Below are 115,343 nucleotides of genomic sequence, written 5' to 3'. Positions count from 1 at the left end.
TGACGATCCGTACGCCCGGGAAGGCGGCGCGTGTCCTGTCGACGAGTGCGGCGGGCAGGGCCTCGCCGGCGAAGACGACCGTCTCCACGCTGGTGCGCTCGCGGATGTCGTCGACGAGTTCGGCGAAGGCGGACGGCACGGTGGAGATGACGCCGCCGCGCCAGCCCTTCGCGTCGCTCAGGGCCAGGACGTCCTGGACGATGTCGACGACGCCGCCGGTGACCAGGGTCGTGAAGATCTCGAACGCCGAGACGTCGAAGTTGACCGAGGTGCCCGCCAAGAGCCGCTTGCCGGGCTCGAGGCCCACCAGCGGGGCCAGCCGCAGCACGCCGTTGACCACGGTCTCGTGGGTGATGGCGACGCCCTTGGGCTTGCCGGTGGAGCCGGAGGTGTACATCACGTACGCCAACTGCTGTGTGTGGAGCGGCAGTTCGACGGGCTTGGCGTCGCCGGACAGGTCGAGCGTGTCGAGGAGGAGGGCCGGGGCGTCGTGCTGCGGAAGCGCCGCGGCCGTCCTGGAGTCGGTCAGGACCAGGCGCGGGCGCGCCTCGTCGAGGATGGCGGCCAGACGGTGGCTGGGGTACTTGGGGTCGACCGGAAGGTAGGCGCCGCCCGCCTTGAGGACCGCGAGCAGGGCGACCACCAGGTCCGCCGAGCGCGGCAGCGACACCGCGACCACCGACTCCGGGCCCACGCCCCGGTCGGCCAGCTCGCGCGCCAGGGTGTCGGCCCGGGCGTTCAGCTCGCGGTAGGTGAGCGACCGGGACCCGTCAACCACGGCGACCTCGTCCGGCCGCTGTGCCGCCCGCGCCTCGATGAGGCCGGTGACGGTGGTGTCCGGGGTCGGGGCGGCCGTGTCGTTGAACTCGACCAGCAGGCGGTCGCGTTCGGCCGGCTCCAGGACGTCGAGCCGCGCGATCCGCAGCTCGGGGTCGGCCGCCAGCTGCTCCAGGATGCGCACGAAGCGGGCCGCGTAGCCCGCCACCGCGTCCCGGTCGAAGGCGCTCGGCGTGAACTGGAGGAGGAATTGGAGGTTCTTCTCGACCGCCGCCATCAGGGCCAGCGGGTAGTGGGTGCCGTTGGAGGGGCGCAGGCCGGTGATGGCTATGCCTTCCGCGGCCTCCGTGGCGGCCCCGATGCCCTCCTCGTCGACCGGGTACGACTCGAAGACGACCAGCGAGTCGAAGAGGGTCTGCACCCCGACGGCCTGCTGGATCTCGGTGAGGCTGTAGTGGTGGTGCTCAAGCAGGGCGGCCTGGCGGCCCTGGAGCCGGGTGAGCAGCTCGGCGAGGGTGTCACCGGGGGCGTACTCGACGCGTACCGGCAGGGTGTTGATGAACATGCCGACCATCGACTCGACGCCGGTCACCGCGGCCGGACGCCCGGAGACGGTCGCGCCGAACACCAGGTCCTGGCGGCCGGTGAGCTGGCCGAGCAGCAGCGCCCAGGCGCCCTGGACCACGGTGTTGATGGTGACGCCGAGTTCGGAGGCGCGCCGGTTGAGTGCGGCGGACACGTCCTGCGCAAGAGCGATCTCGATCTGGTCGAGGCCGTCCTCGATGGTGGCTCCCGGCACGAGCAGGGTCGGCTCGTCGACCCCTTCCAGCTCGGCCGCCCAGGCCCGGGCCGCCTCGTCGCGGTCCTGCCGGGTGTACCAGGCGAGGAACTCGCCGTAGCTGCGCGTGGCGGGCAGTCCGCTCGCGTCGCCGTGGGAGCCGTAGAGCAGCAGCAGGTCCTGCAGGAGCAGCGGCGCGGACCAGCCGTCGGCCAGCGCGTGGTGGACGGTCATCACGAGCTCGGCGCGGCCGGGCTCCAGGGTGACCAGGGCGAGGCGGATGAGCGGCGGGGTGTCCACGTCGAAGTGGGCGTCGCGGTCCTCGGCGAGGAAACGCTCGAACGGCTCGGAGCGCTCCGCCTCGGTGTACCCGCTCAGGTCGAGGTACTGCCACGGCAGGGTCGCCCCCGCCGCCGGCACCACCTGGACGAGGTCGCCGTCGGCCTGGTTGACGAACGCGGCCCGGAGGCTGGCGTGGCGCTCGAGCAGCGCCTGTCCGGCCCGGCGCATGCGCTCGGGGTCGACGTCGCCGGAGAGGTGGAACACCAGCTGGACGTGGTAGGCGTCGAACGAGGATCCCGCGAGCATCGAGTGGAAGATGATCCCGGACTGCGCCGGGGTCACCGGCCACACCTCGGCGAGGTGGCCGAACCGGGCCTCCCAGGTGTCGATCTCCTGCTGACTCACGTCGACCAGCCGCGCGTCCGACGGGGTCAGTCCGCCGGCCTCGGGGGTCGCGGCGAACCGGGCGAGCGCGGTGAGCGCCCGGACCCACAGTCCGGCCAGTTCGTCGACCTCCGCGCGGGAGAGCAGACCGGTGGGGAAGCCGAAGTAGGCGGTCAGCTCCTCGCCGTCGGCGGTGCTGTTGGCGACCGCGTTGATTTCGAGGGCCGACATCACCGGCATGTCCGCGTCGGGCGCGGCGATCAGGTCCGGCAGGCTGCCGTCCGGCACCCAGCCCTGGCCCCGCGGGTCCTCGGGGGCGCCGCCGCCAGAGGTCCGGCCGAGGTAGTTGAACCCGATCTGCGGTTCCCGGGCGGTGCTCAGCGCGGCGGCGGTCTCGGGGTTGAGGTGGCGCAGCAGGCCGTAGCCGATGCCGTCGCCGGGGACCGCCCGCAGCTGTTCCTTGACCGCCTTGATCGCCCGGCCGGCGGCGGGGCCGCCCGCGAAGGCGTCCGCCAGGTCGAGGCCGGCCACGTCGAGGCGGACCGGGTACATCGCGGTGAACCAGCCGACCGTGCGGGACAGGTCCGCGCCGGGCACGGCCTCTTCCTCGCGGCCGTGGCCTTCCAGGCGGACCAGGGCCGAGGAGGCGGGCACGCCGCGCGTCTGGCGCCAGTGGGCCAGGGCCAGGGCGAGCGCGGCCAGCAGACCGTCGTCGACGCCGCCCCGGAAGACGGCGGGCACCCGGGTCAGGACGGCTTCGGTGACGTCCGCCGGCACCTGGACGCGCACGGTGTCCACAGTGGCGGTGACGTCGAGGGTCGGGTCCAGTTCCCGGGCACCGAGCGCCGGCTCGTCCTCGTGCAGGATGGCCTGCCACACGGGCAGCTCCGCCACCCGCTCGGGGCGGACCGCCTCGTCGGCCAGGGCGTGCGCCCACCGGCGCAATGAGGTGCCGGGCGCGGCGGGTTGTGCCGCGCTGCCGCCCTGGACCTGCTCCCAGGCCGAGGCGAACTCCGGGACGAGGAGCCGCCAGGACACCCCGTCGACGACCAGGTGGTGCAGCACGACCAGCAGGCGGTCCGCCTCGGTGTCGGAGGTGAACCACACGAACTGGGCCATGACGCCCGCGTCGGGGTCGAGGCGGTCGGCGGCCGCGTTCAGTTCGGCGTGCGCGTCGGCGTCGCCGTGGCGGACCTCTCGCAGCAGGGCCTCGGCGTTCACGCCGCCGACCGGTTCGATCTCCAGGCCCTGGCGCGTCCGGTCCAGCCGGGAGCGCAGCACGTCGTGGCGGTCGAGGACGGTCTGTACGGTGGCCACCAGGCCGGCGCGGTCGATGTCCTCGGGCAGCGTCAGCATCATGGACATGCAGAGTCGGCCGAGGCCGCCGCCGAGTCCGAGCACGTGCTGCGCCGTCGGCATCAGCGGGGCCCATCCGGTGCCGCCGCCCGGCAGTTCGGGCAGAACGAGGCGCTCGTCCTCGCGTCCCTCGACGAGCTCCGCGAGCCGGGCGACGGTGCGGAGTTCGAAGATCTCCCGCGTGCTGACCTCGATGCCGCGGGCTCGGGCCCGGGCGACGATCTGGATGGAGCGGATGCTGTCTCCGCCGCTGGCGAAGAAGTCGCTGTCGATGCCGACGCTGGTCACACCGAGCACTTCGGCGAAGAGTCCGCTGAGGATCTCCTCGACCTCGTTGCGCGGTGCCCGGCCGGTCGATGCCTGACCGTAGTCCGGGGCGGGCAGCGCACGCTGGTTCAGCTTCCCGTTCGGCGTCAGCGGCAGCTCCGAAAGCGGCACGAACGCCGGCGGGACCATGTAGTCGGGCAGCCGCTCGCGCAGGTAGTCGGGCAGCTCCAGCAGGAGGGGGCCGATCGAGCGGGCCAGGGCGGGGTCGTTCGCCAGGGCCCGGCCGGTCGCGGCGCCGGGCACGAACGCGCCCGAGACGTCGCGGTGCTCGGGCAGCAGCACTGCGTCGAAGCACCGCGTGTCCTCCCCGGACCAGGTGAGAACGGCGTCGCGGCCCGTCGAGCGGGCCCACTGGAGCAGTTCCTGGGGGTCAAGGGGCGCACCGGGCCGGGACACCAGGTGCAGCAGACCGGTCGCCGCGGTGAGAGCGGCCTCCTCGACCAGGCGCGCGTTGGGGATGCCGGTGATCCGCACCGGGCCGTCGGCGCGGTCGGCGAGGCGGCCGAGGTCGGCCAGGTCGTGGACGTGTCCGCCCCACGGCACCGACGGCACGTCGCTCACGTCGAGGACGTCGGCCGGTGCACTGTGCAGGATCACCTCGTAGCGGTGCCGGGTCAGCTCGTTGTGCGCGTGGCCGGGCTTGAGGCGGATGTCGACGGCGACGGGCTGGTCGGTCGCCCACTGGGTGAACCACTCGGGGGCGATGGTCAGTTCGCGCTCGGCGAGCAGCTCGCGCTGCACCAGGGTCCGCAGCTCCTCGTAGGAGGCGTGCGGGTGGGCGGCGCGCTGCATGGCGGTCTGCATGAAGCTGCGGGTGGCGGCGCTGCGGACGTCGCCGACGATGATGCGGCCGCCGGGGGCGAGGAGTTCCAGCGCCTGGCGCAGCACCTGGTCGAGGTAGTCGACGTTCGGGAAGTACTGCACCACGGAGTTGAGGACGATGGTGTCGAACCGGCCGCGGGGCAGTCCGGTGGTGTCGTCGGCGGACTGGGCGCTCACTCGCACGCGGTCGCCGTAGCCGGCCTGTTCGGCCTGCACGCGGACCCGCTCCACGACGGTGCCGGAGATGTCGGTGCCCCAGTACTCCTCCACCTCGTCGACGATCTTGGCGAGGAGCAGGCCGGAGCCCACGCCGAGCTCCAGCAGGCGCTTCGGCGCGAACCGCAGCACCTGGGCCACCGCCCCGTCCTGCCACTCCCGCATCTGCTCGAGGGGGAGCGGTTCGCCGGTGTAGCTGGAGTTCCAGCCCTGGAAGTCGTCGCCGAGCTGTCCGTCGCTGGACTCGGTGTAGCTGTCGTCGTAGAGGTCGCGCCACTCGTCGACCTGTGCGTCCGCGACGGCGGGCGCTGCGTACGGCCGTGGGACGAGGTAGCCGACGAGCTGCTTGTCGCCCTGCGGCGTCTCGCGCACGACGGCCGCCGCCTGCGCGACACCGGGGTGCGTCGTCAGGGCGTGCTCGATCTCGCCGAGTTCGATCCGGAAGCCGCGGATCTTGACCTGGAAGTCGGTGCGGCCGAGGTATTCGAGTTCGCCGTCCTTGTTCCAGCGCACGAGGTCGCCGGAGCGGTACATCCGGGTGCCCGGCGCGCCGAAGGGGTTGGCGACGAACCGGCTCGCGGTCAGTGCGCTCTGGCCGAGGTAGCCGCGGGCGAGGCCGGGGCCGGCGATGTACAGCTCTCCGGCGACGCCGGGGGCGACCGGACGCAGCGCCGTGTCCAGGACGTAGACCTGGGTATTGGCGATGGGGCGGCCGATCGGCGGGGTGCGGCCGTCACCGGCCATCGGCGCACTCATGGCGGCACAGACGGTGATCTCCGTCGGGCCGTAGCCGTTGATCATGCGTCGTCCGTCGGACCACTGCGCCACCAGCTCCGGCGAGGAGGCCGAGCCGCCGACCACGAGGGTGCGCACGCTCGGCAGCGAGCCGGTGGGCAGCGCCGCCAGCACGGCCGGCGGCAGCGTCGCGTGGGTGATGCCGTGGGCGGCGATCGTCGCGATCAGGGGTTCGCCCGCGGCCAGTTCGTCCTGGCTCGCCAGCACGAGCCTGGCGCCGGAGAGCAGCGACATGCCCCACTCCCACAGCGAGGCGTCGAAGCTCGGCGAGGCGAACTGCAGCACCCGGCTGTCGGGGGTCACGGCGAGCCGCTCGGCTTCGGTGGCGGCGAGGCTGGCCATGCCCGCGTGGCTGACGGCGACACCCTTGGGCGTGCCGGTCGAGCCGGAGGTGTAGATGACGTACGCCGTGTTGGCCACCCGCACCGGGCCGTGCCGGTCGGCGTCGGTCAGGGGCCCGGGGTCGGCGGCGGCCAGCGCGGCGGCCACGTCGGCGTCGTCCAGGCGGAGCACGGGCGCGGCCAGCTGCGGCAGTTGCTCCGCCGAGGCCGCGTCCCCGAGCACCAGGAGCGCCCCGGAGTCGGCGACCATGAACGCCACGCGCTCCGCCGGGTAGGCGGGGTCCACCGGCAGATAGGCTCCGCCCGCCTTCAGGACGGCGAGGATCGCGATGACCCACTCCGGCGTACGGGACAGGGCGACGGCCACCACCGACTCGGGCGTGACGCCCCGGGCGGTCAGCACCCGGGCCAGCCGGTTGGCCCGCTCGTCGACCTCGCGGTAGGTCAGTGCCACCTCGCCGCGCACCACGGCCACGGCGTCGGGGGTCGCGGCGGCCCGCTCGGTGAAGAGCGCGTCGATGGTCCGCTCGGGCACCTGCGCGGCGGTGTCGTTGGCGCCGCGCAGCAGCCAGTCCCGCTCGTCCGCGGAGAGCACGTCGATGGCGCCGACCGCCACGGTCGGGTCCTCCAGGACCTGCTCCAGGATGCGTACGAAGCGGTCGATGATGCGCTCGGCGGTGGAGTGGTCGAACAGGTCCGTGGCGTACTCGAGGAGGCCGTGCGTGCCGCCGGTCGCGTTGGGGACGACATTGATGAGCAGGTCGAACTTGGCGGTGCCGGTGGCGACCGGGATGGGAGTGACCCGCAGGCCCGGCATCTCGATCTCGCCCCATACGAACTGCCAGCCCAGCGCGGTCTGGAACAGCGGCATGTACGCGGTGGTGCGGTCCGGGTTGAGGAGCTCCACGAGCCGCTCGAAGGGCACGTCCTGGTTGTCGTACGCAGTGAGGGCCTTGTCCCGGACCTGGTCCAGGAGGTCGCCGAAGGACGGGTTCCCGGACAGGTCGGCGCGCAGCACCCAGGTGTTGACGAAGAAGCCGATGAGGTCGTCGAGCTGCTCGTCGCCGCGGCCCTCGATGGGGCTGCCGATCGGCACGTCCTCGCCGGCGCCCAGCTTGTTCAGGAGGACCGCGAGTGCGGCCTGGGCGACCATGGGCGCGGTGGCGCCGCGCTCGGTGGCCAGCTTGTTCAGGCGGGCCATCAGCTCGGGCGACAGCTGGAAGGGGACCTCGCCGCCGCGGTGGCTGGCCGAGGCCGGGCGCGGCCGGTCGAGCGGCAGCTGGAGCGGCTGCGGTATCTCGGCCAACTCCTTCTTCCAGTACGCCAGTTGTTCGGCGGCGGTGCTCTCCGGGTCGTCCTCGTCGCCCAGCACCTGGCGCTGCCACAGCGTGTAGTCCTTGTACTGGACGGGCAGTGGCTGCCAGTCGGGCGCGCTGCCGCCGAGGCGTGCGGTGTAGGCCGACACCAGGTCCCTGACGAACGGCGCCACCGAGGAGCCGTCCGCGGCGATGTGATGGAAGACGAACACCAGGACGTGCTCCTGCGGGGTGATGCGCAGAACCGTCGTCCGCAGGGGAAGCTCGCTGTCCAGGTCGAACGGCTCGCAGGCGGCCTCGTGCTGGGCCGCCGCCACCTCGTCCGCGGCGACGTCGAGGACGCGGAAGGCGAAGTGCGCCTCGCTCGGGGGCAGGACCTGCTGCTCGGCCGTGCCGTCCGCGTTCTCGACGACGAGGGTGCGCAGGCTCTCGTGCCGGTCGGTCACGTCCGTCACGGCCGCGGCCAGGGCCGCGGTGTCCAGGGCGCCTTCCAGGCGCAGCACGAACGGGACGTTGTAGGTCGCTGACGGGCCTTCGAGCTTGTGAAGGATCCACATCCGGCTCTGGGCGAAGGACAACGGGATCATCGACGGTTCTCCTGTACGTTCATCGGGCGGAGCCGGGGACGTTTCGATGTGGCGGCCAGCTTCTCGATCTGCTCTGCCAGTTGGGCGACGGTCGGGTTGCGGAACACCGCCGTGACCTTCACATCGGCGTTGAGTTCGCTGCGGATGCGGCCGATCAGCCGGGTGGCGAGCAGCGAGTGCCCACCGTGGTCGAAGAAGTCGACGTCGATGCCGACCTCGTCCACGCCGAGCAGTTCGGCGAACAGGCGGCAGAGGACTTCCTCGTTGGGGTTGCGCGGCCCTCGACCGGCCGCGACTTCGGTGTGCTCGGGTGCGGGGAGGGCGTTGCGGTCGAGCTTCCCGCTGGGGGTGGTGGGGAACGCCTGGAGCGGCACGATCGCCGAGGGGACCATGTACTCCGGCAGCCGCTCCCGGACCAGGTCGGTCAGGGCCGCGACGTCGAGGCCCGTGGGGTCCGCCAGCACGTAGGCGACCAGGCGCTGGTCGCCGGGGCGGTCCTCGCGCACCACGGCCACCGCGGTGTCGACGTCGGGGTGGGCGGTCAGCGCCGCCTCCACCTCGCCGAGTTCGATCCGGAAGCCGCGGACCTTGACCTGGAAGTCGGTGCGGCCGATGTACTCGACCTGGCCGTCCTGGTTCCAGCGCACCAGGTCTCCGGTGCGGTACATCCGCGCGCCGTCCGGACCGAAGGGGCACGCGACGAAGCGGCTCGCGGTCAGCGCGCCCTGCCCGAGGTAGCCCCGGGCGAGGCCGGCGCCGGCCAGGTACAGCTCGCCCGCCACTCCCGGCGCGACCGGACGCAGCGTCGCGTCCAGCACGTACACCTGGGTGTTCCAGACCGGCGCGCCGATCGGCACCCGGTCCGCCCCCGGCACATGCTGCCAGGCCGTGACCTCGACGGCCGCCTCGGTGGGGCCGTACAGGTTGTGCACCCCGCAGTGCGGCAGCAGGTCGACGACCTTGTTCGCAAGCGCCGCGGGGAACGCCTCACCGGCGACCTCGATCCAGCGCAGGCTGTGGCATTCCTTCGCGGCGGGCTCGGTGACGAACGCCTCCAGGAGGGAGGGCACGAAGTCCGCGCCGGTGACCCGTTCGCGCTGGATCAGCTCGGCCAGGTAGGCCGGGTCGCGCCGCCCGTCCGGACGGGCGATCACCACGGCGGCGCCGACCTGGAGCGGTGCGAACAGCTCGGGGACCGACACGTCGAAGCTCGCCGAGGTGCTCAGCAGGACCCGGTCCTCGGGGGTGACATCGAAGTGCGCCAGGCCCCACTTCAGCCGGTTCATGATCGAGCGGTGGGACACCTGCACGCCCTTGGGGCCGCCGGTGGAGCCGGAGGTGAAGATGACGTACGCGGCGTTGTCCGGCGACAGCTCCCGCCGCGGGTTCTCGGTGGGGTACGCGGACACGTCCGGCAGGGTCCCGTCGAGCACCAGCAGGGGCCCGGCGGTGTCCAGCACGTGCCGTACCCGGTCCTCGGGCAGTTCGGTGTCCACCGGCACATAGGCCGCGCCGGCCTTGACGACCGCGTAGATCGCCACCATCAGGTCGACGGAGCGCGGGATGCGCACGGCGACCAACTGCTCGGGGCCCGCGCCCTGTTCGACGAGCCAGTGCGCCAGCTGGTTGGCGCGCCGGTTGAACTCGCCGTAGGTGAGCGTCTCGTGCTCGCCGATCAGTGCCACAAGTCCGGGGTCACGCTCCACCTGAGCCTCGAACGAACCCGGCAGAGTGTCCGCCGCCACGGGATGCGCCGTGTCATTGATCCCCCTCACCAACCAGTCCCGCTCCTCCTGCGACAGCACCTCGACGGCGCCGACCGGCACGGTCGGGTCCTCCAGTACCTGATCGAGGACCCGGACCAGCCGGGCGGCGATCAGCTCGGCCTCCTCACGGCCGTAAAGGTTGTTCTGGTAGTCGAGGGAGGTCCGCAGATAGGGGTCGGACGCGTTGAGGGTGAACGGGTAGTGCGAGCCCGCGAACGGCCGGATGGCGTCGATGCTGAAACCGGCCGCGGTGTTCGCGTCGAAGATGCCCGCCCGGTCGATCGGGTAGTTCTCGAAGACCACGATGGTGTCGAACAGGGCGGGCAGGCCGACGTCGCGCTGGATGTCGGCGAGCCCGTAGTAGTGGTGGTCGAGCAGGGAGGTCTGCCGGTTCTGCAGGTCGGTGATGACCTGCGCGACGCTCTGGTCGAAGGAGCAGAACGCCCTGGTGGGCAGGGTGTTGATGAAGAGGCCGACCATCTCCTCCGCGCCGGGCAGTTCGGCGGGCCGGCCGTTGACGGCGGCGCCGAACACCACGTCGCTCTGCCCGGTCAGCTTCGAGAGCAGGATCGCCCACGCGCCCTGGAGGAGCGTGTTGAGCGTGACGCCGAGTTCCGCGGCGCGCTTGGCGAGTTCGCGTCCCTTGTCGATGGACAGCGGCACCTCGACCCGCCCGAGGGCGGACGCCGCCTCCTGGACGGCGGGGGCGTTGGGCGCCACCAGGGTGGGCTGGTCGAACCCGTCCAGCTCGGCGGCCCAGCGGGCGGCCGAGGCCTTGCGGTCACGGGTGGACAGCCAGGACAGGTAGTCGCCGTAGCTGCGGACCGGGCCGAGGTCCTCGGTCGCGGCGTACAGCCGGATCAGGTCCCGGATCACCAGTGGCGACGACCAGCCGTCGAACAGCGTGTGGTGGGCGGTGATGACGAGCTTGGCCTGCTGCGGCCCGCAGGTGAGCAGAGCCAGGCGCAGCAGCGGCGGCCGCAGCGGGTCGAGCCGGTCGGCGCGGTCGTCCGCGAGGGCCTGGTCGAGCTCCGCGTCCTGGTCGGCCGGGGTGCGGCCGCTCAGGTCGAGGTGGCGCCAGGGCAGGGTGACGTGCTCGGCCAGGATCTGCACCGGGTCGCCGTCGGCGCCGGTGAGGAACGCGGAGCGCAGGTTCGGGTACCGGTCGAGCAGCGCCTGCCCGGCGGAGCGCATGCGCACCGGGTCCACGTGTCCGGTCAGGTGCAGGACGAACTGCATGTGGTAGACGTCGAAGGAGCCGTCGGCGAGCGCGGCCTCGAACTGGATCCCGGACTGGCCCGGGGCCTGCGGCCACACCTCGGTGAGCCTGCCGTAGCGCTGCTCCCAGGCTTCGATCTCGTCGAGGCGCACCGAGACCAGCGGGGCGTCGGAGGGTGTGAGGCCGCCGATGTGCGGCTCGGCGGCGTACGCGGCCAGGCCGTGCAGCACCTCCACCCACAGCTCGGCGAGTTCGGCGGTCCGCTCCCGGGACAGCACCCCGGAGGCGAACATGAAGGCCGTCTGCAGACGGGGGCCCTCGGGGGTGTCGGTGGCGAAGGAGTTGACTTCGAGGGCGGACAGGGCGGGCAGATCCGGGTCGGGCAGCGCGATCAGTTCGGCGGACCAGGACGCCGGTCCCCACCCGTTCGCGCGCAGGTGCTCGGGCACGTCGGCGTCGGAGATCCGGCCGAGGTAGTTGAAGCCGATCTGTGGCGGAGCGTACTCGGCGAGCTGTTCGGCGGTCTCCGGGTTCAGGTGGCGCAGCAGGCCGTATCCCATGCCCTTGTCCGGGATGCCGCGCAGCTGCTCCTTGACCAGCTTGACGGCCTTTCCGGCGGCGGCGCCTCCCGCCAGCACGTCGGCGAGGTCCACACCTGCGACGTCGACCCGGGCCGGGTACATGCTGGTGAACCAGCCGACGGTACGGGAGAGGTCGGCGCCGGGGACGAGGTCCTCCTCGCGGCCGTGGCCCTCCAGGCGGACCAGGGTGGGGCCGTCCGCGCCGCGCCACCGGTTCACGGCGAGGCCGAGCGCGGCGAGCAGCACGTCGTTGGCGGTGCCCCGGAAGGCGGCGGGCAGCTTGGTCAGGACCGCTTCGGTGACCTCGGCGGGCAGTTCCACCCGTACGGTCTCGACGGTGGACCACAGGTCGATCGCCGGGTCGAAGGCCCGCGTGCCCAGCGGGGGGTTGGGTGCTTCGAGCAGGTCCCGCCAGTACGCCAGTTCCGCTTCGCGTTCGGGTGTGAAGGCCTCGTCCTCCAGCGCGGCGGCCCAGCGGCGGGCCGAGGTGCCGACCGCGGGCAGTTCGGGCGCCTTGCCCGCGCTGATCTGCTGCCAGGCCTCGGCGAGGTCCGACATGAGGATGCGCCAGGACACGCCGTCCACCGCGAGGTGGTGGATCACGACGAGCAGGCGGCCCTCGCCCGAGGGAGCGGCGAACCAGACGAAGTCCGCCAGGGTCCCGGCCTGCGGGTCGAGGCGGTTCACCGCTTGGTCGAGCTCCGCCCGGGCGGTCCGCAGCGTGGACGGCTCGTCCCACCGGCCGTCGCAGTCGACCCGGTGGATGAGGTCGGCTGCCCGTACGGCACCCTGCGGGCGGACGTCGAGGGAGGGTTCGCCGCCGCGCACCAGTCGGGCGCGCAGCAGGTCGTGCCGGTCGAGCACGGCGTCCAGCGTGGCGGCCAGGCCGTCCGCGTCGATGCCCCGGGGCAGTTCGAGGACCATCGACATGGCGAACCGGTCCGTTCCGCCGCCGTGTTCGAAGACGTGCCGCGCGACCGGTTGGAGTGGCATCGGGCCGACGCCGCCGCCCGCGTCCTCGGCGAGCACGGGCGTGCGGTCCTGGCGGGCGGAGGCCACCTCGGCGAGGCGGGCCGCCGTGCGGCACTCGAAGATCTCGCGGGTGGTGAGTTCCAGGCCCCGGGCGCGGGTCCGCGCGACGACCTGGATGGAGCGCAGGCTGTCCCCGCCCACCGCGAAGAAGTCGTCGTCGATGCCGACGCGCTCGACACCGAGGACGTCCGCGTAGGCCGCGGTGATGATCGTCTCGGTCTCGTTGCGGGGCTCGCGGTAGGTCTCCCCGGTGAACTCCGGCTCGGGCAGGGCCTTACGGTCCAGCTTGCCGGTCGGCCCCAGCGGGAGTCGGCCGAGGGCCACAAAGGCGGCGGGCACCATGTAGTCGGGCAGCCGGGCCGCGATGAGCTTGCGCAGATCGGCGGCCGAGGCACCGGCCATCACGTCCACGTCGCCGATGCCGCCGGCGCCGTCGTCGCCGACGGCTCCTTCGCCGGTGTGCACCACGTACGCGACGAGCCGCCGTCCGCCCGAGGGCACCTCGCGGCTGATCACCACGGCCTCGCTGATGCCGGGCAGGGCGGTGAGCGCGGCTTCGACCTCGGCGGTCTCGATGCGGAAGCCCCGCACCTTGACCTGGCCGTCGCCGCGGCCGACGCACTCCAGCTGACCGTCCGCGTTCCAGCGGGCCAGGTCGCCGGTGCGGTACATCCGCTCGCCGGCCGGGCCGAAGGGGTTGGCCACGTAGCGCTCGGCGGTCAGGGCCGGGCGTCCGTGGTAGCCACGGCCGAGGCAGGCGCCGACCACGTAGAGCTCGCCGATCACGCCCTGGGGCACGGGGGCGAGGCCGGGGCCGAGCACGTAGGCGCGCATGTTGCCCAGCGGGGTGCCGATGGGGGCGACGTCGCCGTCCGCCCACTCCTGGGAGCCGGCGAGGGAGAACGTGGTGGCGTAGAAACTCTCGCTCTGGCCATAGGAGTTGACGATGCGTACGCCGGGGATGGCCTCGCGCACCTGGCGCACCAGCCGGGCCGGGAGCACGTCGCCCGCGAACACGACCGTGTGGACGTTGGGTGCCTTCGCCAGGTGGCCCACCAGTTCGCCGAGCACCGAGGGGACCCCGCTGATGACGTGGCCGTCCCAGCTGTCGCGCTCGCCGAGTGCCAGCGCGTTGGGGACCAGTTCCGCGGTGCCGCCGGTAGACAGGGCGGTGAGCAGCTCGAAGACGGAGACGTCGAAGTTGACCGAGGTCCCGGCCAGCATCTTCCAGCCGGGCTGCGGGTCGAGGACACGGGCCAGTTCCCGCACCCCGTTGACGAGGTTGCGGTGAGTGATGGAGGCGCCCTTGGGCCGGCCGGTGGAGCCGGAGGTGTACATCACGTACGCGAGGTTGTCCGGGTGCGGCGGCGCGCTGTGGTCTACGTCGCCCAGGGCCCCCGCGGGGGTGTCGTCCCGCGTGAGGTCGTCGAGGTGGATGCTCACCATGTCGTGCGGCGGCAGCTGTTGCGCCGTCGTGGCGTCGGTGACCACGAAGCACGGGCGTGCCTCGGACAGCACGTTCTCGGCACGGCCGGCGAGGTACTGCGGGTCCATCGGCAGGTATCCGGCACCGGACTTGAGGATGCCGAGCAGCGCGGCCACCAGGTTCTCCGTGCGCGGCAGCGCGAGGGCGACCAGGTCCTCGGGTCCGGCGCCGCGGCGCACGAGCTCGCGGGCGATGCCGCTCGCGCGCTCGTCCAGCTCGCGGTAGGTCAGCGTCCGCCCGTCGCACACGAGGGCCGGGGCGTCGGGCGTGCGGGCGACCTGGTGCGCGAAGAGCTGCGGGACCGTGAGGTCGGGGAGCTCGACGGCGGTGTCGTTGAAGTCGGTGAGCAGGTGGTCCCGCTCGGCCCTCTCCAGGGTGTCGATGCCGCCGATGGCGCGCTCGGAGTCGGCCACGAGCCGGCTCAGCACGCGGACGAAGCGGTGGGCGATGGCCTCGACGGTCTCCCGGTCGAACAGGTCGGTGCGGTACTCCAGGCGGCACTGCGCCGAGCCCGAACCGTTCGGGATCAGATCGAAGAACAGGTCGAACTTGGCCGTCTCGGTCTCCAGCCGCTCGGACCGGGAGGTGAGTCCGGGGATGTCCAGCTCGGGTATGGACGGCTGCCAGGCGAGCATCACCTGGAAGAGGGGGTTGTAGGCGGTGGAGCGGTCCGGGTTGAGGAGTTCCACCAGCCGCTCGAAGGGCAGGTCCTGGTTGTCGTACGCGGCAAGGGCCCGCTCCCGCACCCGCTGAAGCAGTTCGCGGAAGGTCGGGTTGCCGGAGAGGTCGACGCGCAGCACCCAGGTGTTGACGAAGAACCCGACGAGTTCGCGCAGTTCCTCGTCGGTGCGGCCCGCTATGGGGGCGCCGATGGGGACGTCGTCGCCGCAGCCGAGGTGGTGCAGGAGGACCGCGAGGGCGGAGTGCATGACCATCGAGACGGTGGTGTCCGCCTGCGCGGCGAGCCTCTCCACGGACCGCAGCAGGTCGGCGTCGATGGTGAAGGGCACCATGTCGCCGCGCTGGCTCATCGACTTCGGGCGGGGGCGGTCGGTGGGCAGTGCGAGCGGCTGCGCCAGGTCGGCCAGGGTCCTTCGCCAGTAAGCCAGTTGGGTGGCCGACACGCTGGTGGGGTCGGACTCGTCGCCGAGCATGTCCCGCTGCCACAGCGAGTAGTCCGCGTACTGCACCGGCAGCGGCTCCCAGGCGGGGGCTCTGCCCTCCTGGCGGGCCGCGTAGGCGGTGATGAGGTCGCGGCAGAGCGGCCTGAACGACTCGCCGTCCACCGCGATGTGGTGCATGACGAGGACGAGGGTGTGCTCGCTCGGTCCGCTGCGCACCAGCGTGGCGCGGATCGGGACGTCGGCGGCCAGGTCGAAGGTGGCGGTGGCCGCCTCGTCGACGGCGGCTACCCGCTCGGTCTCCGTCGCGGCCTCGACGACCCGCAGGGCGAACGGCGCCTGTGCCATGGGCAGCACCCGCTGGTGCGGGACGCCGTCGTCGTCCTCGGCGATGACCGTGCGCAGGGCCTCGTGCCGGTCGATGACGTCGCGGAGCGCCGCCTCCAGGGCGTCGACCGTCAACTCGCCGGTCAGCCGTAGGCCGAGGGCGCCGTTGTAGGTCGGCGAGGGGCCTTCGAACCGGTCCACGAACCACAGTCGACGCTGCGCGAACGACAACGGGATCATTGTGTCTCCAAAATCGGCAGAACCACCAGGTGGGCGAGCCGTCACTCAGCTCTGATCAAGCAGCGTCAAGAGTTCGGTGTTGTAGAAGTCGTCGATGGAGCAGGCGCCCGACAGGGTCGAGAAGTAGCGGTCGATCAGCTCCTGGTGACCGACCAGCTTCCGCAGCAGGTCGATGCGTGCCTCGGGCTTGAGTTCGGCCACGTTGAGCGCGCCCTGGTAGTGGCTGAGCGTGTCGCCGTCCAGGTCGTCCGCGTAGTTCCGCAGGGCTTCGTCGAGCGCCGCGTCGTCGTGCAGCTGCTGTCCGACGTGGCCGGTGAGCGACTCGGCCTGGACGAAGGCCTCGGTGATGCCGCGGGCGGTGATGGAGTCCTTGTGCGTCACCGCGTCGCCGACCAGGGCCCACCCGGGCCCGAAGGCCTGGCGGAAGAAGTTCTCCTGGTGGCCCGTGCCGTACAGCTGCTCCTCGCGCTTGCCCGCCCGCATCCGCTCGTACAGTTCGGGCGCCGTGGTGCGGAAGGCGTCGAGGTAGAAGGGCTCCACGTCCTTGCGGACCCCGGAGAACTCGTCCTGCGGGAAGTACGTCATGAGCAGCGTGAGGTCGTCGTTGGTGGGGATGACACCGATCCAGCGCCCCGGCCGCTCGTACAGCTCGAAGTGCGAGGGGACCCCGGACCAGTAGCTGTAGTAGGTGCAGGTCATGCGGGGGTGCTCGATGACGTAGGGTGCGCCGGCCTTGCGGGCCACCAGCGACCGCATGCCGTCCGCCCCGACGACCAGGCGGGCCCGGTCGGTGGCCGTGGCGCCGCTGGGTGTCGTGTAGCGCACCCCGACGACCCGGTCGCCCTCCCACAGCAGGTCGTTGACCGCGCAGCCCTCGCGGAACTCCACGCCCGCCGCCACCGCGCCGTCCGCGAGGATCGGGTCGAGGACGTAACGCCTCGGGGCGTACGTGGTGCGCTGGCCGTCGATCGGCAGCGAGAAGCCGTCGATGCGGACGCCGGGCGCCTCGTAGCTCTGGTGGTCGATCGGCCGGCAGCCCGCCTCGCGGATCCGGTCGAGCAGGCCCCATTTCTTGAGCAGCGCCACGCCCTGCGTGTGGATGTAGTGCGAGGAGAGCGTGTCCTGCGGAAAGCGCGCTTTCTCCAGGAGCAGTACGCGATATCCCTGCTGCGCGAAAAGCATGGCCGTCGGCGAACCCGCACAACGGGCACCTATGACAATGATGTCGTACATGGCGCCTCTCTTGCCAGATGGCTAATTGGATTCCAACGGCCGCAGCCGGAAAGGATGGTTGATGGATCTCACTCAATGCGGCGGACGTGAATGTCCGCCGGCATACGCCTGTGATGCTAGCCGTCCGAACCGGCGGAATGAACACACCTGGAATCGTCCCGCCGGCGGGACATCGCAGGGCTTTGAACAGCCTGAATTAGGAGGCCACGGCGCGCTGGGATTCGATGTACGCGGAAATGGAGGCGACCGTCGGGTTGAGGAACATCTGGTCCATGGGGACCTCGACGCCCAGCTCCTCCATGAAAGCGCCCTGAATGCCGACCATAATCACGGACTGGCCGCCCAGGGCGAAGAAGTCGTCGTCCACCGATATGTTGTCGCGCTTGAGTTCCCGGCACCAGATGGCGCGAACCTCGTCGGTAATCATCACGGCCCTTTCGGTTGTCATCACGGCCGCCTAGGCCGCTGTGGTGCTGCCGGCGAACTGATGGCGGAACGCGTCGGCCAGCGCCGCGCGGTCGACCTTTCCGTGCGGGCTCAGGGGAATGCGCAGGATGTTCACGAAGCGGGCCGGCACCATGTTCCGCGGCAGCGTCCACAGCAGGCGGGTGCGCAGGTCGTCCTCGGAGAGGTCGCCGCCGGTGGGGACGACGAACGCGGTCAGCTCGGCGTCGCCGGCCTCGGTGTAGGTGACCACCACGGCCGCCTCGCGGACCCCGACCAGGCGGCCGAGCGCGCGCTCGATGTCGGTGGGGTCGATGCGCATGCCGCGCACCTTCACCTGTGCGTCCATCCGGCCGAGGACGACGAGTTCGCCCTCCTCGTTGACCTGGCCGCGGTCGCCCGTGCGGTACAGCCTGCGCTCGGCGCCGTCGACCACGAGCGTGGTGAACTTCGCGTTCTCGGGGCCGGAGCCGTTGAGGTAGCCCGCGCCCACGCTGGCACCGGAGATGCAGATCTCGCCCTGCTCCCCCGGGCCGACCTCGTTGAGCTCCTCGTCGAGGAGGTGGATGTCGGTGTTGTAGGCGGGCCTGCCCACCGGCGCGATGTCGTGCTCGCCCGGCCGGTAGTCGGCGAGGTCGTAGGAGGTGGCCACGTCCGTGCACTCGGCGACCCCGTACTGGTGCAGCAGGGTGCAGGTGTTGCCCTCGCGGCGCGCCCAGTTGGTGAGCCGCTCGACCTTCAGCGCCTCGCCGCCGAACAGCACGTAGTCGAGCCGGGCGAGCGCGTCGCCGCCCCGTGCGGTCTCCCAGTCGACCAGCAGGTACAGCGTGCTGGAGGCGCAGTGCACGACGCGGATGTCGTGCTCGCTGAGCATCCGGTAGGCCATCATGGCGTCGAAGTTGCGGGTGGCCATCAGGTGCTGGGTGGCACCGCAGAACAGCGGGGTCATCAGGGCGCGCTGGGACAGGTCGAAGCCGAACGCGCTGACGACCAGGTTGTTGGACCCGCTGTGCAGGCCGTATTCGAGCTTCAGCCAGTTCATCAGGTTGAACCAGCCCTCGTGCCGCACCGCGGTGAGCTTCGGGGTGCCGGTCGAGCCGGAGGTGAACACCGCGTAGCACACGTCGTCGCCGATGACCGGGGTGCCGGGGTCGGTGTCCGGCAGGCTCGCGAGCTGCTCGGCCAGCGGCGCGAGGTCGATGACGTCGACGGATGCCGACTCCACGAGAGCGGCCGTGGCCGGGGAGGCGACGATGAGAGCGAGGTCGGGCACCTGGTTCAGCAGCAGCTGGAGCCGCACCGAGGGGTAGGCCGGGTCGAAGGGCACATAGGCCGCGCCCGCCTTCAGCGTGCCGAGGATGGCGACGAGCAGGTCGACCGAGTAGTCGAGACACACCCCGACCTTGGCGCCCCGGCCGTGCCCGCGCGAGAGGAGGTAGTGCGCGAACCGGTTGGCGCGGGCGTTCAGTTCCGCGTACGTCACCCGCTCCCCGGCGTAGAACACGGCGACGGCGTCGGGCGTGTTGCGCGCGTGCGCCTCGACCTGGTGGTGGACGACGGGTGCCGGGGGCAGGTCAACCCGCTTTCCCTGAAGGATCATCAACTGCTCCGATGTGAGAGGTGTCCGGTCGGACGGGCCGTCGGCACACCGCCTCGAAAAGGGAGTCCGGCCGGCACGGCGTTCGGGCGGTGCGCTGCTAGGCGGTCCGCTGATCGGGGGTTCGCTGGTCGGCGGCTTCGAGCATCTGGGCCACCCACTTGTCGACGGGCATTCCGTGTGCCGCGGCGGCCTTCGAGTAGTACTCCAGCTGACTGGCGGACAGTTCGATGGTGAGCCGGGTGACCTTCTGCTTGCGCCGCTCGGCGGCCGCCGACTTGGCGAGCTGGGGCACGTCCTGCTGTTCGGCGCCGTCCTGGGCGATCTCCGCCGTGTCGTTCTGCGCGGCCAGGCTGGCGCGCACCGCCCTGCGGAGTTCGTTGCGCGACCACTTCTGCTGTTCGGCCTTGCGCAGCCAGTAGTCCTGTTCCGGCGGGGAGAGCCGGGTGACCTCGGCGTGGTGGGCGAAGCTGAGGTTGTCCCGGCGGCGGTGGTGCTCGAACCGCCGGGCCACCCACGCGTAGTTGCGCAGGGTCTGGTAGTCGAGGCCGGTGCGCTCGATGGCTTCCTTGTAGCGCCGCCATCCGTAGGCGGCCTCGCCGTAGATGAGCCAGTCGGCCAGCCACCACGCGGAGGAGTTCACCAGCTCGCGCAGGTTGGTGCCGATCTGCTCCCAGGAGCGCTCCGGCAGGTTCTGCGGAAGGAGCATGCCCGACTTCTGCACCTTGGCCTGGGGCCCCACGAAGGACAGGACCACATCGCGTTCCGCGGACTCACCGCCGCCCACCGGCCCCGCCTTGTATCTGCTCGCGGTCCTCACAGCGCCGCTCACCATCTTCATCTCCCCACTCAAAGTGCTTGCCTGGGCGTAGACCGATCACTCGACGGAGCGTCCGGGCGGCGGTCACTGTCGTTCCGTTGCGCCGGCCCGCTCAGGTACGCGGCGAGCGTCGGCGAGAAGTAGATGTGTGGGCCCGCGCAGCCGAGCGCCGGCGGGCCGCTGCGCGTTCCCCCGAGGGGCCCGGCCGAACGGGGGCGTCCCGGCCGGGCCTGTCGTGCCCCTGGGTCATGCCGCGTCAAGTGGCTTGATTCCAGGGGACGTTCAGTCCGCCGCCATGGCCTCGCGCAGCGTCTTGGGACGCAGGTCGGTCCAGTTCTGCTCGACGTACTCCAGGCACTCGGCCTTGGCGGCCTCGCCGAAGACAACCCGCCAGCCGGCCGGCACCTCGGTGAACACCGGCCACAGGGAGTGCTGCTCCTCGGCGTTGACCACGACGAAGAAGCGGCCGTCCTCGTCATCGAAGGGGTTCGTGCTCAACTGGCACCGTCCTTAACCGTCATGGGGTGACTCGGGATGGGAAATCGTCAGGCCGGACAGGTGGACCGCGGCGGGCGCGGTGTGCGCCTGTCGGTGGTGTCCTCTCGCCAACCGCCCGGGCATCCCGTGAAAGAGGGACCCCCGGCGCCGGCTGCGAGCCCGGCGTTGCCACGTCACCGTAAGGATTCGACCGCCGGGCCAACAAGGGCGGTAGTGCGGAGTTCGAGTCGTTCTGGATCGGGTGCTCGACGAACCTGTTTTCGGAATCCGAGGGGCTCCACAAGCCACCCCGCCGAAGAGAGCCGTACCCCCGGAGCCCGCAAACACCAAGGCCCCGCAGGCCGGCGGGGCACGGTACGGGGAGAGGCACCAAGGACGATCGAGGGCCATCACCGCACGCCCCCACCAGTCAGGTTCAAGCCACTGCCCCGGCACGCGACCATCCACCAGGCAGGACCTCCACTGCCCGGGAGCACCTACCGGTACGGATCCACCTACAGGGGTGCGGGGAACCGCGCGACCAGCCCCGACGAGCCGCAGAGGGACACCAAGCCAACAGGGCTGCCCCGCGACACAAAAACCCCGCCCCCTACCGGCACGGAGTACCTGTAGGGGCGCGGGGAACGGCGCAAGGCCCCGAGGGCCCGGTCGAACGCCCTTCAGTCGATGCCCCGGACAATGTGCGGCTCAGCCGCAACGGACACGTCCTCGTCGGCCGCCCCGGCCAACCGCAGCGGCGGGGCGTCGAAACGCCCGGTGAGCCCGGTACGGCTGGCGCCGCGCAGCGGCTGGTTGAGCTCTTGCGAGTGGTCGTTCACCGGTTCGTCCCTTCGCCGGACTGCGCGCCCTGAGCGCAGATCTACCGATCGACCACGGCGTCGCAAGGCGCTTGAGGTTCGTTCGAGAACGACCTGCCTCCGGCCCGGGGTCACCGGTCCTTGTCGTACACATGGATGTGCGCAACGACGTACACCATGGCGATCGGCTGCCCGGCGTTCCTCGGATGGGGAACGTACGGCAGCCGATCGGCCCGTCGCTGTCCGCTCCGGTTCGAGCGGTGGTGCGGGACCTGGTCTTCTGGGCCGGGCCCCGGTCCTCGTACGGGCTCGGCCGCCCGGGTTGCCGGTGGCCGACGTGCCGTCCACGCTAACCGCGGTCCGGTTGAGGCCCGCTCAAGAACGCGGGCAGCCGGCGGGGGCGGGCGTAGCCGATGGCGCCCGCACCGGCCCTGCGGCACCGGGCCCGGCGAACCGGGCCCCTGCCGATGGCGCCGGAGGACTGCTCAAGAACGGCCACACCGGTGGTGGAGCCCCTCTGGTGCCCGCGCCCGGGAGGCCACTCGCCGTTCTATGGTCCGAGGAAGCCCGGACCGACCCCGAGGAAGAGCGATGGACAGCACACGACCTGCCTTGCGCCTGTTCGTCCTGCACCACGCCGGGGGCTCACACCTGCTGTACCGCCACTGGCCTGCGATGCTGCCGGACAGCTGGGACGTGCGGCTGCTCGACGCCCCGGGCCACGGCCTGCTGCTCGACCGGCCGCAGATCGCGGACGCCGGGCGTCTGGCCGACTTCCTGCTGCACCGCATCGAACCCCGACAAGAGGGCCCGTACGCCCTGTTCGGGCACAGCATGGGCGCCCTGGTGGCGTACGAGATCACCCGGCGGCTCGTCGACCGGGGGCTGCCTCTGCCGGTGTGGCTCGGTGTCTCCGCGCGGCCCGCGCCGCAGCTCGCGGGGCAGGGCCACGGGTACCACGAGTTGCCCGAAGCCGAACTGCGCAGCCGCCTGAGGCTGCTCGGCGGCACACCCGACGAGGTCTTCGACGACCCCGACCTGTGGGCCGTGTTCGATCCGATGATCCGGGCCGACATGCGTCTGGTGGACACCTGGCGCCCCGCTCCCGACCGCGCTCCCCTGCCCGTGGCGCTGTCCGCCTTCGCGGGCGTCGAGGACCACGCGGCGTCGCCTCGCCGGATGGCCGGCTGGGAGGAGCACTCCGACCACTTCGTCGGCTTGCGCGTCTTCGACGGCGGCCACTTCTACTTTCAGCGCGATCCCGCTCCGCTGCTGCGGCAGATCGAGCGGGACGCGACCACGGCGCTCGACGCGGCGGGCGTCACGCGCCCGTCCTGAACCATCGGTGACCCGCCGGCCCATGGTCGTCCGACGCCCGCGACCGAACGGCGCGCGGGCATGTGAGGGGAAGAGATGCGGTTTTGCATTCTCGGTCTCGTGGAAGTCCAGGACGAGCGGAGCGGCCTGCGGATTCTTCCCACGGGTGCCAAGCAGCGCGCACTGCTGGCGGCCCTGGTGGTGAGGGCCGGGCACGAGGTCTCCGCGCGGCGGCTCATCCAGGAGCTGTGGGGCGGGCATCCACCCGCCAACGCGGCGAACGCCCTGCAGATCCACGTGGCCCGGCTGCGCCGGCTGCTGGTCGGCCCGGTGGGCCAGGGCACCGACGAGGACACGCGCCAGCCGTGGATCGTGACCACGCCGCACGGCTACACCCTGCGGCTGGACCCCGCCGAGACGGACGCGGCGCGCTTTCGGCAGCTGGCCGAGAAGGGCCGCCTGGCGCTGTCCCACGATCCCGGGGAGGCCGGTGAACTGCTCGATCAGGCGCTGGCGTTGTGGCGCGGGCCGGCGCTCCAGGGGAGTGTGCTCGGCGACATCTGCGCGGACGAGGCGGCCCGGCTCGACGAGCTCCGCCTGACCGCCCTGGAGATGCGGTGCGACGCGTATCTGCGCGCCGGGCGGCACGGCGAGGTCGCCGGTGAGCTGGCGGAACTCACCTCACAGCACCCCACCCGAGAGCGGTTCCACCACCTGTTGATGGTCGCGCTGTACCGCTGCGGCCGACAGGCGGAGGCGCTCGCCGTCTACGAACGGGCCCGCCACCACATCAGGCAGGAGCTCGGTGTGGAGCCCGGCCCCGCACTGCGCGACCTGATGGTACGGATCCTCCACCATGACCCGGCTCTCTCCGGGGCCGCGGGGTCCCGCCCGACCGCCGGAGCGCAGCCCCGCGAGGCACCCGCACGGGTCGCCGGGCCGGTGCGCCCCCTGGGTGAGGAGTTGGCCCAGCTGCACCGCCGGATCGAGCATCTGCAACACGAGCAGGAGCAACTCCTTCGCCGCTTCTACGAGTTGACGGGAGCGCCGGGCGGCGGGTGAGAGGCCGGGTGGTTCAGGACAGGACCGGGATCGCGTGAGAACGACATGTCTGTCAATTGGGAGGGTTCATGACAGTGCGAGCAGCCGTGGCGGGAGCGAGTGGATACGCGGGGGGCGAGCTCCTCCGCCTGCTTCTGACCCACCCCGAAGTGGAGATCGGCGCGCTGACCGGTCAGTCCAGCGCGGGCCGGCGTCTGGGCACACTGCAACCCCACCTGACACCGCTGGCCGAGCGGGAGGTCCAGCCCACCACCGCCGAGGTCCTCAAGGGACACGACGTCGTCTTCCTCGCCCTGCCGCACGGCCAGTCGGCCGCCGTCGCCGAGCAGCTGGGCGAGCAGACCCTCGTCATCGACTGCGGGGCCGACTTCCGCCTCGCCGACGCGAGCGACTGGGAGACGTTCTACGGCTCGCCGCACGCGGGCACCTGGCCTTACGGTCTCCCCGAACTCCCGGGCGCCCGCGCCGGGTTGGCGGGATCGCGCCGGATCGCGGTGCCGGGCTGCTACCCGACCGCGGTCCTGCTGGCCCTCTTCCCCGCGTACGCGGCGCGGCTGGCCGAGCCCGAGGCGGTGGTCGTCGCGGCGTCCGGCACGTCCGGCGCCGGCAAGACGCCCAGGGCCGACCTGCTCGGCAGCGAGGTCATGGGGTCCATGCGGCCCTATGGGGTCGGCGGCGGACACCGCCACACGCCCGAGATGGCGCAGCACCTCAGCGTCGTGGCGGGCCGCCGGATCGCCGTCTCCTTCACCCCGACGCTGGCCCCCATGCCCCGCGGCATCCTCGCCACCTGCTCGGCCGCGGCGCGGCCCGGGGTCGGTGCGCAGGACGTACGGGCCGCGTACGAGAAGGCGCTGGGCGACGAGCCGTTCGCGCGACTGCTGCCCGAGGGCCAGTGGCCCAGCACCGCGGCCGTGTACGGCTCGAACGCCGCGCAGGTCCAGGTCGCCCTCGACCCGGCGGTCGGCCGGATCATCGCGATCAGCGCCATCGACAACCTCACCAAGGGCACCGCGGGCGGGGCCGTCCAGAGCATGAACACCGCCCTCGGTCTGCCCGAAGGACTGGGGCTATCCACGATCGGAGTCGCACCGTGAGCGTCACCTCAGCACGAGGCTTCAAGGCGGCGGGCATCGCCGCCGGCATCAAGCAGAACGGCAAGCGGGACCTGGCGCTCCTCGTCAACGAGGGGCCGCTGCGCGCCGCCGCGGGGGTGTTCACCTCCAACCGGGTGCAGGCCGCGCCGGTCCAGTGGTCCCGCCAGGTCCTCGCGGACGGCGAGATCGGCGCGGTCGTGCTCAACTCCGGTGGCGCAAACGCCTGCACCGGGCCGCAGGGCGTGCAGGACACGTACGCCACCGCCGAGCGCGCCGCCGAACGGCTCGGCCTGGCCGCGGCGGACGTGGCGGTGTGTTCCACCGGTCTCATCGGTGTGCCGCTGCCCATGGACCGGGTCCTCGCGGGCGTCGAAAGTGCGGCCGCCCAGTTGTCCGAGACGGGTGGTGAGGACGCGGCGATCGCCGTCATGACCACCGACACCGTGCCCAAGACGGCCGCCGTCAGCCGCGGCGGGTGGACCGTCGGCGGCATGGCCAAGGGCGCCGGGATGCTCGCCCCCGGGCTCGCCACCATGCTCGTCGTGCTCACCACGGACGCCGTCGTCGACAGCGCGGATTTGGACCGGGCGCTGCGGGACGCCACCCGCCTCACCTTCGACCGGGTCGACTCCGACGGCTGCATGTCCACCAACGACACCGTGCTGCTGCTTGCCTCCGGAGCCAGTCAACTCGCGCCGGAGCAGGCCGAGTTCGCCGAAGCCGTGCATGCTGTCTGCGCCGACCTGGCCCGCCGGCTCATCGGGGACGCCGAGGGCGCCTCCAAGGAGATCCGCATCGAGGTGGTGGGTGCGGCGAGCGAGGACGACGCCGTCGAGGTGGGCCGCTCCGTCGCCCGCAACAACCTTCTCAAGTGCGCCATCCACGGCGAGGACCCCAACTGGGGCCGCGTCCTGTCCGCCATCGGCACCACCTCCGCCGTCTTCGAACCCGACCGGCTGAACGTCGCCATCAACGACGTGTGGGTCTGCAAGAACGGGTCGGTGGGCGAGGACCGCGCGCTGGTGGACATGACCGGCCGCTCCGTGGGGATCACGGTGGACCTCGGCGCGGGCTCTCACGGCGCCGTCATCTGGTCCAACGACCTCACCGCCGACTACGTCCACGAGAACAGCGAGTACGCCTCATGAGCGCTTCCCCCTATCCTCAACCGGCTCTCCTACGATCCCGTCGCGACCGCTCCGGCGAGTGCGCGACTCTCTCCAAGGCCCACGCCCTCGTCGAGGCGCTGCCCTGGATCGCGCGTCACCACGGCAAGACCGTCGTCATCAAGTTCGGCGGCAACGCCATGGTCGACGACGAGCTGAAGGCGGCCTTCGCGAAGGACATTCTCTTTCTGCGGCACGCCGGCCTGAAGCCCGTCGTGGTGCACGGCGGCGGTCCGCAGATCAGTTCCCAGCTCCAACGCCTCGGACTGGCATCGCAGTTCAAGGACGGCCTGCGGATCACCACCGACGAGACCATGGACGTGGTCCGCATGGTGCTGGCCGGGCAGGTGCAGCGCGAGCTCGTCGGGCTGCTCAACGAGCACGGCCCGCACGCGGTGGGCATGACGGGTGAGGACGCCCGTCTGATGACCGCCGTCAAGCGCTACGCGCGGACCGACGGCGAGCCGGTGGACATCGGCCGGGTCGGCGAGGTCTCCGGCGTCGACGCCGGTGTCGTGCGGGACCTCGTCGACAGCGGGCGCATCCCCGTCATCTCCTCGATAGCCCGCCCCGAGGACGCCAAGGACGCCGCCAGGGGCGGTGTGTTCAACGTCAACGCCGACACCGCCGCGGCGGCGCTCGCCGCCGCGCTGGGCGCCGAGGCACTGCTCATCCTCACCGACGTCGAGGGCCTGTACGCGAACTGGCCCTACAGCGACGAGGTGATTCCTCGTCTCACCGCCGGTGAACTGGCCGGTCTGCTGCCCGGACTGGCGGCCGGGATGATCCCCAAGATGGAGGGCTGCCTGTACGCCGTGAACCACGGGGTGCGCACCGCGCGGGTCATCGACGGCCGGATCAAGCACTGCGTGCTGCGGCAGATCTTCGACGACGAGGGGGCGGGCACGGTGGTCGTGCCGGACGACGCGGCCGGCTTCGAGGGGGCGACGGCATGAGTGGAGCGGGCAACGCGGCACTGACCCGCCGCTGGCAGGACGTCATGATGGACAACTTCGGCACTCCCCCGCTGCCGCTGGTGCGGGGTCTGGGCACCCGGGTCTGGGACGCGGAGGGCACCGAGTACCTCGACTTCGTCGGCGGCATCGCGGTCAACGCGCTCGGCCACGCACACCCCGCCGTCGTACGGGCCGTGTCCGAGCAGATCGCCTCGCTCGGGCACGTCTCCAACCTGTACATCGCCGAGCCGACCGTGCGGCTCGCCGAGCGCCTGCTGAAGGTCGCCGGACGCGAGGGCCGGGTCTACTTCTCCAACTCCGGGGCCGAGGCCAACGAGGCGGCCTTCAAGATGGGCAGGCTCACCGGCCGCCCGCACATGGTGGCGGCGACCGGCGGCTTCCACGGCCGCACCATGGGAGCCCTGTCGCTCACCGGCCAGCCCGCCAAGCAGCGTCCCTTCGAGCCGCTGCCGGGCGACGTCACCCACCTACCGTACGGAGACGTCGAGGCCCTGCGCGCAGCCGTGACCGAGCGCACCGCGCTGGTGATGCTGGAACCGCTGCAGGGGGAGAACGGCGTGGTCGTGCCGCCGCCCGGCTACCTGCGGGCCGCCCGCGAGATCACCGCCGCGACGGGCACCCTCCTGGTCCTGGACGAGATCCAGACCGGCATCGGGCGCACGGGCCACTGGTTCGCGGCCCAGGCCGAAGGCGTCGAGGCGGACGTCGTCACCCTCGCCAAGGGCCTGGGCGGCGGTCTTCCCATCGGCGCGACGCTCGCCTTCGGCGCGGCCGCGGAACTGCTCACGCCGGGCACGCACGGCTCCACCTTCAGCGGGAATCCCGTGGTGTGCGCGAGCGCCCTCGCGGTCCTGGACACCATCGAGGGGGCGGGCCTGCTTGATCACGTGGCCCGGGCGGGTGCCCGGCTGCGGCGCGGCCTGGAGCGGCTGGAGCACCCGCTGGTGCGCGAAGTCCGGGGCGCTGGGCTGCTGTTGGGCGTGGTGCTCGACGGGAGCTTCGCGGCGCGGGTGCAGCGGGCGGCGCAGGACCGGGGGCTGCTGGTGAACGCGGTGGCCCCGGACGTGATCCGGCTCGCCCCGCCGCTGATCGTGTCGGACCGCGAGGTGGACACCTTGCTCGACCGCTTCCCGGCGGCGCTTTCCGAAACCCTGGACGAGGCGCTGGCAGCGGTCTGACCTACGGGTTCCTGACGGCCCGCAGCCGCACCCGGGGGCTTTGGGTGCGGCTGCGGGAGCCTGTCGGCCCGGCGCCGAAGGTGCGCGCGCCGGACATGCGGGGGCCCTGCCGCCTGGGCGGCGGGGCCCGGGAGCGTCAGGACAGCCGGTTCATCAGTCCGGCGGTCTCGCGCTGGTACGTGCAGGCGCTCTGCCCGAACGCCTCGCGGACGCGGGCGCGCACCTCGCCGGGCTGCTCCTGGCTGAGCTTGAACATGCCCTCGGCGCCGGTCACCTTGAGGCGGAAGGCCCCCACGCCGGGCAGGATCTTGCGGAAGTAGTCGAGCGAGGCGGTCATGTCCCAGCCGTTGCCGAACTCCCCCTCGAACGCGCGCACCGTGGACTGCACCACAGCCAGCGTCTCCTCCGACGAGTCGATCTTCTCCACCACACCCCGGACGTGCACCGCGGTGAAGTTCCACGTCGGGGCGGCCGGCGTCACCTCGTACACCGTGGGCGACACATAGGAGTGCGGGCCGGTGAACGTCAGCAGCAGGACGCTGCCCGTCTCCAGCGCCGCCCAGTGCGGATTGGCCCGGTTCATGTGGCCGAGCAGCGTGACGCCGGGCAGTTCGCCGGACCAGTCGTCGGCCGTATCCGGGTCGAAGATGACCGGCAGATGCGTGGCGAAGGGGCCGTCCTCGGCACTGCCGTTGGCCACCGCGAGCGCCAGGGGATTACCACGGATCAGGTCGATCATCCATGAGTTTTCCGGCTCACGGTAAAAGCTGGGAACGAACATCCGGATTCACCTTTTCAGCAATTGGCTCAGGGCATGGCTATGGCCAGGGTCACACCTGATCTCGTTACTCCGGATACCTCAGCAACGGCCGCACCACACGGATATGGGAAATCATCGCCGACCCTACAGCTGTCCCGCCGACGGGACAACGCTTTCGGATATCGGCCACCTTGAGAAACCCTTGAAAGGTCTTCATGCTGTCTTCAAGTTGATTTTGAGACACTCTGGAGAGCGACACTGCAGAACGGTCTCTCGGGCCATCGGCCGAGTTTTCCAGACGCAAGCGGGAGAGTTATTCATGGGCATAACGGGCAGGCGCCATCAGGAGATCTACGACGTGGTCGGCATCGGGTTCGGCCCGTCCAACCTGTCGCTCGCCATCGCCTTGGAGGAGCATGGGGCGAGCGCTCCGGAGCATCCAGTCAAGTCTCATTTCTTCGAGCGGCAGCCCACATTCGGCTGGCACCGGAACATGCTGCTGCCGTCGACGACCATGCAGATTTCCTTCCTCAAGGACCTGGTGACCTTCAGGAATCCGCTGTCCCGGTTCAGCTTCATCTCGTATCTGCACGCCGCGAACCGGCTCGTGCAGTTCGTGAACAACCAGGACTTCTTCCCGACCCGGCACGAATTCCACCAGTACCTGGAGTGGGCGGCCGCCGGCCTCGACGATCAGGTCACCTACGGCGCGGAGGTCACCTCGATCCGGCCCGTTGCCGAGACCGGCTCCGGGGAACTCGACCTCCTTGAGGTCGAGGTACGCGAAAGCAACGGCAGGACCCAGGTGGTCACCGCACGCAACGTGGCCATATCGACCGGACTCGTACCGCGGCTGCCGGAAGGCATGACGGCCGACGAACGGGTGTGGCACAGCTCGGAGTTCCTGGGCAGATTCAACACACACGCACCCGAGGACCTCAAGAGCGTCGCGGTGGTCGGCGCGGGCCAGAGCGCGGCCGAGATCACCCGGTTCCTCTACGACTCGCTGCCGCACGCCCAGGTCTCCGCGATCATTCCGTCGTACGGCTATTCCGTCGCCGACGACACCCCCTTCGCCAACCAGGTCTTCGATCCCAGTGCGGTCGACGAGTACTTCTTCGGCACCGACCGGGGCCGGGACGCGTTCTGGCGCTATCACCGCAACACCAACTACTCGGTGGTGGACGCGGACGTCATCCGCTCCCTGTACCAGCGGGCGTACGACGAGGAGGTGCGCGACAGCCACCGCCTGCACTTCCGCAACCTGACCCGGGTCACCGAGGTCAAGTCCGCGGGCGGCCGCAAGCACGTGGTGCTGCGCTCGCTGCTCGACGACCGGACGGAGGAGCTTGCCGTCGACGCGCTGGTCTTCGCCACCGGCTACGACTGCGTGGACCCGGCTCGTCTGCTCGGCGAGTTCGACCGGCACTTCCAGCGGGACGCCGCGGGCAGGCACCGGGTCGAGCGCGACTACCGTCTCGTTCCCGCCTCGGATCTGACCTGCGGTGTCTACCTCCAGGGCGGGACCGAGCACAGCCACGGCCTGTCGTCGGCGCTGCTGTCGAACATCGCGGTACGCAGCGGCGAGATCGCCGACTCGATCATGCTGGGGCGCGCCGAGCGGGAGCTGGACCGCCCCGTGGAGGAAGCGACCGCGGCCGCCTGAGCGACGGCCGCACCGTGGGGTGGGCCCCGATGCTGTGGTGACAGCACCGGGGCCCTCCGCATGCCGGGCACTCGGTCACGACAGCGCGAGCGTGCAGCACTTGACGCTGCCGCCCGCCTTGAGCAGCTCGCCCAGGCCCACTCCGATCGGGTTGAAGCCCCGCTCCCTGAGCTGTTCGGCGAGCCCTGTGGCCGCCTGGGGCAGCAGCACGTTGAGGCCGTCGGAGAAGGCGTTGAGGCCGAACACCGCGGCGTCCTGGTCCGAGGCGATGACCGCGTCGGGGAACAGCTCGCGCAGCACGGCCCGGCTGCCGGGACTGAAGGCCGCCGGGTAGTACATGACCTCGTCGGGCGAGAGCACCGCGAGCGCGGTGTCCAGGTGATAGTAGTTCGGGTCGACCAGGGTCAGGCCGGTGACGGGCAGGCCGAAGAACTCCTGGGCCTCGGCGTGCGAGCGAGCGTCGGTGCGAAAGCCGGTACCGGCCAGCAGGCGGCGGCCCACCCGCAGGTAGTCGCCCTCGCCCTCGTTGATGTGCTCCGGCCACAGCAGGTCGTGGAAGCCGTTGCGGGCGAACCAGTCGAGGTAGGCGGGCCCCTCGGCGGTCCGCTCGCGGTGGCGGAAGCGGGCGCCGAGCACCTTGCCGTCGACCACGGTGGCGCCGTTGGCGGCGAACACCATGTCGGGCAGGCCCTCGATCGGCTCGACCACTTCGACGGTGTGCCCCAGCGAGAGGTACAGCTCGCGCAGTTGCTCCCACTGGAGCAGGGCCGCCTCGGCGTCCGTCGGCTTCTCCGGGTTCATCCACGGGTTGATGCTGTACGTGACGTCGAAGTACTGCGGGCGGCACATGAGCAGACGGTGCGCGACCGCCGTGCGCTCCGCCCGGGGGGTGGCTGCGTCGAGTGCGGTTCCGTTCGCCATGGCGGGTTCCTCCTTGGGTTCTTCGTGGGAGAGGGATGCGGGCGCGGCGCCACGGGGTGGGCGGCGCCGGCCGCCCGGCCCGCGAACGGGCCGTCGTCAGGCCCCGGTCGGGCCGCTCGCCGGGTCGGCGGGCGTGCGGGACCGGTCGTACGGTTCGGGCAGCGCGCGGGCGGTCCTCACACGAGGATCCGCGCCGGTTCGGGCAGGGCGATGAGCTGGGGCACGCCCCGGCTCCAGGGGAAGCCGTGGTGCAGCTGGAGCACCGCGGGCGCGCCCGCGTCGACGATCACCGCGACGGCGGCCAGCACGTCGGGGGCGGGTTCCAGTTCCAGGAACCGCCACCGCTGGGCGCCCTCGGTGTCGTTGTCGGGGGGCTGGAAGCCGAGGACTCCGCTGTCCTCGGCGAGTTCGAAGGCGAACGAGTCGAAGGGCAGGCCGAGTCCGAGGCCGCGGGCCTTGGAGTACGCCTCCTTGAGCGTCCACAGGCGCAGCACCCGCCGGTCGCGGGGGCGGCCGGGCGGTGCCTGGGCCACCCAGTGCTGTTCCTGCGGCGCGAAGGTGTCGACGATGGTGTTGAGCCCGCGCGCGCCGCGGTCGAGCCGTTCCACGTCCACGCCGATGCGGTGGTCACGCACCATGCCGAGCAGGTTGTGCCCGTGGGTGTGGGACAGGTTGAAGTCCAGTTTGTGGCCGCCGCGCAGCATCCCTTCGGGGGGCCGGCGGAAGAACGGCCTGCCGCGGGTCGAGCGCCAGATCACGGCCTCCGACTCGGGCACACCCGTTTCCAGGGCCAGTACGCGCCGCACCAGGACGTGCGCGATGACGTACTGGTGGCGGTCCTGCTCGAACAGGAACCGCTCGGCCAGTTCACGCTCGGGCGCGTCAAGCCAGGCGCCGGCCAGGATCTTGGCGAACTCGGCGGCCAGTTCCTCGTTGGTGCAGAACCACAGCTTGACCGGCGCGGGGCGGCCCGGCTCACCGGGTCCGGCCGACCCGGACCCGCCCAGTAGCACGTTTGCGCTCATCCGCTCATCCGGTGGGCTCCATCGCCGCACCGACCTCCCCGGTGTTCCCGTTCGGGGCACCGGTGACGTGCGCGCCGCCCAGCCACAGCGGGCGGCGCAGGAATACCGACGGGGGCAGCGGAACCACCATGGCGCCGGCGCCGGTGCGCTGTTCGAGGGCGGCCCAGTCGATGGGCAGCCCGGACAGCCACAGCCGGGTCAGCTGCTCCAGGCGGTTCCCGCGCCACAGCGCGGCCAGGTAGTCCCGGGTCTCGGGCACCCCGGCGAGAGCGTAGGGGTCCGCAGCGCCGGACCTCAGGTCGGCGCTGCGGACACGGCCGCCTCGCACCGCGTCCGGGTCTGCGGCGAACTCGCCCAGCGCTGAACGGAGTTGGGGCAGATCCCGGACGATCAGTGCCAGCCGGCAGGGCAGTGCGGCGCGGCCCACGCGCAGGGCACGGGCCAGCTCGCCGAGCGCGGGCAGCGCGGTGACTCCCTCGCCGCGTCCGCCGGAGGCGGCGGGGGTCAGCCAGTCGCCGAGCCGTGCGGCGAGGGCGGCAAGATGGGCCGGGGTGGGCGCGGACAGCAGGACCAGCTCGTCCCGCGCGGCGGCCCTGTGGTCCCGCTCGGGGCGTGCGGCGCTCTGCGCCGGAGGCAGGAATTCTTCCAGTACGCCGGTGATGCCGGGCCCTTGGGCCGCGGCCAGCTCCACGACGGCGGTACGGGGCAGTTCGCGGCCCTGCTCGTCGCGCGGCCGCGGCCAGGCCACGGGCGCGGGCCGGGGTCCGGTGGGTGCGAGCACTCCGGCACGCAGCTGGAGCACCGCGGAGGTCAGTGCCGCGATCCCGGTGGCGCCCCCGGCGTCGCCGATGCGCCGCGCGGTCGTCTCGTAGGTCTCGCGTACGGCCGCGGCTCGGCCTGCCACGTCGGCGGGCGCGCGGAGGGTGGGGCCACCGATGGTGGTCGCGCGCAGCACGGCGTGCACCTGGTCGCCGTCGGCCAGGGCGCGTGCGAGGGGCTTGAGCACGATGGCGCCGACTCCTTCCCCGGCCTCGTCGCGGCCGCGTGAGGGGTGCAGCAGCAGTTCGACACCTCCGGCCACGGCGGCCGCACACTCCCCGCGCCGCAGGGCGCCGACGGCGAGGTGCACAGCATCGAGGGCGGAGGTACCGGCGCTGTCGACGGCCTGGGCGGGGCCGCTCAGGCGCAGTCGTGCGGCGAGGCCGACCGCGAGGTCGCGGTGGCCGCTGTTCGGCATCTCGCGGTGTCCGCGGGCCCAGCCCTCGGCGGCGAGGAGGGAGTAGTCGGCGGCGCCGACGCCGGCGAACACGCCGACCGCACGCGGGGAGCCGTCGGGTCCCGTGAGGGAGTCGAGGCGGGGGCCGGTGCAACCCGCGTCCTCCAGGGCCTCCCAGACGATCTCTTGGAACAGCCTGGCCTGGGGGTCCATCAGGGCCGCTTCGGCGGGGGCGAGTCCGAAGAACTCCGCGTCGAATTCGGCCACTTCGCCAAGGAAGTGTCCGCGCAGTCCGGGTTCGAGCGGCGATCCGCTCGGCCGGTCCAGGGGGCCGGCGCAGGAGGTGTCGCGGCCGTCGCGCAGGTTCTTCCAGTGGGCGAGGAGATCGGGTGCCAGAGGGTAGCGTCCGGCGATCCCCACGATCGCGTACCGGTCCGTGGCGGGCACGGCGTCGGCGCCGTCCGCCTCGTGCGGCTCCGTGACGGCGGGCGTCATGGGCTCGGGAGCGGGCCGCAGCGTCGGGCGGGGCTGTTCGGTCCGTGCCGGTTCGGGCGCCGTGACCACCGTCGGGGTCGCGGTCCGTTCGGGGGCGGTCGGTACGGAGTCGGCGACACCGACGGACATCAGGGTCGTGAGGATCCGAACGGCTTGGCCCCGTTCGAGACTTCCCGCCTTGAAACGGGTGAGTACTTCTCGCTCGTCCATGAGATCCGATCGCATGTCCATGGGTTTCGCCGTTCAGTCCCTGCGCGACAGGAGGGTGAGCGCGTCGTCGATGGACAGCCATCCGGCGCGCACCGCGTCGAGCAACGCGCCGATGCCGAGCGGCGCGGCGCCGGGCACGCGCACGCCCATCGCGGCGGGCATGACCTCGGGAACGTGGTGCGGCGGGTCGGAGGCGATGATGTGCGCCGCGAGCGCTGTGAGGTCGGGGTGGTCGTACAGCGTTCCGGCGGGCTCGCGCAGCCCGTAGATCCGGTTGACGGCGGCCACGAACTCCGAGGCGATGACGGAGTCGACGCCGAGCAGGGTGAAGGGGGTGTCGGTGTGGATGTCCCAGGGGTCGCAGCCCAGGATGCGGGCGAGCTCCTCGCGCAGCAGCTCCGCCACCGGCGCGATGTCGGCGCCGTTCACCGGGGACGCCTGAGTGTTCTGCGGCAGGGTGCGGGCGGGACGTCCGGCCGCGGGCGCGCCGTGCGGGATCACCGTGCGCGACAGGTGGCGCGCCAGCGCCGTCGGGGTGGGGTGGTCGAGCATGACGTCGGCCCGGACGTCGGTGCCGTAGTGGCTGTTCAGCGCCGCGACGAACTGGACGCACAGCATGGAGTCGAGACCGAGCAGCCGGAAGGTCTCCTCCGGGTCGATCCGGTCCGGCGTGGTGCGCAGCACGTCGGCGAGAACCACCACGAGGCCGGTCAGCAGCCGGTCGTGCGCGGGGTCGGCGGGGGCCGGTGTGCGGGAGAACAGCATTTCTTCTTGCATGAGTCGACTCCAAGGGTTCCGTTCCGCAGGCCGATGGTGAGGTGGCGGTACGTCGCGTCTCGCGGGTGTCCGCCCGGCCACGCCGGTCCGTGTGAACTGGATGAACTGTCCGTGTGGTCCGCCCTGTTGAGGGGTGGGTGTGGTGCTGGTGCTCGTCACGGGTCCGGCCGCCTGGTCATGCCGGTCAGCCGACGGCGAGCAGTCGCGGGTCCCGGCTGCTGGGGACGGTGTGGGGGGTGGGTTCGCCGGCCTGGAGCATGGTCTGTTGCAACCGGCGCAGTTGGGCCGAGGGTTCGAGTCCCAGGTCGCGTACGAGGGCCTGGCGCAGGCGCTGATACACCGCGAGGGCCTCGGTGCGCCGCCCCGACCGGTACAGCGCCAGCATGAACTGACCGTGCAGGGCCTCATGCGTGCGATACCGGCTCACCAGCACCGTCAGCTCACCCAGCAACTCCCGGTGACGCCCCAGCCGGAGATCAGCCTCGATCCGCTGATACAGCGCACACAACCGCGACTCCTCCAGCCGGCACACCTCCACCTCCAACTGCGCACCCACCCGCACATCCGCCAACGCCGAACCACTCCACAACCCGAGCGCCTCACGCAACCACCGCGCAGCCCCCGCGAAATCCTCCGCATCCATGGCCCGATACCCCATGCCCGCAAGCCGATCAAACTCACGCACATCACTCGAACCACCACCGCCCCGCAACACATAACCCCCCGGAGCAGTCACCAGCACATCCTTCGCCGACACACCCGCCACCGGCTCCACACCGGATTTCGCCCCTGACTCCAGGGCCGCACCGATCAGCTCACGCAACTGCAGCACATACGTCTGCAACGTCGTCCGCGCCGACCGCGGCGGACGCTCACCCCACAACTCCTCAACCAACAACCCAACCGGCACCACCCGATCCACATGCAACGCCAACAACGCCAAAACCTTCCGAGGCTTCGGCGCCGAAGGCATCACCGCAACACCATTCACCCTCACACCCAACGGACCCAGAACATCAATATCCACGCCGTCATCCCCTCACTGTGTGTGCGCCTCGAAGCGACGGTGTCGATCCGAGGGCTGCGGGCAGACCGGGTCTCCGACGAACACGTCACACAAACAGGGTGGTCGGTTCGTCAATACCAAACCATACTCGCTGTTTTTACAGAATGCCATGCGGATCTCAAGCGCCCCTAGAAAGACTCAAGTGACACATGCCGGGGTTGAAAACCACACACTACCTACCAAATAGGGCGTTCAGCGCCGTCGGCATCCCAGACCGGCTGCCCCGTTTATGGGCCGACGCGTCCAGGGACGTCGATCCGTAACGTCTGCATGTGTGGACAGGCCCTTACGCAAAGGCCGAAGAACCGGCAGCGCGGTCTGTCTTGGCCCGTTCGCGTCGGCTGGCCCCCGGGGGCGGGGCCGTTGCCGCTCATGCCGGGCGGGTGGTCACCGGCGGGCGGGCGTCCCCGGAAACGTCAACGCGCCCGCCTGCGTCGGGGACGACGCGGGCGGGCGCGGACAGAGGGATGTGCACGGGTCACACGGATCGGGAGGCCGATCCGGGGCCTTTGCACCGTGCGGAACGTCGAGTTCAGCTGTGATGGGCGTCCACCACCTCAGGCCGCCTCGCCGTGCCGGGGGTCGTCCCACTGCTTCTGCTGGGCGGCGTACTCCGCGACGAAGGCGGCGAGCCAGCGCACACCGCCGTCCGAGCCGACGGCGGCGACCGGCCCGCTCGGTCCGAGCCCGCGCGACAGCGTGTGGTGCGCCTTCAGCGCCGCGGCCACCAGCTCGCCCGGCGGGCGGTGGGCGTGGTCCGCGTCTCCGCAGGCCATCGCCAGCGCCTCGGCCCAGGCCCGCGAGACGATCTCGTCCTTGCGCAGGCGCGGCGCCGGGTTCGGTTCGGGGTTCTGCATGGCTGCCTCCTCGGCATCTCGCTACTCGGTGCAGGTGCTTCCCTGGTGTCGTGCGGTGCGTGGGGCGCGTTGCGGAGGGTCAGTGGCGCCGCCGCACGGACGCCGCGAGCAGGCGGGCCAGGTCGTCGGGTCCGGTGGCGCTGGCGTCGAGGACGACGGCGAGCGGCCGATGGCCGTCCGCCGCGGCGAGGCGGGCGATGGCGCAGGCGGCGACGCCGTCTCCCGAGAACCCGGCGAAGGCCAGGGTGCCGCCGGGACGGACGTGGGGGCCCAGCGCGTCGTACACGGCCTGTGCGCCGACTGCGGCCTGGGGGCCACCCGCCGGGACGGAGCCGAGCAGGAGAAGTTCCTCGGGCCCCGGGTAGGCCTGGGCGAGCTGGTCGTAGAAGGCCCGCGAGATGCCGGGCGCCTGAAGCAGGCCGACGGTGCCGGCATCCGGGCCGGCCGGGCGGCACAGCACGGCGGGCCGGGCGCCGCTCCCCTGGGGTTCGGCCCGCACCGGAAGGACGGCGGCGCCCTCGCCCATGCCGGACAGCAGGGTGAGGGCCTCGCCGACGGTGGTGAACTGCCCTGCTTCGCGCGGGAGTTCACGCAGCAGCAGCGCGGCATGGGCGAGGAGGTCGGTGATCTCCGAGAGCCGCGCCTGGTTGTAGGAGGCGGTGAGGACCAGGCGGCCGACCCCGTCGTGGTGGACGATCAGTGTGACCGGGAAGGCGGTGCGGGCCCCCAGGGTCTGGGGCGGCTCCACCTCGATGCCGTAAGTGGCCAGTTCGGCCTCCAGCTCGGCCAGACCGCGCGGTTGGGCCTCGAAGGTGAGCAGGGTGTCGGCGGGCGGGCCGGGCGGGCGCGTCCAGGAGGCGACCTGCCCGGCCGACACCCATTCGTAGGCGGCCTGCTCCAGGGAGCGGTCGCGCAGGGCGGCCAACAGCTGGGGCACCGTGGCGTCCGGGTCGACGAGCACGGACTGCGGCAGCGGACCGGCCAGGGCGCCGCAGGTTCGCTCCACTCCCTCGAAGAGGACGCCGCGGCCCCGGGCGGTGGTGGCGAAGCGCACCAGTGAGGGGCCCGAGGCCCGCCCGGCGCGGTACAGCAGCAGGGCCCACACCGCCTGGAGAGCGGTGGACTCGCTACTGCCCCAGAGCGCGGCCCAGTTGGTGAGCCGCGCGGTCTCCGCCTCGGTGAGCCGGAGCCGGGACCGGCCCTCTGGATGACTGCCCGTCTCGGTGAAGAGCGGCGGTACGGGCCCGGCGTCCGGGGTGTCGGCGCCGGTGAAGAAGTCCTGGGCGGCGGTGGTGTCCTGAGTGGCGAGCCAGGACACGTAGTCGGTCATGTCGGGCCGTCGCTCGCCGCCGGGAAGTTCCCCGTCGGCCAGGTAGGCGCGGTAGAACTCGCGGACCAGGAGCCGCACGGACCAGCTGTCGAGCAGCGCGTGGTGGTAGGTGAGCAGCACCCGGGCGGGGGGGACCGACGGGCTCGCCGGGCCGCCGCCGAGCAGGGTGATGCGCAGCGGGGCCGGGCGGCGCGGGTCGAGGCCGCGGCGCCGGTCGGCGGCGACGAGGGAGTGCCACTCGACGCTGCCGCGCGACAGCCACACGACCTCGGGTTCGGCCTGGTCGTGCACCACGAGTCCGGGTGCGTCCTGGTCGTCGAAGGCGGTACGCAGCACGGATTCGCGGGCGGACACCGAGCGCCAGGCAGCGGTGAACCGGGCCACGTCGAGGGGCCCGTGCCAGTCCCATGCGGCCTGTTCGACCTGGCGGCCCGGATCGAGATGGGCGTCGACGTCCGCCAGCAGCTCGCGCTGGCGAGGCGTCGCGGCCAGGTGGCGGGTGATGAAGGAGCGGCGCCCGCCGTGGGTGAGCAGGTCGGCGAGGGCGCCGAGGGGGAACTCGGCGGGCTCGCCGTGGGGTCCGTCCTTGAACCGCACCGTGTGCCGCCCGCGCCCCTTGCTCTGGAGGTCGGCCGTCCAGGCGGGTGCGCCGGGGTGGCGCGCGGCGATGCTGTCGAGCGCGGCCTCGACGCGGGTGGTCTCGATCGGGCCGCGCAACTCCAGTACGGGTGGTGCGCTGCGACCGAGTTCGACGACGACGGTGATCGGCTCGCCCTGCGGCAGACGTGCGAAGCGGCTAGTGGTCATCGGCAGTCCGGGGCACGCGCCGGCGAAGCCCCCTCCCCTTCTTCAAGAAGCGCTGTTCAAGCATGCCGACAGCACGCCACAAAGCTCTGACACAGACCTGACATTCCGCTCGATCCGGGTCACGCCAGGTCGTCCCGGGTCACCCGGCGGTGCGCGGTGCGCCACTTGCCACGGGTGCGGACGAGGGTGTCCTCCATGACACATACGTACAGGACCTTGGAACTGCCGCCGGCCGGCGTGACATACACCAGGGCCGAGCAGCGGGTGCGCAGCGAGCCGTCCGGCTGGGGCTGGACGTCGAGCATGCCGACCCAGTGGTTGAGGCGGTTGCCGGCCCGGCGCTGGCGTGCGGCGCCCTCCCGTACGTAGCGGGCGAGGCCGACGCGGGCGCGCACCGGCTCGGGCAGCGAGGGCAGTTCGAAGACGGCGTCCTCGGTGAAGGTGCCGGCCCAGCGCTCGGAGTCGTGCGCGTCCAGGATCTGCATCTGGTGCGCGTAGAACTGCTGCACCTCGGCGTACAGAGCGGCGAACTTCTGGCTCTCACGGGTGCGTTCGGCGGTGTCCACCAACTCGACGGTCATGATCTCGGTCTCCGCTTCCGTCCGGGCCTATGGGTGGTGAGGGACGCCGAGCGGGCCCCGGCGCACTCCGGGAGATCCGAACTCGGTACAGGCAGTCTCTCGGGCGCGGATCGAGCCTCCTTCAAATACTCCTCAAGCGCGTGCGTCGAAGGTGGACACCGTGGGGTCACGACAGCCCCGACCCGACGACCGGAGGTGCGATCAGCGGTGGTGGATTTCTCCGCTCCGGACCTTCCCCGTGGACGGCCTGCCACGGCGGGCCGACTCATGCCGACGGCAAGCCGCTCGGTCCCGACCGCCCAGGGAGTCTGTGATGTTTGGTGAGCGTGTGCACCGTACGCGGCACTCGGTCGAGGTGGCCGCGCCGGCCGGAGTGGTCTACGCCCTGCTCGCGGACGCCGAACGCAGGCCGCTGTACTGCCCGTCCGTTCTGCACGTCGAGCGCCTCGACTTCGAGGGGCCCCGGGAGCGGCTGCGCTCGTGGGAGAGCGCGGGGGGTGGCATCAGGTCGTCGTTCACGGCGCGCGTGCGGCACGCGCACGAGCGGCGCATCGAGTTCTTCCAGCTCAGGCAGGAGGCGCCGGTCGAGACAATGGGCGGGGAGTGGACCGTCGAGGAAAGTGCGGGCGGGCGCAGTGTGGTGACGGTACGGCACGAGTTCACGGTCGTGGGCGACCATCCGGACGACGTGACCTGGGTCGGTCTGGTCACCGACGACAACGCCCGGGCCGACCTGGAGAGCCTGCGCCGCATCGCCGAAAGCGACCTGCCGCTCGACGACCTGGTGCTGTCCTTCGAGGAGTCGGTGCGGTTGAACGGGCCGGGCGAGCTGGTCTACGACTTCCTGTACCGGGCGGCCGACTGGCCTGGCCTGGTGGCGCACGTGCCGCGCCTCGAACTGACCGAGTCCGCCCCCGGTGTGCAGGTCCTGGACTACGACGTACGGCTGCCCGAGGGGGCGGTGCGCACGGCGAGTTCGGTGCGGCTGTGCTTCCCGCACGCGGGGAGGATCGTCCACAAGCAGACCATGCCGGCGGTGCCGGCGGCCGCCGCGCACATGGGGGAGTGGTCGGTGGTGCCCGACGAGGACGGGGTGCGTGTGATCGCCCAGCACTCGGTGCTGCTCGACGAGAACGCGTTACGGGGCCTGCCGACCGGTGCCGCACAGGCCCGGCTCGCTCTGCGGCAGGACATCGGACGGATGTCGCTGACGGTCCTCGAACTGGCCCGGCACCACGCGGAGTCGGCGGTGCACGCGCTGCCGAGGCGGCCCGTGCCGGCCGGGGGCCCACTCCTGTAGGTGGCGGCGTGCGGTCAGGCGGCGTACAGGTCGAAGGTCGAGGCGCGCCGCTCCCCCGCCACCACGTCGAGCGCGGGGTCGACGGTGAGCATCATCTGGTGCAGCCGCTGGAGCTGCGGCGAGGGCTCCACGCCGAGCTCGTCGATGAGCCGCTTGCGCAGCCTGCGGTACACGTCGAGCGCGGTCGCCTGCCGTCCGGAGCGGTAGAGGGCGAGCATCGCCTGGGAGTGCAGGCCCTCGTGCTGCGGGTGGCGGGCGATCAGATCCGTGAGCTCCGCTATGAGTTCGGCGTGCCGGCCGAGCCGCAGATCGGCGTCGATGCGCCGCTCGACGGTGCCCAGGCGGGACTCCTTCAGCCGCATGATCTCGATGGAGAGGATCGACCCGGCCCGTACGTCGACCAGGGGCGGCCCGTTCCACATGTCGAGGGCGCCTCTGAGGAGCGCGGCGGCCTGGCCGTCCTCGCCCTCCTCGAAAGCCCGCTGCCCGCCCGCGACGAGCTGCTCGTAGCGGTGCAGGTCGACGGATTCGGCCGGGATCTGCAGGACGTACGCCCCGTGCCGGGTGGCCAGGATCTCCTTGGCGTTGCCGGGGCCGTCGGGGCCCATGGCGGTGCCGAGGTGGCGGCGCAGCTGCAGGACGTACGTCTGCAGCGTGGTCAGGGCGCTCTGCGGCATGTCGGCGCCCCACAGCTCTTCCATGAGCGTGGCCACCGGGACGATGCGCCCCGGATAGAACGCGAACAGGGCAAGGAGCTGACGCGGCTTGCTCGCGGTGGGCACGATCGAGACCCCGTTGACGGAGGCGCTCAACGGCCCCAGAACCTGAATCTCCACGGTTTCCTCTCGTACCCCATCGAGTGGCGGCCGTGCCTGGTGACCCATCGAGTGGCGGCCTTGTTCCTCGGCACGCTAGACCTGTTCCCGGCCACCGCACCCGTTGCTGGACCGGTCCTCAAGTAGCCCTGTACAAAGGGTGGTTGAGGCCGTGAGGCACCGACTTGAGGATGCGTGCAGGGCGGTTCGAGGCTCACTCGCGGAAACGCTCGCGGCGGCCGGGACGCGGTTAGGGTGCCAACTCCCTGCGCCCGTTCCGGTACCTCTGGTCACCGGGTCGGCCGCCAGAGCGTCTCGTCGATGGAGTCTCCATGCAGAAAGCCGAAGAGCTGGAGCTGCGCCTGTTCGTGTTCCACCACTCCGGTGGTTCGCATCTCATGTACCGCGACTGGCCGTCCTTCTTCCCGGCCGGCTGGGACGTGCGGGTGCCCGACGCGCCGGGCCGCGGCCCGCGTGACGGCCGCCTCCCGGTGAAGAACATGGGCGCGCTGATCGAGTACTTCCTGAACGAGCTGGACGACGGGCTGACCGGCCGCTTCGCCTTCTTCGGGCACAGCCTGGGCGGGGCCGTCGCGTACGAACTGACCCGCAGGCTTCTCGAAGCGGGCCGTACGCCACCGGTGTGGCTCGGTGTCTCGGCCCGCGGCACGCTGCTCCCCGACGGGGACGGCACGCGCCGTCACCTTCTGAGCGACGCGGAGCTGCGCCGGGAGCTCACGGCGATGGGCGGCACCGCGCCGTCGGTCCTGGACCACCAGGAGCTGTGGGACCTGTTCGCTCCGACCATCCGCTCGGATCTGCGCATCAGCGAGACCTGGCGCACGGCGCCGCTCGCCGCGCCGCTGCAGGTGCCGCTTTCGGTGTTCGGCGGCACAGAGGACCACATCGCGCCGCCACACCGCCTGGAGGGCTGGGCGGCCGCCTCCCAACGCTTCATGGGCCTGCACCTGTTCGAGGGCGGCCACTTCTACTTCCAGGACCGCCTCGTCGAGGTCGCCGAACGGATCCAGGACGACGTGCGCTGCGCCCTGCTGCTGGCCCGGGCGCCGTCCGCGGTGGCGCGGTGACCGTCCTCGACCTCACCGCGCCCGCCCCGGTACGCGGCGAGAAGACCGAGTTCCGGCTGCTCGGCCCGGTGGCCGTGCACGACGGGACGACCGGGGAAGGCATCGTGCCCTGCGGCCCCAAGCAGCGGGCCCTGCTCGCCACCCTGGTCATCCACGCGGGCGAACTCCTGTCCGTGGACCGCCTGGTGGAGGAGTTGTGGGGCGACCGTCCTCCTTCCAACGCGCCGAACGCCTTGCAGACCCACGTCGCCCGGCTGCGCCGGCTGCTGCCCTCGCCTGGCCACACCTGGATCAGCACCCTGCCCACCGGATACCTGCTGACGCTGGGCCACGCCTCGACGGACGTGGCGCGCTTCGACCAACTGTCCGGGCGGGGCAGGGCGGCGGTCCCCGAGGATCCCCGGTACGCGATGCGACTCCTGGGCGACGCCCTGGCGCTGTGGCAGGGGCCGGCTCTCCAGGACAGCCGCCAGGGTCCGATCTGCACGGCGGAGGCGGACCGGCTGGAGGAGCAGCGCCTGGCCACCTTGGAGGCCCTGTACGAGGCGAGCCTCAACTGTGGCAAGGACGCCGAGATCACCTCGGCCCTGGAGCGCCTCACCGCGGACCATCCGCTGCGCGAGCGGTTCTACGACCTGCTGATGGTGGCCCTGTACCGGGGCGGCCGGCAGGCGGAGGCGCTCGGCGTCTACGAGCGTGCGCGCCGCCATCTGGTCACCACGCTCGGCATCGAACCGGGCCCGGCCCTGCGTTCACGTATGGAGGCGATCCTCAACCACTCCCCCACGCTGCTCGCGGCGCGCCCGCGCGCTCTGGACCTGCCTTCGGAGATTGCTCAGCTCCAGGCGCGGATCGAACAGCTGGTGTGGGACCAGGAGGATCTGCTCCGCAGGATCCAGCAAGAGCACGAGGCCCGGTAGCGCCACGACCGGTGTGCGGTCCCCGAACCCCATCCGCACAGCAAAACGCCCCTCCCCCTTCCGAAGCCGCCGTCAGGCTTCGGAAGGGGGAGGGGCGCAGCCGGTGGGACCGCCTCGGTCGCAGGGCGGCTCTCAACCAGCCCGTACGAGTCGCTCCCGTGAGGCACCGCCGACGGCTTCGGGCCGGGCGGTGTGGGGGGTGGGTTCGCCGGCCTGGAGCATGGTCTGTTGCAGTCGGCGCAGTTGGGCCGAGGGTTCGAGTCCCAGGTCGCGTACGAGGGCCTGGCGCAGGCGCTGATACACCGCGAGGGCCTCGGTGCGCCGCCCCGACCGGTACAGCGCCAGCATGAACTGACCGTGCAGGGCCTCATGCGTGCGATACCGGCTCACCAGCACCGTCAGCTCACCCAGCAACTCCCGGTGACGCCCCAGCCGGAGATCAGCCTCGATCCGCTGATACAGCGCACACAACCGCGACTCCTCCAGCCGGCACACCTCCACCTCCAACTGCGCACCCACCCGCACATCCGCCAACGCCGAACCACTCCACAACCCGAGCGCCTCACGCAACCACCGCGCAGCCCCCGCGAAATCCTCCGCATCCATGGCCCGATACCCCATGCCCGCAAGCCGATCAAACTCACGCACATCACTCGAACCACCACCGCCCCGCAACACATAACCCCCCGGAGCAGTCACCAGCACATCCTTCGCCGACACACCCGCCACCGGCTCCACACCGGATTTCGCCCCTGACTCCAGGGCCGCACCGATCAGCTCACGCAACTGCAGCACATACGTCTGCAACGTCGTCCGCGCCGACCGCGGCGGACGCTCACCCCACAACTCCTCAACCAACAACCCAACCGGCACCACCCGATCCACATGCAACGCCAACAACGCCAAAACCTTCCGAGGCTTCGGCGCCGAAGGCATCACCGCAACACCATTCACCCTCACACCCAACGGACCCAGAACATCAATATCCACGCCGTCATCCCCCTGATCGTGTGTGGCCTGTATCGAGCGTTCACCCAGTAAAAAACCAGCAGTACGGTTTGTCAATACCAGACCGTACACGCTGTTTCCACAGACCCCCCACCACCCCTTGAGTGCGCCTGAAGCCCATCCCGGGCCGGAACCACGACCAAATGACCGTTCTGGCAGGCCAGATGGGGCCCGGGGAGCAAACCGTCGTCGATCCTTGGCGGATCAACGCCCTCTTGAGATCCGAATGAAACGGCCTATGCAGTCTGTTTATGGATCATCTTTCGGACCTTGGGAATCCGGATCCGCCGACGCGCGTTGGCGCGCCACCCAGGGACGTGAACGTCGAAGGCCCCACCGGCACGGTCCGGCGGGGCCTTCGACGTCTCGACACACACGGTGTCCTATCCCCAGGGCACCGCGCCCTTGGTTCCCGACGCCATCAGTGCGTCCAGGCGGGAGGGTGCGGCGAGCCTCGGGAGGATCAGCTGCCAGAAGCGGGTGAGCGGGGCGTGCGAGAGCCACCACTCGTCCTGCCGGCCGAGGGTCTCGAGGCCCGCGGTGACCGCGACCACGGCCGTGGCGGCGTCCTGCGCGGTGTTCTCCGGCGCCAGGGCGCCCTCCCGGTCGGCCCGCGCCAGGGAATCCTCCACCCATCCCTGCCATTTGCCGCGCAGGCCGGCGCCCACGCGCACGTGCTCGATGCTGTCGCTCAGGCCGAATCCGGCACGCAGGACCACGTCGTGGTCGAGGGCCTGGACGAGGGCGTGGGTGACGTCGATCAGGGTCTGCAGGGCATCGTCGGCCCGCTGCTGGGTGATGCCCTGCAGCCGCTGCGCGGCCGCCTGGCCGACCGCGTCCGCCAGAGCCGCCTTGCTGGTGAAGTGGAAGTGCAGCGCGCCGCTGCTCACCCCCGCCCGTGCGCTGATCGTGGACAGCGAGGCCAGTTCGTAGCCTTCGCGGTCGAACAGCGCGGCAGCGGATTCGATCAGGGCGGTGCGCGTACGTACCGCGCGATCCTGTTTGGCCATCAGAGGGCTCCGGTGGTGCAGAGGGACGGGCATCGGGGGTGAATTTCGCCGGTGAAACCGCCTGAGCGCGCTCTCTCGTCGGGGATGTCTTTGTCATCATTTGAGCACACGCAGTATGGCTTCCCGACCGTCTCACCGGGCGCCCCCTGCTGGAGAACCATAACAAACCGCGATGGCGGTTTTCAACATTGAGTAAAGGTCTCGACCTCCGTTCGAGCCGGATGTGCCGCACAACGAAGAGCTCCGCCGCCCAGAGGGCTGCGGAGCTCTGTGCGGCCGGGTACCGGACCGCGCGGTGGCGGGGAGGTCAGCCGGCGGGCCGGAGTACCACGGGCAGGGATCCGTAGCCGTTGACTATGAAGGACGGCATCGGGGCGATGCTCTCCAGCGGCACGGCCAGGGCGAGGTCCGGGTACCGCTCGAAGAGCCCCTGCAGCGCGACGGTGGTCTCCAGACGGGCCATCGGGGCGCCGAGGCAGCGGTGCACGCCGTGCCCGAAGGCGAGGTCCTCCCCGCGGTGGCGCAGCACGTCGAACTCCTTGAGGTCCTCGCCGTGTTGCTCGGGGTCCTCGACCGCGGCGGCGAAGGAGATGACGATCGCGTCCCCCTTCTTGATGGTGACGCCGTCCAGGTCGATGTCGTCCACCGCGAACCGCAGCGGCGAGAACGCCGTGGGGCTGTGGGTGCGCAGGGTCTCGTTCATGACGTCCGACCAGTCCGCGAGGCCCGCCCGTACGTGCTCCAGCTGCTCGGGGCGGACGCACAGCGCGCCGACGGCGTTGGTGATGACGGCGGAGGTGGTCTCCTGGCCGGCGGCGATCATCAGGTAGAGGGTGCCCAGGAGTTCGTCCTCGGTCAGCGCGTCGCCGTTGTCCCGTGCCTCGATCAGTGCGGAGGTGAGGTCGTCGCCCGGATTGACCCGCTTCTCCGCCACCAGTTCGGCCAGCATCGAGAAGGCCCGCACCTGCGCGGCGGCCATCTCCTCGGCCGACACCACGGTGTCGAAGACGACCTCGAGGGTGGAGCACAGGGGTTGTCTGAGCTCCTCGGCCACGCCGAAGAGCTCGCAGATGACCTGCATCGGCAGCAGCTTGGCGAACGCTTCGCGCAGGTCGATGGTCTCCCCCGCCGGCACGTCCTCCAGGGCGTCCAGAAGCCGGGCCGTGGCCTCCTCGACCCGGCCGCGGAGCGCCTCGGTGCGGCGCATGGTGAAGGCCCCGGACACCAGACGGCGCAGCCGCGCGTGGCTCTCCCCGTAGGCGAACAGCATGTTCTCGTTCGCGACCCAGGGGTAGAGCGGCCACTCCTGCGTGATGTGCCCCTCGATGAAGGCGGGCCAGTGCTGACGGGCGTCCTTGGACACCCGCGGGTCGAGCAGGAGTTGCTTGGCATAGCGGTGCCGGGTGACGGCCCAGGCCGTCACCCCGCCGGGGAGCAGCACCTCGACGGCCGGCCCCTGTCCGCGCAGTGTCGCGGCCTCACCGGCGAGGTCGCTTCCCGTGACATCCAGCGCGTAAGGGCAGACAGCTTGCTTCATTCGTGTCTCCGCTCGGTGAGTGCTGTGTTTTCACGTGTTCACGTTCCAAGACCCTGCGCGCAGAGGGCACGGCCGACTCCCGGCGTGCTGGTGAGCGATCCGGTCGGCTCAGCCGGCCAACTCGAGCTCCGTGTCCTGCCGTTCCCTCAGCGCCGTCTCGTAGATCTCTTGTCCCCGGCTCGCCGAGAAGTCCAGCCGGACGAGGACGGCGGGCACCGCGATGGACGGCATCACGAGGCGGTACAGGTCGACGACCCGCTGCGCCATGTCCGTGCGGTCGGTCATGATCCTCGACAGCACCTGGATGCCGGTGAAGGAACCGACCATGAACTTCGCGACCCGGGGCACGTCCGTGTCCGGGATGATCTCGCCGTTCTCCTTGGCCGCCTGGAAGAGCTGGGTGTTGTGGTCGATCCACGCCGCCATCGGCACCCGCCGGTCCAGGCCGTCCTTGGGCGATCCCTGGTCCACGGTGAGGCGGATGCTGCCCTGGATGATCGGATCGCCGGAGTCCCGCCCGAGCAGGTGCGTGAGGAGCAGCGCCTCGTCGAGGGACTGCTGGAGCTTCAACTCCCGTTCCGGGACCACCGGCAGGGCGACGACCTGCTCCGACAGGACCGCCTGGGCCAGCTCGTCCTTCGACGTGAAGTGGAAGTAGAGCGCTCCCTTGGTCATCCCGGACTTCTTCAGGATGTCGGCGATGGTCGCCGCCTCAAAGCCGACCTCGTCGAACACCTCTGCCGCCGCTACGAGAATCTTCTTCCGCGTACGGATGGCTCGTTCCTGCTGCGCCACAACCCACCTCCATGCCAGCCCCCGACGGACAAGAAATAAACCAAAGGGTTCGTATTCTAGCATCGACAGCTGTGCACGACGAGGGGGTGTCGAAGGATCCCATACCAACGCTAGGGTCCCGTTTCGCCTGCACCCTTGGGCGCGTCTCACAGAATAAAACCAGGATGCTGGTTTCTCAAGCTGCCGCACCCGGAGGTCCGCCGCGCGTTCCGCTGCCCGCGATTGCCCAGAATCGGCGCATCATGTCCGGAATGCTTCATTCCGGTATGGTTCAGAGACGCTCTCAAACCACTTGAGCATCACCGGCCTGTTGCCCGAAAGGGGTTGTAAACAAAACCGGTTGGTACGTATCTTCGTGGCTGAGATCCCATCTATCCGGGTCCCTCATCAACGGGGAGAGGTCCATGACCTTGCTGACGTTCCAGAAGGACACCTTCATCGCGGCAGAGATGGAGGAGACCGTTGATAGCAACGGTCCGCACGGCCGCTCTGCGTTCGGACCCTCCGCCATGGCGGCCGGCGAACTCGGGCACCTGCTCTTCGACAGGCAGGACCGGGACCGCATCCACGAGAACTGGCGCACCCTCATAAGTGGCCGAAACTTCACCTACCAGCCCGGGCTGACGCCCAACGAGCGCGTGGCCCTGTCCTACGAGCGGCTGCGGCTGGTGAACGAGGCCGTGGGCGACGCCGCGGAACTGGCCAACGACCCCTACCGGCTGGCCAGTCTGCACGAGTGGACCGGGCCCGTGGACGGCGGTCTGTGCACGGTCGCCAGCATCCACTACAACCTCTTCCTCGGCAGCCTCCTCGACCACGACGTCCACGGCCGCGACCTCTCCGCCTTCACCTCGATGCAGCGCACCGGCACCTTCCTGTGCACGGAGCTCGAACACGGCAACGACGTGGCCTCGATGGAGACGACGGCGGTGCTCGACCGCACGACCAACGGATTCGTCCTGGACACCCCCACGCCCGGCGCCCGCAAGTTCATGCCGAACACGAGCATCATCGGCGGTCCCAAGAGCGCCGTGGTGGCGGCCCGGCTGATGATCGACGGCCGCGACCACGGGGTCTTCCTCTTCCTGACCCCGCTGAGCGACGAGAACGGGCACCTGCCAGGAGTGAAGGTGCAGCCGCTGCCGCAGCGGACCGGCACCCCCGTCGACCACAGCCTCACCGCGTTCGACCACGTCTGGCTGCCGCGCGAGGCCCTCCTGGAGGCCGCGCACGGACGGCTCGACCCCCAGGGGGAGTTCAGCAGCAACCTCGGCAATCGCCGCAGACGCCTGCTCCGCTCCATCAGCCGCATCACCATGGGCAAGCTCTGCATGAGCGCCGGCACACTGGGGATGTCCCGCACCGCGCTCGCCATCGCGGTGCGCTACGCCCACAACCGGTTCATCGCCGGGACCAAGCCCGGCGAGAAGGTGGCGCTGGCCGCGCACCGCAGCCATCACGGCCGCCTGCTGAACAAGCTGGCGATGGCGTACGCCATGACCTTCCTGCACCGCACCACGGTGGCCCGCTGGGCTGAGCACACCGACGAGGACCGGGCCGAGGTCGAGCGTCTGGTGGCCATCGCCAAGGGCTGGATCACCTGGCAGGCCCGCGGCATCACGATCGAGTGCCGGGAGCGGTGCGGAGCCCAGGGGCTCTTCCCCGCCAACGGCCTGGCCGACCTGCCCCTGAACATCGAGGGCGGGATCACGGCCGAGGGCGACAACCTCGTCATCTGGGTCAAGGCGGCCGCCGAGATGGTGCTGGGCCATGAGGTCGACCGCCGGGGCGCCGAACAACTCCCGGCTGCCGAACGGGACATGACGGATCTGCACTTCTTGCGCGGTCTGCTCGCCGAGGTGGAGGCCCTGTGGCAGGACCGGGCGCGCGTCGCGCTGCGGGAGGGCCCCTCCGGCGACCCGCTGGCCCGGTGGAACGAGACCTCCCCCGCCGCCCTGGAGATGGTCTCCGTCCACGCCCGGCTCCAGGCCGCCGACGCCTTCATCGCCGCCACCGCCCAGGCGACGGACCCCTCGGCCCGAGACCTGCTGAAGTGCCTGTGCCGGCTGTTCCTCCTCGGGCAGATCAGCGAGTACACCGGCGACCTGCTGGCCGATGGCCACATGACCTGCGACCAGGTGCGCGAACTGCCCCGGACGGTCAACGCCGTCATCGCCGAGCTCGCCCCGCACATGATGACCCTCGTCGACGCCTTCGACGTCCCGGCCGAGATGCTGGCCTCCGTGCCCATCGCCAGCGGCGGCTCCATCGATCAGTGCCTCGAGACCGCGGCCGCCGGTTCGGCCCCGCTCCCCGTCTGATCACCTCTTCTTCTGTTCAAACCGTCCCGGCGGTTTACCCTGGCGTATGCATACATGGCCCGGTGACCGCCGGCCTCGGCGCCCACGGCACCGGCGCTCGCTTCAAGCCGCCCTGCCCAAAGGCCTGTTGTACGGCCGTACGGGCTTCCCCAGCCGGGTCGGGGCGAGCACGTCCGCAACCCTCTCGCCGTCGTTCGGCGGGCGATCCGCTGCACGGGCAGCCGGTCGCCCGCCCGACGGCCGTTCTTGCGGGCCGTGGCCAGCGGCATGTGCCAACTCATGCGCGGCCGGACGGTGTCGTGTCGATACTGGACGGGTACCGCAGGACGGAACTCGCGTGTCGCGCGGGACCGTCGCGACCCCTCCCCATCACCAGCGATCCCACCTCGGAGTGAGCATGACGAAGCAGCAGGGCCGGGCGGCGCGGACGCGGGCCGTCCTCGTGGAGGCCGCGGCCGCGCACTTCGACCTGGAGGGGTACGAGGGGACGTCGCTCGCCAAGGTGTGCAGGACCGCGGGCATTTCGCTCGGCGCTCTCACCTTCCACTTCCCGACCAAGGGAGAACTGGCCGACGCCGTGATGGAGGAGGGCCGCGCGCTGACGCAGGCGGCGCTGCTGGAGGTCTCGGCCCGGCCCGGGTCCGCGCTCGGGAAGGTCGTGGAGCTGACGCTGGAACTGACCCGCCTCCTGGAGGAGCAGACGCCCGTGCGCTGCGCGGTGCGGCTGACGAGGGAGCGGCCGGGCACCGGTGGCTGGTCGGACATCTGGCTCCCGGTCGTCAAGCAGCTGCTCGACCAGGCGTACAGCAGCGGGCAGTTGCGGGGAGGGGCCCGGCCCGCGGAGGTCATGACGCTGGTCGAGTACCTGACGGCGGGAGCCGAGGCGTTCCTGCGCGGCCGCCCGGGGGCCGCGGTGGCCGCGGGGAGCGGGGTCGCCCAGCTCGAGAGCGTCTGGCGTCTGGCCCTGTCGGGCGTGGGCATCCCGGAGGAGCCCGCCCGGCCGCCGGGCGCCGACGCGCCTTCTCCCTCAACCGCCGTGTCCGAAGCGGTTGGTGAGGGTTCGTCATGACCTGAGGCCGCTGTTCACCCCCGACGGCCGGGTCCGTCGCGGCCCTCGTCCGCTGTCGACGGGCGATCTCTCCCTGATATGTCCCAGGAGAACGCCCCCGTCACTCGACAAACAGACCGGTCAGCCTTTATTTTACTCGGGACGGTGTGCCACGGGTGATCGGCGGCCACGAGGGAGCGGGTACCCGACGCCGCACAGCCAGCCTCTGCGTGCCGGCAGGCCGCGGAGAACACTTCGCACGCCCCGGGGGAAAAGGCATGCACAACACCGAGGGACGACGCCCGCACGCGTCACCACAGGGTTCGCCGCCCACGACGGCCCCCGACAGGACGCGCCCCGGCCACTGCCGGCGAACGCTTCCCTGAGACGGCGACGAGCACAGCCGAAGCCGAACGGGCTCCGCCGTCCTCATCGGGCTCCTGCCCACGACATCGCCCGGCGGTTCTCCTCGTACCCGCGTGCACTCGGCACATCGGGCGGGGCACGCCTGCGGGCGCGGCGCCGGTCTCGCGGGTTACCGGAATGCAGCACCGGAACCGGCGTCGCACTCCGTCGCCTTTGACGATGCCAAGGTCAGGCTTCGGTCGCTTCGGTCGCTCCCCCGTGGTGCCCGGCGCCGAACCGCGCACTCCCCCCACTGAGTTCTCCGACTGCGGGACTGATCGAGACCGTTCCGCTAGCCTGCGCGGAGCATGTTTCGAACTTGAGTCGCTTCAGTCGCCGAAAGGATCCATCAATGTCCCTTGAACTGGGGATATCCGGCAGCGACTCAACCCTGCGCGCCCCGATCGCGTCCGAGGCGCGCGGCTCCGGGACACCGCTGGCCACCGCCTTGTGGTGCGCCGAACAGGGCTGGCCCGTCCACCCGTTGGCCCCGGGACGCAAGACACCGGCCGCCAACTGCGGTCGCTGCCGCGACCAGCCGCACAGCGCCCAGGGCTGCCCCTGCATCCCCGCCGGTCGCTGGTGCCACGGCTTCCACGCCGCCACGACCGACCCGCACCGCATCCAGGCCTGGTGGGCGGAGCAGCCCCGCTTCGGGGTGGGCGTGGCGTGCGGCCCGGCGAACCTCGTCGTGATCGACGTCGACGCGCACCCGGCGCCGCTGCCGGACCCGGACCGGCTCCTGCCGGGCATCCACATCCCGGCCTCGGTGTCGCTGGGCGGACTGCAGCACGGCTTTCACAGCCTGGCCCTGCTCGCGGCGCTGCGCGGCCAGCAGGATCCCAGCCAGGACGCCACCACCCTGCGGGTGCGCACGCCGTCCGGTGGCCTGCACCTGTGGTACGCCGCGCGGCCCGGGCACCTGTGGCGGTGCTCGACCGGGTCGAGCGCCAAGCGGGCCCTGGCCTGGCAGGTCGACGTACGGGCGCACGGCGGCTACATCATCGCTCCCGGCACCACGACGGCGCTCGGCACCTACACCGCCTGCGGCACGGTCCGGCGCCCCGCGCCGCTGCCGGGCTGGCTGGCCGCCGAACTCGAACGCACCGGCCACCGCCCCGCCTTAACTCCTCCCACACCGCCCACTCCCGTGCCCTCGCGGGCCCGCGCCGCCGTCATGGCCGCGCGCGGCGGCCGCGACACGGCGGAGCGCACCCTGGCCACCGTGCTGAGGGCCGTCGCCGAATGCGCGGCGCTGCCCGAGGGCGCCGGCTTCAGCGAGAAGCTCAACCGCGCCGCCTTCACCGCGGGCGGTCTGGTGGGGGCCGGGCGCATGAACCTCGCCGACGCCGAAGCCGCGCTGGTGACCGCCGCCGCGCAGGCGCGCCCCGGCCAGGAACGTCGCAGTCTGCAGATCATCCGCAGCGGGATGAGCGCGGGCAGCCGACGGCCGCTCGATCCGGGGGTCCGCACATGAACGGCACACCGTCCGCCAAAGAAGGGCTGTTCGACCCGATCGAAGTCGCCCGTCAGATCATGCTGGGCTCCCCCGCCGAGCAGGTGCCCGCCCAGACCGCGCCCGAGCGGGCGCAGGAACAGGCCACCGAGCACGGGCTGCTGCCCGACAGCCTCAGCGACCGGGGCAACGCCAAGCTGTTCGTGTCCCTGTACGGGCGCGACTTCCGGCACGTGCCGGGGCTCGGCTGGTACCGGTGGTCCGGCTACCGCTGGGAGATCGACGAGGACGACAACGTGCTGTGGGCGGCCGGAGAGATGGCCGAGTCGCTCGCGGAGACCGACGCCCGCGCGCGCCACAGCGATTCCGCGCTGCGCCGGCACCGCCGCCGGGCCCTGTCCACCTCGGGCATGAAGGCGATGCTGATGCAGGCGAAGGCGGCGCCGGGCATGGTCCTCAACGCCTCGCTCCTGGACGCCGATCCGTACGCCCTGTGCACCCCCGACGGCGTCATCGACCTCTCCACCGGCGCCCTCACCGCGCCCGACCCCGAGAAGCACTACCACTCGCGCGCCACGAGCGTGGCCGCGCGGCCCATGGCCACACCGCGCTGGCAGCGGTTCCTGACCGACACCTTCGGCGACGACGCCGACGGACGCCAGATGATCGACTTCCTGCACGAGCTGCTCGGCTACTCCATCACCGGTGACGTCGGCGCGCAGATCATGCCGTTCCTCTACGGACAGGGCAAGAACGGCAAGAGCGTCCTGCTGGACGTCATGGTCAAGCTGCTCGGCGACTACGCCGACGCCGCTCCGCCCGGGTTCCTGATGGCCCGTCCCTTCGAGGGGCACCCCACCGACCTGGCCGAGCTGCACGGGCGGCGCATCATCGTCTGTTCCGAGCTCAAGCCAGGCGACCGGTTCGACGAGGCCCGCGTCAAGCTCCTCACCGGCGGCGACCGCATCAAGGCGCGCCGGATGCGCCAGGACTTCTTCGGCTTCAACCCGACGCACAAGCTGTGGCTGCTCGGCAACCACCGGCCCGAAGTGGGCACCGGGGGCTACGCGTTCTGGCGACGCATGAAACTCATCCCCTTCGAGCGCGTGGTCGCGGACGACCGCAAAGTGGACAACCTCGCCGACGTCCTGGTCACCGAGGAGGGCCCCGGCATCCTCAACTGGCTGGTCACCGGGGCCGGTCGCTACCTCAACGGGCCCCGCGACCTCACCGGCCCCCAGCAGGTCCGCGTGGCCACCACCGCGTACGCCGAGACCGAGGACCACACCGGGCGCTTCCTGAGCGAGTGCTGCACACTGGGGCCCGCCCTGCGTGCGGAGCAGGCCCAGCTGTACAACAGCTACAAGAACTGGTGCCAGTTGGAAGGGGCCAACCCCGTCTCCTCCCGGTCCTTCGCCGCCCGGGTACGGGAGACCGTCGGCATCGCCACGCCCAAGGAAATGATCCTGTCGAACCAGCGGAAGTTCTATCCCGGTATCGGACTCAACGCTGAAGTGGGAGCGACCTCATGAGCGCCCTGATCGAGCCCGCGCAGCTCGCCCACGAGAGCGGCCTCGTGTGGCTGGAGGACATCACCGGCCTGGACTACGTGCGCCAGAGCCTCGACCGGCTGCCCACCCGCCGGGGAAAGCCCGCCTTCCACCGCGGCGGCCGCATGGTCGGCTACGCGGTCCTCGGCCCCGAGGCGCGCTCCTCCCGGGCCTCGGGCACCTTCCTGCGCCGCGTGTTCTGGCTCGCCCCCCACGACCGCGACGGCCAGCCGGGCGGCCTCTACGCGTCCGGCGCACCCTCGGAAGCCGTCGACCCCCGCACCATCTCCCCCCGGATCAAGGGCTACAAGACCCAGCGCTCGGAGGGCGGCCCGGAGTCCGAGGCGATGCGCGAACTCGGCATCACCCTGCCCAAGTCGTGACCCGCCGGCCAGCGACCGAAGCGGTCTGCTGGTCGAGCGACCAAAGCGACTCATGCCGATCTCGCACAAAACCCCAGGTCAGGTGGGGTCTCGTCACCGCCTCAGCGACTGAAGCGACCGAAGTTCTCCCCTATGAAGACATTCCCGCGTGCGCGTGCGTGCGCGTGTGCGCGTCATAGATAGGAGGCGTCAGTCGCTTCAGTCGCTGTTTCGCCCTGGACGGGCTGGTGACCTGCGGCTTTACGACGAGCCTGGCCGAGCTACCGAAGCGTTCCGAGTCGCTGAGGTCTTGGTCGCTGGGCACCAGTACGCCCGCCCGGGCCACGCCGAGCCGTCCAGCCCCCAGGCCTCATGCAGGCGAAGCCGGGCACGGTCGCGTCGGTCGACCCCCGGCACGCCGAGCCTGCCAGGCCATCAGTGGCAGCCCCTCCGCATCGGCTGGTTCGGGATTGTCGTGCAGGAGTCGTCGAGGGCAGGACGCCGCTGCCCGCGGCAAGGGCTTCCTCTTGACACCATCCTGTTATCGGCAACAGTGTATCCATTATGAATATCTGGTCTGGCCCCCAGCCCGACTCCCGGTTCGTCGAGGTGGACGGCCTGCGGATCCACTACAAGCGCGCCGGGCACGGCCCGGCACTCGTGCTGCTGCACGGCAGTGCCTCGTCCCTGCAGCACTTCGACGGTGTGACGGACCTGCTGACGGATTCGTTCGACGTCATCCGTCCCGACCTGCCGGCGTTCGGACTGACGGGCCCGCGCACGGACCGCGACTACCGCATCCCGGCGTACGCCGCGACGGTGGCGGGCTTCGCGGCGGCACTGGGCGTGCCGCGCTATGCGGTGGCCGGCAATTCCCTGGGCGGCAACATCGCCTGGAACGTCGCGCTGGACCACCCGGAGCGGCTGACCGGCCTGGTGCTGGTCAACGCCACCGGCTACCCGGGGAAGACGCTGCCGGCGGGGATACGCCGGACCCGCAACCCGCTGATGCGGCCCTTGCTGAGGCGGGTGATGCCGCGCGGGGCCATCGAGCGCAACCTGCGCGCGATCGTCGGGCCGCAGGCGCGGATCGTGGACGACGCCATGGTGGACCGCGTCCATCAGCTCATGAGCCGCCCCGGTAACCGCACGGCCTTCGTCGACTTCTGCAACACCGACCAGCCGGACCGCAGCACGCAGATCCCGCGCATCACGGTGCCCACGCTGGTGCTGCGCAGCGCGGGCACCGACGGCCAGCACTTCGCCCGCGACATCCCCGGCGCCCACGAGCTCGTCCACCCCCACGGCGGGCATCTGCTGCCGGAGGAGGAACCGCAGTGGGTCGCGTACGCGATCGCCAAGTTCCTCGGCTCCTGTGCCGACACCCCCGCGGACTGAGGGATCCGCTTCGAGGGCTCGCTGTACGCGGTCTTCAACACCCCGCAGCACCTGCCTCTCGCAGGCCGTGCCGACCTCTTCCGGCGGACGGGGCACTGGGCATGTCGACGCTGCCGCCGTGGGGCAACGAGGACACCGTCACGCCGCTGGCGCACTTCGACACGGCGCGCGCCCTGCTGAAGCCCCATCACCATCACGTCATCACCAAGTGCGGGCACACGGCCCCGCTCGAACGGCCCCGCGACATCGCCGATCAGCTCGTCCCGCTCGTGTCCGCACGCGTTGAAAGGCTCGACTCATGAACAACCAGCAGCCCATCGACGTACTGATCATCGGTGCCGGACCCTCGGGCTCAGCCCTGGCGATCGACCTCGTACGCCGCGGACTCGACGTCCGGATCGTCGACAGGTCCCCGCACGCTTTCGACGGCTCGCGCGCCAAGGGCATCCAGCCCCGCAGCCTCGAAGTCCTCGAAGACCTCGGCGCTCTCGACGACGTGCTGGCCGGCGGCGACCTCTATCCCAAGCTCGGGCTCCATGCAGGACCCATCGGCGTGCCGTGGAAGATGTACCCCCGCAGGGAGGCGACCCCGGACGTTCCGTACCCGAACACCTGGCTGATCCCGCAGTTCCGCACGGACCGCGCCCTGCACACCCGGCTCGGCGAGCTCGGCAGCGAGGTCGAGTTCGGCAAGGAACTGACCGAGCTGACGCAGGACCAGGACACGGTGACCGCCAAGGTGGTGGGCGCGGACGGGGCCGAGGAGATCGTCGCCCGCTATGCCGTGGGGGCCGACGGCGGATCCAGTGCGGTGCGCAAGCAACTCGGCATCGGTTTCGCCGGAACGACGGACGACGCCGACCGCATGCTGATCGTCGATGCCTCCGTCAGTGGCCTGGCCCGCAACCGGTGGCACATGTGGCCCGGCCTCGGCGGCAAGCTCATCGCCGCCTGCCCCCTCCCCGACAGCGACATGTTCCAGTGGATGATCCGGCTCACGCCCGACGAGACACCGCCCCAGGAGATCGGCGCCGTCCTCGACCGGATCCACTCCCACACCCGCAACCGGCACATCCAGCTGCACGAGATCCACTGGACGTCCGTGTTCCGGCCCAACATCCGTCTCGCGCAGCACTACGGCCGCGGACGTGTCTTCCTCGTCGGCGACGCCGCGCACGTCCACACCCCGGCCGGTGCCCAGGGCTTGAACACCGGGATGCAGGACGGCTACAACCTCGGCTGGAAGCTCGGCCAGGTCCTCGCCGGCGCCGACCCGGCCCTCCTTGCCACCTACGAGGCCGAGCGGCAGCCGATCGCCGCCGGAGTCCTGGGCCTGTCCACGGAGAAGTGGGACGGCATCGCCAAGCTCGACCCCTCCAGCATGAAGCGCGGCAAGGACGAGCAGCAGCTCTCCCTGACCTACTACGGCGGCCCGCTCGCCCCCGCCCCCGCCGACAGTGGCGACACCAGCACGCTGCACGTGGGCGACCGCGCCCCGGACGCCCAACTACTCGGCGCCGACGGGGCCGAGACCCGCCTGTTCGACCTCTTCCGGGGACCGCACTTCACCGCCATCGCCCACGGCCCCGGCGCCGCCCGGGACCTCCAACTCCTCGACTGGCCGACGAAGGGCGCCCAGCTGAAGCGACTGACCGTCGGATCGGCCGCGGGCGACGACCGCGCCTTCTCCGACCCCAAGAACACGCTGCGCAGTGCCTACGGCCTGACCGGCGACACGCTGCTGCTGATCCGTCCCGACGGCTACATCGGGCACATCGCCACCCGGGACTTCCGCACCACCACACAAGCCGCCGTGCGGGCAACGACGCCCGAAGCAAGGAGCCACTGAGTGAGCCGCACACCGCTGCGCAGGCCGGGGAAGAGGCCGGGCAGCATCGCACTCACATCGTCCTGCTGGTCAGGTGTCGTCGCGCAGGTGGGCAAGCCCGCTGAGGAGGAGTTCGAGTCCGAAGGAGAACTCGTCCTCGATCGGAACGGGCAGCGACCCGGCGACGGTGGCCGTTGCCGGGAACAAGGCCGGATCGACGCTGTGAAAGACGGCGGACAGTTGTACGTCGTCGAGTTGGCCGCCGTCATGGCCGTTGACCTGGATGGCGAATCCGAAGACGTAGCGGGAGAGGGTGGCAAAGGCGTGCGCGGCCGCCCGCGGCGGGAAGCCGCCGTCGAGCAGCACCGCGACACAGTGTTCCCGCAGCGCCATGGCGTTCGGCCCCAAGGGAAACGCTTCGACCATCAGGCGCGCCGCGTTCCGGTGCCGGGCCAGGGCCTCGAACATGGTGTGCGCGACCGTCCGCAGCGCTTGCTGCCAACCCATCGCGAGGAGTTCGTCACCCTTCAGTTCCACGGTGCCGTACATGCGGTCCACGACATGGGCGACCAGCGCTGCCCGGTTGTCGAAGTGCCGGTACAGCGTCGCCGTGCCCGAGCCCAGGCGCTGGGCCAGCGTCCGCATCGAGAGGGCGTCGGCCCCTTCGTCGTCCACGATCCGCAGGGCGGTGGAGACGATGCGCTCCAGAGGGACGGGCGGACGCCCCGGGCCCCGAGCCGATCCCGTGGTCGCTCGCGTAGGACCAGCTGCTGCCACCGAACATCCACCTCCTCGGCCAGCACCATAACAGCAACACCGTAGCCACTTTCGAGACCGCCGGTTGGTGGTGATCGCGACCGGGATCACCGAGGACGGCGGCCGCGAGGCGCTGCGATGGATGATGGGGACAGCGATACCGGTGAGTTCTGGAGACCGCCTGTGCCGAAGCACGATAGCTGTCACCCCCGGCGCCCGCTGACGGGAGATTCGGCCGCACGAGGCACGACGGTTTTCACCGGATCGGCGCGCTACTTGTCACCATGCGCACGCGAAGCAGGGTAGGCGTCACCGGCCCCGGCACAGCGCCGGACGACACTGGGGGCTTGCGTGACCCCATTGGCTGGAGATCGTTGGCGGGGCATGACCAACACTGCTAGGCGTGCACTCGCGGCCATTGCTCTGGCCGGGACGGTTCTCGCCTTCTCCGGAACGGCCCACGCTGACACCGCCGCGGACGGGGGTGCCAAGCTGTCGCGGTCTGGCGAGTCGTCCCGTTCCGTGCGCGCTGCCATTCCGGACCGGGCCTCGCACACGCTGGCGCTGATCGACGCTGGCCAGTGGCCGCCGAACGATGGCTCAGGCACCAAGGGAGGTGCCACCTGGCCGAATCGCAACGGAGCATTGCCACGAACCGGCAGTGAAGGCAACCCGATTCACTACCGGGAGTGGGACGTCAACCGCAAGAAGCCCGGTCAGCCCCGGGATTCGGAGCGCATCGTCACAGGCGACGACGGCACCGCCTGGTACACCGCCGACCTGTTCCGCACATTCCAGCGCATGCGCTGAGCCCGAGAGGAGAAGTTCGGACTCAGTGTGAGCGCGCTGGGCTCCTCCGGCTTCAGCGAGACGAACCCACTGGCCACCAAGACGGGCCAGCCCTGCGCGCTCCGTTCGACGGCGCGGTGACAACAGATCTGCCTCGGTGACACCTACCGTGCTTCGGCACACCACCGTACGTACCGCGCAGCGCAAGCGGTCCCCTCTCAGTAATCGAGCTCCACGTAATCGATGTCCGTGAACTCCACCATCAGGTCCCGGGCGCGGCGGCCGCGGTCCTTGAAGTAGATCTCCTGGAGGCCTTCCGCCGCGATGTCCCGCAACTGCTGCTCCGTGGCGCCCGAGGACTGGGCGTCGAAGAGGCGGGCCGCGTACGTCGGGGGCAGGGACTGGGTGATGAGGCGCAGGCGGCCGTCGTCGGAGGTGCCGGGGGCGGCCGTGTAGCCGAAGCGGGCGCGGGTCTCGATCACGATGCCGCCGGTGGTCGCGGCCTGCTTGCGTGCCCTCGCGCGGACCTTGGGCTGCCACCGCTTGCGCACCTCGCCCACCAGCCGGGCGGCGAGGTCCTTGCGGGGCTGCTTCAGCTGGCCCTTGAGGTAGCGCTCCACGGTGCGCTGGGAGATGCCGAGCAGCCGGGCCACCGCTTGGGTGGAGCCCTTCTCCTGCTTCACCAGGAACTTCATCTGCGCCTGGGCGGACTTGGGGACGGGCCGGGTGAACGTGTTCGCCGCGGCTCGGTCGAGGCTGTCGCCGATGATGCCCATCGAGGTGCCCTACTCTCCGTCGATCGCGGCGTCGGTGCCCTTGATGTGGCGGGCGGGGTTGTGGCCTTCGTCGAGCATTCTCACCGCCCACAGCAGTTCCTGGGTGCCTTCGTGCTTGACCATGCCGGGGCTGACCCCCACCCGGAACGTACCCGGTGCCGGCTTCCCCTCCGCGGTACGGGGCAGGAAGTCCAGCGGGCCGGGCCCGTCGGAGAAGTACACCGCGCAGTCGGAGAGCAGGGCGACCGGCAGCAGCGCCTCCTCGGCGAAGTGCAGGTGCCCCGAAGGGGCGGGGGCCTGCTGGGTGGCGAGGGCGGTCTTGACGAGCTTGCGGTGCATGTTGACGCGGGCGGTGGAGATGACCGCGGCGCGGATGTCGGGCCGCCAGGTGGGGCGCTCCAGGGCGGGCCAGCGCTCGCCCGGACGGTAGCCCGCGCCCTGCGGCCGCTCGCGCAGCTTGCCGATGCCGCCCTTGACCGTCGACTTGATCGCGGAGAGCAGGGCGGCCAGCCCCGGATCGGTCTCCTTGTACGTCTCCATGGCGGCGAGGAACTCCCCCTCGTCCATGGCGGGTTCGATGCCGAGGTCGGCCATCGTCGTCTTGTACGCCTCGCTCAGCCGCTTGTACCAGGGGTCGAGGTAGGACCCGCTGTCGGGCCGCAGCCATCCTTCGAGCGGGGTGAGAGCGACGGGGAGCTGGTGGGCGGCGACGAGTTCGTGCGCGTAGGCCACGGTGGGCGTCGCGTACCAGGCCGGTCCTTCGGGACGGGTGCCGTCCGGCGTGAACGGGTTCGGCAGGCGCGGGTCCATGTCGATGCCGGACAGGTCGATCAGCCAGGAGCCGGGCACCGTCTTGTCGAAGGCGGGGGCGGCGACGCGGATCGGCGCCCCGAGGCCGACGGCAAGCCGGTTCGCGGCCGCGAGGAACGCGGTGTTCACATCGATGCCGACCGCGAAGTGCCGCGCGCACTCGGCGTCGGTCAGCAGCTCCGGGTCCCGGATCCAGTCGAAGGCCTCCTCGTCGAGGACCTCGGCCGGAGTGCGCTGGTGCCCGCGCGGGTAGAGGGCCGCGACGACGGGGTGCTCGTCCGGGGCCTCGGGCGGCGCCGGGTCGACCGGTTCGGTGAGGGAGCCGGGCATCGCGCCGGACACCCAGGCTTCGGAGTGGGGGTCCTTGACCGCCCGGGTCGGCGGCCGCAGCGCGGTCATCAGTTCAAGCCCGGAGACGGCGGTCGAGCCGCGCGGGGTGATGACACGGGTGGCGTACGCGCCGAGCACGCGAGCGAGTTCGGCGGGCGGGAGCTGCCCGGCACTCCCCCAGGCGCGGGCGTCGAGCGCACCCCACGGCAGGACGGCGAACTGCACGCACCGGCGCTGCCCGGACTGCGCGGGGCGGTACACGCGGGCCCAGGGTCCGAACCCGCGCCGGGTCAGTTTCCACTTGGCCCGGGTGATCTGCCGGACGACGGGGTGGTCCTCTGCGAGGCGCAGGCCGCGCCGGTCCTCCAGCACGGCGGGGAGCCCAAGTCGTTCGGCGGCCGCCGCCGTGAGGACGACCAGCGGGTCGGCGTCCTTGCCGGAGCGATGCAGGCGCGTGGCGCCCAACTCGGCGTCGTTCAGGGCCCATTCGACCAGCGAGACGATGTCCTTGGCTGGGCAGTCGAGAACCAGGCCGCCGACGCAGTACGCGTTCGCGTCGCCGTCCAGGACGGCCAGCGGACCGTGCGCGAAACGCGGGTCGGGCGCGGCGGGGGCCGTCTGCCGGGCAGTTGCCTTCTTCGGGGCGAGGCGGCGTGCCGCCGAGGACGCCGCCGGGGGGGCGGTCGGGCGTGCCGGAGCCTTACGGGGTGCGCGGGCGGGGGTGGCGGGCGCTTCGGCAATGGGGTGGGCGGCGAGCTGCTGCGAGGGGGCAGGTTCTGCTGCCGGTGTCGCGACGCCGGGCGCTGTCGCAGCAGGCACCTCGGCGGCGGGCGCCTCAATCGCGGGCTGCGTAGCAACGGGCTGCGCGGGGGCGGCTGTTTCGGTAACGGCGGCCTCGGCGGTCGGCGGCGTGCCAGTGGGAGCCTCGGTAACCGGCTGGGTGCTAGCAGGCCGCGCGGCGGCAGGTGCCTCGGTAGCGGGTGTCGCGGCAGAGGGCGGCACCGCAACAGCCGGTCCCGCAGACGGCTCCGGCGTGGCCGCCGGGCGCGGGTGGCGGGCGGCGAGGCCCTCCAGGAGGCGGAGATAGGCGGCACGCTTGGGCGGGCGCGGCTCGGAGCGTCCGGCTTCCCAGGACGTCACGGACTCCCGTCGCACGTCCAGCGCGCGGGCGACCTGTTCCTGGCTGAGACCCGCCGCCTTCCGCAGGCGCCTGCGCTCGGCCGGTTCCGGCAGACCGTCGTCCGCGTTCACCTGCTCCAGCAGAGCGTCGACGGACGCGAACAGCTCCTCCTGCTCAGGGGACACACGTACCACCTCCAGCAGCGCACCCTATGTGAATCGCACACCGAAACGCACATGAAGCCCACGCCGGGCGAAGGCCGCCGGGTCCGGCTTCATGGAGTCCAGCTTGATTCGGGCTCGTACTGAGGCATGGGAGGCGCGGCCGGAGTGAACTGCGCGGACTGGGCCGTCGGGGCGGACACGCTGTCCGCCATGGTCTGCGCGGGGACGACCGTCGTGCCCGCCGCACGGTCGGCCACCGTACGGCCCGTATAGGCAGCCAGGGCGTTGAACCAGAAGAAGGCCACGGCTCCCAGCCACGCGAACACCGACAGGACCAGATGTCCGGAGACGAGCAGGCAGCAGGCGAAGGAGTAGCAGCCCACGTCGGCGAGGGTGGTGACCAGGGCGCGCGCGGCGGCACGTGCGGGGGTGCGCGGGGTGATCCGCAGGCCGACGACCGCTTTGCCGAGGGTGCGGCCCGCGAGGGCGAGGGTGGACCAGTGGTAGAGGAAGGTGGTGCAGGCCAGGATGAGGAAGCCCTGGATCACCGCGGTGACCACCTGCTGCCACAGCGAGGTGGCGATCTGTCCGGCCTTCCCGATGGCAGTGCCGTCCCCCGTGATGATCTGCCAGCTGGACAGGTCGAGGCCGGGGGCGTCGGCCCAGGCGTCGGTGATCCGGTGCCCGGTGTGCACGCCGATGGCGCACGCCGCGAGGAGGATCAGGGCGAAGTCGATGGACCACGCGACGCCGCGCCTGGCGACGGCGACGACGGCCCGGCTCTGCGGGGGTAACAGGCCGGGCGGCGCGCTGGGGCTGGTCATGGTCGTCTCCCAGGAATGCGTCGAGGACGGTGGTCAGGGCCCTCCCCCGGGACCTCGGCCCCCGGGGGAGCCGAGGAGGACCGGCCGCTGCTTGGAAGGGCTGGGCCAGGACGGCCCGCACCGGGCCCGCTCCGCGTGCGTGCGGCGGATCCGATGGGCGAATCGGTGCGTATGGCCGAAGCTGGTTGAGGCCCAACTCCCGCTGAGCAACGGGCGCTTGAGGGCCCGGCGACCGCCGCGCGGGCGGCGGCCGGGCCGACCCCAAGGTCCCCTGGGCGACGGGCGTACGCAGCCTCATCGGCTGGAACCGCCCTCCGGCTTGCCACCCGCGGGTTCCGTCGGTGGGGAGCCCCCGCGGTTCACCCCCGTCGCCGTGCCCTGCCAGAGGCGAGTCAGCGGGTGTGGGCGGTGATATTGCCGTTGGCGGTGGTGGCGTGGATGGTGAGCTCGGGGTGGGGGCCCTGGGTGTGGACGAGGCTGTTGTGGATCCGGCCGTGGGTGGTGGTCGCGTCCAGGGTGGCGGAGGTGGTGCGCGGCGCGACGACGGTCACGTTGCCGGAGACGGTGTGCAGGGTGAGCTTGCCCTGGACGGCCTCGCCGATGGTGATGTCGCCCTGGGTGACGCTGATCTCGCCGTCTCCGCCCAGGTGGCCGACGGACACGTCGCCGGCGTTTGCGGTGAGGTCCAGGGTCTCGGCGCGGTCGATCTTGGTGGTGGTGTGGGCGCTGTGGAAGGCAACGTGGCTGAGGGGGCCCGCCGTCTGGAACTCGGCGCTGCCCGCCTTCGCTTCGACGCGGGAGCCCGCGGGAAGGTGGACGGTCACGTCGAGGGCGCCGCCGAGGCCGAGGTAGGGGCTCTTGGCCGGGGTCTCGATCCGCAGCACACCGTCACCGTAGGCGGTCGTGGTCTGCTGCGCGGTCTTCACGTCGCGGCTCTTTGAGGCGTCCGCGGGCAGGATGTCGACGGTGGTGTCGGTCCGGTCGGCGGCGACGACCCGGACGCGTCCCGCGGGGATGTCCAGAATGGCGCGGACCGGGGCGGAGGTCTCGAACTTCTGCATCGTGCGCTCCCTGAGCTCGTTACTGGTGGCCTCTGCTGCGGCTGGTCGCCGCGCCGGTGCGGGAGTGCGCGCGGTCGGTGTCGGCGGCGGCTGCACGGTCGGGCCCGGGTTCAGCCGGGCCTGCCGCGTCATCCGATCCGCTTCCTGGTAGAGACTGCGCGAGCCCAGAACGGTGCACGAGGCCTGAGGGTCCCCCGTTGGGGCGTGGAACCCCTCAACAGGATTCATCCCGTGTGCTGTCCCGAGCTGAGTTCTCCAGCGGTTCTCGAGGGGGGCTGGACCGGTCCTCGAACCTCTCGGCGTTTTCCGGCCAGCTCAGATCCGTACGGCGCCGATGAGCTCGCCTGCCTGGACGCGCACCCACACGCCAAGGCGGGGCCCGGGGAGTGAACTCCCCGGGCCCCGCGTCGAGTTGGGTCAGAGACTGGTCAGCATGGCGTCCGACTCGGCCTCGGTGGCGGGGTCGACAGCGGATTCGGCCGGGACCGGGCCGCTGTTCTTGCCCTTCATGAGGAAGGCGGCCAGGACGGCTGCCCCCACGACGCTGGCGGCACCGACGAGGAAGGTCGCGGACATGGCGTCGGTGAACGCGGAGCGGGCGGCGTCGAGCAGCCCGCTGTCCTTCGTCTGAGCCGACACCGCCAGCGCGTCACCGATGGAGTGTCGAGCCATCTGGGGGGCATCGGCGGGCATGTGGCGGGTGAAGGTGGAGGAGAGGACCGCACCGAGGATCGCGACGCCGAGCGCGGCGCCGGCCTGCTGGATGGTGTCGTTCAGGGCCGAGCCGACACCGGCGTGCTCGTCCGGGATCGCGCCCATCATGGCGGCCATCGCGGCGGGCATCGCGAGCCCGGAGCCCGCGCCCATCAGGAGCATCGCACCGGCGAGGACGCCCCAGCCCGACTCGGTGGTCATGTTGGCCAGGACGACGAACCCGGAGGCGATGACGAGGAGGCCGAGAACGGCCATGACGCGGGTGCCGGTCTTGGCGATCAGCGAGGCGCCGAGCGTGTTGAACAGCAGGGTCGCGATGGCGAGCGGGGTGAAGGCGAGGCCGGTCTCGGTCGGGGTGTAGCCGAGGACGAACTGCACGTACTGGGTCAGGACCAGCATGAGTCCGCCATTGGCGAGGGTGAGCAGGACCAGCGAGAAGCTGGCACCGGTGAAGACCTTGTCGCGGAACATGGCCAGCGGGACCATCGGTGACTTCGAGCGGGTCTCCCAGATGCCGAACATGATCAGCGCCGCCACGGTGATGACCAGGGACAGCTGCGTGGAGTGGTGGGACAGGCCCCCCTTGGGGAGCTCGTTGATCGTCCAGACGAGCGCGCTCATCCCGATCACCGAGAGGACCATGCCGACCGGGTCGGCCTTGCGCCAGGGGCCCTTGGACTCCGGCATCAGCACCATCGCGGCAGTGATCGCGAGCAGGGCGATCGGGACGTTGATCAGGAAGACGACCCCCCACCAGAACTGGGCCAGCAGCGCGCCGCCCAGGACGGGGCCGCCGACCAGGCCGACCATCGCGACGGCGGACCAGGCGGCGATCGCCTTGGGGCGCTCGGCCTCGTCGAAGACGGTGATGAGGATCGACAGGGTGGACGGCATGACCAGGGCACCGCCGACGCCCATGAGGGCGCGGCCGGCGATCAGCATGCCCGGCGAGGTGGCCTCCATGGCCACCAGCGAGGCCGCGCCGAACAGCGAGAGACCGATGATCATCATCTTCCGCCGGCCGAACTTGTCGGAGAGGCTTCCCGCGGTCAGCAGGAGCCCGGCGAAGACCAGCATGTACGACTCGAGGACCCACTGGAGGTCCTGGGCGCTGGCGTTGAGGTCCTCGGCGATCGTGGGGACCGCCACGGTGAGCACCATGTTGTCGATGATCAGCACCAGGGTGCTGAGGCAGAGCACGACCAGGATGAGCCAGCGGCGTGGGTGACGGGTGGGCGTCGCTTCCATGGGATGTCTTTCTGCAGGGCACACGGGTACCCCGGACGGGCGGGGCAGGTGCGCAGCGGGGGGGGGTGGCTTCGGGCGCGGCCTGGCAGGCGTACACGTGCGTGCGCTCTGCTGACCGGCGGTCAGGCTCCGGCGGGCGGTACCCACTCGACGAGTTCGACCACGACCCCGTTGGGGTCGGTGAGCTGGAGTGCCCATTCCCCCCAGGGTTTCTGGCGGAGCGAGGTGGTGATGGGCGCGTTCTCCCGGCGTAGCCGGGCGTCTTCGTCGGCGATGGAGGTGACGGTGAACGTGACGGTCACGTTCTGCGGGCCGCGTCCGGACGCCGGTTCGGGAGGTGCTTCGGCCGGGCCCTGCGACAGGACGATGTCCGCGGCGTCGTCGTCACGGCTGAGGCAGATGTACTCCTCGTCCAGTGACATCACCTGCCGGAATCCGAGGTGGCCGGTGAAGAACCGGGCCGACGCTGCCGCATCGTCGACGTGCAGGGTCACGGCGGACGCGGTGATGTTCACGGGGCCGCCGGATCGAAGCGCTGCGGCTCGCATGACATCGCGCCGCGAGTACGGATCATGTGAGACTGCCTTCCGGGTGGGATCCTCCGGCGTCGACGGTGGGGTGCCGACGACACGATCCAGCATCGAACGCGCCCCCCGGGGCGAACAACGGCCGATCCCGCAACGCTCGTTAACCCACAGGTTCACGACCACAGGTTCATGAGGGGGTCGGGCACGGTGGAGCTGCGCGGCATCGGGATGCGATACCCGGTCGACCGCGGGAAACACCCTGGCCGCGACGGAGACCGACGACGTAGGGTGCGACTCCGCAGATCGAAGCGGGGCGAGGGGTGGGGGGCGAGCAGACATGGAGCTGCGCGACATCGAGATATTCCTGACGCTCGCGGAGGAACTGCACTTCACCCGCACCGCCGAGCGACTGCACATCTCACCGGCCCGGGTCAGCCAGGCCGTCAAGAAACAGGAACGCGTCATCGGCGCCGAGCTGTTCGAACGCACCAGCCGCGTCGTAAGGCTGACCCCCGTCGGCGAGCAGCTGCGCGACGACCTGAGGCCGGTGTACGAAGGTCTCCACCAGAGTCTGCAGCGCGCCCGGGCGACCGCGCAGGGCAAGACCGACGTGCTGCGGGTCGGGATGATGCCGAGCAACGCCCATGACCTGCGCCCGTATTGGGAGGCCTTTCGCTCCCGGCACCCGCAGTGGGGGCTGCGGATCCGCCACAACGGCTTCATCGACCCGTTCGCCCGCCTGCGCGCGGGCGACATCGACCTCCTGGTGTCCTGGACGCCGGTGGAGGAGCCCGATCTGACGGTCGGCCCGGTCCTGTTCACCGAGCCCCGGGTGGCCCTGGCCGCGCGGGAACACGTCCTGGCCGACCGGAAGTCGGTCTCCATCGAAGTCCTCGGCGACCACGGCGTCATCGGCCCGGTGACCCCGCTGCCCGACTACTGGGAGGACGCCTTCATCCCCTTCCAGACGCCCCGGGGCCGCCCGATCGAGCGCAACCACAGCGCGGAAAGCCTGGACGCGCTGTACGCGATCGTCGCCTCCGGCGATGCGGTCAACAGCCTCGGCGCCCACGTAACCCGCTACTACGCCCGCCCCGACATCGTGTACCTCCCCCTGCACGACGCCCCCCTCCTCAGGTGGGCCCTGGTGTGGCGCAGCGACGGAGAGAGCGACCTGGTACGGGCCTTCGCCGCGATCGTCCGGGAGCTGGGAACGGCAGCGCTGTAGAGCACCGGGCGCCCAGTGGTTGGGGTGTTCACGTCCCGTTCTGGCTCGGCGTTGGGAGCGGACGCGGGCTGACGTTCGGCGACCCCAAGGCCAGCCGACTTGCCTGGAACCGGTGAGCCCGGCCATGTGGGGTCCGGTTGTTACGGCGAGGCCGCTCAGAGCGGGGCTGGGGCCGATCCTTCCGTCCGGGGCCGGGCCGGACTGCTGCGGGCGGTCCGGTCTCGCGCAGAGGGGGTGGGCCGAACGCGCCCCGGGGCGGGCCTGGTTGCACGGGAGCAGGCCCCGTTGAAGCCGCCTGAAACCAGGCCGATGCCCCACTGAAACCGCTCCCGCGCACTCTCTACCCGAACACAGCGACCAGCCAGCCACACGGCACCAGGCAGCAGTTCACAAGGAGAGCATCATGCAGAAGTTCGCCACCACCGGCCCCATCACGACCGTCCTGAACATCCCGGTCGGACGCATCACCATCACCGCCACCGAGCAGACCGAGGCCACCCTCGACATCCAGCCCACCAACCCCAACAAGAGCCGCGACACCAAGGCCGTCGAACAGTGCACCGTCGACTACACCGACGGCGTCCTGACCATCGAGAACCCGGTCAAGAACCAGTACTTCGGCACCACCGGATCCCTCGACGTCACCCTCACCCTCCCCGCCCACTCTCACATCCAGGCCACCTCCGGCGGCGCCGAACTCCGCACGAAGGGCCCCCTCGGCAACGTCACCTTCAACGGCGCCCACGGCATCGTCACCATCGACGAAACCGACACCCTCCACCTGACCGTCCACGCCGCCGACGTCACCGTCAACCGCCTCACAGGCGCCAGCGACATCCGCGTCGCCAAGGGCGACATCACCATCACCGAAGCCACCCACGGCACTCTCACCCTGCGCACCGAAGCAGGCACCATCACCGTCGGCACCACCCCCGCCACCTCCGCCACTCTCGACGCCGCCACCACCTACGGTCGCATCAACAACAGCCTCACCAACACCCAAGGCGCCAACCCCCACCTCCGCATCCACGCCACCACCAACTACGGCGACATCAACGCCCGCACCAACTGATGCAGCCGTCGGCGTTCCCTCACACAGTCGGATGAATTCGAGTACGGCCGCCGGCCTCTCGCGGACACGCCTGGAGCTGTTCCGCGAAGGCCGGCCGTCTCCTTCGCCAACCGTGCTGAGAGGGGGGAGCACCCCAGCGTCTCGATGCCGGAACAGCGAGGATCACCCCCGTCCCGGCCCCGGAGGCGATCCGGCAGCCAGGCCACGCAGTGCCCCGGGCCCAAATCCCTGTACCCCTCGCAACAGGCTCCCGAGCAGGAACGCTCACTCCGAGAGGTCGACCTGCCAGGGTCGTGGCCACTCCCCGGAGGGAGGGGGTGCGCCAGCGATTCCCAGGTCGCGCCGCGAGGACACGTAGAAGGCGTCACGTGCCGCGCTGGCCAACTGGTGGGCCCTCGTCCACTTGTCGCGGTCGACCGCCGCTCCCTCTCGTACGAGTAGTTCGATCGTCCAGATCGTTTCGTGCCAGCGCCGGGCCGCTGCGATCGTCGCCGCGTCCCCGACCAGCAGCACGGATTCCCACTCCTGCGCGCGATGGGACTCCGCGTCGGCGAGCAAGGGCAGTCCTTCAGCGGGGTCCACGGGGTCGGCGACGTCAGTGAATCCTCTGGCCGCACCTATGCGCTGGGCGATGCGGAGTTGGGCCTTGAGGGCGTTGGCGTAGCGGCCGTAGGTCTCGAAGCGCTTCTCGTCCCACCGCTCTTCCCGCTGACGTTTCCATCTGCGGCGTTCGGTCAGGTTCTGTGTCGCGTACGAGGCTGCCGAACCCACCACCACACCGATGAGCGCTGGAAGCTGGTCAAGAAACACGGTCCCCCCTGAGCACATCGCGGTTCACCCGCACTCGCCTTCGACCGGAGGCGGAGTCGTACCCGTATCACCGAGCCACTCCCCCGTCGCCCCACCCGCACCCCGCCCGTCAGTGTGCCTGTCACACAGTTCGCGGCCCACCCCGCGTGTGGCAGGCGACGCTTCCGGGGCCTCAGTCGGTACGAGGCCGACCGTGGACAAGGCGCTCCTCGCGGCCGGGACGGCGGACATCAGGAGGCCTGCCTCTCCCCCGCCACCTGGAGTGCTCTGTGCCGGGCACACACGTTCCGGGTCGGCAGAGCAAGGCGGTCGCAGGGCATCCCCTCCCACCCCGCACATGTGGCGGCCGACGGTCTCTTGAGGGCGATCTCGCCCGCTCCCCCGCACTCCTGCTGCTCCTCACGGCAGGTCCTGCACAGACCGTCGGTGAGAGCCTGGCCGGTCAGGAAGATGCGGCACCCGCATTCCGCGCAGTTGGCCCGGGCGGGGCCCTGCGGAGCGGGTTCGGTCGGAGTCGTCACCGCACGTTCAGCAGCAGCAACGGGGTGGACGTGCGACGCGTCATCGCTGGGATGCGGACCGAGCTGCTGGAGTTGTTCGGGGCGGCGTCGTCGGGCCGCGCGCCTGTCCGCGACGATTTCCGCGCAGACGGCGCACGGGGAACCGGTGGACCACATCACCCCGGCCTCGCAGTCCAGATGACCGCAGCCCCAGCGCGGCAGCGCCACCCCGAGCAGCCAGCGGCCGGGATCGCGGATGTCGGCGGGGATGGTGCCCGCGAAGCGGACGGTGAGCCGGTGGTGCAGACGCTCGGGTTCCATGCCTTCGCGGAGCTGTCGGCCCACTTCCCGGCCGATCCGACGGAGCACGTAGGCGTTGTCGATCCGCTGGAGCAGCCAATGGACGGGTTCGAGCACCGAGTAGATCTGCGGGCTGAGGGTAAGTTCTGGCCGGGAGCGTGGCCGTGGGCTCACCCCGTGAGCTGGTTCTGGTGTACGGAGGGAAGGCGAGGAGGGTCGGTTGGCATCCGCGCGGAGCGCGAGAGGACGCGCCGGAGCCGAGTTCCGCAGCCAACCGCGATCGTCGCCGACTGACGCGCCGTCAACTACCCGAGGCTCGCCTACGGCGGGTGAGGAAAGACGGGGCTCGTTCTCGGGTCGGGCAATCTTTCGGTCTTCCTTAGTCGCGAGCGATCCGGCATCAACCGGGGGACCCGATCCGTCACCAAGTTGAGGAGACGGGCGTCCCTCGGAGTGGGCGGGAAGGGCCTGGACCGAGGGGGCGCGGGTGGCGGTGGCGGGCGCTGCGTCGGTGTACGAGGAGGACGAGCGGGGGATGTCGTGGGCGACGTACTGGTTGCGACCCTGTCCCCCGGTCCGTCGCTCCACGCTGACCCAGCCCGACGCCTCCAGGTCGTCCGCGATGGCGGCGGCGGCCGTCGCGCTGATGGGCCGCCCGGCGCGCTTGCCGGAGTGGTGGCGCAGGTACCCGGCGAGTTCGCTGAGGGTCAGCGGGATCCGCTGGGCCTGCGTGAACACCATCACGGCGTACGCGCGCAACTGACGCGGCTTGAGGTCCTCGCAGGCCGCGACCGGCAGCCAGACGAATCGCTCGGTCGGAGCCATGGAACGGACCCGGCGGCGGGCCGTGGTGCCCGTGCCGCCGGGCAGGGAACGGCGGGTGTTCTCGGGGAGTTCTGACTGGCCGTCGGGGCGGAGGTTGCGGAGTTGTGAGAGACCACGTTCGACGGATGACGTCGACATGCCGATGTATGACGCGAGCGTGGCGGTCCCGGCGGTGCAGCCCTCGGGCCGCTGCCCGAGCGCCTTCACTTTCACGTAGACGGCCAGGGCGATGTCGGCGTAGAAGGCGGACTCGACGAGCATCCACGGGACCCGCACGCGCTGGCGCCGCTCGGGCCTGGCTTCTGGAGGGCCGACGGGAGTGGCCCCGGTGTGGCGGGCAACGGTTTCTTCCATGCGGGGACGGGCCGACGCAGGGGGGCGGGGCGAGGCTGGACCAGATTGAGGCAACACTGAACCAGCCCTCGTGCTGGTGGCGATGATGTGCTCCTGGCAAGAAGGAAGAAGGCAAAACGGCATCGCCGTTCGTCAGCGAGCTGGCGAACGTGCGGCGGGATGGAGTTAGGAGAGAGGGGTGGGGCTCACCTCATGAGCTAGGGGGCTGGACGGCTGGGGCGGCGTCGGCGGGGCGATCGGGAGCAGCTGTCACCGATGCCCGCTGCGGGCGACCTGGACGCTCAGGCGGAGGCCTTGGCGTGCGGGTTGCGCCGTCGACGGCGAGGCAGTGCGTTTATGGCGTCGGGAAGCTCGCAGATCCACAGGCCGATGGGGATGCGGAACGCGGCGCGTCCGTCCAGGTGCTTGAGGTCGAACGCCGCACGTTCTGCGGGCGTGGTGACCAGGTAGACGGAGTCTTCGAGGACCCACAGCGCGGTGTCGCGCGTGGTGAGTGGATCGTCGACGGCCTGGCGGGCCGCCTCCACCGCACTGGACTGCCACAGCTCGAGGTCCTGGCGGGCACTGCGAGGCCGCCGGCTGCCGGGCCACACGATCTGGGAGACGAACGCGTACACGCGCAGGGCGACGACCGAGTCCTCGAAATGAGGCTCGTACAGGATGCCTTGGTCGCGTGCTTTCCAGGCCCAGGATTCGCTCAGACCGGCCGCTGTTGCGACCGCACTGGCGCTGAGCTGGTCGTTCGTCACCGACATTGCCATCACTCCAGGAATACAAGGGTGGATCGTGATGACCACGTTACCCGAATTTTCGGAGGATTCCTCCTGACACTAGACACTCCGCGTGTTGTTGCTGGGTCAGGAAGTTGCCACTCCCCCCTATTTGACTGGTATTCAGCGCTTTGCAGAAACGTTAGTTCGCTTGTTTACTCTCGTGTCAGCTGGATGGTTAGAGCGACAGCAACAGGGATCGTCCGTCAGACAGCACGTCAGCAAGTCAGTTACAGGGCAACAGACAGCGGTATATCCATCGCAACATTCATCGGTATATCCATCGATGCAGATATGGGTGTGGCCAGCGCAAAAGCGCTGGCCACACCCATATCTGCGGGACCGCCCCAGGCGGCTGACGGCTCTACGGCATCGGGCGCTGCACCCGGGCCCGCCGCTCAGGACGCTGCAACTCCCCCTCGGCGTCGAGCGCCTGGAGGAAGTTCTCCAGCGCAGCCGAGATCACGTAGAGCCCTCGTCGCCCGTAGTCCGCTTCCTGGAGTCCTTGGTTGAGCGTCGAGATCAAGGCATAGGCAACCGGCCCCACGCGGAACGTCGACTGCCTGCCGGCGCCCACCACGCCCATGCGGTCGTCGAGGAAGGCCTGCGCCATCTCGATCTGGGCTTCGACGTCCTCGGGGATGTGCCGCAGCGCGGCATCCATGTAGTGCCCCTGCCCCAGCATCGTGTTCCCCGACGTACGACGGTCCGCCTTGAGCCGCTCCTTGAGATCCGCCAGCACCTCCGGGTCGATCCGGAATCCGTAGCTTGTCCATGTCTCGGACCGGATCTTGGCGTTGGCGAAACTCTCGTGGACCGCAGCATGGGCCCAGGACTTGCCCGTGCGCGGACGGCGGCGCTGTGCGGACGCCTCGTCCCCCGCGACGGATGCTTCCCGTTGGACGGGCTCGGCTGCCGCGACGGGTTCCGGCTCGGGTTCGCGCTCCGGGCGCGGGTCGGGAGCGGGTGTACGGCGCGGAGCCTTGGGGGCGGCCAGGGGTGCGGTGAGGGTGGCCGCCGTGACGGGGGCCGGTGCCTCGGGCTTGCGAGCAGCGGGGGGCTCCCCCACGGCTGCGATCGCGGAAGCAGCCGGAACTGCCTCGATGCGGGCCTGTGTGCCGGGGTCGTCGATCTCTAGGGCCGTGGGAGCAGCGGCGGGCGCCTCGCTGCCCTGCGAGGGCACCGACCCGGTCGCTGCGGTCGTCCCGCTCGCGCCGGTGGTCCGAGACGTCTCGGACGTCCCGGACGGCTTGGTCGGCGACGGAGGGGTGGCCGGAGGGGGCGGAGCGGGGGTCGGCCGCAGCCGCGTGGGCGCCTCCGACTCCCGGTTCGCTCCCCCGAGGAAAGACCGCTCGGCGACCTGATCGGCCCCGGCGAGCAGTCCCGCCACCAACGAGTTGCCACCGGCCTTGAAGTGGTTGGGCGCCTTCTTCTTGGGCTTGGCCGCCGATTTGCGCGGCGCCGACGACGCTCCGTCGTTGGCGCTAGTCAACGGGAGCCTCCAGCTCGATCAGGCCCGGGGTCTCCCACTTCTGAGCCGGTTGCTGCATGCGTTCGAGGATCTGGGTCATCAGCTGCCCGTACAGCTTGCCGGGCGCGTGACTGGCGAAGCGGATCGCTGCCGGGACGCCGTAGGCGAAGGAGTCGGAGATCCGGTTGTCGCTACGGATGTCCGTCATGAACGGCTGGAGGTCGGCCTCCAGCATGCCGTTGCGGATGTTGACCTCTTGGGCCTTCCACTTCGACGGCGGGTTCGAACGGTTGAGCACCGCGCCCAGGTACTGCGGGTCGCACTCCCCGCCCGTACGGTCCTTCACGTACGCCACCGTGCCGCGCGTGGCGGCCGCGCCCTTGAGAGCCGGGTACTCGGGCACGCACACGGTCACCACGTAGTCGGCGGCGGCCAGCGCGGTGGCCGACAGCGACGAGACCGCGGGCGGGGTGTCGATGACGACGAAGTCGAACTGGTCGGCGACCTCGAGCAGCATGCGCCGGACGATCGGCGTGGCGTGGTAACCCTTGCGGTGAATGATGTCCTGAACCGACGTCATGGTCGATTCCTCGCTCGCCAGGAGATGCAGGGTGCCCGCGTCCTCCCACTCGGACAGGAGTTCACTGCGGTCGTACCAGGCAGCCGCCAGATCGAGCGGCATGCCCTGCAGGCGGCCTTGAAGCACCCAGCCGAGGGAACGGGCCAGTTGCTCCCCGTCGGACAGGTTGACACCCAGAGCGGTACCGGCCTGAGCCTGCGGGTCCAGGTCGACGACCAGGACGCGCGCGCCGGCCAGGGCCAGGCTGGCGCCCAAGTTCACGGTAGTGCTGGTCTTGCCGACCCCTCCCTTCTGGGTTGCGACGGCGATGACCTTCATCGCGACTACCGCCTCTCTGCCTCACGGCTGCTCATGACAGGTCCATTTGTGCCTGTGACACCAGGTCAGGTAGCCAGAGCTGACAATCGGCGGAGGAAAGAGGGGCTGCGTACGCCCCTTTGCTTCCCCTCTGCCCGCTATCAGAGTCTGGTCAGTGATCTAGTGACACGGGATCATTGGGGCTGACGATAACAGGATCTCTCCGCCGTCTGTAAGGCGACGCGCTGAACCGCCTGCAACGCAAGGCCACTGACGCCACGTCAGGGCACCGGGCGGCCCTGTTCACGGCAGCGCCAGGCCGAGGGGGCGGGCCGCAAAGCCCCCGCGCCCGAGGGCGCGCCCCGCGCGCCCCCACAGGGCCGATGCGGGCTCGTCCGTCTGGGCGGGGCCAGGTGCGGCCGCGCGTACGACAGCTTGTTCGATGAGGCGGGGAGGCGGGCGTCGAGCAGATCGCGCGGACGACAGTCCGCCGGTTCGTCAGCGCTCATGACCGTAAGCACGTCTCCTTGCCCGCGAGTCAGCCAGACAGTACGCGCGACCCCTCGTCGGCTCGCGGGTGAATCAGCAAGCAAGACAGGCTGTCAGACAGCGAGTAGGTAAGCAAGCGAGCTAGCGAGTAGGCAAGTAGGCAAGCTGGTACGGCAGTCAGCGGGTCCGCGCGTCAGACCGTCAGTAGGTACGTACGACAGCGCGTAAGAGCGTTAGCACGCTCGCACGCTGGTCCGTCAGTAAGCACGCAACCTAAGCAGCAAGACAGGCAGCAAGGCAGTCCGCTGGTCAGCTAGCTAGACCGATAGCAGGGCAGAGCGAGGGAGCGTCCGTTCGTCTGTAGGCAAGTAAGGCGGCACGTTAGCAAGCAAGCTAGTCCGTCAGTTAGAGGGCAAGGGACAGAGAACGTTGCAGGGTTAGTTATAGCGCAACAATGATCGCAACAGTACTTGCAATAAAGATCGCAGCAATGCTAGTTACAGAGAGCGCTATATTGTTCGCAACAGACATCGTTATATTCATCGAGATACTGCACGCATTACTACACGTTGTATATCTCGTCTCATACATAGGTTCACTGATCGATGCAGCTATGAGAACAAGCATCGTTATATGCCCAGGTCAAAGGCATACTTGATAGATCGGTGGTGGAGCGCGTGACGACTGGTCGGGACGTGAGTTCTGGCTTGGGTCCGCCGATGCCGACAGAGAAACTCCGGGCCTCAGCCCTCTTCGACGGGGTGTCAGGCTCGTAGTCCTGCATCCGGATTCGAGCGTTCCTCACCTCCAGAGATCTTGCGGCGGCAACCCTCGGTGTCGCGCAAGGGCCGGTTCGACGGGTTCGCTCATCAAACGAAGGGCTCGGATGAGGATGCGGAAGCGGCCTGAAACCAGGAAGCGAGGCTGAGATCTCGCGTCGAGAGCCATCCGATCATGAGAGGAAACAGGAGTCGACCATCATCGGCAACGACCTCAGCGACCTCTGCCAGCCCTTCCAATGTCTCCCGCGCAGCGGAGTTCCGTCCCTCAAACGCCTGCCGAACACCTCCCCTGCAACAACTACTGCGCCCACAGAGCGCCGACACGAAGGCTTGGGTGTCGCATCCGGCGGGGCTGTCGGACCTGTTCTGCGCACGGATCCGGCAACAAACGGAGACGCGTCAGCCGTGGGAGATCGCGCCTGGGCACCATACGGGTGCCCGGATGCAGCCGTCACTGAGCGCCCGTCCCCCACCGACGGGCCCCTTTTTGGGGACACTTCGGAGCACCTCAACAGCTCCCGAGTCGGGTCTGAAGCCGGGTCTGGCACAACAAAGGCGGCTGCCTTCCCGCTCTGTCCGGGGTGCCTTGGCGGGGGAGAGGTCCTCATGCGCGCCTTGCTGGCCCGGCCAGAATGAAGATCAACGGCGGGCTCCTGGTGTGCCGCACGGCGTTGTCGAGGGAGTACAACTCGCTGCTGTGCGGCAGGGCCTTAACCAGTTTCAAGATCGCTTCGTGCGGCAGGCCGTTAGGGGTCGGTGCGGGTTATTTTCGCCCATCAGTACGAATACGCCGTACAGGTCACTCACCCGGCCACCGGCCTTCGACAGGGTGATCGGCAGGGGAGCCCCGCCTGCCGTTCGAGCATGACGGCCACCGACGGGCGAACGGCGTGGTGCCGTTGATGGGGTCGATGATCCAGCGTCTCGCTGACACCCCGGCGGTGGAGCCCCCTCCTCTCGCGCCGTAAACGCCGACTTCTGGCATGCGGCGGGTCGGCTCGTCCCGGGATCCGTTCCTGGACTGCGAGATCGACCCCCCGGGTGACCACGCTGCCGTCTCGCTTGCGGTGGCTTTCCCACTCGCCGAAGAAGCCTTGCGTAGGCATGCGCTCGGCACAGGCCTGCGGTTCAACAGCCACCCGCTCTGCAGTTGCGAGGTCTACCTAGCGCAACTGGGACGCCTGGCAGTGCCGGTGACGGGGGAGCAGGTGGAATCGGACGGCAACCCGATCGCCGCCCCCTACCACTCCCTCGCGGACCTGTCGGGGGCCCACCGGTATACCGCGGTATACCCGGCGTCTCTCCGTCTCGCCGCTCGGCATTGGTCCACTCCGCCAGTTGGGGGCTACGCAGGCGCAACGGGGACGCTCCGCAGCGGCGGTGACGGGGGAGAGGGGCGGGTCGGACGACAGCTTGACCGCCGCCGTCCCCAGCCGCTGCCGCATACCGGTCTCTAGGCGGACCTGTCGGGGGCCCACCGGTATACCGCGGTATACCCGGCGTCTCTCCGTCTCGCCGCTCGACAGTGGTCCACTCCGCCAGTTGGGAGGCCTTCCTACTCAGCCGCAACGGGGATGCCCCGCACCGCCCCTGTCGGGGGAAGAGGGCTGGGCCGACAGCTCAACTGCCGCCCCCTCAGCTCGGTGCCGCGTACCGGCCTCTCGCGGACCCGCCGGGGCTCCCCGGTATACCGCGGTATACCCGGCACCCTCCACCCCGCTGGCAATTGGCCTCCACGATCCGGCAGCTGACACCCAATCGGCCTCTGCCTAGCCAGGGAGCTCGCGCCGCTCGGCCGGCCAGTACCCGATGCAAATGTCCGATTCCTGATCTGGCATGCTGTCCCGGTCCGAGTACCGAGAATCTCTCGGGAAGCACACGGAAATGGAGCATCATGGCTTCCTCCATCCTCGTCGTATCCACCGACCCGCAAGGGTCAACCGTCTGGTGGGCCGACCGGATCGACAATCTCCCCTTCGACTTCGCGACGGCTCACGAGGACCCCGCCAGCCTCGCCGCGCTGAAGCACTTGGGCGCCCAGATCCACGTCATCGCCAACCAGAAGGGCGGGGTGGGCAAGACCACCACCACCGTCAATCTGGCGGCTGTCGCCCATGACGTCCTGGGCGACACCGAGCAGCGGATGCACGTCTTCATCGACACCCCCGGCAGCCTGGAGAACGAGCACATTCTGGCGGCGGCCCTGGACATCGCCGACGACGTCCTGGTCCCGCTTCCTCCCGAGCCGCTCGCCTTCGACCCGACGGCCCGCACCATAAGCAAGGTGATCGAGCCGCGCGGTCTGCCGTACAAGGTCGTCATCAACGCGTGGGATCCCCGCGACGGCAAGGCCGACCGGGACGACACCATCGGGTACATCGACGCCAAGGGCTGGCCGCGCGCGAACACGGTGATTCGCCGCTACAAGATCCACACCCGCGCGGCTGCCGAAGGCAAGGTCGTCACGCAGTACGCCGACAACGGCACCACGCTGCGCGCTCGCGAGGACTACTTCCGCCTCGCCCTGGAGCTCGGATACGGGGGCCGTCGCTGATGGCCGGCCAGCGAGTCAGCCTCGCGGGGCTGGCCACCGAGACCGTCGAATCCGTCCCCGGCCGCAGTCGCCCTACCCTGGTTCATCTCCCGCCGGACCAGGTCGTCGCCACCCCGCTCAATCCGCGTCAGGACTTCAGCGAGGAGAGTCTGCGCGAGCTCGGCGAAAGCATGCGCCAGGGCCAGCTCCAGCCCTGTGTCGGCGTCACCCGCGCCGCCTACGTGAAGCTGTTCCCCGAACACGCCGAGCAGCTTCCGCAGTGCCGCGTCGTCATGGCCGCTGGTGAACGCCGCTGGCGTGCGGCCCAGCAGGCAGGACTGCCCACCCTCGATGTTCACCTCCGCGAGGACATCGCCGAATCCCGCGTCCGGTTCCTCGCCGCGGTATTGGCGGAGAACGTCGAGCGCTCCAACTTCAACTACATCGAGGAAGCCGTAGGCCTTCAGCGCATGCTGGAGCTGACGTTCAACCAGCAAGTGGAAGCAGCCGCCGCGCTCGGCAAGTCCAAGCAGTGGTTCAACCAGCGCATCGGCCTGCTGCGCCTCACCCAGCCGATGCGGGATCTGGTCACGTCGGGCAAGCTCACGGCGTTCCGCGACATGCGGCGCTACTCGGCACTGCCCGCGGAGGAGCAGCTGGCGGCCTGGGAGGCCGACCAGCGCAAGAAGAACGAGCCGAAGTCGAACCCTGCAGTTGAGGTGTCGACGGCTGAGCAGCGGGGTCACGAGTCCGGGATGGTGGCCGGGGGAGCGGTCAGCGGGTATACCGCGGTATACCCGCCTGCGGTTCCGGAGCCCGTGTCTCCCGCGGTGCCTTCGACGGGCGAGCAGGAACGCGGCTCTGCCGGGGGCGAGATGAGGAGCGCGCCAGGCGAAAGCGGAGCGACTGCCCCCGGGTATACCGCGGTATACCCGGAGCAGACTGCCGTACGGCCAGGCCCGGAAGGCTCGTCGGGAGTCCTGCCTGAGCCTCGAGGCGAGGGTGAGACTTCCGGACCTGCCGCGCTGACGAAGAAGCCGCCGGTGAAGATGCCGTGGGCGGATCCGGCAGCAGTGGCTCAGATCGTCATCGCCAAGATGACCTCCGCCGACCGCAGCCGACTGTGTGAGCTCCTGGCCGCCCAGGAAGAACGGGAGCGGAAGGGGAGCGCGCAGCTTCCGACGACCTGAGTTGCTTCGCGGAGGCCCCGCCTTCCCCACTCACCGTGACGTGGGCAGGGGAAGGCGGGGCCTCGCCCCTTCGGCTGCGGCACGTATGAACCGCGCTCGACGGCGAGTTGCTTGACTCCGCTCACTCCGCTGACGGCGGCGCAACTCGCTGTTGGGCAGCGCCCATATTCGATGGATTCCGGCAATCCATCAAAAAAGCGACCTCCAGAATAGGGGCATAGAGCGCCCGTCGTGAGGTGGCTGGTATGAGCGGACCTCTGGATGCATGAGAGGCCGTCAGGCGGCCATATACGGCTTTTGGGCTCGCTGGAGGCGCCCTTCAGTCGGAAATCGGCGGGCGCCACCGCGCCCTAGCCGTCAGAAACGAGCCCAGTCTCCGCCACCCGGGTTCTGCCACCCGACGCTCGTGCTTGTACTTGTGCGGTGGTACGGGGGTGCCAAGAACAGCGAGAAGCCCCAGCCGACGTGCGGCTGGGGCTCCTCAATGCGGTGAGCGTTGGTCAACAGGGCCAGTGGGCAGTGCCGTTGACGGGTTGTCTCCGAGTCCGATGGGCCGCCCCGACCTCGGGCACCTGGGATCTGGCGGGTCAGTGCTTCAGGGTGAGGACACCCGGGCGCCAGGGCAGGCGGTCGTAGGGGCCGCCGGCGGTGGGGGACTTGCCCTGGTAGAGGAACTGCAGGTTGCAGGGGTCGATGGTCATGGTCTGGTCGGGGTTGTTGCGGACCAGGTCGCCGTGGCTGATGTCGTTGGTCCAGGTGGCACCGCTGTTGGCCTTGCCCGCGAAGGGGTTGCTCTCGCTGGCGGCCTGCGGGGCCCACGACCCGTTCAGGCTGGTGGCCGTGAACGAACGGAAGTAGCGCTGCTCGTTCGCGCCCCGAGCCTCGACGATCATGAGGTACTGGTTCTGGTCCTTGACCTTGTAGACCTGCGGCGCTTCGAACAGATTCTTCACCGAGTCGCTCATGACCGTGGTGTACGAGGAGCCGAAGCTGCCGGGGAAGTTCCCGATCGGCATGCTCGCCCGGTAGATGCTGCCGTTGTCACCGGCGAAGAACAGGTACATGTTCTGGCCGTCGGCGATCAGGGTCTGGTCGATGGGGGCGGCACCCGGGATGCTGCCGGTGAACAGCGGTTGCGGCGCGGACCAGCCGTTGGGGTTGGTGGGGTCGCTGGAGGTGCGGTAGACGAAGGGCGACGCACCCCACTGGTAGGCGAGCACCCAGATCCTCTTGGGCGCGAAGTAGAACAGCGTGGGCGCGACCGCGGCCTGGTTCATGCCGGTCTGGCGGGCCGAGGCCATGTCCGACCAGTTGGTGAACGGGCTGAACGCCATCGAGCCGTACGACGAACCGGACACGTCCGACGCGTAGACCAGGTGCTTGCCGTTGTACACCACGCTGGTGAAGTCCTTCAGGGACGCCCAGCCGTTCGCCGGTTGCGCCAGCGCCCCTGTCGAGGACCACCGGTAGGTCGAGGGGAGGGTGCACGTGCTGGTGCCCGTCGGGGCAGGCGTCGGGGTGGACGATCCGGAGGCGGTGAGGTTCCAGTGCTGGTGGGCCGCGCCCCAGGAGTCCCAGATCTGCACGGCGGTGCCGTTGGCGGTCTGGTTGCCGGGAGTCTCCAGGGCCCGGCCGCTGGCGACGTTGGTGAGCGTGTAGGAGCCGTCGCTGTTCCGGGCCGCCTTCCAGCGCTGGTTGGCGCCGCCGTTGGAGTCCCAGACCTGCACTCTGGTGCCGTTGCCGGTCCGGCCGCCCGGCTCGTCCAGGACCCGGCCGCTGGCGATGTTGGTCAGGGTGTAGGAGCCGTCGCTGTTCTTGGTGGCCCGCCACTGCTGGTTGGTGGCGCCGCTGGCGTCCCACACCTGGAGCGGGGTGCCGTTGGCGTTCTGCCCGACGGGCTCGTCGAGAATGCGGCCGGCGGCCGCGTCCGAGAGCGTGTAGACGGCGCCCGAAGTGAGGCCGCCGTCCGGCGTGCTGCCGCTGGTGCCGCCCAGGGTGGTGAGTACCGCGTTGTAGGCGGCCTTCTTGTTGCCGTTGCCGTCGAACAGCAGCGGGTTCTCCCCGCCACGCCAGGAGTCGCTGTCGCGGATGCCCCACACCGTGATGCCGGTGCAGCGTGCCACGTTCAGGCACGCCCTGACGGTGTTCGCGTAGGCCGTCGGTGAGGCCTGCGCGATGTCCAGCTCGGTGATCTGTACGTCGACGCCGAGCGCGGCGAAGTTCGACAACGTGGTCTGGAAGTTGGCGGGCGGCCCCCCGGCGCCGAAGTGGGACTGGAGGCCGACGCAGTCGATGGGCACGCCGCGGGACTTGAAGTCGCGCACCATGGCGTAGACGCCCTGGGTCTTGGCGTCGGACCAGTTCTCGATGTTGTAGTCGTTGTAGCAGAGCTTGGCCGAGGGGTCGGCGTTGCGTGCCGTGCGGAAGGCCTCCTCGATGAAGCCGTTGCCCAATAACCTCTGGAACACCGAGTCGCGGTGCCGGCCGCTGCCGCCGTCGGCGAACGCCTCGTTGACCACGTCCCAGGCGTAGATCTTGCCCTTGTAGTGGCTCATCTCCTGGGTGATGTGGTTGTTCATCACGTCGCGCAGCGTGTTGGCGTCGTTGATGGAGGAGACCCAGTTGGGCAGTTGGGAGTGCCAGACCAGGGTGTGGCCGCGCATCTTCTGGTTGTGCGCGAGGGCGTGGCTGACGATCGAGTCGGCGGGACCGAAGCGGAACGACCCGCGGGAGGGTTCGACGGTGTCCCACTTCATCTCGTTCTCCGGGGTGATCACCTTGAATTCCCGGTCGAGAAGGGTGGAGTACGTGGAGTCCCCGAGCCGGCCCGAGGCCACGGCCGTGCCGAAGTAGCGGCCCCTGCCGGCCGCTGCGTCGCCGAGGTTGGTCGGCGTGCCGGCATGCGGAGTGAGCGCGGCCTGGGCGACCAGCGGTACGGCAGCACCCGCGGCGGCGAGCACCACGGCTGCGGCGATCAGGCGGCGGGTCGCCGGACGGCGGCGATGAGAGCGGTTGGGATCTGGCAACGGCGTGCCTTTCTGGGTGCGGCGGGCCTGTGAACTCGGCCCCGGTCACCCGTCAGTTGCCGCCGCGCGCAGGAGGGTTGCCGCGATCGGGCAGGAGCTTTCGCGGCGAGGTGGGTGGCCCGCCGTGAAGGTGGCCCGAGAAAGTCGCCGACTGACGGCAACCCTTTGCGCAGCCGGTGACCACAAGGAAGTAGATCCGGCCAGTTCCGGTGTCCGGATCCGCCTTTCCCCCAGGCACGGTTCGCAAGGAGAACGTCTACCCATGAGCAACTCCCCGATCGGCGGGCGCCGCGGGCGTCACCGTCGTCGCTTGAGCGCCACCGCCTTGCTGCTCGGTGTGCCCCTGGCCGGTGTGCCGTATCTCCTGTTCTCGCAGGAGGACTCCCAGGCCGCGACGGTCGACGACAGCGCCTGCTACAGGCTGGTCTCCGTGCGCAGCGGCAAGGCGATGGACGTCAACGCCTTCTCCACCGCCGACGGCACCCGCATCCAGCAGTGGACCGATCAGAACGCCGCCAACCAGCAGTGGAAGCTGAAGCCCACCGGGGGCGGCTACTACGAGCTCGTGAACCGCAACAGCGGCAAGGTGCTGGGCATAACGGGCGGCTCGACCGCCCAGTCGGCCACCGCTGAGCAGCAGACCGACACCTCGTCCCCCTCCCAGGAGTGGCGCATCAGCGAGGTGGGCGGTTCCGGCGCCGTCACCTTCACCTCCCGCAAGAGCGGCCAGGTCCTGGACGTCTCGGGAGGCTCCACGGCCCAGGGCGCGGCAGTCATCCAGTATCCCGACCGGGGCACCACCAACCAGCAGTGGAAGCTGGTGAAGACGGCCGGGACCCAGGCGTCCGGGACCGGCGGCGGGCAGGCGGCCGCCGGACCGTATGTGTGGCGCAACGCCCAGGTGGTGGGCGGTGGTTACGTCACCGGGCTGGTCTTCAACCAGCGGGAGAAGGGCCTGCTGTACGCGCGTACCGACATGGGCGGCGCCTACCGCTGGGACACCGGCGCCGAACAGTGGATCCCGCTGACCGACGGGTTGGGGGAGAAGGACTGGAACCTGCTGGGCATCGACTCGCTGGCCACCGATCCCGTCGACCCCGACCGGCTCTACCTCGCGGCGGGCACCTACACCAACGAGTGGGCCGGCAACGGCGCGATCCTGCGCTCCACCGACCGGGGCCGCACCTTCCAGCGCACCGAGCTGCCGTTCAAACTGGGCGGCAACGAGGACGGCCGCGGGGCGGGCGAGCGCCTCGTGGTCGATCCGGCCAACCACGACACCCTGCTCCTGGGCACCCGCAAGAACGGCCTGTGGCGTAGCACCGATCATGGCGTGACATGGCGACAGGTCTCCTCGTTCCCCGTCAAGGACGGAGCGAGCAGCGGCGCAGGAATCTCCTTCGTGACGTACGGCCCGGCCGGCAGCAGGACGGTCTACGTCGGCGTCGGCGACCGGTCCACCTCCCTGTACCGCTCCACCGACGGCGGCAGCACCTGGCAGGCCGTCTCTCATCAGCCCACCGGCCAACTGCCGCAGCACGGCGTGATCTCCGGCGACGGCTCGCTGTACCTGACGTACACCAACTCCCTCGGACCCAACGGCGTGACCGCGGGTTCGGTGTGGAAATACACGTCGGCCGGCGGGACGTGGAAGGACGTCTCCCCGTCCAAGGGCAGCTACGGGTTCTCCGGTCTGGCCGTCGACCCACAGAAGCCGTCCACGGTGATGGTCACCACCCTCGACCGCTGGTGGCCCCAGGACGAGCTCTACCGCACCACCGACGGCGGTACGACGTGGAAGGCGCTGGCCGCCACGTCGGTGCGGGACGCCTCCGCCGCTCCCTACGTCGGCACCGGCATCGGGCACTGGATGACCGCCCTTGCCATCGACCCCTTCGACTCCGGGCACGTGCTCTACGGAACCGGCAATGGCATCTGGAACAGCAAGGACGCCACGACCGCCGACCGAGGTGGCATCAGCCACTGGGCGGTGGGGGCCAGGGGGCTGGAGGAGACCGCGCTGGCGGACGCGATCGCCCCGCCCGGCGGTGCCACCCTCCTCACGTCCATGGGCGACCAGGGCGGTTTCCGCTACGACTCGCTCACCACGGTGCCCACCGGTCGCCTGACGAACCCGCTGATGAGCAGCAGCACCGACATCGACTTCGCCCAGTCCAAGCCCTCGATGATGGTCCGGGTCGGCCGGGGCGGCGCGCAGGACGGCGCCTACTCCACCGACGGCGGCATCACCTGGAACGGCTTCAAGGCGGAGCCGGTGGGCAGCGCCGACTGCGGCCATGTCGCGCTCGCCGCCGACGGCTCCACCATCGTCTGGACCGAGGCCGGGCAGGTCCCGTACCGCTCGACCGACCAGGGCGCGAGCTGGTCGAAGGTCAGCGGCCTGGGCACCGACGCCCAGGTCGTCGCCGACCGCTCCACACCCGGCACCTTCTACTCGCTGTCCGACGGCACCCTCTACGCCAGCACCGACGGCGGAGCGACCTTCACCGCCCGCGCCACCAGCCTGCCCGCCGGCCGACTCACGGCCGTGCCCGGCATCGCCGGAGACCTGTGGATCGCGGGCGCCGCCAAGGGACTGCTGCATTCCACCGACGGCGGCCGCACCTTCAGCACGCTCACGACGGTGCAGTCCGCCTCCGCCCTCGGCTTCGGAAAGGCCGCGCCCGGCGCCTCCTACCAGGCCCTCTACCTGATCGGCACCGTGCAGAACGTCACCGGAGTCTTCCGCTCCACCGACCGGGGCGCCACCTGGCTCCGCATCAACGACGACGCCCACCAGTGGGGAGCCATCGGCAGCGTCGGCGTCATCACCGGCGACCCCGACACCTTCGGTCGTGTCTACGTCGGCACGAACGGTCGCGGCCTCCAGTACGGCGACCCGTCCTGATCCCTGATCCCGAAACCCCCGCGGGGCCGCAGGCGCACAACGGCCTGCGGCCCCGCGGCAGTTGACGGGCCCTGCGTCGTGTTCTCGCCGGACCGGCTCCGGACCCTCACCCGCGGCCTCGGCCGGTCCGGTTCACCGGCTGCGGTCTCCAGGCGGTCCGGGGGAGGCGCAGAAGGCGCACCGCGTCGGCCGGGGCGACCACCGGGCCCGGCTCCACCTCTACCGGGCCGGGGCGAAGGTTCCCCTGAGGGCGAAGGCACCGCCGGAGGCCTGCGCGTCGACGCGGTAGGTGTCGCCGCTCGTCACGCGGACGCCGGTGGCGTGGTTGTACTGGCTGGCGAACTCGTGCTGCCCGGGAGGCACCGTGCGCCCCGGCTTGAGGACCCAGCGGTAGACCAGGACGCCTTCCGACTCCTGGACGGTGACGTCGAAGTCGTCGGCAGGCAAAGTCCGCCAGTTGCCGGTGTTGCGCACCGCGCCGGTCTGGGCCACCCGCATCTCCACGGTGAGGGAGGTGAGCGGTTGGGTGACCCCGAGGACGAGATTGCTCTGGGCCCAGTAGATGGTGCTGTGCCCGTCCAGCGCACCCTCGGACCACACCGGGCCGTTGCGCACCCTGCCGCCGGCCTGCGGGGTCGGGCGGCTGCTGCTCGCGGAGGCGCTCGGCGCCGTGCCGGGGGCGCTGCTCCCGAGCGAGGGGGCCGGACTGGCGCTGCTCGGTGCCGTGCTGCTCGGGTGGCTTCCGGGCGAAGGGGTCGGGCTGGTGGCCGGCGGTACGACGGGCGCGGTGGGGCGGGGCGGCGGTGCCGGGCCCGCGACGATGTTGGCGACGGCGAGGCCGCCGGTGGCCAGGATGCCCGCGGTGGCGAAAGCGGCGAGTGCGGCCCGGCGCCCGGGCAGGGCGATGAACGGCCTGCGGTGCCCGACGGCGGGAGCGACCGTCCGCTGCTCCAGCCGTGCCACGATCCTGGCGCGGTCGGGACGGTGTTCCTCGGCCGCCTCGCGCAGCCGTCGGCTGATCTCCTCGTTCACCGCATCCTCCTCTCCGCCTCGCCGATCGCCGGTACGCCGAGCAGCCGTGTCAGCTCCGTCATGGCCTTCGAGGTCTGGCTCTTCACCGTACCGACCGATATGCCGAGGGCCAGAGCGGTGTCCTTCTCCGACAGGTCGAAGGCGTGGCGCAGCACGACACACGCCCGCTTGCGGAAGGGCAGCCGGGCGAGCGCCGCGCGGATGTCCAGCATGCCCGCCACGTCCGGCGCGGCCACCACCTCGGGGGCGCGGGACCAGAACAGGGCGATCCGGCGCCGCTCGCGCACCGTGCTGCGGATCCGTTCCCGGGCCAGGTTGGCGACCACACCGCGGGCGTACGCGAGCGGGTGGCGGGCCGCGCGGAAGCGGTCCCAGTTCTGCCACAGCGCCACCAAGGCGTCCGCGGCGAGGTCGTCGGCGGCGTCCGTTTCGCCGGTCAGGAGGTGGGCAAGGCGGGCCAGCTCGGCGTAGTGGCGTTCGAAGAAATCGTGGAACTCCACGGACGCGTCCTCGAGCAGCATCTCCCTCGGCCGCTCCCTTTCTGCGATGTGCACGTCAATGATCGGCCTGAGCGTAACAGCGCCCGTCGCGGCGCCCGGACGTTGGCCGCCGCCGGGGGCGCTGCGGTGACGGTGGACGGAATCCACGGTCAGTGCCTGGCGAACTGGACCCGGGTGGGCTGTATGACGTCGGGTTTCACGGCGATCCCGGCCACGGTGAGTTGTTCTCCGTAGATGTCGGTGATCCTGACGGTGCCGCCGCAGCCGTTGCCGTCGGCGGCGAGGAAGTAGTTGTAATCGGTACGCGGCAGTTGCCACCAGCCTCCACCGGTCCGTACCTCCAGGGCGGCGACCGGATTGCGGTGGCCGATGACCTGCAGAGCGCACCAGTAGCGGCTGGACCCGGTCTTGTACCTGAGGGAGAGCGGATCCGGCGCGGCGGGGCTCAGCAGCGTCCAGGTGATCGGGAGCCGGCCCACCCGCAGGTCGGCCAGCTTGGCGAACGCCTGCTGGCTGAGGTCGAGTTGACCGGGCGCGCAGGGCAGCGGGCACTCGTTGACGATCCGTACGGTGATCGAGGCTCCGTTGGCGGCCCGCACCTGCACATGCGCGCCGCACGCCCGCGACGATTCGTAGTCGGTGTGGTTCATCGCGGCGATCATCATGTCGGCGGACGGACCGTACAGGCAGGCGCCGTTGCCGTCACCGGCCTCGTAGGCGGTCGCCACTCCCTGGCGACCGACGCCGGGTCGGATGCGTCCTGCCGCGGATGCCGCCGAGGGAGCCGCGGACGCTGAGCGCGGGCTGCCCGACGCCGAGGGTGTCGCCGTGGTGGGGTGGGAGGGCGGCGGGCTGGTGACGGGTGACGGTGCCGCGGCGGTCGGAGCGCCGATCTCGGGGTCCACGGAGCCGGAGCCCGTGGGGGCCGCCGCGACGGCCGCGCCGGTGACCCGTCCGGTGTCGGCACCCCCGCTGGGCAACAGCGCGACGGCCAAGCAGGCCAGCACCCCCAGGGCGGTCAGCATCAGCGAAATGCGGACGGCCCGTCTGCGTCCCCAGCCGCGCCGCGGCCGCGAACCGCCGTGCTTCGTTGTGCTCATGCTTGTCCGTTCGGTAGACCAAGTCGTCCTTGCACCACCCAGTTGCCGCCGACGGCAAAAAGGTTGCCGTCTTTCGGAAAGCTGATGTGGTGCGGTCCGGGCCCGAGAAATGCAGAGGTGTGCGGGGCGGGGCAGGGCGGACGCACTCGGCGCGATCCGAGGGATGCGCTCACCATCCAGTACTGACCCGGGCCCCGACGCGCCTGGAGGACATCACGACCACGAAGGCGATAGGTCCAGCATGGTGCGCCTGATCAGCGCGCCACCGAGGCGGCCGTGTGGCTCCCCGTCAGCTGCGTGGCGTGCCCGTGCCGCAGGGCTTTTGCACCGACTTCGGCACCATGACCCGGAAGCGCACGTCGCGGTTGGCGAGCCGCTCGCAACCCCCTTCCAGCTCCAGCGTGCCGTCCGAGAGCACCCAGCTGGAGTGCGGCTTCGCTCCGGGACGTACATCGAACGCCGATGATCGGAAGGGCACCGAGTAGCAAACCAGCGCCGTAGAACCCTGGTTGCATGTCGGCTCGGGTGTAAGCCCGTCGTGGTAGCTCCCACCACACTCTCGATGGATGTGCTGGTCCGGTCGATTCTCCTACTGTCATTGAGGTCAGCAGGCGAAGGCCGACAAGGCTTCCAGGCGGCAGGGCCGCCGATACATTCCGCTGCTCCCGTGCTCGGCCCAGCCTGGCCCACCCACGTTCCAAGGGAGAGAGCACATGCGTATGACCCAGAAGGTCGCAGCCATGGCAGGCGGCATTGCCCTGACCGGTGGCCTGTTGGTCGGCGGTGCGGGTGCCGCGAGTGCGGCGCAGGCCGTTCCGCAGGCCGCGTCGGACTGTCCTGCGGGCTACTTCTGCGTGTGGTCCGGGGCGAACTACACCGGCCACCGACAGCAGGTCGCGGGGACCAACAACGACCTGACCCAGTACTCGGTGTTCCAGGACTTCAGGTCGTGGTACAACCACGGCAGCTCGTGCGACTTCGTCTGGTACTCGGAGAAGAACCACGGCGGTTCCAGCGGGATCATCCCGCGGGGATGGAAGGTGGCATCCGACGGTGCGTGGCACTACATAAAGTCCAACGGCTGGACCAACTGCAGCTGATTTCACAGCAGTTGATCATTCATGTCGTGTCCAGGGGGAGGCCGGCCGGGTCGGACTCTCTGGACACGACCGGTCACTGGAAGGGGCGGAGCAGGTAGACGGGGCCGAATCGGCCGCCGGTCTACCTGACCGACTCGTCCGCAGGTGATACGGGCGCCGTCCGAAGCCACTCGGCACGAAGAACTCGCCCAAGCCTGGCTGATCGCCATCTGCCCTCTGTACGAACGCGGCTACGACTGCCGAGGGAAACTCAGCTTTGAGGAGCAGGTCGGCGGCGAACAACCTCAGGCGGCACCGCATGACGGCACCACGGCCGACAGCGGGACATCGATCCTGGTCAGCTGGCCGAAGATGTCCACCGTCAACTGCACGCGACGGCGAGCGGGGTCGACGGCCAGGACGGACGCCGTGACGTCCGCGAACGGTCCCGAGGTCACCCGCACAACACCCCCGACCAGGCCGTCCAGACCCTTCGGCACACGCGGTATCTCGCTCATCCGGTGATGGAGAAGAAGATCGTGTCCTGGGTGTACCAGTCGATGTCCTGGCTCTCCACCCAGTTCTCGTGCTCTTCTTCGAGCTTCTCGATGAGCTGCTTGACCTCGTGTGTGAACTCCTCGTCGACGCGGTCCAGGACCGCCTGGTAGGCATCGGCGGCAGGCCGGGTCTTTTCCAGCGGCCAGAAGCCGAAGTTCTCCATGGCATGTTCGGGCAGCGGCAGGGGGAAAGGGAACTCGGCGGGCAGGCCGCCCATGATGAAGGATCCGGGCAACAGGTCGGCGCTCACTCCCACGCGGAGCAGTTCGCTGTCGAGCGCGCTGAAGAAGGTGGCTGGCCGGGAGTACACGGCCCAGTCCATGACGTCGCTCGCGTTGCAGTCGATGATGATCTGCATCGCGGCCGCGTAGGCGTTGCCGGCGGCAGGCGCGGACGAGGACGCATGGCCCGCCAGGAGGTGCTCCAGCGCGTCGGGCACCGTCAGACCCCAGCCAAGATCCTGCCTGTCCACCTCAGCCTGCGCCGTCCGCGCGCTCTGCCGCATGATGCCCGCAAGACGCTGCTGCTCTTGCGTGAAGCGCTCCGCCGCTCCCAGAAAACCGATGACGTGAGACTTGTCCGCCGTGTTGTACGAGATGATCCGACTCATGCCACGACGTTATCGGGGCCCACTGACAATGATGACCGGGCCCTGAGCTCAGCCTGCCCGCCATCTGGCGGCCCGGTCTCTGAGGAGCGGCAGCCGCAGCCGGACCACGTACGTCCCGGGGCCCAACTCACGTCCGGGACAATGGATCGCTCGGCTCAGGAGGGGCAAGGCCCGGCCCCCACGGGCGGCGCGGAAACACAAACCGAGCGAGTACCTCGCGTACCCGCCCCCTGAACGCCACAGACGCCAGCTGATCTCCCATGGGCCCCCGCCGAAGCCGAGCGCATGCACCCGGGCTTCGACGGAGACCCCGTGCGACTGGCACTGTCGCTGTATGCCCAACTTCTTTTGCGCGGCGGGCCAAGTCAGCCGTGCGAGCAGGTGGCGCCGTTGCCGTCGTTGAAGTTCCCGCCGTCGGAGAACTGGTGCCGTCCGGAGGTGACGATGGCGGAGCAGCCCAGGCGCTCGTGATAGTTCAGCGCGGCCCTGAACCACTTCGGTGCGGCGTAAACGGACCCGGCGTCGTACTCGGGCACGTCGATCGACACGAAGCCGGACGTGAGAAAGCCGTTGCCCATGTTGGTGAACGGCACATGGCCCTCGGAGTTGTTGCGCTCATCCGCGACGTACACGTCGGCCCGGTCGATGATGGCCGCGCCGGTCGCGTTCAGGTGTGCTTCCGCGTACACCTGGCGGCACTTGGGGATGTAGCCCACATACAGGATGCCGATCGACGTGTCGGTGTTGTTCCAGGGGGCCCCGTTCACCTGCCTGTCCCAGATGTTGACAGGGGTGCCGAGGGCCACGCGCTGACCGTCGTCCTGGGGGCAGGGATGCGCCTGTGCGCTCGCGCTGCCGACCGGGCCTACGGTGACGAAAGCCAGGGACGAAACGAGAACCGCGGTTGCGGCCAGGAACGTGCGGGTGCGGGCGTGACGTACCTTCAAGGGAGCCCCCCAAGAGCCATCGGGTGATCAGTCCCCGGCAGAGTTCCAGTCCCGGGTCGACCACACAAGATCGCTTTAGCCGATGCTTATCCTTCCGCTGCGCTTCCTTGACCCCGGGGGCAAGGAATGCCACTGCCTGATGGGGCAGTCCTTGGTCGAGGACCGCCCCTTGGCCCTGGCGCAAGCCTTCGGCCAGGACGGTGCGGTACGACTCTTCAGCACCTTGGGGATGATCCACGTTGAACGAGCGCAGCCTCGATCCTGCGGCGGGGAGGGGTGTGCAGAAGGCAGAGGTCTTTCACTCGGCGAATGCCTCTCCTCGCGACGCGGCCAGGACGAAGCCCCCTGCGCGGAGTGTCTCCCCGCGACTGACCGAGCGCTCGGCTCTGCTCCGGGACACCGGAGGAGTCGCGGTGCAGGGACCAGGTGCCGAGGCCTGCACCCATGGTGGCGGCTCCCCAGGCTCTTCGACTGCGGAGCGCGTTCAGGTGGCGGACCCGGCCGCGGCGCCGGTCTTGAGGTCGGGTCCCCAGCGCTTGAGTGATTCCTCAAGGTCGAGTGCGCTGGGGCGGGCATCTTCGGTCGCGGACGGCCAGTCCTCGCGCGGTACGCGCCACATGATCTCGAACTCGTTGCCGTCGGGGTCCTTGGCATAGAGGGATTTCGAGACGAGGTGGTTCGTGGACCCGACGAGGGCGCCCCGCTGGTTGATCTTGTCGGCGACAGCGGCCAACTCCCCGAGCGTGCCCACTTCCCAGGCCAGGTGGTAGAGCCCGACACGGCCATGCTCGGGGCCGGGCGCGTCCGGCCCGACGGAGAAGAGACCGAGGTCGTGGTCGTTGAGCGTGTCAACGGCACTGAGGAATGCCGCACGGCCGGGGATGTCGACATCGACCTTGAAGCCGAAAACGTCCGTGTAGAACTCGACGGCTCGCGCGACGTCTCGTACGTACAGCACCGCGTGGTTGAGGCGGCGTACAGGCATGGGGATCTCCCGAGGATGCGAAAGGGGGAGGAGGCAGCCTCCGGTTTCGACCATAGAACAATGTGAGGTTTCAAGTAAATACGTCAGCATGCGATCAGGTGGTTACTTCTGGTAGTTGGCGGCGAATTAGTAGAGTCCGCTGCCGAGCGTGATCGGTGATGCAAAGTAGGGAGGCGTTCCGAACCAGGGCATCACAGGGCAGGGCGCCCGCTGTTCTTACAACGGCCGCGGCTTTTAAGTCCCCGCGTTCCTCCGGGAGTGCGCGCTACACCGGAAGCACCCGGAAGACATCGCCACCCGCACCGTCCGGCCACGGACCGTGGAAGAGCACCGCCACGCCCTGTCGGCAGGCTGGCCAACATCGAGGTTGCAGCCAAGCGCGCGCAGAGCATAGGTGGCGGCGTCGTCATCTGGTGACCTGCCGCGTCGTCGGTCAGGGGAACTGAGCAGACGTCACGCTTCTGACCTGTAAAGAGGATGTCTCATGCCGCAGCGGCTGGTTCCTGACAGCCTGTGGGAACTGGTTCCGGGCGTGCCGCAGTCCCGCACCCTCGGCTGTCGTTTCTGGACCAGGAGTTTCCGCCAGACGACTGACCTCCCCGAGCATGCGGAGCGGCGAAGACCGCCGCGGCCAGGAGCGGCCCGGCGCGGCGCCGGCGTCGGGCCGCAACAGCGGTGAGACGTCCACCGCCAGGACCAGCCGAGAGCCCGTGGCCCGGGCCACCCCGGCCAGGACCCGCAGCAGTCGGGCGACGTTCACCCAGCCGCGGTTGAGGCCGGCGCAGAGGGCGCTGGGGCCCCGGCGTGCCCGGGCCCCAGCGCGAGGTCGACGCGGACAGCGTCAGCACAGTCCCATCATGTCGTCAGGTCCAGCCACTCACCGACGGCCAGCACGTGTGCGCGCGGTCCGGCATGCTTGCGCAATTCCGTCTCCGGGTCGGCGACTTCGACGTAGCCCGCGATCTTGTCCGGCTGCTCCGGCTCGTAGTGGATCGGTACCACGTACCGGGCGTCGAGGATCTCCGCCGCCGCGGCCGCCTGCCTCGGGTCCAGCGCAGCAAGTACCGGGCTCGGCGGCTGCAGGTGCGGCGCGTCGACGACGGGCCCGTTGGCGGGCAGGAACACCGCGTCGAACGGACTGAACCGGCGCGCGATGAGCCACCAGTAGCCGTGGAACATGGTGTCGCCGCCGTGGAAGACCCGCTGCCCGTCCGCCTCCACCACCCAGTTCAGCTGGGGGTCGCCCAGCCCGTCCACGGCCGGGACGGCGGTGACGCGGAAGGGACCGATCTCACGGGTGGACCAGGCGTCGACGACCGTGGCCGCCAACCGGCGCCGTGTCAGCTCACTCTCGGCCAGCAACGTCGCCATGTTGTCCATGTCATCGCCGTGGCCGGGGGCCGGGCGAAGCACCGGCGCTCCGGGTGTGAGCACCTCCGCCAGGGCGGGCGCGTCCGTGTGGTCCCGGTGCAGGTGGGTGACCAGTGCGGCATCGACCCTTCCCGTCGGCGCTGCCAGGCACTCACCGCGCTTCCATCCCGTGAACAGTGGGGAGATGTCCCGCACGTAGTCGATCACCAGTCGCTTGGCGCCGGCCTCGACCTCCAGCCCCGCCCAGCCCAACCGTCGTACGCGCATTTCTCACTCCTTGCTCCCGGTTACGTCGGCCAAGTTAGCGTACGAACGTTCTCTAAGTAAATAGAGGACGCTCGTACGCTATGCTTGCTCCATGTCGCCACGCCGCTCAGTAGCCGAAGCGCAGGCCACCAAGGGTCGAATCCTCAGCCGTGCCGCCGAAATAGCCTCCGAGGAGGGGCTGGACGGCATCACCATCGGGCGACTCGCCGAGGCGCTGGAGATGAGCAAGTCCGGCGTGCACAAGCACTTCGGTACCAAGGAGACGCTGCAGATCTCCACGCTGGACAAGGCGTTCGTGGACTTCTGGCACCGGGTGGTCGAGCCCGCACTGGGCGAACCCCCGGGCCTGCGCCGGCTGCGGGCAGTGTGCGCCAACTCCGTGGGCTATCTGGAAGCGCCGCTGCTCCCGGGCGGCTGCCTGATGACCGCAGCGCTCACCGAGTACGACGGACGCCCCGGCCGGGTCCGGGACGCGGTGGCCGAGGTGTGGTCGCGGTGGCAGGAACAGCTGCGGGCGGACCTGACCGCAGCGGTAGAGAGTGCCGAACTGCCTGCCGGGTTCGACATCGACCAGGCCCTGTTCGAGATCATCGCCGCCGGACTGGCACTGAACGCGGCCATGCAGCTCCAGCACGACCGTTCAGCCGCGGACCGGGCCCGCCTCGCAATCGAGCGGGCGCTCAGCCAGCCCTGACCTCATGACAGATCGGCCACTGCCCGGAAGGCCGTCAACGCTCCGCGCGCCTCAGGGGTAGAGCGAGTGGGGGGGCAGAACTTCCGGCGGAGACGCAGCAGGCCCAAAACGAGCTGGGGCACGGGCCGTGTCCCCCCGACGAACAACCGCTACGCCGGCCTTGTTCAGGCGTCATGACTTCAGTGGTGCGGGTGTGGATCTGGCGGTCCATGCAGGGCTGGTGGTGGTCGGCGGGCATCTGGACGGCGGTGCGCCAGGCGAGGGCGGAGCGGCCGAGCGGTACGGCGTAGCCGCTGGCCGGGCGTTGAATCGCGTTGCCCGCTGCTTGGCGAAGGGGCGTCCGACCTGGCCGGCTTCGAGCGTTGGCGTACGACGGTGTGGGGCTCGGACACGGTTTGCTCGCTGGGCGCACAGTTCTTCCCCTCGCTGGCCGACAGCGATTTGAAGGTCGAACTCAGCGAAGGCCCCGCGTTTCTCCGGGACGAGCCCACGCCTCTGCGCGAACTCCCTGCAGCACACCATAAAGACATGGGCCTGGAGCACCAGCACCCATAATCCAGGGCACCTCCGGATCTATGAGTACCTGTACGGATAGACGCGGCGAACTGCGATACCAGAATGGACACATGACCGCGAAGAGGGCACTACTGGCGTTAACTGCCATGCGCGAGAGCGCCTCGCGCGCCCTCGGCATCCTCTTGGTCTTCGCCCTCTCGGCATGCTCTTCCCAGGCCCGAGCCACAAGCCCGCAAGAAGTACGCGAACTCGCGGGCAGCCCCGGGGCGCAACAGTCCCGAAAGACCGCCGAAGACCGCATGCGGGGCATCGTGAACGCATACGCGACCTTGCCAACATCGCGATGCTCGCCTGCACCTTCGGCTGCCACTCCCTCTACGAGCACGGCTACATAGCCGTCGCTCCTGCAGGCGTGATCCAGGTGAGCCCACTCGCTAAGGACCTGCCTGAAGTCGCGAAGCACATTGAGGAAAAGCTTGCGGGGCGGACGGTCACCTGGTGGAACGAGGACCGCGAGAAGTACTACCAGTGGGGCACCGCACCCACACGTTCAAGGACAGCCCGCCTGCGTGACCGTGTAAGGAGCAACGGCCGCTGCCTCTCCTGACCTACGGGAATGCACAGTGCCCGTTTCGGCGCGTTTCCTGGGGAAACCAGCCCTTTTTGGGGAGCAATTGGGGAGAGCCGGAGCGATCAGCGACAACGCGTGGTGAACGCTCCGAAAGGAAAGACCTCCCAGGCCAGGACGACTTCCATCAGCATCCGGTGACGTTGACCGCGAGCCCGACCCGAGTCGTCTCCTTGCCCTCGCCCGTCATCAGGAACACGGCGAGGATCGCGGCGCCCACGACGCCGGCGGCGCCGACGAGGACGCTGGCGGACATGGCGCCGGTGAGGGCGTTGTCCGTGGCGTTGAGCAGATTGCTGTCGTGGGTGGATGCCGCGAGGGCGTCGCCGATGGAGTTGCGGGCGGCCGCGGCCGCGGGGGCGTCGGCGGGCCTGTTGTTGGTGCAGGTGCTGGAGAGGATCGCGCCGAGGATGGCGACGCCTGCCTGCCAGTGTCCACGCCCTGCGCCGGTGGAGGGACGACACACGGGCCGTCCTGGTCGCGCTGCCGAGCAAGAGCGCACTCCTGCCGGTATCGGGGGCCGGTGACTACTGGATCAACGACGACGAGAGCGCCGCGGGCTCGTTTGGCGGCAGGTCGCCGCCGTCATCCTGCCTCTTCGAGGGACTGGAGCACGAGCGAAGGGGCGAGCACCCCGCACGGAATGCGCAAGGCGGCTCCCGCCGCCCGGATCGATGTCGGGTGGGGCCGCTTCTTTGCGCCCAGACACGCAGATCTACGCCGATTGCGAGGTAGCGCCCGGACGGCGTGGGGGAGGAGCCGGCTCGGCCAGGAACTCACACCTCGGAAAAGCGTTGAGCCGCGACGGGTTGGCGAGCAAGACCCCGGAGGCTGTGCGAGATCGCGCCACTTCGAGCAGGTTATTTACGGCCGCGACGTCTGCTTCGGCTTGATCCACTTCACAGCGGCGGCACAGGTTTTGCCTAGTCAACGTGCATGCGCAGGGGTTCAACGGGCACGCCACGTCTGCGGTTTGGACCCGCAGGGCCTTCGAGATTCCCCTTGCCTCCTACACGTGTCTTGTGGCTATGGTGAGCGCCGCGTGCACAAGACCTTCACATTCTGCGTGCCCGCGGATCACTCGGCGGCCGGGGGGACACCGCCGCCCAGGGGGAGACTGCGGCCGCCATGCCGCCATCGCTGCTTCGTGCACCGTTCCGTCTGTGCGGCGCGTACTGATGCGCGATCAAGTGCCTTGCCACATCGGCTCTTGATCAGCCCCCGACTGTCGATCCCACCGGCGTGAACGACGATACGAAGGATGCTCAGGTGCGCTCCAGTCCATGGTTCGGGATACCAGGATCGAGAAGATCCACAGTCCTGACCTCAGTCATAACCTCCGTCACTGCCCTGGCTGTCACGGCCGGGCTCGCCATTCAGCCCGGTTTGACCGACCTGGGGCGGGGTGCTGAGTCGGCAGGCAATTCCTATGCCTGGAACGAGGACACCGCCGCTGAGCAGTTGCGGCAGGATCAGTGCCTGATGGCGGATGTGCTGCGGCTGGGCGGGTCGTCCATGGCCCTGAGCGCACAGGACGGTCTCAACCAACCGGCCGACAAGCTCCACACTCTCGCCGACCGGCAGTACTGGCAGAAGACTTCGCTCGCTACGGCGTACCAGACGGACCGTGACGCGGCAGCCAAGCAGCTCGATGCCATCGCCCAGCAGAACGAGTGGAAGAGGCCTCTTTCGGGGCTGGCGGCTCCGGCGGGCTTCGCCAGCGTCGCCGACTTCTCGGACCGCCGGGTACGGTCGGTGACGGCCGGCAGAGCTTCTACGATCAGACCGGTCTGTCCCGGTGGATCGCGAACCGGTACTGGAAGGACGAGAGCGACTTCTACCAGGACTCCACGCCGAAGGCCGATGCGAAGACACTGCAGGCCATTGATGCCGTGGGCCTGCCCCGCTACGGCACGGACCCCACATCGGGCGGGCTGTCGGGCGAGGAGTGGAACCGCGCTCTGGCGGAGCGGGACGCGTTCCAGTGGCTGCGCGGCGACACGGGGGCCAAGGCCGGATCGGACGACGCCCGCATCTTCCTGGCCTCCGGCGGCTTTGCCCGCACCGCGCCGCAGCCGGGCACGGCGGAGTACCGCATCGCGGTCGAGGACCTGAAGTCCCGCTTCGCAGCGTGCGCCTGGCGTGAACCGCTCGACCCGGACAAGGTGCTGGGCGGCATCACCGACACCGCCGCGTCGGAGTGGCAGCAGGAGGTGGCCTCGCAGGCGGTGCAGCGCAACCAGATCCTGAACGCCAGCACGGATGCCACCAAGGCCCTGGCCATCGGCGCCAAGGCGCTGGGGGAGCTGCTCGGCGACTCGTGGGTGGCCGATCACATCGCCCGCTGGCAGGACTACTGGTCACCCGGCGGTGCTGGCTGGGTCGGTGACGCACCGGCCGTGATCGAAGTGCACGACGCCCAGGGCAAGTGCCTGGATGTGGAAGGCGGCCGGAAGGACAACGGAACCCCCGTCCAGCTGTACACCTGCAACGGCACCGCAGCCCAGCAGTGGAGGATCTACGGCGACGCCCGGGGCGCGCACCTGCAGAGCGCCGACTCCCTCAAGTGCCTCGACGCGGCGGGCGGGAAGACCGACGACGGCACAAAGATCCAGATCTACCAGTGCAACGGAACGGCCGCCCAGGGCTGGGAATTCAACCTCCGCGCCACGACCCCGCTGAAGAACGTCGGCGCGGGCAAGTGCCTGGACCTGCACACCTTCAACAACGGCAACGACGCATGGCTGTGGCCGTGCAACGGCACCGGGGCGCAGAAGTTCGACGTCAAGCCGACCGGTCACAACGGCACCGTGCCCCCCGACACCCAGTTCACCCAGGCCAGGAACGGCATCAGCGGCGCCCAGAGCGGGGCGAAGCAGCAACTCGAGGTCCTCCGGGCTCAGCTCGCCACCGCGCAGAAGGCCGCCGCCGGGTCGGACACCGCCGAGCAGGCCGCCTATACCAGTGCAGATGCCGCGGGCGCGCCGCGTGGCCGGGGCCTGCTGGTGGGCCAGCAGAAGAACCAGGTCACCCAGGGCACGCTCGCCGCGCTGCAGGCGATGGTGAAGGCAGGCGAGACCGCCGAGGCCGCCACCCGCGCCTCCGGCGGCGACAGCCAGACCATCGCGCAGCGGGCGCTGGCGCAGGCCGCGCAGGTGCAGACCGAGTTCCGCAAGAAGGCCGCGGAGACGGCCGAGTTGCAGGCCAAGTCGGCAGCGGACGCCGCGAAGATCCACCGCGACAACGCGAAGAAGGACAAGGAGACCGCGGAGGCCAAACTCGCCGACACCCTGAAGGCCGAAGGCGATGCGAAGGCGGCCGCGGCCGACGCGCACGCCAAGCGGCTGGCAGCCGAGTCCGAGGCAGCCACGGCTAAGGCGGAGAAGGACACCGCCGTGGTCAAGCAGGGCGAAGCCGCCCAGCACAAGCAGAACGCCCAGACCGAGGCGGGCAACGCGAAGACGGCCAAGGACAAGGCCGAAGCCTCCGAAGCCACCGCGGTCGAGAAGAAGGACGCCGCGGTCAAGGCCCGCGACAACGCCAAGGCCAAGCGGGACGACGCCTGGGACGCCCAGCAGAAGTCCGACGCGGCCCGTGCCAAGGCTGATGCGAAGGAGGCCTTCGCTCAGGCCCACGAGTCCGATGACCAGGCCAAGGCATCCAGGGCAGCGGCCGACGAGGCGAACCAGCACGCCGACGAGGCCGAAGCAGCCGCCGGCCGGGCACGTTCCGAGGCCGACGTGGCATCCCAGGCGGCCGCGGACGCCGACGCCGCGGCCACCCGGGCCGAGGCGGCCGCCAAGCGCGCCCGCTCCGACGCGGACGGCGCGCAGGCCGCCAAGGCGAAGGCCGATGCCGCGGTGAAGACCGCGACCAGCGCCGAAGCCGACGCACTGGCCGCATCCCAGCACGCCGCATCCGAAGCCAACACCGCCGTCAAACTCGCCGACGAGGCCGAAGCGAAGGCCAAGACCGCCAAAACACAGGCGGACGAGGCCAGCAAGGAATCCGCAAAGGCAGTCGAAGCATCAGCGAAGGCCGCCGGCTACGCCCACGTCACCGCCCAGGCCGCGGAAGACGCCGGCAACGCCGCCGTCCAGGTCGCCAAACCGGCCAACGACGCCATCCAGCTCGGCTCCCCCTACATCACCACCGACTCCGCAGCCGCCCTGGTCGTCCTGGCCGGACAGGCGTCCAAGACGATCGCCGAACAGCAAAAAGCCGTCGCCGACGCCCACTCCCAGAACGCCCAGAACGCAGCCGCTACCGCCCAAGCCCTCGCCGACCAGGCCCAAGCCGACACCAAGGAGGCCTACCAGCACGCGGCCAACGCCGCCAAGTACGCCGCCGACGCCCGCGGCTACGCCACCGAAGCCCTCGGCTACGCGGCCGCCGCCGCTACCGCAGCGTCCAAGGCCGCCGACTCACTGGCCCGCACCATCGAGTACGACCGCCAGGCCGCCGAAGACGCCGCAGCCGCCGACACCGCAGCAGGCCAAGCGGAGGGCTACGCGAAGGACGCCCGCACCGCGGCCGACCAGGCAGCCCTCGACGCCGACGCCGCACACGCGGCAGCCGCCCAGGCCACCCAGGACGCCGCAGACGCCCGCGCCGCGGCCGACCGCGCCGACATCGCAGCAACCCAAGCCGAACAGGCTTCGAAAGACGCCGCCAGGTTCGCCAAGGAATCCCAGGACGCCGCCGACCAGACCGCGGTCAAGAACAACAACGGCCAGCTGCAATCCGGCGCCACCACCGGTGTCGGGGGAGTGTTCTTCGTCGTCGACCACATCGAGCAGATCGGTGAACCGCAGGACGTCAAGAAGGAGAACTGCAACCCCATCATCCACACCGGGGACTGCAAGATCACGGCGACCATCCACTTCAACGAGTACGTCGACCTGTACATGTGCACCGCTGAGGACGCACCCGCCACTCAGTCCGGGTGTCCCTCCTCGGACGTGGTCTTCCTCGGCCCGACGATGTTCCCCGACCTCACGGAGACCATCACCAAAACCCTCACGATGGCCGAGTTCAACTCGGGCATCGACCCCATCAAGATCCTTTTCGGCGACTTCATTGAATGCGCCAAGAAGATCCTCCCCGGCAATGACGGCGGCAGCTGGACTTCGTGTGCCTGGGCTGCCAGCTGGTTCGTCGGCGGCAAGGCCCTCTCAGCGATCGCCGATGCCCTCCATGCGTTCAACGCCGCTCTTCACACTGGCATCGGTGTCCGAGAGGCCTTCGCAGCGCTGAAGACCTTGAAGCTCGATGCGGCGACTGTCACCGAACTCGAAGAAACCATCAACGTCTACGAAGAAGCACTCACATCCTGCAAGGTGAACAGCTTCCCGGGCAGTACTCAAGTTCTGATGGCGGACCGCACACGCAAGCCAATCCGAGATGTCCGCATCGGCGACCTGGTCCTTGCGACGGACCCGCAGTCCGGGCGATCAACCCCACATCCTGTCACCGATACCTTCCGGCACGACACCCGACACCTCATGGACATCACTCTGGGGAACGGGGCGCTGGCCAGTACCGTCGGCCACCGATTTTACGTCGAGGGACGCGGCTGGGTTACGGTCTCCGCTCTGCGTACTGGTGACCGGCTGCGCACGCCGGGCGGTACTACGCAGACCGTGACTGGCCTGCACGAACGGCCCAACCTGGCCTCCCAGGAGGTCTACGACCTCACTGTTGACGGACTCCACACCTTCTACGTCCGACCCCAGGGCCAGCAGCCACGGGACATCCTCGTCCACAACTGCACCAACATCGTCGCCGACGAAGGCGTCGAAGAAGCCCACACCATGCGAGAGCACGTGAACCCCACCAACCAGCAAATGGAGCAGGAGGCCATCAGGAAGGGCATCGCAACGAGGTGGAACGATGCGGCGACAGCCGGGCAATCCGTCGACGCAGCCTTCAAGGAGTGGATCAAGAAGGCCAGCAACGCGAAGCGGCTGCAGAGATGGATCACCGAGCAGTCCCACAAGAGGTTCTTCGACCCGAGCACGGACCTGTTGAATGTTCAGTGGACACTCCGGGACCAGGGTTCGCTCGGACTCAGGTGGGTCAAGGACGGCCCCCAGGGTGAGGCGGTAGGAAACACGGTCGCCATCCAGCTGAAATATGCGGGGAAGCACAAACCGAGCAAGTACGTCGTGTACACGTCCTACCCGAAGTAAGGAAGAGCTCGATGGCGGAACAGAGCGAAACCACCGATGCCGAAGGCTCACAGGAGTTCATCCTGGACATCGGACTGAGCTGGATGGCCTCCAAATCCCAGTACCCGATGTGGCTGTCCGCAGCCGACTTCGACCGATTCGTACCTAAGGGCGGACCGGTGGACATACAACTGAGAATCGTGAGCACGGCTGTTACCGAAGACAACCGCACAGCCGGCATGCAGATCGGCGAAGACGTACGGAGACTGCTGGCTTCCCCGCTGACAGACGATGTGATCCGCACCGTCTGGCTCGGTGCCACACAGGCATACTTCGACCCGGCTCAGCACGGCTTGACCGGACGCGACTGGCTGCGGCGGATCGAACAGACATGGACAGACAGCGTTCGCCGAATGGACGCGGCTTTCACTCCCTCCCCTCCGCGCCCGGTCACCGATGCCACCCTGCGAGGGGCTGTGCTGGGAGAGATCAGCTCCGTCGCGTGTGATCTCGAACGAGCGGCCTCGAAGGGCGCCGTGCCGTCTCTGGTGCCGGCGCTGGAGCAGGTGGTCAGCGAAGCCTGCGCGGATCTCGGATACCGGCTGTTCCTGCGGGCGATGAAGGCATATTTCGTCGAAATCACCGCACAGCGCTGCGAGGCTCTGATCGCCCTCGGCCAGGTCTTCCATTACCCCGAGTTCCTCGTCGACGACAACCTCAACGTCAGAGACAACTGATCTCTCTTGGGGCCCCGCCGAAGCCGAGCGCACGCGCCCAGGCTTCGGCGGGGCCCCATGCAGCTGATCCTTTCGCTCCGGGACGGGAAACAGCTTCAGCGACTGGTGAAGGCTCTGCGGTGCTCATGGTGGAGTTTGGCGGCCCATCGCGGCGTTGCGAATGGTGCGCTTGGCCGGCGCTGGCAGGTCTCGCTCTTGGTCATCAACGAAGCCTGACCGTCGGTTGGGTCCCGGGCTGGATACCAGGCCGCCCCCAGACAGGACCAGGGATGCAGCTGCACTACACCTCGGATGCCGACCGCGCGTCAGCGACGGTAGCCGTAGGCACTGACAACGGCACACCCAGCACCACACCGTGTGTTGCCGTAGGCGGCCACCAGCAGTCGTGAAGGGTCCTGAAATACAAGAAGGCCCGTACCTCCGGTGGAGGTACGGGCCTTCAGTGCTGCCTGTGTGATCAGACTGCCCAGCTCGCGGGTGCGCCGTGGTCAGGGGCGGGGATGCATACGGTGGTTGCTGGGGCACCGGTGTCGCATGGCGGTGACGGGGATGACTCCGGGTTTGGTTGGTGGCACCCAGACCAGGCGCCACCAGTCGTCCCACTCGCAGCCGCAGGAGTGGGTCGGGTGCGGGTGCTGTAAGAACACGCCGTACGCGAGCACGGCGCGCGGGATACGAGGGATGAGTACCGTCGGGTCGTCGCCGGGGTAGAGGTGGAGGTTCCGCCAGCCGTGGGCCCGGGCCATGTACGCGGCGACGGCCTCGATGATGTCGGCCCACCGCTGGTGCCCGAGGACCAGGAAGCCGACCGGGTACAGATCATCGTCGCCCCCGCCGTCGATCCCGGCGACAAACAGGCCCTGGTGGGCGATGAACCCGTGGTCGGCCGCGCCGTCGGCGCAAGGCGTCCAGAGCTGTTCGGCGGGGTGCGGGGTGCCGTCGTCGCCCTCGCTGGTCTCGATCTCGTACAGGGCCGGGGCGGTCACGCGCTCACCCCCGCGACGGCCGCGTCCAGGAGCGCCACGGCGTCGGCCTCGTACGGGTCGGCGAACAGCTGGTGGTCGCTGACGTCGAACGGTCCGAACCTCGCGGAGACGCGGTGTCCGGGCACGAGGGTGGTCTCGCGTCCGTCCAGCGCGGCGGTGAGCCGGTCGTAGTCCTGCTGGGCGTGCCGGGTCTGGGTGTACGGACCGAGGCGCAGCAGGGTGAAGCCGTCCAGGCTGTCGTCGCGCTTGCGGGCCTCGATGTAGAGGGCGCAGTGCGCGGGTTCCACGCCGATGTCGTCAGGCAAGGGCAGCCCGGCGGCGGCGTGGGTGAGCATCGCGTAGCCCGGCTGCCAGAAGCCCAGGATCGACGTCGTCTCGCAGCGCAGCCAGCCGCGCCCGGTGTAGCCGAGTTGGCGGCCGTGGAGGTAGGCGCTGGCGTGCGGGGTGTCGGGATGGACCAGGGCGACGGCGATCATGTCTGGGCCGTGGTCGTCGCCAGGTCGGGTGTGTGCGCGCTCGATGAACGGCCCGACCCTCACGGCGATGTCCCGGGCACTGCCGGGCGTCCAGGGCTGCGGGTTGCGCAGGGCAGTGAGCATCGCGCGGAACTGGTCGACGACGACCTGGTCCTCGGGGGAGATGGCGCCGGGGGCGTGGCCGCAGCGGCGGAAGCGACGGATCATCGGGGGGTCTCCTGCTCGAAGGTGGGGTGGGTGCTCGCCGGGCGCAGGTAGCGGGCAGCGGCGTTGACGAAGTCGTCGTGTGCGGCCTTCGCGGCCTCGCGGGCGGCGGTCAAGTCCTCGGTGGTGGCGTACGCGTCCCGGATCGCGTACGTGAGCGTGATCATGCGGTCGGCGGCGGCGCGCACGGCCTGGTCCTCGATGAGGACGCGCAGGGCGACCAGTGGACGGGTGACCGCGCTGCGGGTCATGTGGCTCTCACTGCGCAGAGCTTCGAGCCGGTCAGTGCTGGCGCCCTTGAGGACGGCGTCGCCGCGCCTCCACATCGTCGTGCGGTGGTCGCTGGCGGCGCAGGCGAGGGCGGTGACGGCCTCCAGGCGGTCCCGGCGGATTGCCTCGCCGTGGCTGGCACGGACGCCTCGTTCGGCGGCGCGCTCTTGGAAGCGGCCGGAGACGATCGCGCCCAGCAAGGTGGCGACGGTGGCGAGGGTGGCTGCGATGAGGGTGGGTAACACGCTGGTCCTCTCGATGCGCTGACGTGGCGGGAAATGGGGAGCGCCGCACCCCGGCCTTCGGGTCGGGGCACGGCGCTCGGGGCAGTGCTACTGACAGGTGGTGTCGGTGACCACGAGGAACTGGTCGGCGTTCAGGTCCATCACGACCTGGGCGTCCGTGCCCTGTGCACGTTGGGCGGCCGCGTACTCTTCCGCCGGCCATGAGCCTCGGGGAGCTCCGGCGGGGAATCGCTCCAGGACCGTGCGGGACTGCGCGGTGGTCGTGGCCATCACGCATCACCGCCGTTCACGCGCTCGTGGATCTCGATCAGCGTGCCGATGGCGTCGGGACTCTCCGCCCTGCCGACCCACTGCCCGAGGGCCGTGAATACCGGCACGGCATCGGTGTCGGCGTCGAACACCACGACGTAGTCGCCGTACCTGTCGATGACCATCTCCTTCAGGGCCCGCGCCGGTGCGGTGGCCAGAACCTCCAGGGAATCGACGGTGAGCCGGGCCGTCTCCGCCGCGCTGTCGGGCTGGGTGAGGACGCCGGAGACGTGCAGCAGGTAGCCGGGCTGGATCTCGGTGAGCAGCGCGTGCGTGATCCCGGGTTTGCTGGTGGTGCAGGACCAGATCACGTCGTCCACGACGTCGTCCGTGGGGGAGACGACCAGCTGGAAGCGGGCGGTGTACGGCGCGTCGCCGGGGGTGGGGACGGCGTCGAGGAAGCCGTCCACGGTGAGGGGCTTGGTGTCCATCAGCTCGCCTCCGCCAGGCTCGTGCGGTGGGCGGCGTCGTAGGCGTCCAGGACGGCCTTGGCGGGGTTTCCCCGGTCGGCTACCTGGCGGCCGGTGGCGCGGGCCCACGTCCGGATCGCGGCTAACTGCTCCTTGCTCCGCTTGCGGACGGCCGGCACGGGAGCTGCGGCGAGGGCGGGACGGGCGCCGGCTTTCACCGCGCGCAGCGTCTCCTGTGCCTGTTCCAGTTCCGACTTGAGCCGGGCGACACGTTGTTCGGCCTGGTGCTGCGCGTCGTCAGCCGCTCGCCGTGAGGTGAGTTCGGCCAGGTCGCCGCGTACACGGGCCGCCTTGTTCCGGATCGCGGCGGCCGGGTGGGCTTCGGCCCACGCGAGCAGCTGCTCCACCGAACCGCCGGCCGATCCACTGGCGGTGGGCTGTGGCGTGGTGGTGCCGGCGGTTTCGTCCGTGTCGAACTGGCGCTCCTGGGCGGTGACAAGGGCGGTGATCTCGTCCTCGGACAGGCCGGTCGCCGCCGTGATCTCAGCGGTGGGGGAGTCGGTGTAGTACATGGACAGCGCCATCGCCTCGAAGGCGCTGACGGTCTTGAGGGGCTGCTGGTGCTCGGGCATGTCGGGGGCTCCTTCGGGGCTGGGCAGGTGGGGGAGGAGAACGGTGAGGGTGGCGTCGTCGCCGGGCAGGCCGAGGACGTCCAGGAGGAGGGCCAGGTCCTCCTCCTGGCTGTCGGCGCGGCGGGCGGTGACGCGGGCCGCGGCCGCGAGCTGCTGGATGGGGCTGGGGCTGAGGGGCAGCGCTTCGGCTTCGAGGGCGGCCTGCCAGTCAGTGAACACGGCTGGCCCCTCTCTACGAGCCGGTGGTGCGGGGCTTGTGCTGGGCGATCAGCAGGAGCTCGCAGTGGGCTCGCTGCTGCTCGCGGGTGAGCGGCCGGGCCTTCGCGCCGTGGCGGTGCCAGAGCGGGGAGGCGGGTGGTTCGGGGTAGGCGAGGGCGTGGTCGACGTCGCGCTGGGTGCTGTGCGCGGGGGCCCCAAGTGGAGGTGCGGGGGAGGGGAGTTCAGGCGTGGTTGTCGTCGCGCTGGCGCTTGGGCTGGACGTCGGAGGCAAACCTCCCGAGGCGGGCCTCGGTGGGGTGCTCGGAGATCCAGGACTCGGCGCACACCTTGTGAGCGGGCTCCCCGGAGTGGGAGCGCAGCGGTGTGGGCTGCTCGCACAGCGCGCAGGGGCGCATCTGCCAGTGGTCGTAGTGCTGGCTGTCGCGCCAGTCGAGGAGGCCGCCGGGAGCCGGGACACAGCCCGGCTCGAACGGCGGCTTCTTGTCTCGCTTGCGGGTCATGGCCGCAGGTCGGGCAACTGCTGGAGGACCTGGGAGAGCAGGTCCGGTGCCGGCTTCCAGGGACCGAGCTGCCCGCCGACGGGGATGGGCAGGGCGAGCTCCTGGACGTCGGCGAGCACCAGGTGCCAAGCCTCGGGCTGCGCCCACGGGGTACAGAGCGAGGAGCGGTCGGGGTCCTGGTGGCAGTCGGTGAGGCGTGCGACGCCGATGACCGCACCGAGGTGCAGTTCGCGGCCGCGGATCGTGCGGACGACCAGCGGGTCGCGCAGCACGGCCGACTCCGGTTTCGCCTTCGCGGCGTGGAGCAGGACCCAGCCGCGCCAGCTCCAGGGCTTGGGCCGGTTCTCCGGTCTCTTCCCGGCGAGGATGCAGGTCGCCCACGGCTGGCGGACGGTGATGCCGCGGATCCAGTCGCCGTCCTCGAGTTCGGCGGCGCTCATCCGGCACGCGCCGGGGTGTGCGTCCCGCGGCGGCCGGCGCGGCGGCCGTTGACGGTCTCCACGTACGCGTCGGCCCGCGTCGCGACGTAGGGGAACGTCGCCTCCCGCTTCTTGACCTTGTACATCGCGGTGTCCGCGCCGCGCAGGATCCGGCTCATGGTCTCGCCGGGCAGGTCTGCGGCGCGGGCGATGCCGAGGGAGACGTCCAGGCGCAGCGTGTGCTGCTCGTGCTGGAGGGGCTGTTGCAGCTGCTCACGCAGTTCGGTGATCTCCGCGAGGGCAGTCGATGGTGGGAGCGCGGCGCAGACGGCGAATGCGTCACCGCCCAGCCGGGCCGCGAGCGCTGTGCGGTTCGCGTTCCAGCGGGCGAGGCGGTGGCCCATGGTCTGGATGACGGAGTCACCCGCGGCGTGCCCGTAGGTGTCGTTGACGGCCTTGAAGTCGACCCCGTCCAGCATCAGGACGTGCAGGGTGTCCCGGTGGCGGGTGCGCAGGAGCCGCTCGCCGTACGCGACGAACTCGGGCCGGCAGGGCAGGCCGGAGAGCGGGTCCTTGCGGGCGTCGGCCAGGCGCCGGTGGAGCGTCAGGGCGTGGACGGTCCAGCCGGTGAGCGGGACCGCGAGGGTCGTGATGAGCAGAGCGCGTTGCCCGTATCGGGCCTGTACGCGCAGGGCGGAGTCCATACTGGGGTCTCCCTCTCTTGTCTCGTACGGGATGGGGAAACCCGGGGTGGCCGACTGGTTTTCCGGCCGTTGACGGCCGTCCCGGGGCGAATTCACATCAGGTTGTTGGGGTTGGCCCACTCCTTCGTGGTGGCTTTGTGCCAGTCCAGGACCCAGTCGGTGCGAAGGCCGTGCGCGGCCCATCCGTTGCTGGAGTCGTCGGGGGCCGGGTGGCCGGCGGACACGTGCTGCACGGCTCGGTCGTAGGCGTTGTGCGCGGCGGCCAGGGCCGCGCGCTCTCCGGCGGCGCGGCCGGTGAAGACGTGATGGCCTCGCCGTTCCTGGTCCGTTGCGTGATGTATCGGGACGTCGACCTCGTATCGGCGCATGACGTCCAACTCCTCTCTGTGGTGAGGGACCACCGCGACCGCCCTGGCCTCCGTTGTGTGGGGGCCGGGGCGGCGCGGAGCGTCCGTCACGCCGGTGAGGGCGGGTCAGAACTCCAGATGGATCGTGATGGGGCGCCGGGAGTCCCCGGCGTGGGTGTGGACGGTGCGGCGGTGCGCGGTGAGGCCGTCGGCCCCGCCCTGGATCGGGAGGTGGCAGTCGGGGCAGCCGCTGACCCAGTCGTCGTCCCCGGGCGGGAGGTCGGCCGGGGTGAGCGGGTGCGGGTGCGGACCGTCGGCGGCGCGGCTCACCGGCCCTCGCCTTCCGCCGGTGGCCGGTCGGCGAGGGCCTGGAGTTCCGCGGCGAGTTCCGGCGCGGCCAGGATGATGCGCAGGATCGAGGTGAGGCCGTCGCGCTCGATGGGGTTGAGCCGGTCCCACACGGCGTGGGCGTCACCGTGGACGCCGACGGCTTTGAGGTAGTCGTCCTCGGTGGTGGCCGTGTGCTCGGTGCCGCAGCGCCCGCACCGGAAAACGGCCTGGTCCCAGCCGCACGCGGGGGTCTGGGTCGTCATCCGCCGATCGCCTCCAGGGCTTGCGCTTCGAGGTCGGCGCGGCCTTTGGGGTCGTCGTCCTGGTCCGCGTCGCCGCCCTGGCCGTGGATGGTGCAGTGCACGTCCGGGTCGTTCATCAGCTCGCCGGTCAGCGCGCGCAGAAGGTCGCTGACGTTGTAGGCCGGGACCCACGCCCTGCCTTCGCATTCGTCGTCCGCCGCGCAGCCCACCAGGACCTCGAAGCCGACGTCGCCCTCGCCATCGACGTCGTTGCGCTGGGCAAGGACGATGCAGTCCGCTCCGAGCCGGATCTCCGCGACGCGGTCGCCGTCGGCGAGCTGCGAGCCGTCGCGCCAGCGCCACATCGGCAGGATCTCGGGGCCGAAGATGCGGCGGACCAGGAGCAGGTCGCCCAGGCCCTCGCTGTCGTCCCAGCCGAGATCCGCGCACCGGGCATCGCTCAGCGGCTGGAGCAGCGCCTGAAGGCGGCAGACGTTCTCCGCGACGACGACGTGATCGAACCCTTCGGCGGGCAGGCCGGGGAACGCGTCGACCGTCGCGGCGTGCTGCGCACGGACGACCTGCTCGGGCAAGCGCCGGTTCGCGGGCCGACCTTCCTGGCGCTCCACGCACACGGAGACCGGCGTCGGGACGACCAGGGCGACCGTCGGCACGCCGTGGCGGCGGGCGGTCGCGATCAGGTCGGCGCGCACAGCCAGCTCGCAGTTCGTGGAGTCGACGACCGTCATCTTGCGGCGGGCGAGGCGGGCCTCCAGGACGGCCTGGAGCGCGAACACCGCGTCGCCGGTCGATTCCTGGCAGCCCGCGTCGTCACTGACCAGGGCCCGGAACCTGTCGAGCTCCAGGACCTGGGTGTCGGGCCAGGTGCTCGCCCATGTCGACTTGCCCGAACCGGCCGCGCCGATCAGGCAGACCAACGAGGGCTCCGGGATCGTCGTGTCGACGGGCAGTGCGTTGTCCAGGCGGAAGGTCTTCATGCGGCTTCTCCCTGCGGGTCAAGAGCACGGGTGGCGTAGTGGGTCTGCAGGCCGGCGGTCTCGGTGATGAGGGCTGCGGCCTCGTGCAGCGGGCACGACATCTCGCCGTCGCGGTCCAACTCGATCCGCCCGGCGGCCTGCGCGGCGGCGGTGAGCAGCTGCGCGAGGGAGCCGAAGACGCCGTCCTGGCGGTGGTCCTCGTGGTGGAGCTCGCGCAGGATCTCCGCGAGCTCCGGGGCGCCGGTCTCACCGGTGAGGTCGTCCTCGACCTGCTGGGGGCGAGCTTGGCGATGCCAGCAGCAGCGCGGACTCGGTCCAGGCGGGTGCGAGTGCGGCCGGTCACCGGGGGGTCGCCTTGATGGTGGCGATGAGGGCGGCGACCGTCTCCCAGCCGTGGTGCCAGGCGGCATCGAGGTGGAACGCCCCGTTGATTCCGTGCGAGGTCAGCTTGTAGAAGCCGCCCTTGCCGGACTTGGTGGCGATCTTCTCCAGCAGGCCCTTGCCGGGAACCCTGCGATCTGCGGCGTAGTGGGTTCCGAAGGACACCGCGAGCGCGGCCGCGGCGGCCGCCGGGTGGACCCGGATGCCGAGCGCGCGGGCGCCGGCCCCGGCCACGATCGCCTGCGTTGCCGTATAGGTCAGGCAATGGTGGAGGCATGCCGCATGGCCGCTGGCCGTGCCGTGGGTCGTCTTCTCCTTGGTGGCCGGGTCCTGGTACGTGACCGGGTGGTCGTCGGAGGCGCCCTTCACGCGGGCACAAAAATCTGACTGGACCCAAAAATCGCCGATCGCGCTCGCGGCGCGGGTCAGGCCGAGCAGCGCGGCGAAGGTGGCGGGACGGTGCGTCATGCTGGGGTTCTCCTGATCTCGATACGGGTGAAAGGAGCGGGCAGCCGCCCTCTTAGCCGATGCTGCGGCCGCCTTGGAACCCCGTCCCGGCCTGTGTGGCTGGGACGGGGTTCGCGCTATGCGGCCAACCGGTGGAGGGCTGCGGCCGTGGATGTCGTGTAGGTGCCGGGGGTGGGCTCGTAGCCCTTGTCACACGGGTCGCAGACGCCCTGGGTGCGCAGCGGGAGGCAGTAGTCGTGCCGGTGCGAGCACTCGGGGCAGGTCTGCCGGGCGGCCATCGCACGGTCCAGCGCCCATTCCTGAGCGAGCGTCGGAGTTCGCTTGGGCCTGGCCAGGTCGACACGGAGCGGGAGCCGCGAGTCGGGTGCCGACAGGACCACTGCGGGCGCGTCGCGCACAATCTGCAGCGCAGGATGGCGACCGGGCCGTCATTGTCACCGGGGCTGAGCCCCATCTCCCGCAGGGACCGGCGCGTGGCCAGCCCGTCGGGTACAGCGCCACGATCGAACTCCTGCAATAACGCCGCGTTGCGAGCGATTCGTTCAACCTCGCGACGGGCACGCCGCTTGCGAGGGCGTGGCATCACCTGCTCCAGGCGCCGGGGATCCGGTCGGGGCGGTGCGGGTAGCGGGGGCCGGGGCGCTGCGGGCGGGGCCGGCCGATCCGGCGGCGCGGGCGGGGTACGAGCACGACGGGGCTCCTCCAGGACGGTTTGGACGGGCAGCACAGCGCCCGCCGGTCTGTGAGCGGGGCCGGCGGGCGCGGGAGTACGGGGCGGGGCTGGGTGCGGGTCAGGGCGAGCGGGTGAGCCCGGGGAACGGGCTGACCGAGGTCTCGGGGCTGGGTGTGCTGTGGGTGGGGCACGGCTGTGGGGGTTGCGGGTCGGCGCCGCTGGAGCCACTGCTCAGCTGCCAGCCGAGGAAGGCGCCCACGCACAGGAGTACGATGTGCCGGTTGATCTTCCACCAGCTGGCTTGGGGGAGCTCGGTCACCAGGCCGATCGGCTTCGGTGGTTTCGCCATCGTTGCTTCTCCCTCTGCGAGTTCGGGGTGGGGTGGTGGTGCGGAGGCCGGGTGGCCTGTCCCGTGTCCGAGCCGAGGGGCGGGGTCGGGCACGGGGCAAGGAACCCGGAAAGGGCGGGTCACAGGCCCCGGCTGTCGGCGAGGCCGGCGGCCTGGTCGACCATGCGGATCGGGACGCTGCCGTTGGCCCAGGCGTCGTTGAAGCCGGGCACCGAGTCGACGTCGCCGAACTGGCGGCGGATTGCGTCCATCAGCACCGCGACGGCGCTCGCCTCCAGGGCGCTGTCGCCGTGGGCTTCGACCCGGATGGCTCCGTAGAGGCAGCGCGCGCCTTGAGCGTCGATGAGGGTGTCCTTGCACCAGCCGCCGGTGAGCAGGCGGTGGTGGGCGCGCTGCAGGAGGGCGGCTACCGGCGTCGAGTACGGCTCCGGCTCCGGCAGCGGGGCGAGCTCGGGAATGACCGGGGCGGTGGGCGTAGTGATGATGTCGGCCAGGTCGACCGGGGTGGCGGGGATGTGCGCGGTGTTGACCTCGTAGGCGACCGCGGCTTCCTCCAGGCGCAGCGTCATGGCCGCAGTGGTGAGTTCCAGGCGGTCCTCGAGGGACAGCGGCGTGGCTGGTGGCGGGTCGGTCGGGGTGGGAGGGGCGTGGTCTGCGGTGGGGGAGGCGGTGGGAGGGGGCACGTAAGGCTCCAGGCGAGGATGCCGGAGGAGTCCGGTGGCGTCGTGGGGCCCCGTCGGGGGCGTGGTCGGTGGGCGGAGTACGGGCGCTGAAGGCCTTCGGATGACCGACATCTGCGAACGCGCTTGTCTGAAGGCGCTGTTGTCGGCGCCTTCGGCTGCGGGCAGCCTGTATGCATTCGTCGGGGAGGCCGGGATGGACTTCGTGTTCGTGTGCGGATGGTGCGATGAGGAGTGCGTGGTGTTCTGCGAGCGGACCGGGTTTTGGGGGACCAGGTTCTTGGCTCCGGAGGAGTTCGACTGCTGGGCGTGTGGTGGCGCGAGCACCACACCGCCCGGCCCCTGGACGCCGGCCGACTGACCGCACGCGAACACGCTGCTCGCGGCCGGGCCGACCGGTGCGTGCCGGGTGGATCAGGCGTTGTTGAGGCTCTTGAGCGCCTCCAGCGCCTGGCGGGCGGAGGTGACGCTGTCACGCCGCTGCTCACCGGCCGTCTTGCCGCCGACCTTCCCGCCCTTGCGGCGGCCGTCACCGTCACTGTCGTCTTCGTCGGGCATGGGGCCGAACTCGCCGGGGTCGGGCTCCCGGTTCCAGTCGCCCCACAGGCCGCGCTTTTCCAGCTCCCTGATTTCGTAGTCGGTGAGGTGGTTGACCTCCTCGGGGAACAGGCCGGACAGGTCGGTGTCGAAGTCGGCATACAGGCTGCGCATCAGTACGGCGCGGCCGCCGTCGAGGATGATGATGGCCACCCCTCCGGTGCTGACCCCGTTCTCCGGATCAGCCTCGCCCTTCATGGCCCGCTCGATGACGGAGCCTTCCTGGCGGGCGTAACGGGCCGGGATGGTCGGCACGTCGTAGGCGTTCTCCATGGCGCCTTCGGCGGCTTTGCGGGTGGCTCCGGGGTTGCCCATGTTGAAGACGACGGTACGGCTGTTCTGCCGCATGTTGTTCTTCATCTCGGTGGAGAACCCGTTGTGCGCGAACGGGCTTTGGCCTGCCGGTTTGAAGCCGATGCCGTACTTGAGGCCGGTGACGGTCAGGACATCGCCGTTGGTCAGGATGTCCTCGCCGACCAGGTCGTCCTGGGCGGCGGTCATGAACTCGTCCGCGTACACGTTCAGCTGCCGGTAGGGGCAGCGCGGATCGCCCGGCTTGTAGTCGTGCGGCTGGCCGTCGTAGGGCCAGGGCATCTCCGCCCTGATGTCGCACAGCGCATTCGCCGCGCGCAGCTGCCGTGCCATCCACACCGCGTTCGAGCCCTGCCTGTCGATGTGCTTCCCGAGCACGGTGGTCTTCTCGTCCTTGCGGACGGTGGAGAGCCACACCACCTGACCGGCCAGCGACTCGGCCGCCATGCTGATCGCGAAGAACTGTGTCTTCCCGGACCGGGACACCCCGAGGATGAGGCCGTGAGCCGCGGCGTTCTTGTCGTGCTGGAAAACGAGGTTCTTCACCGGCTGGCCGGTGATGGTGAACCCGCACACGTACATGCCCTTGGCGTCGGGGGTGAGCAGTGCGCGGGTCGCGGTGAAGATCTGCGACAGGGGCGGCTCGTCGAAGG

The 115,343-nt window shown here is 70.3% G+C and carries 93 protein-coding genes (2 of these 93 cut by a window edge); 30 read left to right on the top strand and 63 right to left on the bottom strand.

The window, feature by feature from the left end:
* From DT019_RS39805 to DT019_RS39800, 8 genes are all read right to left on the bottom strand, one after another.
* On the bottom strand, positions 1 to 7,981 hold the 5' portion of the coding sequence (locus tag DT019_RS39805; protein WP_189389985.1) for a non-ribosomal peptide synthetase. 941 nt of this gene lie to the left of the window's left edge; the window shows 7,981 of its 8,922 coding nt (coding positions 1-7,981); the start codon lies at positions 7,979 to 7,981; its stop codon lies beyond the left edge, outside the window.
* Complete coding sequence (locus tag DT019_RS27695) at positions 7,978 to 15,753, bottom strand: non-ribosomal peptide synthetase (RefSeq protein ID WP_114039651.1); 7,776 nt, start codon at positions 15,751 to 15,753, stop codon at positions 7,978 to 7,980. Before DT019_RS27695 ends, DT019_RS39805 begins: the two co-directional genes overlap by 4 nt.
* 45 nt (positions 15,754 to 15,798) lie before the next feature.
* Positions 15,799 to 16,986 carry an NAD(P)/FAD-dependent oxidoreductase gene (locus tag DT019_RS27690; RefSeq protein ID WP_114039650.1) on the bottom strand — a complete coding sequence of 396 codons (1,188 nt, stop codon included), beginning with the start codon at positions 16,984 to 16,986 and terminating at the stop codon, positions 15,799 to 15,801.
* Positions 16,987 to 17,182: 196 nt separating this feature from the next.
* Positions 17,183 to 17,434 carry an acyl carrier protein gene (locus DT019_RS27685; RefSeq protein WP_223279794.1) on the bottom strand — a complete coding sequence of 84 codons (252 nt, stop codon included), beginning with the start codon at positions 17,432 to 17,434 and terminating at the stop codon, positions 17,183 to 17,185.
* Between the two features lie 9 nt (positions 17,435 to 17,443).
* The gene (locus DT019_RS27680) at positions 17,444 to 19,030 is read right to left on the bottom strand and encodes an amino acid adenylation domain-containing protein (protein ID WP_114039649.1); all 1,587 of its coding nucleotides are present in this window, start codon (positions 19,028 to 19,030) and stop codon (positions 17,444 to 17,446) included.
* A gap of 97 nt (positions 19,031 to 19,127) precedes the next feature.
* The gene (locus DT019_RS27675; RefSeq protein WP_223279793.1) at positions 19,128 to 19,847 is read right to left on the bottom strand and encodes an LmbU family transcriptional regulator; all 720 of its coding nucleotides are present in this window, start codon (positions 19,845 to 19,847) and stop codon (positions 19,128 to 19,130) included.
* Positions 19,848 to 20,129: 282 nt separating this feature from the next.
* Complete coding sequence (locus tag DT019_RS27670) at positions 20,130 to 20,345, bottom strand: MbtH family protein (RefSeq protein WP_114039648.1); 216 nt, start codon at positions 20,343 to 20,345, stop codon at positions 20,130 to 20,132.
* Between the two features lie 659 nt (positions 20,346 to 21,004).
* A complete protein-coding gene (locus DT019_RS39800) occupies positions 21,005 to 21,163 on the bottom strand; it encodes a hypothetical protein (protein ID WP_189389981.1) in 159 nt (52 codons plus the stop codon).
* 570 nt (positions 21,164 to 21,733) lie between these two features.
* Between DT019_RS39800 and DT019_RS27665 the strand changes: the two genes are divergently transcribed.
* The 6 genes from DT019_RS27665 (at position 21,734) to DT019_RS27640 (ending at position 27,939) form a co-directional block, all read left to right on the top strand.
* Entirely contained in the window at positions 21,734 to 22,480 is a 747-nt protein-coding gene (locus DT019_RS27665; protein ID WP_114039647.1) for a thioesterase II family protein, read from the top strand.
* Between the two features lie 99 nt (positions 22,481 to 22,579).
* Positions 22,580 to 23,521, top strand: coding sequence for an AfsR/SARP family transcriptional regulator (locus DT019_RS27660; protein WP_223279792.1), 942 nt, complete (start codon positions 22,580 to 22,582; stop codon positions 23,519 to 23,521).
* A 68-nt stretch (positions 23,522 to 23,589) separates the two neighbouring features.
* Positions 23,590 to 24,618, top strand: coding sequence for an N-acetyl-gamma-glutamyl-phosphate reductase (gene argC, locus DT019_RS27655; protein WP_114039645.1), 1,029 nt, complete (start codon positions 23,590 to 23,592; stop codon positions 24,616 to 24,618).
* Complete coding sequence (gene argJ, locus DT019_RS27650) at positions 24,615 to 25,766, top strand: bifunctional glutamate N-acetyltransferase/amino-acid acetyltransferase ArgJ (RefSeq protein ID WP_114039644.1); 1,152 nt, start codon at positions 24,615 to 24,617, stop codon at positions 25,764 to 25,766. Before argC ends, argJ begins: the two co-directional genes overlap by 4 nt.
* Positions 25,763 to 26,740, top strand: coding sequence for an acetylglutamate kinase (gene argB / locus DT019_RS27645; RefSeq protein WP_114039643.1), 978 nt, complete (start codon positions 25,763 to 25,765; stop codon positions 26,738 to 26,740). Before argJ ends, argB begins: the two co-directional genes overlap by 4 nt.
* Positions 26,737 to 27,939, top strand: a complete 1,203-nt coding sequence (locus tag DT019_RS27640) for an acetylornithine transaminase (RefSeq protein WP_114039642.1) — start codon at positions 26,737 to 26,739, stop codon at positions 27,937 to 27,939. The genes argB and DT019_RS27640 overlap by 4 nt, the downstream gene beginning before the upstream one ends.
* Before the next feature lie 136 nt (positions 27,940 to 28,075).
* Here DT019_RS27640 and DT019_RS27635 read toward each other — a convergent pair whose 3' ends face one another.
* Positions 28,076 to 28,720: an FMN-binding negative transcriptional regulator gene (locus DT019_RS27635; RefSeq protein ID WP_114039641.1), complete on the bottom strand. Its 645-nt coding sequence runs from the start codon at positions 28,718 to 28,720 to the stop codon at positions 28,076 to 28,078.
* A 298-nt stretch (positions 28,721 to 29,018) separates the two neighbouring features.
* Here DT019_RS27635 and DT019_RS27630 point away from each other — a divergent pair, with 298 nt between their 5' ends.
* Entirely contained in the window at positions 29,019 to 30,365 is a 1,347-nt protein-coding gene (locus DT019_RS27630) for a lysine N(6)-hydroxylase/L-ornithine N(5)-oxygenase family protein (protein ID WP_114039640.1), read from the top strand.
* A 75-nt stretch (positions 30,366 to 30,440) separates the two neighbouring features.
* Here the strand turns inward: DT019_RS27630 and ddaH are convergent, their stop codons facing one another.
* The 8 genes from ddaH to DT019_RS27590 form a co-directional block, all read right to left on the bottom strand.
* Positions 30,441 to 31,286, bottom strand: a complete 846-nt coding sequence (gene ddaH, locus DT019_RS27625) for a dimethylargininase (RefSeq protein WP_114039639.1) — start codon at positions 31,284 to 31,286, stop codon at positions 30,441 to 30,443.
* A gap of 176 nt (positions 31,287 to 31,462) precedes the next feature.
* On the bottom strand, positions 31,463 to 32,311 hold the full coding sequence (locus tag DT019_RS27620; RefSeq protein WP_114039638.1) for a 4'-phosphopantetheinyl transferase family protein: 849 nt from the start codon (positions 32,309 to 32,311) through the stop codon (positions 31,463 to 31,465).
* A 4-nt stretch (positions 32,312 to 32,315) separates the two neighbouring features.
* Positions 32,316 to 34,247: a polyketide synthase gene (locus DT019_RS27615; protein WP_189389979.1), complete on the bottom strand. Its 1,932-nt coding sequence runs from the start codon at positions 34,245 to 34,247 to the stop codon at positions 32,316 to 32,318.
* An 18-nt stretch (positions 34,248 to 34,265) separates the two neighbouring features.
* Positions 34,266 to 35,009 (bottom strand): acyl carrier protein, encoded by a 744-nt coding sequence (locus tag DT019_RS27610; RefSeq protein ID WP_114039636.1) that lies wholly within the window; start codon positions 35,007 to 35,009, stop codon positions 34,266 to 34,268.
* A gap of 184 nt (positions 35,010 to 35,193) precedes the next feature.
* Positions 35,194 to 36,036 (bottom strand): AfsR/SARP family transcriptional regulator, encoded by an 843-nt coding sequence (locus tag DT019_RS27605; protein ID WP_114039635.1) that lies wholly within the window; start codon positions 36,034 to 36,036, stop codon positions 35,194 to 35,196.
* A 596-nt stretch (positions 36,037 to 36,632) separates the two neighbouring features.
* Positions 36,633 to 36,932 carry a hypothetical protein gene (locus DT019_RS27600; RefSeq protein WP_114039634.1) on the bottom strand — a complete coding sequence of 100 codons (300 nt, stop codon included), beginning with the start codon at positions 36,930 to 36,932 and terminating at the stop codon, positions 36,633 to 36,635.
* A 79-nt stretch (positions 36,933 to 37,011) separates the two neighbouring features.
* Positions 37,012 to 39,069, bottom strand: coding sequence for a condensation domain-containing protein (locus DT019_RS27595; protein WP_114039633.1), 2,058 nt, complete (start codon positions 39,067 to 39,069; stop codon positions 37,012 to 37,014).
* Positions 39,070 to 39,188: 119 nt separating this feature from the next.
* Positions 39,189 to 39,650 (bottom strand): nuclear transport factor 2 family protein, encoded by a 462-nt coding sequence (locus tag DT019_RS27590; RefSeq protein ID WP_114039632.1) that lies wholly within the window; start codon positions 39,648 to 39,650, stop codon positions 39,189 to 39,191.
* Positions 39,651 to 39,963: 313 nt separating this feature from the next.
* On the opposite strand from DT019_RS27590, the gene DT019_RS27585 reads away from it, so the two are divergent.
* Positions 39,964 to 40,950: an aromatase/cyclase gene (locus DT019_RS27585; RefSeq protein ID WP_114039631.1), complete on the top strand. Its 987-nt coding sequence runs from the start codon at positions 39,964 to 39,966 to the stop codon at positions 40,948 to 40,950.
* Positions 40,951 to 40,964: 14 nt separating this feature from the next.
* Here DT019_RS27585 and DT019_RS27580 read toward each other — a convergent pair whose 3' ends face one another.
* Positions 40,965 to 41,786 (bottom strand): AfsR/SARP family transcriptional regulator, encoded by an 822-nt coding sequence (locus DT019_RS27580; protein ID WP_114039630.1) that lies wholly within the window; start codon positions 41,784 to 41,786, stop codon positions 40,965 to 40,967.
* A gap of 311 nt (positions 41,787 to 42,097) precedes the next feature.
* On the opposite strand from DT019_RS27580, the gene DT019_RS27575 reads away from it, so the two are divergent.
* Entirely contained in the window at positions 42,098 to 42,853 is a 756-nt protein-coding gene (locus DT019_RS27575) for a thioesterase II family protein (protein ID WP_114039629.1), read from the top strand.
* Positions 42,850 to 43,773 carry an AfsR/SARP family transcriptional regulator gene (locus tag DT019_RS27570; protein WP_114039628.1) on the top strand — a complete coding sequence of 308 codons (924 nt, stop codon included), beginning with the start codon at positions 42,850 to 42,852 and terminating at the stop codon, positions 43,771 to 43,773. Before DT019_RS27575 ends, DT019_RS27570 begins: the two co-directional genes overlap by 4 nt.
* A gap of 132 nt (positions 43,774 to 43,905) precedes the next feature.
* Here the strand turns inward: DT019_RS27570 and DT019_RS27565 are convergent, their stop codons facing one another.
* The 4 genes from DT019_RS27565 to DT019_RS27550 form a co-directional block, all read right to left on the bottom strand.
* On the bottom strand, positions 43,906 to 44,763 hold the full coding sequence (locus tag DT019_RS27565) for an AfsR/SARP family transcriptional regulator (RefSeq protein WP_114039627.1): 858 nt from the start codon (positions 44,761 to 44,763) through the stop codon (positions 43,906 to 43,908).
* 401 nt (positions 44,764 to 45,164) lie between these two features.
* Positions 45,165 to 45,791, bottom strand: a complete 627-nt coding sequence (locus tag DT019_RS27560; RefSeq protein WP_114039626.1) for a ScbR family autoregulator-binding transcription factor — start codon at positions 45,789 to 45,791, stop codon at positions 45,165 to 45,167.
* 307 nt (positions 45,792 to 46,098) lie between these two features.
* On the bottom strand, positions 46,099 to 47,328 hold the full coding sequence (locus tag DT019_RS27555) for a cytochrome P450 family protein (protein ID WP_114039625.1): 1,230 nt from the start codon (positions 47,326 to 47,328) through the stop codon (positions 46,099 to 46,101).
* 108 nt (positions 47,329 to 47,436) lie between these two features.
* Positions 47,437 to 48,123 carry a ScbR family autoregulator-binding transcription factor gene (locus DT019_RS27550; protein ID WP_114039624.1) on the bottom strand — a complete coding sequence of 229 codons (687 nt, stop codon included), beginning with the start codon at positions 48,121 to 48,123 and terminating at the stop codon, positions 47,437 to 47,439.
* Positions 48,124 to 48,527: 404 nt separating this feature from the next.
* Between DT019_RS27550 and DT019_RS27545 the strand changes: the two genes are divergently transcribed.
* The 8 genes from DT019_RS27545 (at position 48,528) to DT019_RS27510 (ending at position 58,512) form a co-directional block, all read left to right on the top strand.
* Positions 48,528 to 50,444 carry an acyl-CoA dehydrogenase gene (locus DT019_RS27545; protein ID WP_223279791.1) on the top strand — a complete coding sequence of 639 codons (1,917 nt, stop codon included), beginning with the start codon at positions 48,528 to 48,530 and terminating at the stop codon, positions 50,442 to 50,444.
* A 397-nt stretch (positions 50,445 to 50,841) separates the two neighbouring features.
* Entirely contained in the window at positions 50,842 to 51,513 is a 672-nt protein-coding gene (locus DT019_RS27540) for a TetR/AcrR family transcriptional regulator (RefSeq protein WP_114039623.1), read from the top strand.
* Positions 51,514 to 52,249: 736 nt separating this feature from the next.
* Positions 52,250 to 53,374 carry a bifunctional DNA primase/polymerase gene (locus tag DT019_RS27535; RefSeq protein WP_114039622.1) on the top strand — a complete coding sequence of 375 codons (1,125 nt, stop codon included), beginning with the start codon at positions 52,250 to 52,252 and terminating at the stop codon, positions 53,372 to 53,374.
* On the top strand, positions 53,371 to 54,885 hold the full coding sequence (locus DT019_RS27530) for a phage/plasmid primase, P4 family (protein ID WP_114039621.1): 1,515 nt from the start codon (positions 53,371 to 53,373) through the stop codon (positions 54,883 to 54,885). The genes DT019_RS27535 and DT019_RS27530 overlap by 4 nt, the downstream gene beginning before the upstream one ends.
* Positions 54,882 to 55,286, top strand: a complete 405-nt coding sequence (locus DT019_RS27525; RefSeq protein WP_114039620.1) for a DUF6009 family protein — start codon at positions 54,882 to 54,884, stop codon at positions 55,284 to 55,286. The genes DT019_RS27530 and DT019_RS27525 overlap by 4 nt, the downstream gene beginning before the upstream one ends.
* A 543-nt stretch (positions 55,287 to 55,829) precedes the next feature.
* Entirely contained in the window at positions 55,830 to 56,663 is an 834-nt protein-coding gene (locus DT019_RS27520) for an alpha/beta fold hydrolase (protein WP_114039619.1), read from the top strand.
* 101 nt (positions 56,664 to 56,764) lie between these two features.
* Positions 56,765 to 56,965, top strand: a complete 201-nt coding sequence (locus tag DT019_RS27515) for a hypothetical protein (RefSeq protein WP_317617808.1) — start codon at positions 56,765 to 56,767, stop codon at positions 56,963 to 56,965.
* On the top strand, positions 56,962 to 58,512 hold the full coding sequence (locus DT019_RS27510) for an FAD-dependent oxidoreductase (RefSeq protein WP_114039618.1): 1,551 nt from the start codon (positions 56,962 to 56,964) through the stop codon (positions 58,510 to 58,512). The genes DT019_RS27515 and DT019_RS27510 overlap by 4 nt, the downstream gene beginning before the upstream one ends.
* A gap of 69 nt (positions 58,513 to 58,581) precedes the next feature.
* Here the strand turns inward: DT019_RS27510 and DT019_RS27505 are convergent, their stop codons facing one another.
* Positions 58,582 to 59,199 (bottom strand): TetR/AcrR family transcriptional regulator, encoded by a 618-nt coding sequence (locus DT019_RS27505; protein WP_114039675.1) that lies wholly within the window; start codon positions 59,197 to 59,199, stop codon positions 58,582 to 58,584.
* A gap of 432 nt (positions 59,200 to 59,631) precedes the next feature.
* On the opposite strand from DT019_RS27505, the gene DT019_RS27500 reads away from it, so the two are divergent.
* The gene (locus tag DT019_RS27500; protein ID WP_114039617.1) at positions 59,632 to 60,057 is read left to right on the top strand and encodes a ribonuclease domain-containing protein; all 426 of its coding nucleotides are present in this window, start codon (positions 59,632 to 59,634) and stop codon (positions 60,055 to 60,057) included.
* 197 nt (positions 60,058 to 60,254) lie between these two features.
* Here DT019_RS27500 and tpg read toward each other — a convergent pair whose 3' ends face one another.
* The 6 genes from tpg to DT019_RS27470 form a co-directional block, all read right to left on the bottom strand.
* The gene (tpg, locus tag DT019_RS27495; protein WP_114039616.1) at positions 60,255 to 60,812 is read right to left on the bottom strand and encodes a telomere-protecting terminal protein Tpg; all 558 of its coding nucleotides are present in this window, start codon (positions 60,810 to 60,812) and stop codon (positions 60,255 to 60,257) included.
* Positions 60,813 to 60,821: 9 nt separating this feature from the next.
* Positions 60,822 to 63,257, bottom strand: a complete 2,436-nt coding sequence (gene tap, locus DT019_RS27490; RefSeq protein WP_114039615.1) for a telomere-associated protein Tap — start codon at positions 63,255 to 63,257, stop codon at positions 60,822 to 60,824.
* Positions 63,258 to 63,346: 89 nt separating this feature from the next.
* Positions 63,347 to 64,060 (bottom strand): RDD family protein, encoded by a 714-nt coding sequence (locus DT019_RS27485; RefSeq protein WP_114039614.1) that lies wholly within the window; start codon positions 64,058 to 64,060, stop codon positions 63,347 to 63,349.
* A gap of 392 nt (positions 64,061 to 64,452) precedes the next feature.
* The gene (locus DT019_RS27480; protein WP_114039613.1) at positions 64,453 to 65,121 is read right to left on the bottom strand and encodes a DUF4097 family beta strand repeat-containing protein; all 669 of its coding nucleotides are present in this window, start codon (positions 65,119 to 65,121) and stop codon (positions 64,453 to 64,455) included.
* 417 nt (positions 65,122 to 65,538) lie between these two features.
* Complete coding sequence (locus DT019_RS27475) at positions 65,539 to 67,083, bottom strand: MFS transporter (protein WP_114039612.1); 1,545 nt, start codon at positions 67,081 to 67,083, stop codon at positions 65,539 to 65,541.
* 122 nt (positions 67,084 to 67,205) lie between these two features.
* Positions 67,206 to 67,598 (bottom strand): VOC family protein, encoded by a 393-nt coding sequence (locus tag DT019_RS27470; protein WP_223279790.1) that lies wholly within the window; start codon positions 67,596 to 67,598, stop codon positions 67,206 to 67,208.
* Positions 67,599 to 67,947: 349 nt separating this feature from the next.
* On the opposite strand from DT019_RS27470, the gene DT019_RS27465 reads away from it, so the two are divergent.
* Together DT019_RS27465 and DT019_RS27460 are read left to right on the top strand one after the other, a co-directional pair.
* Positions 67,948 to 68,838 (top strand): LysR family transcriptional regulator, encoded by an 891-nt coding sequence (locus DT019_RS27465; protein ID WP_114039610.1) that lies wholly within the window; start codon positions 67,948 to 67,950, stop codon positions 68,836 to 68,838.
* 403 nt (positions 68,839 to 69,241) lie between these two features.
* Positions 69,242 to 69,910, top strand: coding sequence for a DUF4097 family beta strand repeat-containing protein (locus DT019_RS27460; protein WP_114039609.1), 669 nt, complete (start codon positions 69,242 to 69,244; stop codon positions 69,908 to 69,910).
* Positions 69,911 to 70,174: 264 nt separating this feature from the next.
* On the opposite strand, the gene DT019_RS27455 is transcribed toward DT019_RS27460, so the two are convergent.
* From DT019_RS27455 to DT019_RS27435, 5 genes are all read right to left on the bottom strand, one after another.
* Entirely contained in the window at positions 70,175 to 70,720 is a 546-nt protein-coding gene (locus DT019_RS27455) for a hypothetical protein (RefSeq protein WP_223279789.1), read from the bottom strand.
* Positions 70,721 to 70,950: 230 nt separating this feature from the next.
* The gene (locus tag DT019_RS27450; RefSeq protein WP_223279788.1) at positions 70,951 to 72,699 is read right to left on the bottom strand and encodes a hypothetical protein; all 1,749 of its coding nucleotides are present in this window, start codon (positions 72,697 to 72,699) and stop codon (positions 70,951 to 70,953) included.
* A gap of 281 nt (positions 72,700 to 72,980) precedes the next feature.
* The gene (locus DT019_RS27445) at positions 72,981 to 73,454 is read right to left on the bottom strand and encodes a hypothetical protein (RefSeq protein ID WP_114039607.1); all 474 of its coding nucleotides are present in this window, start codon (positions 73,452 to 73,454) and stop codon (positions 72,981 to 72,983) included.
* Positions 73,455 to 73,833: 379 nt separating this feature from the next.
* A complete protein-coding gene (locus DT019_RS40410; protein ID WP_223279787.1) occupies positions 73,834 to 74,961 on the bottom strand; it encodes a hypothetical protein in 1,128 nt (375 codons plus the stop codon).
* The gene (locus DT019_RS27435) at positions 74,954 to 75,838 is read right to left on the bottom strand and encodes a ParA family protein (RefSeq protein ID WP_114039606.1); all 885 of its coding nucleotides are present in this window, start codon (positions 75,836 to 75,838) and stop codon (positions 74,954 to 74,956) included. The genes DT019_RS40410 and DT019_RS27435 overlap by 8 nt, the downstream gene beginning before the upstream one ends.
* A gap of 3,144 nt (positions 75,839 to 78,982) precedes the next feature.
* Here DT019_RS27435 and DT019_RS27430 point away from each other — a divergent pair.
* Both DT019_RS27430 and DT019_RS27425 read left to right on the top strand, forming a co-directional pair.
* On the top strand, positions 78,983 to 79,642 hold the full coding sequence (locus DT019_RS27430) for a ParA family protein (RefSeq protein ID WP_114039605.1): 660 nt from the start codon (positions 78,983 to 78,985) through the stop codon (positions 79,640 to 79,642).
* Positions 79,642 to 80,811, top strand: a complete 1,170-nt coding sequence (locus DT019_RS27425; protein WP_114039604.1) for a ParB/RepB/Spo0J family partition protein — start codon at positions 79,642 to 79,644, stop codon at positions 80,809 to 80,811. Before DT019_RS27430 ends, DT019_RS27425 begins: the two co-directional genes overlap by 1 nt.
* Positions 80,812 to 81,398: 587 nt before the next feature.
* Here the strand turns inward: DT019_RS27425 and DT019_RS27420 are convergent.
* Positions 81,399 to 83,837, bottom strand: coding sequence for a non-reducing end alpha-L-arabinofuranosidase family hydrolase (locus tag DT019_RS27420; protein WP_411292740.1), 2,439 nt, complete (start codon positions 83,835 to 83,837; stop codon positions 81,399 to 81,401).
* Between the two features lie 262 nt (positions 83,838 to 84,099).
* Here DT019_RS27420 and DT019_RS27415 point away from each other — a divergent pair, with 262 nt between their 5' ends.
* Positions 84,100 to 86,745 carry an RICIN domain-containing protein gene (locus tag DT019_RS27415; RefSeq protein WP_114039603.1) on the top strand — a complete coding sequence of 882 codons (2,646 nt, stop codon included), beginning with the start codon at positions 84,100 to 84,102 and terminating at the stop codon, positions 86,743 to 86,745.
* A gap of 219 nt (positions 86,746 to 86,964) precedes the next feature.
* On the opposite strand, the gene DT019_RS27410 is transcribed toward DT019_RS27415, so the two are convergent.
* From DT019_RS27410 to DT019_RS39190, 4 genes are all read right to left on the bottom strand, one after another.
* Positions 86,965 to 87,777: a hypothetical protein gene (locus DT019_RS27410; RefSeq protein ID WP_114039602.1), complete on the bottom strand. Its 813-nt coding sequence runs from the start codon at positions 87,775 to 87,777 to the stop codon at positions 86,965 to 86,967.
* Entirely contained in the window at positions 87,774 to 88,298 is a 525-nt protein-coding gene (locus tag DT019_RS27405) for a SigE family RNA polymerase sigma factor (RefSeq protein ID WP_114039601.1), read from the bottom strand. Before DT019_RS27405 ends, DT019_RS27410 begins: the two co-directional genes overlap by 4 nt.
* Before the next feature lie 128 nt (positions 88,299 to 88,426).
* On the bottom strand, positions 88,427 to 89,377 hold the full coding sequence (locus tag DT019_RS27400; protein WP_114039600.1) for an expansin EXLX1 family cellulose-binding protein: 951 nt from the start codon (positions 89,375 to 89,377) through the stop codon (positions 88,427 to 88,429).
* Positions 89,378 to 89,666: 289 nt separating this feature from the next.
* Positions 89,667 to 89,855, bottom strand: coding sequence for a hypothetical protein (locus DT019_RS39190; RefSeq protein ID WP_147267357.1), 189 nt, complete (start codon positions 89,853 to 89,855; stop codon positions 89,667 to 89,669).
* Positions 89,856 to 90,090: 235 nt separating this feature from the next.
* Here DT019_RS39190 and DT019_RS27395 point away from each other — a divergent pair, with 235 nt between their 5' ends.
* Positions 90,091 to 90,477 (top strand): peptidase inhibitor family I36 protein, encoded by a 387-nt coding sequence (locus tag DT019_RS27395; protein ID WP_114039599.1) that lies wholly within the window; start codon positions 90,091 to 90,093, stop codon positions 90,475 to 90,477.
* A 284-nt stretch (positions 90,478 to 90,761) separates the two neighbouring features.
* On the opposite strand, the gene DT019_RS27390 is transcribed toward DT019_RS27395, so the two are convergent.
* The 5 genes from DT019_RS27390 to DT019_RS27370 all read right to left on the bottom strand — a co-directional run bounded on the left by DT019_RS27390 (position 90,762) and on the right by DT019_RS27370 (position 95,194).
* On the bottom strand, positions 90,762 to 90,974 hold the full coding sequence (locus tag DT019_RS27390; protein WP_114039598.1) for a KOW motif-containing protein: 213 nt from the start codon (positions 90,972 to 90,974) through the stop codon (positions 90,762 to 90,764).
* Positions 90,971 to 91,624 carry a hypothetical protein gene (locus tag DT019_RS27385; protein WP_114039597.1) on the bottom strand — a complete coding sequence of 218 codons (654 nt, stop codon included), beginning with the start codon at positions 91,622 to 91,624 and terminating at the stop codon, positions 90,971 to 90,973. Before DT019_RS27385 ends, DT019_RS27390 begins: the two co-directional genes overlap by 4 nt.
* A 365-nt stretch (positions 91,625 to 91,989) precedes the next feature.
* The gene (locus DT019_RS27380) at positions 91,990 to 92,430 is read right to left on the bottom strand and encodes a hypothetical protein (protein ID WP_114039596.1); all 441 of its coding nucleotides are present in this window, start codon (positions 92,428 to 92,430) and stop codon (positions 91,990 to 91,992) included.
* Between the two features lie 625 nt (positions 92,431 to 93,055).
* Positions 93,056 to 93,556 carry a VOC family protein gene (locus DT019_RS27375; protein WP_114039595.1) on the bottom strand — a complete coding sequence of 167 codons (501 nt, stop codon included), beginning with the start codon at positions 93,554 to 93,556 and terminating at the stop codon, positions 93,056 to 93,058.
* Positions 93,557 to 94,411: 855 nt separating this feature from the next.
* Complete coding sequence (locus DT019_RS27370; RefSeq protein ID WP_114039594.1) at positions 94,412 to 95,194, bottom strand: MBL fold metallo-hydrolase; 783 nt, start codon at positions 95,192 to 95,194, stop codon at positions 94,412 to 94,414.
* A gap of 91 nt (positions 95,195 to 95,285) precedes the next feature.
* Between DT019_RS27370 and DT019_RS27365 the strand changes: the two genes are divergently transcribed.
* Positions 95,286 to 95,888 carry a TetR/AcrR family transcriptional regulator gene (locus DT019_RS27365; RefSeq protein WP_114039593.1) on the top strand — a complete coding sequence of 201 codons (603 nt, stop codon included), beginning with the start codon at positions 95,286 to 95,288 and terminating at the stop codon, positions 95,886 to 95,888.
* 1,271 nt (positions 95,889 to 97,159) lie between these two features.
* On the opposite strand, the gene DT019_RS27350 is transcribed toward DT019_RS27365, so the two are convergent.
* Positions 97,160 to 97,498, bottom strand: a complete 339-nt coding sequence (locus DT019_RS27350; protein ID WP_114039591.1) for a hypothetical protein — start codon at positions 97,496 to 97,498, stop codon at positions 97,160 to 97,162.
* A 1,207-nt stretch (positions 97,499 to 98,705) separates the two neighbouring features.
* Between DT019_RS27350 and DT019_RS27345 the strand changes: the two genes are divergently transcribed.
* Entirely contained in the window at positions 98,706 to 103,223 is a 4,518-nt protein-coding gene (locus tag DT019_RS27345) for an RICIN domain-containing protein (RefSeq protein WP_317617807.1), read from the top strand.
* An 11-nt stretch (positions 103,224 to 103,234) separates the two neighbouring features.
* Complete coding sequence (locus tag DT019_RS27340; RefSeq protein WP_114039590.1) at positions 103,235 to 103,939, top strand: hypothetical protein; 705 nt, start codon at positions 103,235 to 103,237, stop codon at positions 103,937 to 103,939.
* Positions 103,940 to 104,427: 488 nt separating this feature from the next.
* Here DT019_RS27340 and DT019_RS27335 read toward each other — a convergent pair whose 3' ends face one another.
* The 13 genes from DT019_RS27335 to DT019_RS27270 form a co-directional block, all read right to left on the bottom strand.
* Entirely contained in the window at positions 104,428 to 104,925 is a 498-nt protein-coding gene (locus DT019_RS27335; RefSeq protein WP_223279786.1) for a hypothetical protein, read from the bottom strand.
* On the bottom strand, positions 104,922 to 105,608 hold the full coding sequence (locus DT019_RS27330) for a hypothetical protein (RefSeq protein WP_114039589.1): 687 nt from the start codon (positions 105,606 to 105,608) through the stop codon (positions 104,922 to 104,924). The genes DT019_RS27335 and DT019_RS27330 overlap by 4 nt, the downstream gene beginning before the upstream one ends.
* Positions 105,605 to 106,120 carry a hypothetical protein gene (locus DT019_RS39795; protein ID WP_189389977.1) on the bottom strand — a complete coding sequence of 172 codons (516 nt, stop codon included), beginning with the start codon at positions 106,118 to 106,120 and terminating at the stop codon, positions 105,605 to 105,607. The genes DT019_RS27330 and DT019_RS39795 overlap by 4 nt, the downstream gene beginning before the upstream one ends.
* Positions 106,121 to 106,207: 87 nt before the next feature.
* Complete coding sequence (locus DT019_RS27320; RefSeq protein ID WP_114039588.1) at positions 106,208 to 106,390, bottom strand: hypothetical protein; 183 nt, start codon at positions 106,388 to 106,390, stop codon at positions 106,208 to 106,210.
* Positions 106,390 to 106,860: a hypothetical protein gene (locus DT019_RS27315; RefSeq protein ID WP_114039587.1), complete on the bottom strand. Its 471-nt coding sequence runs from the start codon at positions 106,858 to 106,860 to the stop codon at positions 106,390 to 106,392. The genes DT019_RS27320 and DT019_RS27315 overlap by 1 nt, the downstream gene beginning before the upstream one ends.
* Positions 106,860 to 107,690, bottom strand: a complete 831-nt coding sequence (locus DT019_RS27310) for an Lsr2 family protein (protein ID WP_114039586.1) — start codon at positions 107,688 to 107,690, stop codon at positions 106,860 to 106,862. Before DT019_RS27310 ends, DT019_RS27315 begins: the two co-directional genes overlap by 1 nt.
* Positions 107,691 to 107,911: 221 nt before the next feature.
* Positions 107,912 to 108,190 carry a hypothetical protein gene (locus tag DT019_RS27300; protein WP_114039584.1) on the bottom strand — a complete coding sequence of 93 codons (279 nt, stop codon included), beginning with the start codon at positions 108,188 to 108,190 and terminating at the stop codon, positions 107,912 to 107,914.
* Entirely contained in the window at positions 108,187 to 108,630 is a 444-nt protein-coding gene (locus DT019_RS27295) for a hypothetical protein (RefSeq protein WP_114039583.1), read from the bottom strand. The genes DT019_RS27300 and DT019_RS27295 overlap by 4 nt, the downstream gene beginning before the upstream one ends.
* The gene (locus DT019_RS27290) at positions 108,627 to 109,313 is read right to left on the bottom strand and encodes a GGDEF domain-containing protein (protein WP_189389975.1); all 687 of its coding nucleotides are present in this window, start codon (positions 109,311 to 109,313) and stop codon (positions 108,627 to 108,629) included. Before DT019_RS27290 ends, DT019_RS27295 begins: the two co-directional genes overlap by 4 nt.
* 92 nt (positions 109,314 to 109,405) lie before the next feature.
* Complete coding sequence (locus DT019_RS27285) at positions 109,406 to 109,681, bottom strand: hypothetical protein (RefSeq protein ID WP_114039581.1); 276 nt, start codon at positions 109,679 to 109,681, stop codon at positions 109,406 to 109,408.
* Positions 109,682 to 109,786: 105 nt separating this feature from the next.
* Positions 109,787 to 109,990 carry a hypothetical protein gene (locus DT019_RS27280; RefSeq protein ID WP_114039580.1) on the bottom strand — a complete coding sequence of 68 codons (204 nt, stop codon included), beginning with the start codon at positions 109,988 to 109,990 and terminating at the stop codon, positions 109,787 to 109,789.
* Entirely contained in the window at positions 109,987 to 110,253 is a 267-nt protein-coding gene (locus tag DT019_RS27275; RefSeq protein WP_114039579.1) for a hypothetical protein, read from the bottom strand. The genes DT019_RS27280 and DT019_RS27275 overlap by 4 nt, the downstream gene beginning before the upstream one ends.
* Complete coding sequence (locus DT019_RS27270; protein ID WP_114039578.1) at positions 110,250 to 111,230, bottom strand: AAA family ATPase; 981 nt, start codon at positions 111,228 to 111,230, stop codon at positions 110,250 to 110,252. Before DT019_RS27270 ends, DT019_RS27275 begins: the two co-directional genes overlap by 4 nt.
* A 38-nt stretch (positions 111,231 to 111,268) precedes the next feature.
* Here DT019_RS27270 and DT019_RS40945 point away from each other — a divergent pair, with 38 nt between their 5' ends.
* Complete coding sequence (locus DT019_RS40945; RefSeq protein ID WP_189389973.1) at positions 111,269 to 111,589, top strand: hypothetical protein; 321 nt, start codon at positions 111,269 to 111,271, stop codon at positions 111,587 to 111,589.
* On the opposite strand, the gene DT019_RS27260 is transcribed toward DT019_RS40945, so the two are convergent.
* The 4 genes from DT019_RS27260 to DT019_RS27245 all read right to left on the bottom strand — a co-directional run bounded on the left by DT019_RS27260 (position 111,570) and on the right by DT019_RS27245 (position 113,784).
* Positions 111,570 to 112,079 carry a hypothetical protein gene (locus DT019_RS27260; RefSeq protein WP_114039577.1) on the bottom strand — a complete coding sequence of 170 codons (510 nt, stop codon included), beginning with the start codon at positions 112,077 to 112,079 and terminating at the stop codon, positions 111,570 to 111,572. The genes DT019_RS40945 and DT019_RS27260 overlap by 20 nt on opposite strands.
* A gap of 116 nt (positions 112,080 to 112,195) precedes the next feature.
* On the bottom strand, positions 112,196 to 112,477 hold the full coding sequence (locus tag DT019_RS40400; protein WP_223279785.1) for an RRQRL motif-containing zinc-binding protein: 282 nt from the start codon (positions 112,475 to 112,477) through the stop codon (positions 112,196 to 112,198).
* Positions 112,478 to 112,870: 393 nt separating this feature from the next.
* Positions 112,871 to 113,101, bottom strand: coding sequence for a hypothetical protein (locus tag DT019_RS27250; protein WP_114039576.1), 231 nt, complete (start codon positions 113,099 to 113,101; stop codon positions 112,871 to 112,873).
* 119 nt (positions 113,102 to 113,220) lie between these two features.
* Entirely contained in the window at positions 113,221 to 113,784 is a 564-nt protein-coding gene (locus DT019_RS27245; protein ID WP_114039575.1) for a hypothetical protein, read from the bottom strand.
* Positions 113,785 to 113,884: 100 nt separating this feature from the next.
* Between DT019_RS27245 and DT019_RS27240 the strand changes: the two genes are divergently transcribed.
* The gene (locus DT019_RS27240) at positions 113,885 to 114,142 is read left to right on the top strand and encodes a hypothetical protein (protein ID WP_114039574.1); all 258 of its coding nucleotides are present in this window, start codon (positions 113,885 to 113,887) and stop codon (positions 114,140 to 114,142) included.
* Between the two features lie 53 nt (positions 114,143 to 114,195).
* Here the strand turns inward: DT019_RS27240 and DT019_RS27235 are convergent, their stop codons facing one another.
* Positions 114,196 to 115,343 carry the 3' portion of a chromosome segregation protein ParM gene (locus tag DT019_RS27235; RefSeq protein WP_114039573.1) on the bottom strand. It continues 970 nt past the right edge of the window, so the window shows 1,148 of its 2,118 coding nt (coding positions 971-2,118); its start codon lies off the right edge, out of view; the stop codon is at positions 114,196 to 114,198.

It is taken from the genome of Streptomyces sp. SDr-06 (assembly GCF_003324565.1).
GTDB lineage: Bacteria > Actinomycetota > Actinomycetes > Streptomycetales > Streptomycetaceae > Streptomyces.
The sequence above is the reverse complement of the archived record's forward strand: the minus strand, read 5'-3'. Positions and strand labels throughout refer to the sequence as shown.

Bases quoted from the DNA above. Each gene is read 5' to 3' on its own strand.
- DT019_RS27695 (WP_114039651.1), bottom strand. From the start codon at position 15,753: ATGATCCCGTTGTCGTTCGCGCAGCGTCGACTGTGGTTCGTGGACCGG.
- DT019_RS27690 (WP_114039650.1), bottom strand. From the start codon at position 16,986: ATGTACGACATCATTGTCATAGGTGCCCGTTGTGCGGGTTCGCCGACG.
- DT019_RS27685 (WP_223279794.1), bottom strand. From the start codon at position 17,434: ATGACAACCGAAAGGGCCGTGATGATTACCGACGAGGTTCGCGCCATC.
- DT019_RS27680 (WP_114039649.1), bottom strand. From the start codon at position 19,030: ATGATCCTTCAGGGAAAGCGGGTTGACCTGCCCCCGGCACCCGTCGTC.
- DT019_RS27665 (WP_114039647.1), top strand. From the start codon at position 21,734: ATGGACAGCACACGACCTGCCTTGCGCCTGTTCGTCCTGCACCACGCC.
- argC (WP_114039645.1), top strand. From the start codon at position 23,590: ATGACAGTGCGAGCAGCCGTGGCGGGAGCGAGTGGATACGCGGGGGGC.
- argB (WP_114039643.1), top strand. From the start codon at position 25,763: ATGAGCGCTTCCCCCTATCCTCAACCGGCTCTCCTACGATCCCGTCGC.
- DT019_RS27640 (WP_114039642.1), top strand. From the start codon at position 26,737: ATGAGTGGAGCGGGCAACGCGGCACTGACCCGCCGCTGGCAGGACGTC.
- DT019_RS27635 (WP_114039641.1), bottom strand. From the start codon at position 28,720: ATGTTCGTTCCCAGCTTTTACCGTGAGCCGGAAAACTCATGGATGATC.
- DT019_RS27630 (WP_114039640.1), top strand. From the start codon at position 29,019: ATGGGCATAACGGGCAGGCGCCATCAGGAGATCTACGACGTGGTCGGC.
- ddaH (WP_114039639.1), bottom strand. From the start codon at position 31,286: ATGGCGAACGGAACCGCACTCGACGCAGCCACCCCCCGGGCGGAGCGC.
- DT019_RS27620 (WP_114039638.1), bottom strand. From the start codon at position 32,311: ATGAGCGCAAACGTGCTACTGGGCGGGTCCGGGTCGGCCGGACCCGGT.
- DT019_RS27615 (WP_189389979.1), bottom strand. From the start codon at position 34,247: ATGCGATCGGATCTCATGGACGAGCGAGAAGTACTCACCCGTTTCAAG.
- DT019_RS27610 (WP_114039636.1), bottom strand. From the start codon at position 35,009: ATGCAAGAAGAAATGCTGTTCTCCCGCACACCGGCCCCCGCCGACCCC.
- DT019_RS27600 (WP_114039634.1), bottom strand. From the start codon at position 36,932: ATGCAGAACCCCGAACCGAACCCGGCGCCGCGCCTGCGCAAGGACGAG.
- DT019_RS27595 (WP_114039633.1), bottom strand. From the start codon at position 39,069: ATGACCACTAGCCGCTTCGCACGTCTGCCGCAGGGCGAGCCGATCACC.
- DT019_RS27590 (WP_114039632.1), bottom strand. From the start codon at position 39,650: ATGACCGTCGAGTTGGTGGACACCGCCGAACGCACCCGTGAGAGCCAG.
- DT019_RS27585 (WP_114039631.1), top strand. From the start codon at position 39,964: ATGTTTGGTGAGCGTGTGCACCGTACGCGGCACTCGGTCGAGGTGGCC.
- DT019_RS27575 (WP_114039629.1), top strand. From the start codon at position 42,098: ATGCAGAAAGCCGAAGAGCTGGAGCTGCGCCTGTTCGTGTTCCACCAC.
- DT019_RS27560 (WP_114039626.1), bottom strand. From the start codon at position 45,791: ATGGCCAAACAGGATCGCGCGGTACGTACGCGCACCGCCCTGATCGAA.
- DT019_RS27555 (WP_114039625.1), bottom strand. From the start codon at position 47,328: ATGAAGCAAGCTGTCTGCCCTTACGCGCTGGATGTCACGGGAAGCGAC.
- DT019_RS27545 (WP_223279791.1), top strand. From the start codon at position 48,528: ATGACCTTGCTGACGTTCCAGAAGGACACCTTCATCGCGGCAGAGATG.
- DT019_RS27540 (WP_114039623.1), top strand. From the start codon at position 50,842: ATGACGAAGCAGCAGGGCCGGGCGGCGCGGACGCGGGCCGTCCTCGTG.
- DT019_RS27535 (WP_114039622.1), top strand. From the start codon at position 52,250: ATGTCCCTTGAACTGGGGATATCCGGCAGCGACTCAACCCTGCGCGCC.
- DT019_RS27530 (WP_114039621.1), top strand. From the start codon at position 53,371: ATGAACGGCACACCGTCCGCCAAAGAAGGGCTGTTCGACCCGATCGAA.
- DT019_RS27525 (WP_114039620.1), top strand. From the start codon at position 54,882: ATGAGCGCCCTGATCGAGCCCGCGCAGCTCGCCCACGAGAGCGGCCTC.
- DT019_RS27520 (WP_114039619.1), top strand. From the start codon at position 55,830: ATGAATATCTGGTCTGGCCCCCAGCCCGACTCCCGGTTCGTCGAGGTG.
- DT019_RS27515 (WP_317617808.1), top strand. From the start codon at position 56,765: ATGTCGACGCTGCCGCCGTGGGGCAACGAGGACACCGTCACGCCGCTG.
- DT019_RS27510 (WP_114039618.1), top strand. From the start codon at position 56,962: ATGAACAACCAGCAGCCCATCGACGTACTGATCATCGGTGCCGGACCC.
- DT019_RS27500 (WP_114039617.1), top strand. From the start codon at position 59,632: ATGACCAACACTGCTAGGCGTGCACTCGCGGCCATTGCTCTGGCCGGG.
- tpg (WP_114039616.1), bottom strand. From the start codon at position 60,812: ATGGGCATCATCGGCGACAGCCTCGACCGAGCCGCGGCGAACACGTTC.
- DT019_RS27485 (WP_114039614.1), bottom strand. From the start codon at position 64,060: ATGACCAGCCCCAGCGCGCCGCCCGGCCTGTTACCCCCGCAGAGCCGG.
- DT019_RS27480 (WP_114039613.1), bottom strand. From the start codon at position 65,121: ATGCAGAAGTTCGAGACCTCCGCCCCGGTCCGCGCCATTCTGGACATC.
- DT019_RS27475 (WP_114039612.1), bottom strand. From the start codon at position 67,083: ATGGAAGCGACGCCCACCCGTCACCCACGCCGCTGGCTCATCCTGGTC.
- DT019_RS27465 (WP_114039610.1), top strand. From the start codon at position 67,948: ATGGAGCTGCGCGACATCGAGATATTCCTGACGCTCGCGGAGGAACTG.
- DT019_RS27460 (WP_114039609.1), top strand. From the start codon at position 69,242: ATGCAGAAGTTCGCCACCACCGGCCCCATCACGACCGTCCTGAACATC.
- DT019_RS27450 (WP_223279788.1), bottom strand. From the start codon at position 72,699: ATGGAAGAAACCGTTGCCCGCCACACCGGGGCCACTCCCGTCGGCCCT.
- DT019_RS27445 (WP_114039607.1), bottom strand. From the start codon at position 73,454: ATGTCGGTGACGAACGACCAGCTCAGCGCCAGTGCGGTCGCAACAGCG.
- DT019_RS27435 (WP_114039606.1), bottom strand. From the start codon at position 75,838: ATGAAGGTCATCGCCGTCGCAACCCAGAAGGGAGGGGTCGGCAAGACC.
- DT019_RS27430 (WP_114039605.1), top strand. From the start codon at position 78,983: ATGGCTTCCTCCATCCTCGTCGTATCCACCGACCCGCAAGGGTCAACC.
- DT019_RS27425 (WP_114039604.1), top strand. From the start codon at position 79,642: ATGGCCGGCCAGCGAGTCAGCCTCGCGGGGCTGGCCACCGAGACCGTC.
- DT019_RS27415 (WP_114039603.1), top strand. From the start codon at position 84,100: ATGAGCAACTCCCCGATCGGCGGGCGCCGCGGGCGTCACCGTCGTCGC.
- DT019_RS27405 (WP_114039601.1), bottom strand. From the start codon at position 88,298: ATGCTGCTCGAGGACGCGTCCGTGGAGTTCCACGATTTCTTCGAACGC.
- DT019_RS27400 (WP_114039600.1), bottom strand. From the start codon at position 89,377: ATGAGCACAACGAAGCACGGCGGTTCGCGGCCGCGGCGCGGCTGGGGA.
- DT019_RS27395 (WP_114039599.1), top strand. From the start codon at position 90,091: ATGCGTATGACCCAGAAGGTCGCAGCCATGGCAGGCGGCATTGCCCTG.
- DT019_RS27390 (WP_114039598.1), bottom strand. From the start codon at position 90,974: ATGAGCGAGATACCGCGTGTGCCGAAGGGTCTGGACGGCCTGGTCGGG.
- DT019_RS27385 (WP_114039597.1), bottom strand. From the start codon at position 91,624: ATGAGTCGGATCATCTCGTACAACACGGCGGACAAGTCTCACGTCATC.
- DT019_RS27375 (WP_114039595.1), bottom strand. From the start codon at position 93,556: ATGCCTGTACGCCGCCTCAACCACGCGGTGCTGTACGTACGAGACGTC.
- DT019_RS27370 (WP_114039594.1), bottom strand. From the start codon at position 95,194: ATGCGCGTACGACGGTTGGGCTGGGCGGGGCTGGAGGTCGAGGCCGGC.
- DT019_RS27365 (WP_114039593.1), top strand. From the start codon at position 95,286: ATGTCGCCACGCCGCTCAGTAGCCGAAGCGCAGGCCACCAAGGGTCGA.
- DT019_RS27340 (WP_114039590.1), top strand. From the start codon at position 103,235: ATGGCGGAACAGAGCGAAACCACCGATGCCGAAGGCTCACAGGAGTTC.
- DT019_RS27330 (WP_114039589.1), bottom strand. From the start codon at position 105,608: ATGATCCGTCGCTTCCGCCGCTGCGGCCACGCCCCCGGCGCCATCTCC.
- DT019_RS27320 (WP_114039588.1), bottom strand. From the start codon at position 106,390: ATGGCCACGACCACCGCGCAGTCCCGCACGGTCCTGGAGCGATTCCCC.
- DT019_RS27315 (WP_114039587.1), bottom strand. From the start codon at position 106,860: ATGGACACCAAGCCCCTCACCGTGGACGGCTTCCTCGACGCCGTCCCC.
- DT019_RS27300 (WP_114039584.1), bottom strand. From the start codon at position 108,190: ATGACCCGCAAGCGAGACAAGAAGCCGCCGTTCGAGCCGGGCTGTGTC.
- DT019_RS27295 (WP_114039583.1), bottom strand. From the start codon at position 108,630: ATGAGCGCCGCCGAACTCGAGGACGGCGACTGGATCCGCGGCATCACC.
- DT019_RS27290 (WP_189389975.1), bottom strand. From the start codon at position 109,313: ATGGACTCCGCCCTGCGCGTACAGGCCCGATACGGGCAACGCGCTCTG.
- DT019_RS27285 (WP_114039581.1), bottom strand. From the start codon at position 109,681: ATGCGCCGATACGAGGTCGACGTCCCGATACATCACGCAACGGACCAG.
- DT019_RS27275 (WP_114039579.1), bottom strand. From the start codon at position 110,253: ATGACGACCCAGACCCCCGCGTGCGGCTGGGACCAGGCCGTTTTCCGG.
- DT019_RS27270 (WP_114039578.1), bottom strand. From the start codon at position 111,230: ATGAAGACCTTCCGCCTGGACAACGCACTGCCCGTCGACACGACGATC.
- DT019_RS27260 (WP_114039577.1), bottom strand. From the start codon at position 112,079: ATGACGCACCGTCCCGCCACCTTCGCCGCGCTGCTCGGCCTGACCCGC.
- DT019_RS27250 (WP_114039576.1), bottom strand. From the start codon at position 113,101: ATGGCGAAACCACCGAAGCCGATCGGCCTGGTGACCGAGCTCCCCCAA.
- DT019_RS27240 (WP_114039574.1), top strand. From the start codon at position 113,885: ATGACCGACATCTGCGAACGCGCTTGTCTGAAGGCGCTGTTGTCGGCG.